This window comes from Pseudomonas sp. 2995-3 (assembly GCF_002742565.1).
In the GTDB taxonomy this organism is placed as follows: domain Bacteria; phylum Pseudomonadota; class Gammaproteobacteria; order Pseudomonadales; family Pseudomonadaceae; genus Aquipseudomonas; species Aquipseudomonas edaphica.
The window spans coordinates 171,791-283,183 of sequence record NZ_LJSB01000054.1; the positions used below are offsets into that span (position 1 = coordinate 171,791).

114 protein-coding genes (2 of these 114 only partly in view) are annotated in these 111,393 nt (G+C 60.6%); 72 read left to right on the plus strand and 42 right to left on the minus strand.

All coding sequences use genetic code 11. The features are described 5' to 3' along the window. The 6 genes in view from AOA62_RS02620 to AOA62_RS02645 are tightly spaced (at most 32 nt apart) and all read left to right on the plus strand, a layout consistent with a single transcriptional unit that may run on beyond the window. Window positions 1–915, plus strand: the 3' portion of a protein-coding gene (locus AOA62_RS02620; RefSeq protein ID WP_017137726.1) for an ABC transporter ATP-binding protein. It extends 180 nt beyond the left edge of the window; 915 of the gene's 1,095 nt are visible here — the last part of the coding sequence; the start codon falls outside the window, past its left edge; it ends in the stop codon at window positions 913–915. Next, window positions 915–2,012 (plus strand): ABC transporter ATP-binding protein, encoded by a 1,098-nt coding sequence (locus AOA62_RS02625; RefSeq protein ID WP_099547748.1) that lies wholly within the window; start codon window positions 915–917, stop codon window positions 2,010–2,012. Before AOA62_RS02620 ends, AOA62_RS02625 begins: the two co-directional genes overlap by 1 nt. Next, the gene (locus AOA62_RS02630) at window positions 2,009–2,875 is read left to right on the plus strand and encodes a carbohydrate ABC transporter permease (RefSeq protein WP_017137728.1); all 867 of its coding nucleotides are present in this window, start codon (window positions 2,009–2,011) and stop codon (window positions 2,873–2,875) included. The genes AOA62_RS02625 and AOA62_RS02630 overlap by 4 nt, the downstream gene beginning before the upstream one ends. 10 nt (window positions 2,876–2,885) lie before the next feature. Further along, a complete protein-coding gene (locus AOA62_RS02635) occupies window positions 2,886–3,686 on the plus strand; it encodes a carbohydrate ABC transporter permease (protein WP_003174634.1) in 801 nt (266 codons plus the stop codon). An 11-nt stretch (window positions 3,687–3,697) separates the two neighbouring features. Beyond that, window positions 3,698–3,970 carry a DUF2160 domain-containing protein gene (locus AOA62_RS02640; RefSeq protein WP_026013758.1) on the plus strand — a complete coding sequence of 91 codons (273 nt, stop codon included), beginning with the start codon at window positions 3,698–3,700 and terminating at the stop codon, window positions 3,968–3,970. Window positions 3,971–4,002: 32 nt separating this feature from the next. Continuing rightward, window positions 4,003–5,745, plus strand: coding sequence for an ABC transporter substrate-binding protein (locus tag AOA62_RS02645; protein WP_017137730.1), 1,743 nt, complete (start codon window positions 4,003–4,005; stop codon window positions 5,743–5,745). Window positions 5,746–5,879: 134 nt separating this feature from the next. Here AOA62_RS02645 and AOA62_RS02650 read toward each other — a convergent pair whose 3' ends face one another. Further along, entirely contained in the window at window positions 5,880–6,308 is a 429-nt protein-coding gene (locus AOA62_RS02650; protein ID WP_099547749.1) for a hypothetical protein, read from the minus strand. A gap of 165 nt (window positions 6,309–6,473) precedes the next feature. Between AOA62_RS02650 and AOA62_RS02655 the strand changes: the two genes are divergently transcribed. Beyond that, complete coding sequence (locus AOA62_RS02655) at window positions 6,474–7,487, plus strand: ABC transporter substrate-binding protein (RefSeq protein ID WP_099547750.1); 1,014 nt, start codon at window positions 6,474–6,476, stop codon at window positions 7,485–7,487. 127 nt (window positions 7,488–7,614) lie between these two features. On the opposite strand, the gene AOA62_RS02660 is transcribed toward AOA62_RS02655, so the two are convergent. Then, a complete protein-coding gene (locus tag AOA62_RS02660) occupies window positions 7,615–8,403 on the minus strand; it encodes a helix-turn-helix domain-containing protein (RefSeq protein ID WP_017137733.1) in 789 nt (262 codons plus the stop codon). Window positions 8,404–8,488: 85 nt separating this feature from the next. Here AOA62_RS02660 and AOA62_RS02665 point away from each other — a divergent pair, with 85 nt between their 5' ends. The 4 genes from AOA62_RS02665 (at window position 8,489) to AOA62_RS02680 (ending at window position 11,602) form a co-directional block, all read left to right on the plus strand. Continuing rightward, complete coding sequence (locus AOA62_RS02665; protein ID WP_099547751.1) at window positions 8,489–9,487, plus strand: bile acid:sodium symporter family protein; 999 nt, start codon at window positions 8,489–8,491, stop codon at window positions 9,485–9,487. A gap of 86 nt (window positions 9,488–9,573) precedes the next feature. Beyond that, window positions 9,574–9,936 carry a hypothetical protein gene (locus AOA62_RS02670; protein ID WP_017137735.1) on the plus strand — a complete coding sequence of 121 codons (363 nt, stop codon included), beginning with the start codon at window positions 9,574–9,576 and terminating at the stop codon, window positions 9,934–9,936. Between the two features lie 111 nt (window positions 9,937–10,047). Beyond that, the gene (locus tag AOA62_RS02675) at window positions 10,048–11,232 is read left to right on the plus strand and encodes a sugar transporter (RefSeq protein WP_099547752.1); all 1,185 of its coding nucleotides are present in this window, start codon (window positions 10,048–10,050) and stop codon (window positions 11,230–11,232) included. 13 nt (window positions 11,233–11,245) lie between these two features. Further along, a complete protein-coding gene (locus AOA62_RS02680; protein ID WP_099547753.1) occupies window positions 11,246–11,602 on the plus strand; it encodes a lysozyme inhibitor LprI family protein in 357 nt (118 codons plus the stop codon). Between the two features lie 161 nt (window positions 11,603–11,763). On the opposite strand, the gene tal is transcribed toward AOA62_RS02680, so the two are convergent. Beyond that, complete coding sequence (gene tal, locus AOA62_RS02685; protein ID WP_099547754.1) at window positions 11,764–12,687, minus strand: transaldolase; 924 nt, start codon at window positions 12,685–12,687, stop codon at window positions 11,764–11,766. A gap of 345 nt (window positions 12,688–13,032) precedes the next feature. Here tal and AOA62_RS02690 point away from each other — a divergent pair, with 345 nt between their 5' ends. From AOA62_RS02690 to AOA62_RS02705, 4 genes are all read left to right on the plus strand, one after another. Further along, a complete protein-coding gene (locus AOA62_RS02690; RefSeq protein WP_099547755.1) occupies window positions 13,033–14,352 on the plus strand; it encodes an LLM class flavin-dependent oxidoreductase in 1,320 nt (439 codons plus the stop codon). 152 nt (window positions 14,353–14,504) lie between these two features. Then, a complete protein-coding gene (locus AOA62_RS02695; protein WP_099547756.1) occupies window positions 14,505–15,563 on the plus strand; it encodes an ABC transporter substrate-binding protein in 1,059 nt (352 codons plus the stop codon). Then, complete coding sequence (locus AOA62_RS02700; RefSeq protein ID WP_099547757.1) at window positions 15,550–16,539, plus strand: ABC transporter permease; 990 nt, start codon at window positions 15,550–15,552, stop codon at window positions 16,537–16,539. The genes AOA62_RS02695 and AOA62_RS02700 overlap by 14 nt, the downstream gene beginning before the upstream one ends. Then, window positions 16,533–17,321 (plus strand): ABC transporter ATP-binding protein, encoded by a 789-nt coding sequence (locus AOA62_RS02705; protein ID WP_099547758.1) that lies wholly within the window; start codon window positions 16,533–16,535, stop codon window positions 17,319–17,321. The genes AOA62_RS02700 and AOA62_RS02705 overlap by 7 nt, the downstream gene beginning before the upstream one ends. Before the next feature lie 352 nt (window positions 17,322–17,673). Here the strand turns inward: AOA62_RS02705 and AOA62_RS02710 are convergent, their stop codons facing one another. Continuing rightward, entirely contained in the window at window positions 17,674–18,216 is a 543-nt protein-coding gene (locus AOA62_RS02710) for an acyl-CoA thioesterase (RefSeq protein WP_099547759.1), read from the minus strand. 106 nt (window positions 18,217–18,322) lie between these two features. On the opposite strand from AOA62_RS02710, the gene AOA62_RS02715 reads away from it, so the two are divergent. Next, window positions 18,323–19,279, plus strand: a complete 957-nt coding sequence (locus AOA62_RS02715; protein WP_099547760.1) for a GlxA family transcriptional regulator — start codon at window positions 18,323–18,325, stop codon at window positions 19,277–19,279. A 1-nt stretch (window position 19,280) separates the two neighbouring features. Here the strand turns inward: AOA62_RS02715 and AOA62_RS02720 are convergent, their stop codons facing one another. After that, window positions 19,281–20,144 carry a LysR family transcriptional regulator gene (locus AOA62_RS02720; RefSeq protein WP_099547761.1) on the minus strand — a complete coding sequence of 288 codons (864 nt, stop codon included), beginning with the start codon at window positions 20,142–20,144 and terminating at the stop codon, window positions 19,281–19,283. 102 nt (window positions 20,145–20,246) lie between these two features. On the opposite strand from AOA62_RS02720, the gene AOA62_RS02725 reads away from it, so the two are divergent. Both AOA62_RS02725 and AOA62_RS31700 read left to right on the plus strand, forming a co-directional pair. Beyond that, entirely contained in the window at window positions 20,247–21,245 is a 999-nt protein-coding gene (locus AOA62_RS02725) for a quinone oxidoreductase (RefSeq protein WP_099547762.1), read from the plus strand. Between the two features lie 152 nt (window positions 21,246–21,397). After that, window positions 21,398–21,763 (plus strand): hypothetical protein, encoded by a 366-nt coding sequence (locus AOA62_RS31700; RefSeq protein WP_158235112.1) that lies wholly within the window; start codon window positions 21,398–21,400, stop codon window positions 21,761–21,763. A 121-nt stretch (window positions 21,764–21,884) separates the two neighbouring features. Here AOA62_RS31700 and AOA62_RS02735 read toward each other — a convergent pair whose 3' ends face one another. Next, on the minus strand, window positions 21,885–22,607 hold the full coding sequence (locus AOA62_RS02735) for a pirin family protein (protein ID WP_099547764.1): 723 nt from the start codon (window positions 22,605–22,607) through the stop codon (window positions 21,885–21,887). A 180-nt stretch (window positions 22,608–22,787) separates the two neighbouring features. Here AOA62_RS02735 and AOA62_RS02740 point away from each other — a divergent pair, with 180 nt between their 5' ends. Together AOA62_RS02740 and AOA62_RS02745 are read left to right on the plus strand one after the other, a co-directional pair. Beyond that, on the plus strand, window positions 22,788–23,738 hold the full coding sequence (locus tag AOA62_RS02740) for a GlxA family transcriptional regulator (RefSeq protein ID WP_017137750.1): 951 nt from the start codon (window positions 22,788–22,790) through the stop codon (window positions 23,736–23,738). A 147-nt stretch (window positions 23,739–23,885) separates the two neighbouring features. Continuing rightward, complete coding sequence (locus AOA62_RS02745; protein ID WP_236461720.1) at window positions 23,886–25,331, plus strand: winged helix-turn-helix domain-containing protein; 1,446 nt, start codon at window positions 23,886–23,888, stop codon at window positions 25,329–25,331. Here AOA62_RS02745 and AOA62_RS02750 read toward each other — a convergent pair. Both AOA62_RS02750 and AOA62_RS02755 read right to left on the minus strand, forming a co-directional pair. Beyond that, the gene (locus AOA62_RS02750; protein WP_099547766.1) at window positions 25,278–28,040 is read right to left on the minus strand and encodes a winged helix-turn-helix domain-containing protein; all 2,763 of its coding nucleotides are present in this window, start codon (window positions 28,038–28,040) and stop codon (window positions 25,278–25,280) included. The genes AOA62_RS02745 and AOA62_RS02750 overlap by 54 nt on opposite strands. 57 nt (window positions 28,041–28,097) lie before the next feature. Beyond that, window positions 28,098–28,496 (minus strand): helix-turn-helix domain-containing protein, encoded by a 399-nt coding sequence (locus AOA62_RS02755; protein ID WP_017137753.1) that lies wholly within the window; start codon window positions 28,494–28,496, stop codon window positions 28,098–28,100. Between the two features lie 204 nt (window positions 28,497–28,700). Here AOA62_RS02755 and AOA62_RS02760 point away from each other — a divergent pair, with 204 nt between their 5' ends. From AOA62_RS02760 to AOA62_RS02780, 5 genes are all read left to right on the plus strand, one after another. Then, window positions 28,701–29,609: a LysR substrate-binding domain-containing protein gene (locus tag AOA62_RS02760; protein WP_017137754.1), complete on the plus strand. Its 909-nt coding sequence runs from the start codon at window positions 28,701–28,703 to the stop codon at window positions 29,607–29,609. Window positions 29,610–29,705: 96 nt separating this feature from the next. Next, a complete protein-coding gene (locus AOA62_RS02765; protein WP_017137755.1) occupies window positions 29,706–30,296 on the plus strand; it encodes an antibiotic biosynthesis monooxygenase in 591 nt (196 codons plus the stop codon). Then, a complete protein-coding gene (locus AOA62_RS02770) occupies window positions 30,293–32,131 on the plus strand; it encodes an amidohydrolase (protein ID WP_099547767.1) in 1,839 nt (612 codons plus the stop codon). Before AOA62_RS02765 ends, AOA62_RS02770 begins: the two co-directional genes overlap by 4 nt. 28 nt (window positions 32,132–32,159) lie before the next feature. Continuing rightward, complete coding sequence (ycaC, locus tag AOA62_RS02775; protein ID WP_017137757.1) at window positions 32,160–32,777, plus strand: isochorismate family cysteine hydrolase YcaC; 618 nt, start codon at window positions 32,160–32,162, stop codon at window positions 32,775–32,777. A gap of 116 nt (window positions 32,778–32,893) precedes the next feature. Continuing rightward, window positions 32,894–33,775: a LysR family transcriptional regulator gene (locus AOA62_RS02780; RefSeq protein WP_099547768.1), complete on the plus strand. Its 882-nt coding sequence runs from the start codon at window positions 32,894–32,896 to the stop codon at window positions 33,773–33,775. A 56-nt stretch (window positions 33,776–33,831) separates the two neighbouring features. Here AOA62_RS02780 and AOA62_RS02785 read toward each other — a convergent pair whose 3' ends face one another. The 6 genes from AOA62_RS02785 to AOA62_RS02810 all read right to left on the minus strand — a co-directional run bounded on the left by AOA62_RS02785 (window position 33,832) and on the right by AOA62_RS02810 (window position 40,666). Beyond that, window positions 33,832–34,779: a D-isomer specific 2-hydroxyacid dehydrogenase family protein gene (locus AOA62_RS02785; protein ID WP_017137759.1), complete on the minus strand. Its 948-nt coding sequence runs from the start codon at window positions 34,777–34,779 to the stop codon at window positions 33,832–33,834. A gap of 13 nt (window positions 34,780–34,792) precedes the next feature. After that, on the minus strand, window positions 34,793–36,049 hold the full coding sequence (locus AOA62_RS02790) for an acyl-CoA dehydrogenase family protein (RefSeq protein WP_236447404.1): 1,257 nt from the start codon (window positions 36,047–36,049) through the stop codon (window positions 34,793–34,795). Continuing rightward, complete coding sequence (locus AOA62_RS02795; RefSeq protein ID WP_099547770.1) at window positions 36,046–37,386, minus strand: LLM class flavin-dependent oxidoreductase; 1,341 nt, start codon at window positions 37,384–37,386, stop codon at window positions 36,046–36,048. The genes AOA62_RS02790 and AOA62_RS02795 overlap by 4 nt, the downstream gene beginning before the upstream one ends. Window positions 37,387–37,400: 14 nt before the next feature. Continuing rightward, on the minus strand, window positions 37,401–38,375 hold the full coding sequence (locus AOA62_RS02800) for an ABC transporter substrate-binding protein (RefSeq protein ID WP_099547771.1): 975 nt from the start codon (window positions 38,373–38,375) through the stop codon (window positions 37,401–37,403). Between the two features lie 99 nt (window positions 38,376–38,474). Further along, entirely contained in the window at window positions 38,475–40,058 is a 1,584-nt protein-coding gene (locus AOA62_RS02805; RefSeq protein ID WP_099547772.1) for a rhodanese-related sulfurtransferase, read from the minus strand. Further along, window positions 40,055–40,666 (minus strand): cysteine dioxygenase, encoded by a 612-nt coding sequence (locus tag AOA62_RS02810; RefSeq protein WP_017137764.1) that lies wholly within the window; start codon window positions 40,664–40,666, stop codon window positions 40,055–40,057. Before AOA62_RS02810 ends, AOA62_RS02805 begins: the two co-directional genes overlap by 4 nt. A gap of 225 nt (window positions 40,667–40,891) precedes the next feature. Here AOA62_RS02810 and AOA62_RS02815 point away from each other — a divergent pair, with 225 nt between their 5' ends. Beyond that, window positions 40,892–41,797 (plus strand): LysR family transcriptional regulator, encoded by a 906-nt coding sequence (locus AOA62_RS02815; protein WP_017137765.1) that lies wholly within the window; start codon window positions 40,892–40,894, stop codon window positions 41,795–41,797. Window positions 41,798–42,039: 242 nt separating this feature from the next. Continuing rightward, entirely contained in the window at window positions 42,040–42,834 is a 795-nt protein-coding gene (locus AOA62_RS02820) for a class II aldolase/adducin family protein (protein WP_099547773.1), read from the plus strand. A 137-nt stretch (window positions 42,835–42,971) separates the two neighbouring features. Here the strand turns inward: AOA62_RS02820 and AOA62_RS02830 are convergent, their stop codons facing one another. The 4 genes from AOA62_RS02830 to AOA62_RS02845 form a co-directional block, all read right to left on the minus strand. Beyond that, window positions 42,972–44,054 carry an LLM class flavin-dependent oxidoreductase gene (locus AOA62_RS02830; RefSeq protein ID WP_017137767.1) on the minus strand — a complete coding sequence of 361 codons (1,083 nt, stop codon included), beginning with the start codon at window positions 44,052–44,054 and terminating at the stop codon, window positions 42,972–42,974. Window positions 44,055–44,253: 199 nt separating this feature from the next. Then, a complete protein-coding gene (locus tag AOA62_RS02835) occupies window positions 44,254–45,561 on the minus strand; it encodes an ATP-binding protein (protein WP_017137768.1) in 1,308 nt (435 codons plus the stop codon). Next, window positions 45,558–46,298 carry a response regulator gene (locus tag AOA62_RS02840; RefSeq protein ID WP_017137769.1) on the minus strand — a complete coding sequence of 247 codons (741 nt, stop codon included), beginning with the start codon at window positions 46,296–46,298 and terminating at the stop codon, window positions 45,558–45,560. The genes AOA62_RS02835 and AOA62_RS02840 overlap by 4 nt, the downstream gene beginning before the upstream one ends. Before the next feature lie 116 nt (window positions 46,299–46,414). Continuing rightward, entirely contained in the window at window positions 46,415–47,824 is a 1,410-nt protein-coding gene (locus tag AOA62_RS02845) for a PLP-dependent aminotransferase family protein (protein WP_099547774.1), read from the minus strand. 158 nt (window positions 47,825–47,982) lie between these two features. On the opposite strand from AOA62_RS02845, the gene AOA62_RS02850 reads away from it, so the two are divergent. The 5 genes from AOA62_RS02850 (at window position 47,983) to AOA62_RS02870 (ending at window position 52,159) form a co-directional block, all read left to right on the plus strand. Continuing rightward, the gene (locus tag AOA62_RS02850) at window positions 47,983–48,147 is read left to right on the plus strand and encodes a rubredoxin (RefSeq protein WP_016968943.1); all 165 of its coding nucleotides are present in this window, start codon (window positions 47,983–47,985) and stop codon (window positions 48,145–48,147) included. A 27-nt stretch (window positions 48,148–48,174) separates the two neighbouring features. Then, complete coding sequence (locus AOA62_RS02855) at window positions 48,175–49,044, plus strand: sugar phosphate isomerase/epimerase (protein WP_099547775.1); 870 nt, start codon at window positions 48,175–48,177, stop codon at window positions 49,042–49,044. A gap of 66 nt (window positions 49,045–49,110) precedes the next feature. Then, window positions 49,111–49,743, plus strand: coding sequence for a LysE family translocator (locus tag AOA62_RS02860; RefSeq protein ID WP_017137772.1), 633 nt, complete (start codon window positions 49,111–49,113; stop codon window positions 49,741–49,743). 80 nt (window positions 49,744–49,823) lie between these two features. Beyond that, window positions 49,824–50,882, plus strand: a complete 1,059-nt coding sequence (locus AOA62_RS02865) for a diguanylate cyclase (RefSeq protein ID WP_099547776.1) — start codon at window positions 49,824–49,826, stop codon at window positions 50,880–50,882. Window positions 50,883–50,929: 47 nt separating this feature from the next. Next, complete coding sequence (locus AOA62_RS02870; protein ID WP_099547777.1) at window positions 50,930–52,159, plus strand: M20/M25/M40 family metallo-hydrolase; 1,230 nt, start codon at window positions 50,930–50,932, stop codon at window positions 52,157–52,159. A 207-nt stretch (window positions 52,160–52,366) separates the two neighbouring features. On the opposite strand, the gene AOA62_RS02875 is transcribed toward AOA62_RS02870, so the two are convergent. The 4 genes from AOA62_RS02875 to AOA62_RS02890 are packed head-to-tail and all read right to left on the minus strand — an operon-like array spanning window position 52,367 to window position 58,216. Beyond that, the gene (locus tag AOA62_RS02875) at window positions 52,367–52,783 is read right to left on the minus strand and encodes a hypothetical protein (RefSeq protein ID WP_099547778.1); all 417 of its coding nucleotides are present in this window, start codon (window positions 52,781–52,783) and stop codon (window positions 52,367–52,369) included. Next, on the minus strand, window positions 52,777–53,061 hold the full coding sequence (locus AOA62_RS02880; protein ID WP_017137775.1) for a hypothetical protein: 285 nt from the start codon (window positions 53,059–53,061) through the stop codon (window positions 52,777–52,779). The genes AOA62_RS02875 and AOA62_RS02880 overlap by 7 nt, the downstream gene beginning before the upstream one ends. A 26-nt stretch (window positions 53,062–53,087) precedes the next feature. After that, window positions 53,088–53,468 carry a hypothetical protein gene (locus tag AOA62_RS02885; RefSeq protein WP_099547779.1) on the minus strand — a complete coding sequence of 127 codons (381 nt, stop codon included), beginning with the start codon at window positions 53,466–53,468 and terminating at the stop codon, window positions 53,088–53,090. Next, window positions 53,465–58,216, minus strand: coding sequence for an RHS repeat-associated core domain-containing protein (locus AOA62_RS02890; protein WP_099547780.1), 4,752 nt, complete (start codon window positions 58,214–58,216; stop codon window positions 53,465–53,467). Before AOA62_RS02890 ends, AOA62_RS02885 begins: the two co-directional genes overlap by 4 nt. A 256-nt stretch (window positions 58,217–58,472) precedes the next feature. On the opposite strand from AOA62_RS02890, the gene AOA62_RS02895 reads away from it, so the two are divergent. The 6 genes from AOA62_RS02895 to AOA62_RS02920 all read left to right on the plus strand — a co-directional run bounded on the left by AOA62_RS02895 (window position 58,473) and on the right by AOA62_RS02920 (window position 64,125). Next, a complete protein-coding gene (locus AOA62_RS02895) occupies window positions 58,473–60,965 on the plus strand; it encodes a TonB-dependent siderophore receptor (protein ID WP_099547781.1) in 2,493 nt (830 codons plus the stop codon). Between the two features lie 291 nt (window positions 60,966–61,256). Next, window positions 61,257–61,586 (plus strand): hypothetical protein, encoded by a 330-nt coding sequence (locus AOA62_RS02900; protein ID WP_138815846.1) that lies wholly within the window; start codon window positions 61,257–61,259, stop codon window positions 61,584–61,586. Window positions 61,587–61,693: 107 nt separating this feature from the next. After that, entirely contained in the window at window positions 61,694–62,389 is a 696-nt protein-coding gene (locus AOA62_RS02905; protein ID WP_099547783.1) for a fumarylacetoacetate hydrolase family protein, read from the plus strand. 36 nt (window positions 62,390–62,425) lie between these two features. After that, window positions 62,426–63,334, plus strand: a complete 909-nt coding sequence (locus AOA62_RS02910; RefSeq protein ID WP_099547784.1) for an AraC family transcriptional regulator — start codon at window positions 62,426–62,428, stop codon at window positions 63,332–63,334. An 83-nt stretch (window positions 63,335–63,417) separates the two neighbouring features. Further along, window positions 63,418–63,864 (plus strand): GNAT family N-acetyltransferase, encoded by a 447-nt coding sequence (locus AOA62_RS02915; protein WP_099547785.1) that lies wholly within the window; start codon window positions 63,418–63,420, stop codon window positions 63,862–63,864. Between the two features lie 3 nt (window positions 63,865–63,867). Next, window positions 63,868–64,125: a hypothetical protein gene (locus tag AOA62_RS02920; RefSeq protein ID WP_017136885.1), complete on the plus strand. Its 258-nt coding sequence runs from the start codon at window positions 63,868–63,870 to the stop codon at window positions 64,123–64,125. Window positions 64,126–64,416: 291 nt separating this feature from the next. Here the strand turns inward: AOA62_RS02920 and AOA62_RS02925 are convergent, their stop codons facing one another. Beyond that, window positions 64,417–65,361: a sensor domain-containing diguanylate cyclase gene (locus AOA62_RS02925; protein WP_017136884.1), complete on the minus strand. Its 945-nt coding sequence runs from the start codon at window positions 65,359–65,361 to the stop codon at window positions 64,417–64,419. 246 nt (window positions 65,362–65,607) lie between these two features. Between AOA62_RS02925 and AOA62_RS02930 the strand changes: the two genes are divergently transcribed. Beyond that, a complete protein-coding gene (locus AOA62_RS02930) occupies window positions 65,608–65,856 on the plus strand; it encodes a DUF1652 domain-containing protein (RefSeq protein WP_017136883.1) in 249 nt (82 codons plus the stop codon). Here the strand turns inward: AOA62_RS02930 and AOA62_RS31995 are convergent. Next, window positions 65,853–65,993, minus strand: coding sequence for a hypothetical protein (locus AOA62_RS31995; protein ID WP_017136882.1), 141 nt, complete (start codon window positions 65,991–65,993; stop codon window positions 65,853–65,855). The genes AOA62_RS02930 and AOA62_RS31995 overlap by 4 nt on opposite strands. A gap of 217 nt (window positions 65,994–66,210) precedes the next feature. On the opposite strand from AOA62_RS31995, the gene AOA62_RS02935 reads away from it, so the two are divergent. The 5 genes from AOA62_RS02935 to AOA62_RS02955 all read left to right on the plus strand — a co-directional run bounded on the left by AOA62_RS02935 (window position 66,211) and on the right by AOA62_RS02955 (window position 68,991). Further along, entirely contained in the window at window positions 66,211–66,522 is a 312-nt protein-coding gene (locus tag AOA62_RS02935; protein WP_099547786.1) for a YXWGXW repeat-containing protein, read from the plus strand. Window positions 66,523–66,555: 33 nt separating this feature from the next. Beyond that, window positions 66,556–67,134, plus strand: coding sequence for an RNA polymerase sigma factor (locus tag AOA62_RS02940; RefSeq protein ID WP_017136880.1), 579 nt, complete (start codon window positions 66,556–66,558; stop codon window positions 67,132–67,134). Then, window positions 67,131–67,562: a hypothetical protein gene (locus tag AOA62_RS02945; protein ID WP_099547787.1), complete on the plus strand. Its 432-nt coding sequence runs from the start codon at window positions 67,131–67,133 to the stop codon at window positions 67,560–67,562. Before AOA62_RS02940 ends, AOA62_RS02945 begins: the two co-directional genes overlap by 4 nt. Continuing rightward, complete coding sequence (locus AOA62_RS02950; RefSeq protein WP_017136878.1) at window positions 67,559–68,053, plus strand: periplasmic heavy metal sensor; 495 nt, start codon at window positions 67,559–67,561, stop codon at window positions 68,051–68,053. The genes AOA62_RS02945 and AOA62_RS02950 overlap by 4 nt, the downstream gene beginning before the upstream one ends. A gap of 224 nt (window positions 68,054–68,277) precedes the next feature. Continuing rightward, window positions 68,278–68,991, plus strand: coding sequence for a transporter substrate-binding domain-containing protein (locus tag AOA62_RS02955; protein WP_099547788.1), 714 nt, complete (start codon window positions 68,278–68,280; stop codon window positions 68,989–68,991). Here the strand turns inward: AOA62_RS02955 and AOA62_RS02960 are convergent. Continuing rightward, entirely contained in the window at window positions 68,977–69,339 is a 363-nt protein-coding gene (locus AOA62_RS02960) for an NUDIX hydrolase (RefSeq protein ID WP_017136876.1), read from the minus strand. The genes AOA62_RS02955 and AOA62_RS02960 overlap by 15 nt on opposite strands. A gap of 127 nt (window positions 69,340–69,466) precedes the next feature. Between AOA62_RS02960 and AOA62_RS02965 the strand changes: the two genes are divergently transcribed. Further along, window positions 69,467–70,447 carry a Gfo/Idh/MocA family protein gene (locus AOA62_RS02965; RefSeq protein ID WP_099547789.1) on the plus strand — a complete coding sequence of 327 codons (981 nt, stop codon included), beginning with the start codon at window positions 69,467–69,469 and terminating at the stop codon, window positions 70,445–70,447. 37 nt (window positions 70,448–70,484) lie between these two features. Then, complete coding sequence (locus AOA62_RS02970; protein ID WP_099547790.1) at window positions 70,485–71,114, plus strand: ribonuclease T2; 630 nt, start codon at window positions 70,485–70,487, stop codon at window positions 71,112–71,114. On the opposite strand, the gene AOA62_RS02975 is transcribed toward AOA62_RS02970, so the two are convergent. Beyond that, on the minus strand, window positions 71,115–71,966 hold the full coding sequence (locus AOA62_RS02975; RefSeq protein WP_017136874.1) for a helix-turn-helix domain-containing protein: 852 nt from the start codon (window positions 71,964–71,966) through the stop codon (window positions 71,115–71,117). It lies immediately after the preceding gene. Between the two features lie 109 nt (window positions 71,967–72,075). Here AOA62_RS02975 and AOA62_RS02980 point away from each other — a divergent pair, with 109 nt between their 5' ends. Together AOA62_RS02980 and glsB are read left to right on the plus strand one after the other, a co-directional pair. Beyond that, window positions 72,076–72,486, plus strand: a complete 411-nt coding sequence (locus tag AOA62_RS02980) for a hypothetical protein (RefSeq protein ID WP_099547791.1) — start codon at window positions 72,076–72,078, stop codon at window positions 72,484–72,486. Between the two features lie 200 nt (window positions 72,487–72,686). Continuing rightward, on the plus strand, window positions 72,687–73,595 hold the full coding sequence (gene glsB, locus AOA62_RS02985) for a glutaminase B (RefSeq protein ID WP_099547792.1): 909 nt from the start codon (window positions 72,687–72,689) through the stop codon (window positions 73,593–73,595). Window positions 73,596–73,636: 41 nt separating this feature from the next. On the opposite strand, the gene AOA62_RS02990 is transcribed toward glsB, so the two are convergent. From AOA62_RS02990 to AOA62_RS03010, 4 genes are all read right to left on the minus strand, one after another. Then, on the minus strand, window positions 73,637–74,140 hold the full coding sequence (locus AOA62_RS02990) for a signal peptidase II (protein ID WP_099547793.1): 504 nt from the start codon (window positions 74,138–74,140) through the stop codon (window positions 73,637–73,639). A 71-nt stretch (window positions 74,141–74,211) separates the two neighbouring features. Continuing rightward, window positions 74,212–74,547: a DUF6124 family protein gene (locus AOA62_RS02995; RefSeq protein ID WP_017136868.1), complete on the minus strand. Its 336-nt coding sequence runs from the start codon at window positions 74,545–74,547 to the stop codon at window positions 74,212–74,214. 1,021 nt (window positions 74,548–75,568) lie between these two features. Further along, window positions 75,569–76,813, minus strand: coding sequence for a saccharopine dehydrogenase family protein (locus AOA62_RS03005; RefSeq protein WP_099547795.1), 1,245 nt, complete (start codon window positions 76,811–76,813; stop codon window positions 75,569–75,571). Between the two features lie 28 nt (window positions 76,814–76,841). Beyond that, window positions 76,842–77,939: a carboxynorspermidine decarboxylase gene (locus AOA62_RS03010; RefSeq protein ID WP_017136865.1), complete on the minus strand. Its 1,098-nt coding sequence runs from the start codon at window positions 77,937–77,939 to the stop codon at window positions 76,842–76,844. Window positions 77,940–78,159: 220 nt separating this feature from the next. Between AOA62_RS03010 and AOA62_RS03015 the strand changes: the two genes are divergently transcribed. The 7 genes from AOA62_RS03015 (at window position 78,160) to AOA62_RS03045 (ending at window position 85,106) form a co-directional block, all read left to right on the plus strand. Then, window positions 78,160–79,179, plus strand: a complete 1,020-nt coding sequence (locus AOA62_RS03015; RefSeq protein ID WP_017136864.1) for a LacI family DNA-binding transcriptional regulator — start codon at window positions 78,160–78,162, stop codon at window positions 79,177–79,179. Next, window positions 79,163–80,167 carry an ABC transporter substrate-binding protein gene (locus AOA62_RS03020; protein ID WP_099547796.1) on the plus strand — a complete coding sequence of 335 codons (1,005 nt, stop codon included), beginning with the start codon at window positions 79,163–79,165 and terminating at the stop codon, window positions 80,165–80,167. The genes AOA62_RS03015 and AOA62_RS03020 overlap by 17 nt, the downstream gene beginning before the upstream one ends. Beyond that, window positions 80,168–80,986 carry an iron ABC transporter permease gene (locus AOA62_RS03025; protein WP_099547797.1) on the plus strand — a complete coding sequence of 273 codons (819 nt, stop codon included), beginning with the start codon at window positions 80,168–80,170 and terminating at the stop codon, window positions 80,984–80,986. It begins immediately after the preceding gene. After that, the gene (locus AOA62_RS03030; RefSeq protein WP_017136861.1) at window positions 80,983–81,777 is read left to right on the plus strand and encodes an ABC transporter permease; all 795 of its coding nucleotides are present in this window, start codon (window positions 80,983–80,985) and stop codon (window positions 81,775–81,777) included. The genes AOA62_RS03025 and AOA62_RS03030 overlap by 4 nt, the downstream gene beginning before the upstream one ends. After that, entirely contained in the window at window positions 81,774–82,805 is a 1,032-nt protein-coding gene (locus tag AOA62_RS03035; RefSeq protein WP_099547798.1) for an ABC transporter ATP-binding protein, read from the plus strand. The genes AOA62_RS03030 and AOA62_RS03035 overlap by 4 nt, the downstream gene beginning before the upstream one ends. Window positions 82,806–82,814: 9 nt before the next feature. Next, window positions 82,815–83,648 carry a phosphodiesterase gene (locus AOA62_RS03040; RefSeq protein ID WP_099547799.1) on the plus strand — a complete coding sequence of 278 codons (834 nt, stop codon included), beginning with the start codon at window positions 82,815–82,817 and terminating at the stop codon, window positions 83,646–83,648. A 138-nt stretch (window positions 83,649–83,786) separates the two neighbouring features. Continuing rightward, window positions 83,787–85,106 (plus strand): OprD family porin, encoded by a 1,320-nt coding sequence (locus AOA62_RS03045; RefSeq protein ID WP_099547800.1) that lies wholly within the window; start codon window positions 83,787–83,789, stop codon window positions 85,104–85,106. Window positions 85,107–85,109: 3 nt separating this feature from the next. On the opposite strand, the gene AOA62_RS03050 is transcribed toward AOA62_RS03045, so the two are convergent. Next, the gene (locus tag AOA62_RS03050; protein ID WP_240792812.1) at window positions 85,110–85,523 is read right to left on the minus strand and encodes a GNAT family N-acetyltransferase; all 414 of its coding nucleotides are present in this window, start codon (window positions 85,521–85,523) and stop codon (window positions 85,110–85,112) included. A gap of 226 nt (window positions 85,524–85,749) precedes the next feature. On the opposite strand from AOA62_RS03050, the gene AOA62_RS03055 reads away from it, so the two are divergent. Then, the gene (locus AOA62_RS03055) at window positions 85,750–86,355 is read left to right on the plus strand and encodes a LysE family translocator (protein WP_099547802.1); all 606 of its coding nucleotides are present in this window, start codon (window positions 85,750–85,752) and stop codon (window positions 86,353–86,355) included. Between the two features lie 326 nt (window positions 86,356–86,681). Further along, window positions 86,682–87,224: a DUF924 family protein gene (locus AOA62_RS03060; protein WP_026013690.1), complete on the plus strand. Its 543-nt coding sequence runs from the start codon at window positions 86,682–86,684 to the stop codon at window positions 87,222–87,224. 41 nt (window positions 87,225–87,265) lie between these two features. On the opposite strand, the gene AOA62_RS03065 is transcribed toward AOA62_RS03060, so the two are convergent. Then, window positions 87,266–88,705: a hypothetical protein gene (locus tag AOA62_RS03065; protein WP_099547803.1), complete on the minus strand. Its 1,440-nt coding sequence runs from the start codon at window positions 88,703–88,705 to the stop codon at window positions 87,266–87,268. Between the two features lie 269 nt (window positions 88,706–88,974). On the opposite strand from AOA62_RS03065, the gene AOA62_RS03070 reads away from it, so the two are divergent. The 3 genes from AOA62_RS03070 (at window position 88,975) to yfcF (ending at window position 91,533) form a co-directional block, all read left to right on the plus strand. Continuing rightward, complete coding sequence (locus tag AOA62_RS03070; protein WP_256592271.1) at window positions 88,975–89,865, plus strand: hypothetical protein; 891 nt, start codon at window positions 88,975–88,977, stop codon at window positions 89,863–89,865. A gap of 61 nt (window positions 89,866–89,926) precedes the next feature. Beyond that, on the plus strand, window positions 89,927–90,802 hold the full coding sequence (locus AOA62_RS03075) for a hypothetical protein (RefSeq protein WP_256592272.1): 876 nt from the start codon (window positions 89,927–89,929) through the stop codon (window positions 90,800–90,802). A 98-nt stretch (window positions 90,803–90,900) separates the two neighbouring features. Continuing rightward, a complete protein-coding gene (gene yfcF / locus AOA62_RS03080) occupies window positions 90,901–91,533 on the plus strand; it encodes a glutathione transferase (protein WP_099547806.1) in 633 nt (210 codons plus the stop codon). A 3-nt stretch (window positions 91,534–91,536) separates the two neighbouring features. Here the strand turns inward: yfcF and AOA62_RS03085 are convergent, their stop codons facing one another. Further along, complete coding sequence (locus AOA62_RS03085; protein ID WP_017136849.1) at window positions 91,537–91,782, minus strand: hypothetical protein; 246 nt, start codon at window positions 91,780–91,782, stop codon at window positions 91,537–91,539. 143 nt (window positions 91,783–91,925) lie between these two features. Here AOA62_RS03085 and AOA62_RS03090 point away from each other — a divergent pair, with 143 nt between their 5' ends. Beyond that, a complete protein-coding gene (locus tag AOA62_RS03090; protein ID WP_099547807.1) occupies window positions 91,926–92,570 on the plus strand; it encodes an ATPase in 645 nt (214 codons plus the stop codon). Window positions 92,571–92,603: 33 nt separating this feature from the next. Beyond that, window positions 92,604–92,945, plus strand: coding sequence for a hypothetical protein (locus AOA62_RS03095; RefSeq protein ID WP_099547808.1), 342 nt, complete (start codon window positions 92,604–92,606; stop codon window positions 92,943–92,945). 53 nt (window positions 92,946–92,998) lie between these two features. On the opposite strand, the gene AOA62_RS03100 is transcribed toward AOA62_RS03095, so the two are convergent. Continuing rightward, window positions 92,999–93,745, minus strand: a complete 747-nt coding sequence (locus AOA62_RS03100; protein ID WP_017136846.1) for a creatininase family protein — start codon at window positions 93,743–93,745, stop codon at window positions 92,999–93,001. Between the two features lie 30 nt (window positions 93,746–93,775). Continuing rightward, the gene (locus AOA62_RS03105; protein WP_017136845.1) at window positions 93,776–94,489 is read right to left on the minus strand and encodes a murein L,D-transpeptidase catalytic domain family protein; all 714 of its coding nucleotides are present in this window, start codon (window positions 94,487–94,489) and stop codon (window positions 93,776–93,778) included. 41 nt (window positions 94,490–94,530) lie between these two features. Between AOA62_RS03105 and AOA62_RS03110 the strand changes: the two genes are divergently transcribed. After that, window positions 94,531–96,114 carry a murein L,D-transpeptidase gene (locus tag AOA62_RS03110; RefSeq protein WP_099547809.1) on the plus strand — a complete coding sequence of 528 codons (1,584 nt, stop codon included), beginning with the start codon at window positions 94,531–94,533 and terminating at the stop codon, window positions 96,112–96,114. 114 nt (window positions 96,115–96,228) lie between these two features. On the opposite strand, the gene AOA62_RS03115 is transcribed toward AOA62_RS03110, so the two are convergent. Both AOA62_RS03115 and AOA62_RS03120 read right to left on the minus strand, forming a co-directional pair. Next, window positions 96,229–96,789: an AAA family ATPase gene (locus tag AOA62_RS03115; protein WP_099547810.1), complete on the minus strand. Its 561-nt coding sequence runs from the start codon at window positions 96,787–96,789 to the stop codon at window positions 96,229–96,231. Window positions 96,790–96,831: 42 nt separating this feature from the next. Continuing rightward, window positions 96,832–97,860 carry an alginate lyase family protein gene (locus AOA62_RS03120; protein WP_099547811.1) on the minus strand — a complete coding sequence of 343 codons (1,029 nt, stop codon included), beginning with the start codon at window positions 97,858–97,860 and terminating at the stop codon, window positions 96,832–96,834. A 104-nt stretch (window positions 97,861–97,964) separates the two neighbouring features. On the opposite strand from AOA62_RS03120, the gene dapF reads away from it, so the two are divergent. Then, window positions 97,965–98,765: a diaminopimelate epimerase gene (dapF, locus tag AOA62_RS03125; protein WP_099547812.1), complete on the plus strand. Its 801-nt coding sequence runs from the start codon at window positions 97,965–97,967 to the stop codon at window positions 98,763–98,765. Here the strand turns inward: dapF and AOA62_RS03130 are convergent. Together AOA62_RS03130 and AOA62_RS03135 are read right to left on the minus strand one after the other, a co-directional pair. Beyond that, window positions 98,762–99,895 (minus strand): PAS domain-containing sensor histidine kinase, encoded by a 1,134-nt coding sequence (locus AOA62_RS03130; protein WP_099547813.1) that lies wholly within the window; start codon window positions 99,893–99,895, stop codon window positions 98,762–98,764. The two genes, dapF and AOA62_RS03130, sit on opposite strands and share 4 nt — an antisense overlap. Continuing rightward, complete coding sequence (locus AOA62_RS03135) at window positions 99,885–100,700, minus strand: alpha/beta fold hydrolase (protein WP_017136839.1); 816 nt, start codon at window positions 100,698–100,700, stop codon at window positions 99,885–99,887. Before AOA62_RS03135 ends, AOA62_RS03130 begins: the two co-directional genes overlap by 11 nt. Window positions 100,701–100,827: 127 nt before the next feature. Here AOA62_RS03135 and AOA62_RS03140 point away from each other — a divergent pair, with 127 nt between their 5' ends. Beyond that, window positions 100,828–102,039 (plus strand): YgcG family protein, encoded by a 1,212-nt coding sequence (locus AOA62_RS03140; RefSeq protein ID WP_099547814.1) that lies wholly within the window; start codon window positions 100,828–100,830, stop codon window positions 102,037–102,039. A gap of 3 nt (window positions 102,040–102,042) precedes the next feature. On the opposite strand, the gene AOA62_RS03145 is transcribed toward AOA62_RS03140, so the two are convergent. Beyond that, window positions 102,043–102,720, minus strand: a complete 678-nt coding sequence (locus AOA62_RS03145) for a bifunctional 2-polyprenyl-6-hydroxyphenol methylase/3-demethylubiquinol 3-O-methyltransferase UbiG (RefSeq protein WP_099547815.1) — start codon at window positions 102,718–102,720, stop codon at window positions 102,043–102,045. A gap of 122 nt (window positions 102,721–102,842) precedes the next feature. On the opposite strand from AOA62_RS03145, the gene AOA62_RS03150 reads away from it, so the two are divergent. Continuing rightward, window positions 102,843–103,388, plus strand: coding sequence for a GNAT family N-acetyltransferase (locus AOA62_RS03150; RefSeq protein ID WP_099547816.1), 546 nt, complete (start codon window positions 102,843–102,845; stop codon window positions 103,386–103,388). 4 nt (window positions 103,389–103,392) lie between these two features. On the opposite strand, the gene AOA62_RS03155 is transcribed toward AOA62_RS03150, so the two are convergent. Further along, window positions 103,393–103,887 carry a DUF1543 domain-containing protein gene (locus AOA62_RS03155; RefSeq protein ID WP_099547817.1) on the minus strand — a complete coding sequence of 165 codons (495 nt, stop codon included), beginning with the start codon at window positions 103,885–103,887 and terminating at the stop codon, window positions 103,393–103,395. A gap of 106 nt (window positions 103,888–103,993) precedes the next feature. Here AOA62_RS03155 and AOA62_RS03160 point away from each other — a divergent pair, with 106 nt between their 5' ends. Further along, window positions 103,994–104,815: an aldo/keto reductase gene (locus AOA62_RS03160; protein ID WP_099547818.1), complete on the plus strand. Its 822-nt coding sequence runs from the start codon at window positions 103,994–103,996 to the stop codon at window positions 104,813–104,815. A 53-nt stretch (window positions 104,816–104,868) separates the two neighbouring features. On the opposite strand, the gene AOA62_RS03165 is transcribed toward AOA62_RS03160, so the two are convergent. Continuing rightward, entirely contained in the window at window positions 104,869–105,384 is a 516-nt protein-coding gene (locus AOA62_RS03165) for an Hcp family type VI secretion system effector (protein ID WP_017136833.1), read from the minus strand. A 479-nt stretch (window positions 105,385–105,863) separates the two neighbouring features. On the opposite strand from AOA62_RS03165, the gene tssA reads away from it, so the two are divergent. The 5 genes in view from tssA to tssF are tightly spaced (at most 34 nt apart) and all read left to right on the plus strand, a layout consistent with a single transcriptional unit that may run on beyond the window. Next, a complete protein-coding gene (gene tssA, locus AOA62_RS03170; protein ID WP_099547819.1) occupies window positions 105,864–107,447 on the plus strand; it encodes a type VI secretion system protein TssA in 1,584 nt (527 codons plus the stop codon). Window positions 107,448–107,481: 34 nt separating this feature from the next. After that, complete coding sequence (gene tssB, locus AOA62_RS03175; RefSeq protein WP_099547820.1) at window positions 107,482–107,979, plus strand: type VI secretion system contractile sheath small subunit; 498 nt, start codon at window positions 107,482–107,484, stop codon at window positions 107,977–107,979. 26 nt (window positions 107,980–108,005) lie between these two features. Continuing rightward, window positions 108,006–109,481, plus strand: a complete 1,476-nt coding sequence (gene tssC / locus AOA62_RS03180; protein ID WP_099547821.1) for a type VI secretion system contractile sheath large subunit — start codon at window positions 108,006–108,008, stop codon at window positions 109,479–109,481. Window positions 109,482–109,495: 14 nt separating this feature from the next. Then, entirely contained in the window at window positions 109,496–109,897 is a 402-nt protein-coding gene (gene tssE, locus AOA62_RS03185) for a type VI secretion system baseplate subunit TssE (protein WP_099547843.1), read from the plus strand. Continuing rightward, on the plus strand, window positions 109,887–111,393 hold the 5' portion of the coding sequence (gene tssF, locus AOA62_RS03190; protein ID WP_099547822.1) for a type VI secretion system baseplate subunit TssF. The gene runs 281 nt beyond the window's last position; the window shows 1,507 of its 1,788 coding nt (coding positions 1–1,507); the start codon lies at window positions 109,887–109,889; its stop codon lies off the right edge, out of view. Before tssE ends, tssF begins: the two co-directional genes overlap by 11 nt.

Genomic DNA, 111,393 nt, shown 5'->3' on the forward strand with positions numbered 1-111,393 from the left:
ATGAACGGCGTAGACGTCACCCACAAGCCGGTGCGCCTGCGCAACGTGTCGATGGTCTACCAGCAGTTCATCAATTACCCGACCATGACCGTGTTCGAAAACATCGCCTCGCCGTTGCGCCAGGCCGGTGTGTCCAACGAACTGATCCACAGCAAAGTGCTGGAAACCGCGCAGATGCTGCGCATCGAGAAGTTCCTGCAGCGCCACCCATTGGAGCTGTCCGGTGGCCAGCAGCAACGCACGGCCATGGCCCGCGCCTTGGTCAAAGACGCTGAGCTGATCCTGTTCGATGAGCCGTTGGTGAACCTGGACTACAAACTGCGCGAAGAGCTGCGTCAGGAAATGCGCGAACTGTTCAAGGCGCGCCACACCATTGCCATCTACGCCACCACCGAACCCAATGAAGCCCTGGCCCTGGGTGGCACCACCACCATCCTGCACGAAGGCCGGGTGATCCAGAGCGGCAGGGCCGCCGAGGTGTATCACCAGCCCCAGACGGTGCTGGCCGCCGAGCTGTTTTCCGAGCCGCCGATCAACCTGATGCCGGGGCGTATCAGCGGCAATGAAGTGAGTTTTGCCAATGTCGTGCACTTCCCGTTGAACGTGGATCTGCGTCCCATCGGCGAAGGCGAGTTCCGGTTTGGCGTGCGCCCCAGCCATATCAGCCTGGTGCCGAGCAACGACGATGACCTGGAACTGGCGGTGACCGTAGAGGTGGCCGAGATCAGCGGTTCGGAAACCTTCCTGCACGTGCGCAGCGAGCATTTCCTGTTGGTGCTGCATTTACCGGGGGTGCATGAGTACGACGTCGACGCGCCGATCCGCGTGTATATCCCCACCCATAAACTCTTTGTGTTCGATGGCCAGGGCCGTTTGGTCCAGGCCCCCGGGCGCCGCGTCGCGAGGGTTGCCTGATGGCCGAGATCCATTTGCAGAACCTCGCGCACAGCTACAGCCCTACACCCAATGGGCCTGAGGACTACGCCATTCGGGCCATGAACCATGTGTGGGAGCAGGGCGGTGCCTACGCCTTGCTCGGGCCATCGGGCTGCGGCAAGTCGACATTGCTCAACATCATCTCCGGCTTGCTCAGCCCGTCCGAAGGCCAGGTGCTGTTTGACGCTAAAGTGGTCAACGAGCTGACCCCGGAGAAACGCAATATTGCCCAGGTGTTCCAGTTCCCGGTGGTGTACGACACCATGACGGTGTTCGACAACCTGGCGTTTCCCCTGCGAAACCAGGGCATGGCTGAGGCGAAAATCCACAGCAAGGTGCAGGAAATTGCCGAAGTCCTCGACCTGCAAGCCCTGCTGAGCAAAAAAGCCCGCAACCTCACCGCCGATGAAAAGCAAAAAGTTTCCATGGGCCGTGGCCTGGTGCGCGATGACGTGTCGGCGATCCTGTTCGACGAACCGCTGACGGTGATCGACCCGCACCTCAAATGGAAACTGCGCCGCAAGCTCAAGCAGATTCATGAGCAATTCAATATCACCATGGTCTACGTCACCCACGACCAGCTTGAGGCGTCGACCTTCGCTGACAAAATCGCGGTGATGTATGGCGGGCAGATCGTGCAGTTCGGCACGCCGCGTGAGTTGTTCGAGCGGCCGAGCCACACCTTTGTCGGCTATTTCATTGGCAGCCCTGGGATGAATCTGATCGAGGTGCAGGCCGAAGCCGGTGGCGTGCGCTTTGCCAGTACGTTGCTGCCGTTATCCGAGGCGTTGCAACAGCGCCTGCGCGAGGCGGACTACAAAAAGCTGCAGGTGGGTATCCGCCCGGAATTTATCCACGTGTGGGACGAGTACAACCCTGACGCGCTGCAGGCCGACGTCGTGCATGTGGAAGACCTTGGCACCTACAAGATCATGACCCTCAACCTCGACGGCGCGCCGTTGAAAGTACGCCTGGCCGAAGACAAACCGGTGCCCGAAGGCAAAGCCTCGATCAGTTTTCCCGCGCAGTGGTTGATGGTGTATGCCGACGATTACCTGCTGGAGGTGCAGCCATGAACAAGGTGCAGAACAACAAGGCCTGGTGGCTGGTGTTGCCGGTGTTCCTGCTGGTTGCGTTCAGCGCGGTGATCCCGATGATGACCGTGGTCAACTATTCGGTGCAGGACATTTTCGACCAGTCCAGCCGCTACTTTGTCGGTGCCGACTGGTACAAACAGGTGCTGCTCGACCCGCGCCTGCATGACTCCTTGCTGCGCCAGTTCATCTACTCGGCCTGCGTGCTGCTGATCGAAATCCCGCTGGGCATCGCCATCGCCCTGACCATGCCGACCAAGGGCCGCTGGTCGTCACTGGTGTTGATCATCCTGGCGATTCCGCTGCTGATCCCGTGGAACGTGGTCGGCACCATCTGGCAGATTTTTGGCCGCGCCGACATTGGCTTGTTGGGTTCGACGCTCAACGCCATGGGCATCAACTACAACTATGCGGCCAACACCATGGACGCCTGGGTGACGGTGCTGGTGATGGATGTGTGGCACTGGACTTCGCTGGTGGCGCTGCTGTGTTACTCGGGGCTGCGTGCGATTCCGGACGTGTACTACCAGGCAGCGCGGATTGATCGCGCATCCGCTTGGGCGGTGTTCCGACATATCCAATTGCCAAAGATGAAAAGCGTGCTGCTGATCGCGGTGATGTTGCGCTTTATGGACAGCTTCATGATTTACACCGAGCCTTTCGTGCTGACGGGCGGCGGGCCGGGTAACGCCACCACGTTCCTCAGTCAGACCTTGACCCAAATGGCCGTAGGCCAATTCGACCTGGGCCCGGCGGCGGCGTTTTCCCTGGTGTATTTCCTGATCATCCTGTTGGTGTCCTGGCTGTTCTACACCGCCATGACCCACTCCGACGCCAACCGCTGAGGCCGCCAACATGAGCAAGCGCAAGGTTATTCCGCTGCTGATCTACATCCTGTTTCTGCTGGTGCCGATCTACTGGCTGCTGAACATGTCATTCAAGAGCAACACCGAAATCCTCGGCGGGCTGACCCTGTTTCCGCAGGACTTTACCCTGGCCAACTACAAGGTGATCTTCACTGACCCGAGCTGGTACACCGGCTACCTCAACTCGCTGTACTACGTGAGCCTGAACACGGTGATCTCCCTGAGCGTGGCGCTGCCGGCGGCCTATGCGTTTTCGCGCTATCGGTTCTTGGGCGACAAGCACCTGTTCTTCTGGCTGCTGACCAACCGTATGGCGCCGCCGGCGGTGTTTTTGCTGCCGTTTTTCCAGCTGTATTCGTCCATCGGGCTGTTCGATACGCACATCGCCGTGGCGCTGGCGCATTGCCTGTTCAACGTGCCGTTGGCGGTGTGGATCCTGGAAGGCTTCATGTCCGGCGTGCCCAAGGAAATCGACGAAACCGCCTACATCGACGGCTACAGTTTTCCCAAGTTTTTCGTGAAGATTTTTATCCCGTTGATTGGCTCCGGTATCGGTGTGACGGCATTTTTCTGCTTCATGTTTTCCTGGGTCGAACTGCTGCTGGCGCGCACCTTGACCTCGGTTAACGCCAAGCCCATCGCGGCGGTGATGACGCGCACGGTCTCGGCTTCCGGCATTGATTGGGGCGTGCTGGCAGCGGCGGGGGTGTTGACCATTCTGCCGGGCATGCTGGTGATCTGGTTTGTTCGCAACCACGTGGCCAAGGGCTTTGCCCTGGGCCGGGTCTAGAGGATTCGATGATGGAATGGATGGCCTGGACCACCCCCACCGCACTGTTCTTTGTGACGATTGGCCTGCTGCTGGCAGGCATGACCACCTGGGAACTGCGTTCGCCGAGTATTCCTCGGCGCGGTTTGTTGCCGATCAGCACCACCCGTGGTGATCGTTTGTTTATCGGTCTTCTCGGCAGCGCCTACCTGCATTTGCTGGTGATCGGCGTTACCGACTGGAGCATCTGGGTGGCGTCTGCGCTATCCCTGGTATGGCTGTTGAGTGTGATGCGTTGGGGCTAGTGCCCTTATGAATAAACCACCAGGAGGTCTCTATGTTGAATAAAAACAATAAGCTGCGACATAGCATTTCATTGGCCGCCGTACTGGCCTTGAGCGGTTTGAGCGCCACGGCCTGGGCCGATGCGTACGAAGATGCCGCGAAAAAATGGATCGGCAGCGAGTTTAAACCGTCCACCCTTACCGAAGCCCAGCAGCTCGAAGAGTTGAAGTGGTTTATCAAGGCGTCGGAACCGTTCCGTGGGATGAAGATCAACGTGGTGTCGGAAACCCTCACCACCCACGAGTACGAATCCAAGGTACTGGCCAAGGCCTTCAGCGAAATCACCGGCATCAAGCTGACCCACGACCTGCTGCAGGAAGGCGACGTGGTGGAGAAGCTGCAAACCCAGATGCAGTCCGACAAGAATATCTATGACGGCTGGGTGAACGATTCCGACTTGATCGGTACGCACTTTCGCTATGGCAAGACCGAATCCATCACCGACCTGATGGCCAACGAAGGCAAGGCCTTCACCTCGCCGACCCTGGATATCAAGGACTTTATCGGCATCTCGTTCACCACCGCGCCAGACGGCAAGATCTACCAGTTGCCCGACCAGCAGTTCGCCAACCTCTACTGGTTCCGCGCCGATTGGTTTGAGCGCGCGGACCTCAAAGCCAAGTTCAAGGAAAAATACGGCTACGAGCTGGGTGTGCCGGTGAACTGGTCGGCCTATGAAGACATCGCCAAGTTCTTCAGCGAAGACGTCAAGGAAATCGACGGCAAACGTATCTATGGGCACATGGACTACGGCAAAAAAGACCCATCGCTGGGCTGGCGCTTCACCGATGCCTGGTTCTCCATGGCCGGCGGCGGCGACAAGGGGCTGCCTAACGGCTTGCCGGTGGACGAGTGGGGCATTCGCGTGGAGGACTGCCACCCGGTAGGCTCCAGCGTGACCCGTGGCGGCGACACCAATGGCCCGGCCGCGGTGTTTGCCACGCAAAAGTACGTGGACTGGATGAAAGCCTACGCGCCTCCGGAAGCGGCGGGCATGACCTTCTCCGAATCCGGGCCGGTGCCGTCCCAGGGCAATATCGCCCAGCAGATCTTCTGGTACACCGCGTTTACGGCCGACATGACCAAGCCGGGCCTGCCGGTGGTGAACGCCGACGGCACGCCGAAATGGCGCATGGCGCCGTCGCCGGTCGGGCCGTATTGGGAAAAGGGCATGAAAAAGGGCTATCAGGACGTGGGTTCCTGGACCTTCCTGAAGTCCACGCCCGAGAAGCAAAAACTCGCGGCGTGGCTTTACGCGCAGTTCGTGACCTCGAAAACCGTGTCACTGAAGAAAACCATCGTTGGCCTGACGCCGATTCGTGAGTCCGACATCAACTCCCAGGCCATGACCGACATGGCGCCGAAACTCGGCGGGCTGGTGGAGTTCTACCGCAGCCCGGCGCGGGTGGAGTGGACGCCGACCGGCACCAACGTGCCCGACTACCCACGCCTGGCGCAGTTGTGGTGGAGCAACATCGCCGCAGCGGCCAGTGGCGAGAAAACCCCGCAACAGGCGCTGGATAACCTGGCCAAGGAACAGGACGCGATCATGACGCGCCTGGAGCGTTCCAAGGTGCAGCCGGTGTGCGGCCCAAAAATGAACCCGGAGCGGGATGCGCAGTACTGGTTTGACCAGCCGGGCGCGCCGAAGCCCAAGCTGGCGAATGAGAAGCCCAAAGGGGAGACCGTGGCTTATGGTGATCTGTTGAAGCAGTGGGAGGCGGCGCGTAAATAACCCATAGGCCGAAACACTGTACCTGTGGCGAGGGAGCTTGCTCCCGCTGGCCTGCGTAGCAGGCCCATTTTTGGGGCCGCTGCGCAGCCCAGCGGGAGCAAGCTCCCTCGCCACAAGGGCAGGTAAACACTAGGTCAGGCGGCCTGCGGCTGAACCTGCAACTGCCCATCCACATCCTTGACCAGCTCACTGGCCAAAAACAGCGGCGCCAAGCGCTTGTGAAGTTGCGGCTCGACAAACTCCTTCACCGTCTCCAGCACCAATACGCCACTGAGCGGCAGCTCGGCCTTGGTGTATGACAGCCACGCCTTCTTCAACACCATCAACACATCGCTGCCCGCCGTGGAGGCAAAGCGGCGGTGCGTGGGTTTGCCGTCGAAGTTGAAGGTGTGTTGGAACGCGTAGCCGGTTTCGTTACCGTTGGCGGCGCTGCAGCGCACGCAGGTGCATGGGCCATCGCCGAATGCGCTGCGCAGGTAAGCGTTGAAGTCCACCACGGGCTTGAGTGACAGGCGCTTATCGACCTCGAACAGATCCCCAGTCATTTTATCGTCAGTGTTCAACGTCCATTTCCTCGCAGGTTGGCAGGTGTATTTCAAAGCGCGGCACAATAACAGCCACACGGCATTTTGGGGATGATTAGCATAACAATAGATCCCGATATTCTTTTCCAGTCTTAAAATTCGTCGCTAGGCTCTATCACCTTCTCGAAAACGCGGCAGATTCCCATGACTTTCAAGCGTTCCTCCCTGACCCTGTTGGCCGCGTCCCTGGCGGCCGCGAGCGCCTTGCTCAGCCCCGGCGCCCAGGCCGAAGGCAAGATCAGCATTGCACAGCAATTCGGTATCGGTTACCTGATCCTCGACGTGGTGCGCGACCAGCACCTGATCGAAAAACATGGCAAGGAGCAGGGCCTGGATATCAAGGTGGAATGGAACAGCATTTCCGGCGCCACCGCCATGAATGAATCGCTGCTGGCCGGCGCCCTGGATGTGGTCTCGGCGGGTGTGCCGCCGATGCTCACCCTGTGGGACCGCACCAAGGGCAAGCAGAACGTCAAGGCCATCGCCTCCCTGGGTTCGATGCCCAATTACCTGCTGACCAATAACCCCAACGTGAAGACCCTGCAGGACTTTACCGAGAAAGACCGCATCGCTGTGCCGGCCGCCGGCGTGGGTTTCCAGTCGCGCACCTTGCAGATCGAGACGGCCAAGCTGTTCGGCGATGCCAATTTCAAGAAGTTCGACGACATCTCCATCAGCCTGGCCCACCCGGATGCCACGGCGGCGTTGATTGCCGGTGGTTCGGAGATCAATTCACACTTCTCCAGCCCGCCGTTTCAGTATCAGGAGTTGTTGAACCCTAACGTGCACAAGGTGCTCAGTTCCTACGACATTCTTGGCGGGCAGGCGTCGTTCAACGTGCTCTACACCACGCAGAAATTTCACCATGACAACCCCAGGACCTACAAGGCGTTTTATGACGCGCTGGCGGAGGCCGAGAAGATCATCAAGGCCGATAAACCTGCGGCCGCCAAGACGTATATTCGCGTAGAGGAATCCAAGCTGCCGCTGGACCTGGTGGAGAAAATCGTCCAGGACCCGGAAATCGACTTCACCATCGTGCCGCAGCGTACGTTTATCTATGCCCAAAAGCTGCAGGAATTGGGCGTGCTGAAGAACAAGGCGGCGAGCTGGAAGGATTACTTCTTTGAAGAAGCCCATGGTGGTGATGGCAGCTGATTTGTAATTGGGAGCCAATGTGGGAGCTGGCTTGCCTGCGATAGCATCAACTCGGTGTACCTGACACACCGAGGTGCCTGCATCGCAGGCAAGCCAGCTCCCACAGTGGATCGTTGTTGTCTATGTGTCAGCGGAAGAATTCGCCCGGCGTAGACTCAAACTGCTGCCGAAACGCATTGATAAACGCCGACGTCGACTCATACCCACACCCCAGCGCCACATCCGTCACCCGCTCGCCTTGCTCCAGCGCGGGCAGGGCGCTGAGCAAGCGCAGGCGCTGACGCCAGGCGCGAAAGGTCAGGCCTGTATCACTCAAAAACAACCGGCTCAGGGTCTTTTCACTGACCCCAAGCTTGTGGCTCCAGTCACCCAGGGTGGTCTGCTGCTCCGGGTGCAGGTTCAGGCTGCGGTAAATCTGCCGCAGCCGTGGGTCATGGGGCAACGGCAGCATCAAATCCACCTGGGGCGCGGCCGCCAGTTGGTCGAGCACCACCTGGGCCAGCCGCCCGTCCGGGCCGTCCTCGGCATACTCCACCGGCAACTCGCTGAAACTGCGGATCAACTCGCGCAACAAACTGCTCACCTCCAGCACCTGGCAACGCTCGGCCGCCCAGGCGGTAACGCTGCAATCGAGGTACAGGCTGCGCATTTCCGTGTGCGGTGAACTGAACACCCTGTGTGGCACGCCCGCCGGAATCCACACGGCGCGCTGGGGCGGGGCGACGAAACGGCCGACACTGGTCTGGATCTCCAGCACCCCCGAAATCGCATACGACAACTGCACCCACGGGTGGCTGTGCCGGCGGGTCAGCGCGCGGTTGGGCAGCGATTCGGTGCGGCCATACACCGGGCGTGGCAGGCTGGAAAGCCCGGGCACACTGCGCCTAACCGTCTTGTCATGTCCTTTAGGCGGCATTTACTGGCTCATTGGCGTTAGTCGGTAACAGGCCGTTAAGTTAGAGTCGCAGCGATGCTCTTGGCAACCCCTGGAAGATTTGCTTATGACCCGCCCGCGTTTTCTACCTGACAACTTCACCCTGACCCTGATCGCCACGGTGATCCTTGCGTCACTGCTGCCGGCCAGCGGCCAGACCGCCGTGGCCTTCGGCTGGGTGACTAACCTGGCCATCGCGCTGCTGTTTTTCCTGCACGGCGCCAAGCTGTCGCGCCAGGCCATCGTTGCCGGTGCCGGGCACTGGCGCCTGCATTTGCTGGTGTTCAGCCTGACCTTTGTGCTGTTCCCGTTGCTGGGCCTGGCGCTCAAGCCGCTGCTGTCGCCGCTGATCGGCAACGACCTGTACATGGGCATGCTGTATCTGTGTGCGCTGCCGGCCACGGTGCAGTCGGCGATTGCCTTCACCTCGCTGGCCCGCGGCAACATCCCGGCAGCCATCTGCAGCGCGGCGGCCTCCAGCCTGTTCGGCATCTTCCTGACGCCGTTGCTGGTGACCTTGCTGCTTAACGTACACGGCGATGGCGGCTCCACGGTCGACGCCATCCTGAAAATCAGCGTGCAGCTGTTGCTGCCTTTTGTGGCCGGGCAGATCGCCCGGCGCTGGATTGGCGAGTGGGTGGGGCGTAACAAGTCCTGGCTGAAGTTCGTCGACCAGGGCTCGATTCTGCTGGTGGTGTATGGCGCCTTCAGCGAAGCGGTCAACGAAGGCATCTGGCACCAGATCCCGTTGTGGGAGCTGGGCGGTCTGGTCGTCGCCTGCTGCGTGTTGCTGGGCTTGGTGCTGGTGGCCTCCGCCGTGCTGGGCAAGGCATTTGGGTTTAACCAGGAAGACCGCATCACCATCTTGTTCTGTGGCTCGAAGAAAAGCCTGGCCACCGGTGTACCGATGGCCCAGGTGCTGTTCGCCGGGGCGACCATGGGCGTGCTGATTTTGCCGTTGATGCTGTTTCACCAGATCCAGTTGATGGTCTGTGCGGCGTTGGCGCAGCGTTATGCCAAGCGCCCGGAAAGCATCCCCGAGATGATGGGCCAGGTCGATCCGTGATCCAGCGCACACCTTGGGAAGATTGACCTCAAGTTAACGCCCGAGCAGACGACTTCCTTATTGAGAGCCCAATAAGGAGTGTCGGCATGAACGTTAAAGGTATTTCGGTATTAACCGGCCTGTTTTGCCTATGGGCGGGAGCCTGTGGTGCCGCGCAGACCATAGGGCAGGGCACCATTCAATTTCGCGGCGCCATCGTCGAACCTGGCTGTGCGACAAATGCGCGCAGTGGCGCGGTGATGGAGTTGACCGGGTGCGCCAGTTCCAATCGCGGCAGTCGCTTCGAGGTGCGCAATATTGCGCCAGTGGCCAGCGTCAACGCCGCCCATGTAAAGCTGGTGGCAGACAGCGGCGATGGGCGTTATTACAACCAGAGTTACTTGCTGGTGGATGCCGCTGGCAAGGCGATCCAGTCGGGCAACTACGTGATTACCATGACCTCGCCCTAAGCCTTCGGGCGACGATCCGCGTCAACAGCGGGCCAAGAAACCTATAGAATGCCCGGCGGCGGCGCTGTTCTGCGCGGCCGTTGGATCATCGCCAGAGTATCTCGCCCGCCAATGAGCATTTCAGCCGCAACGCCCCAAGCCAATTGGCAACCGGTCATCGCCTTGGCGCTGGCCGCCTTTGTGTTCAATACCACCGAATTCGTGCCCGTGGGGCTGCTCAGCGCCATCGGTGCGAGCTTCGACATGCCCATCGCCAGCGTCGGCTTGATGCTCACCATCTATGCCTGGATCGTTTCGCTGACCTCGTTGCCGGTGATGCTGCTGACGCGCAACGTCGAGCGGCGAAAATTGCTGATCGTGCTGTTCGGCCTGTTTATCGCCAGCCATATCCTCTCCAGCGTCGCCAACAGTTTTGGCCTGCTGATGGTCAGTCGCATCGGCATTGCGTTGTCCCACGCGCTGTTCTGGTCAATTACCGCGTCCCTGGCCGTGCGCCTGGCGCCGGAAGGCAAGCAGGTGCAAGCCCTTGGGTTATTGGCCACTGGCACGTCCCTGGCGATGGTGTTGGGTATTCCGCTGGGCCGCCTGCTCGGCGAAGCCATGGGCTGGCGCACCACCTTCCTGGTGATCGCCGCGTTCGCTGGCGCGCTGGTGTTCTGGCTGGCGCGCACCTTGCCGCCGCTGCCGAGCCAGAACTCCGGCTCGCTGCGCAGCCTGCCGTTGCTGTTCAAACGCCCGGCACTGGTGGCACTTTACGTACTCACCGCCATGACCGTTACCGCGCAATTCACCGCCTACAGCTACATCGAACCCTTCGTCGAAGGCGTGGCCGGTTTGGGTGGTGGCGCCGTAACCCTGATTTTGCTGGTGTTCGGCGGCGCGGGCATCATCGGCTCGCTGCTGTTCAGCCTGGTACACCGTTTCAACCCGCATATCTTCGTGGTCAGCGCAGTGTTCCTGCTCGCGGCCTGCTTGACCCTGATGCTGCCCTTGAGCGGCGCCGAGTCGTACCTGGTGATACTGAGCATTTTCTGGGGCATGGCCATCATGGGCTTCGGCCTGGCGATGCAATCGAAGGTGCTGGTGCTGGCACCGGACGCCACCGACGTAGCCATGGCAATGTTCTCCGGCATCTACAACATCGGCATCGGCGGCGGCGCCCTGATGGGCAGCTGGGTCGGCAGCCACTTCGGCTTCGCCTGGATCGGCGTGGCGGGCGGGGCGTTGGCAGCGGTGGCGTTGATCGGGTATTGCCTGGCGATTCGCAAGTTTGGGACGGGTGTGGTGCGTAGCTGAGGAGTAACGATTGATGATCAAACCTGCTGTTTTCGCGATGCTTGCCAGCGTGTCTGCGCTGTTGCTCAGCCCTTCGAGCGTTGCCGCCAGCTTCGACTGTGACAAGGCCAAAGCGCCTGACGAAATTGCGATTTGCAAGAACGTCAGCCTCAACGACCAGGACGTGACCATGGCGTTGCTCTACGACCTGAACAAGCACTTCATGGCCATGGGCGGGCGCGGGTCATTGATGGACGGGCAGGCCGAATGGCTCAAACAGCGGCATGCCTGCGGGGCGAAAGTGAGTTGCCTGAGCACTGCTTATACGCAGCGGATTGGCCTGTTGCGCGGGTTCATTGATGAGTGGGTGATGACGAAAGGGCCGTTTTGAGCCAGCAATCCTAGGCAAAAAAGCAACCTGTGGGAGCTGGCTTGTTGTGGCGAGCAGGCTTTTCTGTGGGAGCTGGCTTGCCTGCGATAGCGATCTGTCAGCCACCACCGCTATCGCAGGCAAGCCAGCTCCCACATTTGACCGCATGCGGTTTTAGTACCTTACAGCGCAGCCAGCACCGCCTCGAGCTTCTCCTGATCCCGCGCAAACTGGCGAATGCCTTCGGCCAGCTTCTCGGTGGCCATCGCATCTTCATTCGACGCCCAACGGAATTGCGCTTCGGTCAATGGCTGACGCGCTTCGCCTTCTACGCCCGGCGCCAATTTGCGTTGCAGCACGCCGTTATCGTCAGCCAGTTTTTGCAGCAGGTCAGGGCTGATGGTCAGGCGGTCGCAACCAGCCAGTTCTTCGATCTGGCTCAAGGTGCGGAAGCTGGCGCCCATCACCACGGTGTCGATTTTATTGGCCTTGTAGTAGTTGTAGATACGCGTCACCGACTGCACGCCCGGGTCTTCGGCACCGGTGTAGTCCAGGCCGGTGTTTTTGCGATACCAGTCGTAGATGCGGCCCACGAACGGCGAGATCAAAAACACCCCGGCATCCGCGCAGGCCTGGGCCTGGGCGAAGGAAAACAGCAGGGTGAGGTTGGTCTGGATACCGGCTTTTTCCAGGCGCTCGGCGGTGCGGATGCCTTCCCAGGTGGAGGCCAGTTTGATCAGCACGTGGTCGCGGCCGACACCGGCCTGGTCATACAGGGCGATCAGCTGGTTGGCCTTGGCCCACAGCGCGTCTTCGTCGAACGACAAACGCGCGTCGACTTCAGTGGAAATACGCCCCGGAATCACCTTGAGAATGCCCGCGCCCACCGACACCGCAAAGTGATCGCAGGCCAGGTCCACATCGCCTTTGGACAGGCTCACGGCATTGCGCAGCAGCTCGGCGTATTCCGGGATGGCGGCGGCCTTGAGCAGCAGCGACGGGTTGGTGGTGGCGTCCACCGGGCGCAGGCGGCTGATGGCTTCCAGGTCGCCGGTGTCGCAGACCACGGTGGTGAATTGCTTGAGTTGTTCGAGCTTGGACGTCATGAGTGGCGGTCCCCAGGAAAAGAGTGAAGGTAGCTGTTGTACCATTTCCGGGGCGCCCTGTTTACCGCGCGTGCAAACCTGTCGCGGCCTTAAGGCTTCCAGGTCTGCACGTCCTGCGCATCCACCGCCTTGGCGTAAGGCGTGCCTGTCATCACCGCGATTTTCTTGCGAAATAGCGCCAAGCTTAAAGTTATGAAAAGCATTCGATAAATACTCTTTCGATCTGAGCTTAGGGCGCTTTTTGCAGCGTCCGACCAATCGGGCATAACCATAGAGTTATATGATTCTTTCATAATTTTGCGTGATTAATATAATAAAAAGCGAACTTTCCCGCGAAGACGCTTTATGACCTCACGCCGCCAGATCCATTTGTCAGCCTTCCTGTTGAGCGGCCCGGTGGTGCACAGCCACGCGGTATGGCGCCACCCCGAAACCGTCGGCAATTACCTCGACCCCGAGTACTACACGCGTATCGCCAAAGTCGTGGAGGAAGGCTTGTTCGACTTCCTGTTTTTCGCCGATCGCCTGGCCGTGGGCGACCAGATGGGCGGCTCCCGTGAGTTTGCCTTGCGCTACGGCGCCCAGGACGCCACGCGCCTCGACCCGCTGCCGATCCTGTCGTACCTGGTGGGCCAGACCACCAAACTCGGCCTGGGCGCGACCCGTTCCACCACCTATTACGAACCGGCGCATATTGCCCGCGAATTCGCCACCTTGGACCACCTGTCCAAGGGCCGCGCGGCGTGGAATATCGTCACCTCGATGAATGACAGCGAAGGGCGCCTGTTCGGCAAGGCCAAGCACCTGGAGCATGACCTGCGCTACGACCGCGCCGATGAGTTTGTCGAGGTCGCGCTGAAACTCTGGAACAGCTGGGGCAAGGACGCGCTCAAGCTCGACCGCGAAAGCGGCGTGCTCGCCGACCCGGCATTGATTACCTCGGTGCAACACCAGGGCGAGTGGTTCCGGGTTGAAGGCCCGCTGAATATCCCGCGTTCGCCCCAGGGCCGGCCGGTGCTGATCCAGGCCGGGTCTTCCGGGCGGGGTCGGCGCTTTGGCGCACGGTGGGCCGAGGCGATTTTTACCATTCACCCGCACCTGGCGGCGATGCAGTCCTTTCGCGATGACGTGCGCGCCCAGGTGGTGCAACAAGGCCGCGCCGCCGACAGCTGCAAAATACTCACCGCGGTGATGCCGTTTATTGGCGGCAGCGAAGCCGAAGCCCGCGCCAAGCGCGACCAGCACAACGCCCTGGCGCGGCCGGAGTTGGGGCTGGTGACACTGGCTTCGCAGCTGAATGTGGACCTGTCGCCGTTCCCGTTGTCGGCCACCCTGGCCGAGGTGGCGCAGTCGCCGCTTATCCACGGTGCAGCGGCGGAAAAGCTGCTGATGCAAGGCCCCGAGCTGACCCTGGAACAACTCGGCCGGATCTTCGCCAGCAGCGTGCGCGTGCCGCAACTGGTGGGCACCGGCGCGCAGATCGCCGACCAATTGGCTGAGTTGTTCGAGCAAGGCGGTTGCGACGGCTTTGTGATTTCGCCGGGGTACTTGCCGGGCTCGTTCACCGAATTTGTCGAAAGCGTGATTCCGCATTTGCAGCGCAAGGGCCTGTTCCGCACGGCGTACGAAGGTTCGACGTTGCGTGAGCACCTCGGTCTGGACTGATGCGCTCTATGTGGGAGCTGGCTTGCCTGCGATAGCGGTGGGGCAGTTTGCACCGTTGTTGACTGACACTGCGCTATCGCAGGCAAGCCAGCTCCCACATTTGGGCGGCGGTGTTTTTTATTGGGTACATCAATTTAAAAAGGGAATTGCGCATGGTTGCTTTCGATCACTTGACCCGTCGCCGTTTGCTCGGCATAGCGGGCATTTCCATGGCCGGCCTGGCGCTGCCCAGCCTGGGCTTTGCGGCCGACGAGCACGCCGGGCACGGCACGCCTGCGGAACCTGCAGGCACCGGCGAGTTCATCCGCCTCGACGCGCCGCGCAAGCTCAAACTGGCGGTCAACCTCAACGCCGTGTGCCTGGCGCCAGTGGTGATCGCCCACGGCCAGGGCTTTTTCACCAAGCACAACCTCGATGTGGAACTGGTCAACTTCGGCAACTCCACCGAAGTGCTGCTCGAAGCCATCGCCACCGGCAAGGCGGATGCCGGCATCGGCATGGCGCTGCGTTGGCTCAAGGCTCTGGAACAAGGCTTTGACGTCAAGCTCACCGCCGGTACCCACGGCGGTTGCCTGCGCTTGCTGAGTGCGGCGAACGGTGGCGTGAACAGGCTGGAGGACCTCAAGGGCAAGGCCATCGGCGTCACCGACATGGCCAGCCCCGACCGCAATTTCTTCTCGATCCTGCTGAAAAAGCACGGCGTCGACCCGGTGCGCGACGTCGAATGGCGCCTGTACCCGGCCGACCTGCTGGGCACCGCGCTGGAACGTGGTGAAGTGCAGGCGGTCAGCGGCAGTGACCCGTTCATGTACCGCCTGATCAAGTCCGGCGTGGCGCGGGAGTTGTCCACCAACCTGGTGGAGGCATACGCCAACCTCAGCTGCTGCGTGGTCGGCGTCACCGGCAAGCTGGTACGTGAAGACAAGCGCGTGGTCGCGGCGCTGACCCAGGCGATTCTGGAGGCCCACGACTATTCCGTGCAGCACCCCGAAGAAGTCGCCAAGGGCTTCCAGGCTTATGCGCTCAATACTACGACAGAAGAAGTGCAGGCGATCCTGCACGATCATACCCACGGCCACCATGCGGTCGGCGCGGCGCTGACGCAGGAAATCACCACTTATGTCACCGACCTGAAAACCGTCGAGGTGATCAGCAAAGGCACCGACCCGGTGGAGTTCGCCAAGGAGATCACCGCTGATGTCTTCAGTTGATGCAACCACCCTGAACCCAAGCCTGACATTCAAGGCCGGCTGGCAGGGCGCCACGGTGGTGGCTGCCTGGGTGGCCGTGGCGCTGTTGATCAGCTATTGGCCCAATGCCGTGCGCAATTGGCCGATGACCCAGGGGCTGGCCAATGTGTGCGTGGCGGTGGCTGCGCTGTTCATTCTGTTGAGCCTGCTGGGCCTGAGTTTTTCGCGGCTCGGCCAGCGCTTGCAAAAGACCGGGCCTTGGTTGATTGCCTTGCCGGTATTACTGGGTGTCTGGGAGCTGCTCACCGCCAAACTGGCGCTGCTGCCGGTGCCGTTTTTCGCGCCGCCCCAGGCCTTGCTTGCGGTGTATGTCGAAGACTATGCGCGCCTGGCCGACAGCCTGCTGCATTCGGCCTTGCTGCTGGGTTCGGGCGTGGCTTTGGGCGCTGCTACCGGGTTTGTCGCGGGCGTCTCCATCGGCTGGTCCACGCGCATCGGTTACTGGTTGCACCCGGTGCTGCGTATCCTCGGGCCGGTGCCGTCGACGGCGTTGCTGCCACTGTGTTTTTTCCTGTTTCCCAGCAGTTGGAGCGCAAGTGTTTTCCTGATCGCCCTGGCCACCTGGTTTCCGGTCACGGTGCTGACCTGGTCCGGCGTGGCGAGTGTCGATAAAGCCTATTACGACGTGGCACGCACCTTGGGTGCCAAGCCGGGCTTCCTGATTTTCAAAGTGGCGATTCCCGCCGCGTTGCCCCACGTGTTTGTCGGCCTGTTCATGGGCCTGGGCGCCTCGTTTTCGACCTTGGTGGTGGCGGAAATGATGGGGGTTAAATCCGGCATCGGCTGGTACTTGCAATGGGCTCAGGGTTGGGCCGCCTACGCGAACATGTACGCGGCATTATTGATCATGGCACTGGCCTGTTCGGGGTTGATCACCGGGTTGTTCCTGGTGCGTGACCGCTTGTTGGCCTGGCAGAAAGGAGCGATGAAATGGTAGCGCTGGCACAGGCAGTTCAACCCGCGCCCGGGCTGGCGCTGCGGATTGAGAACCTCAGCCATGGCTTTGCACTGGACGGGCAGCGTTTGCCGGTATTGGAGCGGGTTTCCCTGGAGGTGGCGCCCGGTGAATTCGTGGCGTTGCTGGGGCCTTCGGGGTGCGGCAAATCCACTTTGCTGCGCCTGGTGGCCGGGTTGGAACCGGCTGACTCCGGGCGTTTGCTGGCCGATGGGCACGCCATCACCGGCCCCGACCCGAGCCGCGTGGTGGTGTTCCAGGACCCGACCCTGTACCCGTGGCGCCGCGTGTGGGACAACGTCGCGCTGGGCCTGGAGGCTCAAGGCTTGCTCAAGACCCATTCGGCCAAGGTCGATCAAACCCTGGAAAAAGTTGGCCTCAGCGCCTTCGCGCACGCCTACCCTCGACAACTTTCCGGCGGCATGGCCCAGCGCGTGGCGTTGGCCCGTGCGCTGGTCAACCAGCCACGGCTGCTGATTCTGGATGAACCCCTGGGCAAGCTGGACTCGCTGACGCGCATCACCCTGCAAAAGGAGCTTATCGACCTGTGGCAGCGCCAGGGCTACACGGCGTTGCTGGTGACCCACGACGTGGAAGAAGCCTTGCTGCTGGCCAACCGCGTGATCGTGTTCAGCGACCGCCCGGCGAAGATCCAGGCGCAGTTGACCATTGACCGGCCCTATCCTCGGCATCGCGATGATGCCTATCTGGTGGGTTTGCGCCGGCAGATTCTGGGGTTGTTGGGGTTGGGGGAGAGCTGGTAGTTGTTGGTCTGATCGTTCCCACGCTCTGCGTGGGAACGCCGCTTGGGACGCTCCGCGTCCCGCAACCCCACAGTCTGACTGCATAGTCCTTGACACCGCCAACCCCATGCGCAAGGAACAACTCAGTTTTCGAAAATTGAGTTTCAGCGATGGCGAGAACCCATAAGCCAACCGATTTCGCAGATTTGCTAAAGCAATACGGCTTGGAAGTTATCGAGCTGGCGGGCCTCTGCAAAGCGGTCGACGGCAAAAGTCGGTACTTGCACTGGGATGAATTTCGTCGATACTCCACCTGGCCAGGGATGACGCCGAAGCCAACCTGAAGAAACTCGTATCCAAGGCCTAGGTGCGCTCAAACCTGCTCCTGCGCCCGCAACTGCACGCTCATCTCATCACAACTGTTTGCCCAGTCACTCAGCCACTGCGGCATGGGCGGTGAAGCTTCGGCCAAGCCGAGTTCGCGCACAAAGTCGGCCGGGGGCAGGGTGCCCTTGGCGGAGCGGAACAGGCCGCGCATCACCACCACGCCCACCACTCGGCCCTTGCTGATAAAACGATGCTCCATCAGGCTCCATTTGTGGTCCCAGCCGAGCATGCGGGTGTGTACCTCGAACACTTCAAAGAGCTTCAGCTCGCGGCGGAACTTGCCCCAGGTGTCGCCCACAATCGGCAACGCCTTGTTGCGCAGGGCCACGCGAAAAGCGCCGGTACGCAGCACAAAATCCATCCGCGCAACGTCTGCCAGGGTGAAGTACCGGCCGTTGGTGACGTGCCGGTTGATATCCAGGTCCAGCGGCCACACCCGCATGCGCACTACAGTGGTGTCCAAACCCTGCACGGGCTTGCGCCAGGGACGACGGAACAACATGAACAGCAATCGAAACCAGAGATTCATAAACGTGCCAGGCAGTTGATCAGAAGCCGCACTGTACGCAGCCGGAATCGGCTAAGGTAGGTGCGCAAATGACTTATTACATGCGAAAAACGCAAACAGGCTTTTTATGCACATTACCTTGCTCCTGGCCGATGATTGTTCTGCCGCCAACGCCACCCTGGTCCTGGAAATGCTCAGCGCCGCCAATCTGTTTGCCGACAGCCCACCCTTTGAGGTCTTGGTGGTCTCCCTGGACGGCCAGCCCGTCACCACGTGGAGCGGGCAGTGCATGCAGGTGGCGTGCGCGGCGGCGCAGGTGCGCCGCACCGACCTGATCCTGATCCCCGGTTTCCTGTTTACCCTCAAGCAGGCCCTGCCCACTTTTCCTGCCTACGGCCCGTGGCTGCGTGAGCAATATGCCCAGGGCGCGGTGCTGGCATCAATGTGCACCGCAGCTTTTTTGCTGGCCGAAAGCGGCCTGTTGCAAGGCTTGCGCGCTACCACCCACTGGGCGTTTGCCGAGCTGTTCCGGCGCCGTTACCCCGACGTGACCCTGGAGGACGCGCAGATCCTGTGTGAAGAAAACCGTGTAATCACCAGCGGTGGCGCCAGCGCGGCGATGGACCTGATGCTGCACCTGATCCGCCGCTTCGGTTCACCAGAGCTTGCGCATACCTGTGGCAAATACCTGTTGATCGACGGCGTGCGTACCGAGCAGTCGGTGTACGCCCTGTGGTCGTTGCCCAAGAACCACGGCGACGGCGAGATCCTGCGGGTGCAGCATTGGCTGGAGCAGCACTTTGCCCAGGCGTTGGTAATTGACGACGTGGCGCGGCGCTTTGGTTTTGGTGTGCGCAATTTCAAGCGGCGTTTCAAGGAGGCGACCGGCTATACGCCCGTGGGTTATGTGCAAACCCTGCGCCTGGAGCGGGCCAAGCAGATGCTGGAGTCCACGCGCATGACCCTCGAAAGCATCACCTACGCGGTGGGGTATGAAGACAGTAATTCGTTTCGCCGCCTGTTCCAGCAGCGCGTGGGGATGCTGCCGGCGGCGTATCGCAAGAAATTCCTCGCCACGGCCTGAATCAGCGACGTAGCTGCGCCTGCGCTTCAATACATTCCACCAGAAACTCCATCACCACTTTCACCGACGGTGAGCGGCGCATATCCGGGTAGACCGTCAGCCAGATATCACGCACCGGGCCGTCGCTGGGCGTAGGTAACCGGGTCAACAGCGGGTCGTGGTCGCCCACCAGGGTCGGCAGCACTACCGCGCCGACCTGCGCGCGAGCGGCCATTTGCTGGGTGATCAACTCGCTGGCGGCAAATACGATAGGGCGAGGGCCGCGCAGTTGGTGCAGCCAGGCTTGCTGGGGCAGGTGGTCGCGGCTGGCGTCGTAGGCGATGAAGGTCCATTGCGCTGCCGGCAAGTGTTCGAGCGCAGGTGCGGCGTACAAGCCGAAGCGCACCACGCCGACTTTGCGCCGCACCAGGGCTGCTTCGTCGGGGCGCACGGTGCGCAAGGCGATGTCGGCTTCGCCCTTGTCCAGCGCGGCCAGTTGAGTGGACGGCATCAGCACCAGATTCAGCTGCGGGTAGTGGGCGCGTAAACGCGCAAGCTGAGGTGCAATGCAGTGGTTGGCGATGGAGGGCGGGCAACTGACGCGCACAGTGCCGGCCAGTTCAATGGAGGCCACACGCGACAAGCGCATCACCTGCGTGGCCATATCGCCCATGCCCGCCGCCACTTGCGCCAAGGCCAGGCCTTGCGCCGTGAGCGGGCGGCTGCGGGGCAGGCGGTCCACCAGCTTTACGCCCAGGGCTTTTTCCAGTGCATCGACCCGGCGCCCGACGGTGGCGTGCTCCACCTGCAGCTCGCGGGCGGCGGCCGACAATGACTGGGTGCGGGCCAGCACGGTGAAGTAGTAGAGGTCCTGCCAATCGAACATCGGGTTATTTCCGCACAGAGGCTGGGAGGGATTGGGGAATATTCCAACCGAATAATCCCTTTTACCATGGCCGCTTCCCAGTGCAAACGGAGTTGTTCCCTGATGAAAGCCATTACCCTGCAAGCCTACGGCGGTCCCGATTTCGCCCAACTGCGCCATGATGTGGCCAAACCCCAGGTCACGGCCGGGCATGTGCTGGTCAAGGTGGCCTGCGCCGGGATTAATTTCATGGATATTCATACCCGCCAGGGCAAATACGCGGCGTCGGTGACTTACCCGGTGCGCTTGCCTTGCACCCTGGGCATGGAGGGCGCCGGCGTGGTGGTTGAGGTTGGCCCGGGCGTGAGCCACCTGGCCGTGGGCGACCGGGTGGCCTGGTGCATTGCCTGGGGCGCCTATGCCGAATACGCCAATGTGCCTGCCGACAAAGTCGCGCAGATTCCGAGCGCCATCCCCTTCGATCAAGCGGCTGCGGCGATGTTTCAGGGCTGCACCGCGCACTACCTGGTTGAGGACGTGGCGCGCTTGCAGGCAGGCAGCAGCTGCCTGATTCACGCGGCGTCCGGCAGCATCGGCCAGTTGTTGGTGCAGATGGCGCGGCGGTTGGGCGCGACCGTGTTGACCACCGGCAGCAGCGCCGAAAAATGCGCGATTGCCCGGCAACGTGGCGCCCACCGGGCCTGGACCTATGACGGCTTTGCCGATCAGGTGCTGCAAGCCACGGATGGGCGCGGAGTGGATGTGGTGTTTGATTCGCTCGGCAAAACCACCTTGCGCGAGAGTTTCCGTGCTTGCCGCACGCGGGGTTTGATCGTCAATTATGGCAACGTGTCGGGCTCACTGAGCGATTTGGACCCGATTGAATTGGGCGAGGCGGGCTCGCTGTTTTTGACCCGACCACGTCTGGCGGACCACATGGCCGACGGGGCGACCGTGCAGCGGCGTGCCAATGCGGTGTTCGCGGCGATGCTGGAAGGGGCGTTGAGCGTGGAGATCGAGGGCCATTACAGCCTGGAGACGGTGCAACAGGTACACGCGCGCATCGAGGCGCGCCAGCAGATCGGCAAGGCGGTGTTGTGGGTGGACCGAGACCTGCGCTGATTGGTGGGGTGAGTAGGCTTGTTGTGGCTAGCAAGCTTGCCACCGGCACTGCGTTAACCAGAAGTTGGGTGGGTACATGGCCAGATCGCAGGCGAAAAAAAACCGGCTGATCAGGCCGGTTTGGGGTGCCTCGCCAACAGCGAGGGTTATACGTGGTTGCTCTGCAGGCGATCCGAACCACCTTCAGCCAGGCCGCGTTCCTGCAGGCGATCAGCACCACCTTCAGCCAGGCCGCGTTCCTGCAGGCGATCAGCACCGCCTTCAGCCAGGCCGCGTTCCTGCAGGCGATCAGCACCGCCTTCAGCCAGGCCACGTTCCTGCAAGCGATCAGCGCCACCTTCGGCTATACGGCGTTCCTGCAGACGGTCAGAACCATTTTCGGCTACGTGGTTGCCTTGCAGGCGATCCGCGCCGCCTTCAGCGACAACCGGGTGGGCAAAAGCGTTGGCAGCCAGTACCGAGAAAGCGAGGCTAAGCAAGAGTTGGCGTTTCATGGTGGTGTGCTCCGAGAGTTGTAGTTGGGTGTTGCCGGGTATGGGTTTGATGGTACGCGTTGGATTTTTTAAGAGAACTTCATTGCGCTGATGGTGACTATCGACGCCAGCGATGGCCCGTTGTGGCGGGCCATCGTGCAGGCGCTCAAGGCATCTGCGGCAGTTCCTGAGGGCGCAGGTCAAACACCAGCACCTCGGCGTCTTCGCCCTGGCTCAGGCGGATCTGCCGCTCATTGCGCAGCCGTGCGCCGTCGCCTTCCTGCAAGCGTTGGCCATTGAGTTCGACGCTGCCGTGGGCCACGTGCACGTACACATGGCGGTCCACTGGCACCTCCAGGGTGGCGGCTTCATCGCCGTTGAACAGCCCGGCATACACCCGTGCATCCTGGCGAACGTTGAGCGAGCCATCCGTGCCTTCCGGCGAGATGATCAACTGCAAGCGCCCACGTTTTTGCGCCGCGCTGAAGTGCTCCTGCTGGTAGCGCGGTTCGGCGCCGACCACATTCGGCACAATCCAGATCTGCAGGAAGTGCACGCCATGGCTCTGGCTGTGGTTGAACTCGCTGTGGGCCACGCCGCTGCCGGCGCTCATCAGTTGCACGTCGCCAGGGCGGATCACCGAACCGGTGCCCAGGGTGTCCTTGTGTTCCAGGGCGCCTTCGAGCACATAGGAGAAAATCTCCATGTCCCGATGCGGGTGCTGGCCGAAGCCTTTGCCGGCGGCGACGCGGTCATCGTTGATCACCAGCAGGTCGGAAAAACCCTGCTCCTTGGGATCCCAGTAGTTGGCAAACGAGAAGGTGTGGAACGACTTCAACCAACCGTGATTGGCGGCGCCGCGTTCCGAGGCTTTGCGAAGGGTCAGCATGGTCTTGTCCTCAAGTGAGCGCTGGCTGCGAAATGCAGGGCGCTTGCGTTGAGAAGAAGGTTAATGGTTTTCCAGTGATTCATTAATAAGCTGAAAATTGAATTAATGTCTCATTTTAGTTGACAGTTTCAAGCGTGCCATAATGCCGTCCCGACTCCCGTTACGATGGACTTGCTCTTGATGAAAACCGTGGCCATGGCGCTGTTTCCAGACTTCCTGCTGCTCGATATGGCCGGGCCGCTGGAGGTGTTTTCCATAGCCAATCGCTACTTGCCGGCGTCGGAGCATTATCGGATCCTGACGATCGGTACCGAGCCCGGTCCGCTGCGCGCCTCCAATGGCGTGCACGTGCATGCCGACCTGCAACTGGCGCATGCCGATGAGGCCTACGACCTTCTGCTGGTGCCCGGCGGGCCTGGCGCTTATAACGAATGCCATCCGGCTCTGCTGCCTTGGCTGCGGGCCGCAGCGCCTCGGGCACGGCGCTTCGGTTCGATCTGCACCGGCGCCTTTGTGCTGGGGCACGCCGGGCTGCTCGACGGCCACCGCGTCACCACGCACTGGCACTACACCGACCGCCTGATCAAAGGCTTTCCCAAGGCCACCGTCGAAACCGATCGCATTTACTTGCAGGATGGCCGCTTGATTACCTCCGGCGGGGTCACTGCCGGCATCGACCTGGCGCTGTCGATCATCGCCCAGGACCATGGCCGGCAGGTGGCGGTCGACGTCGCCAAGGTGCTGCTGGTGGTGATGAAACGCCAGGGCGGGCAGGCTCAGTTCAGCCCGATGACCGCCGCCGTCGCGCCGCTGGAAACCCCGATCACCCGCGTGCAGAACCAGGTGCTGGCGCAGTTGGATCAGCCATTGAGCATCGTGTCCATGGCCGCGCTGGCGGGCATGAGCGCGCGCCATTTTGCGCGGCTGTTCGCCAAAGAGGTGGGCATGACGCCCATGGCCTTTGTGCAAGGCGCGCGTATCGACCGTGCCCGGCACCTGCTGGAAAGCACAGACCTGCCGCTCAAGACCGTGGCTTTCCGCGCAGGCTTCGGCAGCGTGCGGCATATGCGCTTTCTGTTCAGTGAAAAACTCGGCCTTAACCCCACGCAGTACCGCCAACAGTTCAGTTGACGCCGGAATGTCCGTCTGGCTGCCCTGATTGTCCGTGTCGCTCCCTGTGCCAGCATTGTCCTGTCACGCATAGCTGGCAAGATAGCCCCAGGCCCCTTGAAAGGAGGCGCAGGCGCCCAAGGCCGGGTGTTCCAGCGCTGTCAGCAGATGAACAATGCACACTCGGTGAGCTTCGGCCCCTATACCTTTCATCGTGATCAACGTCTGGTCAGCAAGACCGGCCAGCCGGTGCCATTGGGTGGGCGTGCGCTGGATATCCTCGCGATACTGTTGGAGACGCCGGGGCAATTTGTCAGCAAGGACACCTTGATCGGCCGGGTCTGGCCGAACAGCGTGGTGGAAGACAATAATTTGCGCGTGCACATCGCCGCCCTGCGTCGTGCGCTGGACGGACAACGCTATATCCTCAATGAACCGCAACGCGGCTACTGCTTCGTGGCGCCGTCACCGGTGCCGTCACCGCGGCTTCGGCACAATCTGGCCGCACGGCTCAGCCCAGTGATCGGCCGCGACGAACTGCTGGGCAGCCTGGTGAGACGCCTGGGCGGCCAACGGCTGATGATGCTCACCGGCTGCGCCGGCATCGGCAAGAGCACCCTGGCACTGGCGCTGGCCGAACGGGTGTTGCCGCGTTATCGCGATGGCGTGTGGTGGCTGGACCTGGCAACTGTGCAGGCGCCGAACCGGTTGCTGGACTACCTGAGCGAAACCCTGCACCTCCAACCCTGTGTCGGCGCCCATGCACTGTGCGAGCAATTGGCCGCCCGGCAACTGTTGCTGGTGCTCGATAATGCCGATTTGTTGCTGGGCGCCTGCCGTCATCTGGTGCATACACTGCAAGCCAGGGCGCCTCAGGTGAGCGTGCTGCTGACCAGCCGCGAAACCTTGCAGGTGCCCGGCGAATGGGTGCACCACGTGCCACGGCTGGCGCTGCCGACATCGGCTGACCGGGGTGGTGTCGAGCAGGCCATGCTGTATCCGGCCCTGCAATTGTTTGTGGCGCGGGTGCGTGCCGGTCAGCAGGGATTTGTACTGCGGTCTGAGGACCTGGCGCCGTTGTGCGATATCTGCCGGCGTCTGGACGGCATCCCGCTGGCGCTGGAACTGGCGGCGGCCCAGGTTGAAGCCCTGGGAATACGCGGGTTGCAAAAGCAGTTACACAACGGCGTGCAAGTGTTAAGGCGTGGCCGACGCACGGCGGTCGAGCGCCATCAGTCGCTGACGGCGGCGCTGGATTGGACGTATCAACGCCTGAGCCTGCCGCAGCGTTGGCTGTTCCTGCAATTGGCGCTGTTCAAAAGCGCGGTGACGTTGCCGGCCTTGACCGAACTGGTGGCCGGCACTGAACTTGCGCACGCCGACCTGGCTTACCTGCTGGCACGCCTGGTCGCGATGTCTTCCCTGGTGGTCGAGCCCGGCCCCGGCCCGCGGCGCTATCGGCTGCTCAACAGTGTGCGCAGCTACGCCCTGGCGCAGCTGCGTGACCCGTTGCAGGTGGCGCGTTTGCAGCAGGGCTATGGGCATTATCTGGGGCCATTTTCAGGCCGGCCGTTTGTCCTGCAACTGGTCGAGCAGGCTGCGCACGCGGACTAGATCCTGGGTGGCATAGCCTTCGGTAAATTGCCCGTAGACCGAATTCAACAGCTCACGTGCTGCCCGCACACGGCCCTGGCTTTGCCACAGGCAAGCCAGTGAGGTCGCGCAGCGCAACTGCCAGGCCAGTGCGCCTTGCTCGTGCGCCAAGCCCAATGCCTCCAGCAGCAGCGATTCGCGCGCGCGCAGGTCGGGCAGGGCCTCGGCGCGCACCCTGAGAATCTCGGCCGTGCACCAACCGGCCGCGCCGTTTCTGGCGCGCTCAAATACCGTGTCATCTACCTGCGCGGCATTGAAGGTCACCAGTATGTCCTGAACCAGGCCCAGGCCTTGCAATGTCGCATGGGGTGCGGTGCCCTCGTAATGCCGCGCCCAGGTATGAAACAACTGCACCGAATGTTTCTGTGAGTGCTCCAGCAACAGCGCCAGCAGCGCGTGCGCCGCGCCGCTGCCACCGTTGTAGTGGGCAATCGGTACGCTGGCCAGGGCCAGGGTGTAGCAGATAGAGGTGCCGTGGTTGATCTGCAACGCCAGCTCCAGCGCCTGGTTTGCCATTCGTGCGGCCCGCTCTGGAAACCCGCGCAGCCACAGGATGCGCGCCAGCACCGTCAGCGACGCCACACTCTGGTCGTATTGCACGCCAAAGCCATGGGTGAAACGGTTGAGATGGCCACTGTGGGCCATGCGCTGTAGTACTTGTTCGGCATTGTGCAGGGCCAGGACCTGGTTGCCCGCGAAATGCTGGGCCAGTACCCGTAAGCGCTGGGCACTCAAATCCAGCAGCGGATCGGTGCGCGGGTCGAGGCGGTCGAACTGCATGCTCTGCTCCAGCGCCTCACGGTAGCGGCCGGCACACAGGTTGACCGCCATGTGCCCGGAGACGGCTCGCAACTGGCCCCCATTGTCTTGGAGCGCTTGCGCCAGGCGCCGGGCCGCCACAAACGCAGCGATGGTCTGCGGTGCGCCGCCCAAGGCGTGATAGGACAGGCTGCCCAGGGCCAGTTGCAGTTGCATGGTCAACTGCGTGCAGGGCGCGCCCGATTGCGGCATCAGCGCCAGCGCCTGGTCTACGTACAGCCCATGTTCGCGCAGCAGCGACAACTCCTGCCACAAGGGCATGGCGCTGACCGTCAGGCGAATGCCCAGCAGGTGCGCGCCGTGTTCGCCCAAGCCCCAGTCGAGGGCGGCGCGAATGTCCTCGCGCAACGGCGCATAACGGTTGATCCACAGCTCGGTGGCAGTGAATTCCCAGTCTTCCCGCGCCTGATCCATCAGCGCCAGACAGCGCGCCGCATGGCGTTCGCGTGTGCTGTCGAGTTCAGCTGCGTGGTCGAGCTTTTCCAGGGCATAGCTGCGGGTGACATCCAGCAGACGATAGACCATGTCATCATCGCCGGCCTCGACGTTGAGCAGCGACTTGGCCACCAGTTGGGTGATCGAACCCAGCACTTCGGCCGGTGCGATCTGCTCCCCGGCGATCACCGCCGCCGCGCTTGCCAGGCTGAACCCGCCGCGAAACACCGCGAGGCGGCGCAGGCAGATCTGTTCGCACGCGGTGAGCAGGTTAAAACTCCAATCCAGCGTGGCGCGCAAGGTTTGCTGGCGGGGCAGGTCGCTGCGCAGGCCACGGTTGAGCAGGCGCAGATTGTCCTCCATCTGCACCAGCAAACCCGGCAAGCCGAAGCGCTCGATCTGCGTGGCGACCAATTCGATTGCCAGGGGAATGCCGTCCAGGCGCTTGCAGATCTCGATCGCCAGGGGCAGTTGCGCCTCGCTGAGCTCAAAACTGTCCTGGTGCGACATGGCACGCTCGATCAGCAGTTGCAAGGCCGGGTAGCCGAGGGCCTGGGCGCGGTTCCCGGTGGCGGGTGGGCAGGCCAGCGGCTCCAGGCGTTGCACGTACTCGCCCTCGGCGCGCAGGGCTTCGCGGCTGGTGGCCAAAATGTGCAGGTGTGGCAGGTGACGCAGTAAGGTTTCGCTGATCAGCGCGATGTCGTCCAGCAGGTGTTCGCAGTTGTCGATCACCAGCAGCAACTGCCGCGCGTGCAGGCTTCGGGCCAAGGTCAGCAGCGGGTCATGTTCGGTGGGTGCGAGGTGGAGCAGGGCGGCCAGGTTGGGCAGGATCATTGACGGCGCGCTGAGCGGCGCCAGATCCAGCAGGTGAATGCCGTCGCGGTAATGGCCGATCAATAATTCCGCCACACGCAGCGCCACGGTGGTCTTGCCGATACCGCCCGCGCCGGTCAGGGTGATGAAGCGTTGCTGCGGCAGTTGCTGCACCAGTGCGTCGATCAACACCTGGCGGCCAATCATCCGCGTACGGCGCAGCGGCAGGTTATGGCCCTGGTTGTGGGGAATACCGTCGATGGCTGTCGTCATCGGTTCAATGCTCAGGGGGGCGACAAAGCTGTAACCGCGCTGGGCGACGGTGACGATATAGCGCTGCCCGGCCTGGCCATCGCCCAGGGCCTTGCGCAACGCGGCCATATGCACACGCAGGTTGCCGTCTTCGACCACCGTTTTGGGCCATACCCGCGTGATCAGTTCCTGCTTGCTCACCACATTGCCGGCGTGCTCCAGCAAAATCAGCAAGATTTCTAGCGCGCGTCGGCTCAGGCGCAAGGGGCGGCCAGCCTCCAGCACCAGGCGCTGGCGCGGGTGGACACGGTAGGGACCGAAATGCACGGCCTGGTCGTTGAGGTCACGCATAGTGGCCCCTGTTCAGGAAAAGAGTTTGGCCAGCATATTCCAGGCCGGTGCAGACCACTAGGCTGCAATCACCTGTGATTTTTGACGGATGTGGTGACTTCGCCAGGTCATCGGGTTCACGCCCTCGCTGCGCGTGAACATATGGCAGAAGTGCGCCTGGTCGCAGAAGCCGCATTCGACGCTGATCTGGGTCAGGCTCAGGGACGATCCGGTGATCAGTTCCTTGGCCCGCTGAATGCGCTGTTGGCGAATCCACTCCTGGGGCGACAGCCCGGTGGTGCACTTGAACGCACGGGAAAAATGGCTGCGCGACAGCGCACAGGCCTGCGCCAAGTCGGCAATTGCCAGGCTTTCGCCGAGGTTGGCGAGGATCAGTTGCTTGGCAACTCGCTCGCGCCGGGGGCACAAGCCACCGGTGACGCCAAGGCGAGGGGCACAGTCATCAAGTCGGGCCATGACAAATATCCGTAGTCGATGGGAGCGTTCCCGGTGAATGGATGCAGTGTAGACCGCTGTATTTTTGGCGCCGGGCCGTCTGGCTGGCGAGTTAATCGTTGTTAATTTCGCCAGGTGCGCGCCCGGAAAAGACAGCACAGGCATGCAATCGTCGATCCGTGCGACATGCTTACCTGACGGCCTGATAACCGTTTGGATACCGCCATGAACCGCAACGACCTGCGCCGCGTCGACATGAACCTGTTGGTGATTTTCGAGGCGCTGATGTTCGAGAAGAACCTGACCCGGGTCGCCGAAAAACTCTTCATGGGCCAGCCGGCCGTGAGTGCCGCGCTCGGGCGCCTGCGCGACTTGTTCGACGACCCATTGCTGCTGCGCAACGGGCGCGGCATGGAGCCCACGCCACGGGCGGTGGCGATACTCAAGGAGCTGCAACCGGCGATGGACACCATTTCAGGCGCGGTCAGCCGCGCCAAGGATTTCGACCCTTCCACCAGCTGCGCGGTGTTTCGAATCGGCCTGTCCGATGATGCCGAGTTCGGTCTGTTCCCGCCGTTGCTCAGCCAGCTGCGCGAAGAGGCACCGGGGATCATCGTGGTGGTACGCCGCGCCAATTACCTGTTGATGTCTTCGTTGCTGGCCAGTGGCGAGATTTCCGTGGGCGTCAGCTACACCACCGAACTGCCGGCCAATGCCAAGCGCAAGAAGCTGCGGGACATTCCCTGCAAGGTGCTGCGCGGCGACGACGGCGCGGCGCCGTTGACACTGGATGACTACTGCACGCGGCCCCACGCTATGGTGTCGTTCTCGGGGGACTTGAGCGGCAATATCGACCTTGACCTGGCGCGCATCGGCCGGGCGCGCAGGGTGGTGCTGGCGGTACCCCAGTTCAGCGGCTTGCGCGCACTGTTGGCGGGCACGCAAATCATCGCGACAGTGCCCGACTACGCCGCCTGTGCCTTGACCGAAGGCACGGTGCTGCGCGCCGAGGACCCGCCGTTCGCAATTGAAGCCTCGGAATTGTCGATGGTCTGGAGCGGCGTGCATGACAACGACCCGGCGGAGCGCTGGTTGCGCTCGCGCATCAGTGAGCATATGGCGCGTGTGGCGTGAGCGCGCCAGGCGAAACAGCACAAACATCCAATTCCTGCCCCCCGTTCCCCGCCAGACTCCCCCCATCGCTTAGCTTTCCAGGGGGAATCACACCGTATGGACCCGACACCTGAAACCAGCCCCGACGAAGTCGTCACCCTGGTCGTCAAACACCTGATCAAGGCCGGCCGTGAAGCCGATTACGAGGCCTGGCTGCGGCGCATCGTGCGCATCGCCGGCGAGCGGCCCGGCCACCTCGGTGTGGATGTGGTGCGCGGCAAGCAGGGCGGGCAAGCACTGTTTACCTGCGTCTTGCGCTATCGCTCCACCGACGCGCTGCAACGCTGGCTCGACTCCCCCGAACGCCAGGCGCTGATCGCTGAAGCGGCGCCGATGCTGGCCGACGGCGACAAAACCGAAATCGGTGCGGCTAATGAGTTCTGGTTCGCGCCACTGGCCGACAGCGCCGCCAAACCGCCGCGCTGGAAGCAGGCGGTGGTCAGCCTGTGCGTGATTCTGCCGCAAACCCTGCTGCTGCCGTTTATCTGGGGGCCGATCCTGCGTCTGCACCCGTTCCTGTCCAACTATGTGGTTTCCACTTTTTTGGTGACCCTGACCATTGTGTTGCTGGTGGTTTACCTGCTGATGCCGGCCGCCACCCGCCTGTTCGCTCCCTGGCTTGAAGCCTCTGTAAAGGACACCCTATGAACGCCGATCTGATTCTGTTCAATGGCCAGTTCCACACCGTGGACCGCGAAAACCCACGGGCCACTGCGGTCGCAATCCACAAGGGCCGCTTTGTCGCGGTCGGCACCGACGGCGAGGCCATGGCCCTGCGCGGCAGCGGCACCCAGGTCATCGACCTCAAGGGCCGCACCGTGATCCCCGGCCTTAACGACTCGCACTTGCACCTGATCCGTGGCGGGCTGAACTACAACCTTGAACTGCGCTGGGAAGGCGTGCCGTCACTGGCCGATGCGTTGCGCATGCTCAAGGATCAAGCCGATCGCACGCCGACGCCGCAATGGGTGCGTGTGGTGGGGGGCTGGAACGAATTCCAGTTCGCCGAAAAACGCATGCCGACCCTGGAAGAGTTGAATCAGGCCGCGCCAGATACGCCGGTGTTCGTGCTGCACCTGTATGACCGTGCCTTGCTCAACCGCGCCGCCCTGCGCGTGGCCGGTTACACCAAGGACACGCCGAACCCGCCGGGCGGCGAGATTGTGCGCGACAGCAACGGCAACCCCACCGGCATGCTGGTGGCGCGTCCCAACGCGATGATCTTGTATGCAACCCTGGCCAAGGGCCCGAAACTGCCGCTCGAATACCAGGTCAATTCGACCCGCCAGTTCATGCGTGAACTCAATCGCCTGGGCCTCACCAGCGCCATCGACGCCGGCGGTGGTTTCCAGAACTACCCCGATGACTACGCGGTCATTGAACAACTGGCCAAGGACCAACAGCTGACGGTGCGCATCGCCTACAACCTGTTCACGCAAAAGCCCAAGGAAGAACTCAGCGACTTCAAGCACTGGACCGGCAGCGTCACCCTGCACCAGGGCGACGATTACCTGCGCCACAACGGCGCAGGCGAGATGCTGGTGTTTTCGGCGGCGGACTTCGAAGATTTCCTTGAGCCACGCCCCGACCTGCCGTTGACCATGGAGCAGGAACTGGAACCGGTGGTGCGCCATTTGGTTGAGCAGCGCTGGCCGTTCCGGCTGCACGCCACGTACGACGAATCCATCTCGCGCATGCTCGATGTGTTCGAGAAGGTCAACCGCGACATTCCGTTCAATGGTCTGCCGTGGTTCTTCGACCACGCCGAAACCATTACGCCGAAAAACATCGAGCGCGTCCGGGCCTTGGGCGGTGGTATCGCGATCCAGGACCGCATGGCGTTCCAGGGCGAATATTTTGTCGAGCGCTACGGCGCCAAGGCCGCCGAAGCCACGCCACCGATCAAGCGCATGCTGGCCGAAGGCGTGCCGGTAGGGGCGGGCACCGACGCCACGCGGGTCTCGAGCTACAACCCCTGGACTTCGCTGTACTGGATGGTCAGCGGCCGCACCGTCGGCGGCCTGGAGCTGCACGCCGAAGGCCTGCCGCGCCTCACCGCGCTGGAGTTGTTCACCCACGGCAGCGCCTGGTTCTCCTCGGAGCAGGGCAAGAAGGGCCAGATCAAGGTCGGCCAGTTGGCGGATGTGGCGGCACTCTCGGCGGACTTCTTCAGCGTCGATGAAGAAGCCATCAAATGGATCGAGTCGGTACTGACCGTGGTCGGCGGCAAGGTGGTGTACGGCGCCGGCGACTTCGAAGATTTCGCCCCGCCCCAAGTACCGGTGCTGCCGGACTGGTCGCCGGTGGTCAAGGTGCCGGGGCACTGGCGCCCAGGTTCACCGGTGCAAGCGCAAGTACACCACTGCAGCGGACCGTGCGGCGTGCATGCCCACGGCCATGAAAAAGCGCGGCTCTCCAGCGTACCGGTCAGCGATTTCCAGGGTTTCTGGGGCGCGTTTGGTTGCTCGTGCTTTGCCTTCTGATTTTAAAAACACCCAAAGGAGTTCACCCATGACTTACAAGCGCTTGAACAAAGATGACGCCGTTGTATTGCTGGTCGATCACCAGACCGGCCTGATTTCCCTGGTGCAAGACTTCTCTCCGAACGAGTTCAAGAACAACGTGTTGGCCCTGGCCGACGTGGCCAAGTTCTTCAACCTGCCGACCATCCTCACCACCAGTTTTGAAAGTGGCCCTAACGGTCCGTTGGTTCCGGAACTCAAGGCGCTGTTCCCGGACGCGCCTTACATCGCCCGCCCTGGCCAGATCAACGCGTGGGACAACGAAGATTTCGTCAAGGCCGTCAAGGCCACCGGCCGCAAGCAGATCATCATTGCCGGCGTGGTAACGGATGTGTGCGTCGCGTTCCCGACCCTGTGCGCCCTCGCTGAAGGCTTTGAGGTGTTCGTGGTGACCGACGCCTCGGGTACCTTCAACGAAACCGTGCAACAAGCCGCTTGGGCACGCATGACGGCCGCCGGCGCACAATTGGTGAACTGGTTCTCTGTCGCCTGTGAACTGCAAGTTGACTGGCGCAACGACATGGAAGGCCTGGCCAACCTGCTGTCGCCGCGCATTCCGAACTACCGTAACCTGATGAACAGCTACTCGGCGTTTACGGCCAAGTAAGCTGCGTTTGAAGGGGTAGATTAACCCTGTAGGAGGGGGCAAGCCCCTCCTGCATTTGATTGTGTCGTAGCGGCTGACAGGCTATAAACCAGCCAAATGTCCACCGAGAAGCGACAATGAACCCCTTCGAAGACATGCGCCTGTTTTGCCAGGTCATGGAGTCCGGCAGCTTCACCGCCGCCGCCGAGCAACTCGGCCTGTCCAAGCAGTTCGTCAGCCGCCGCCTTATCCAGTTGGAAGACCGCCTCGGCGTGCGCCTGCTCAACCGCTCCACGCGTCGGCTGGACGTCACGCCACTGGGCCAGAGTTATTACGAATCCGCTTTGCGCCTGCTCGGTGAAGTCGAGCAAGTGGAGCAGGGCATCGCCGGCCAGAACAGCGAACCGCGGGGCACGATTCGGCTCAGCGCGCCGTTGTCGTTTGCCATGGCCCATCTGGGCTGCCTGTTGCCGCAGTTCCTGCAACGCCACCCGCAGGTGTCGGTGGAAGTCGACTTGAGTGATCGCCCGGTGGACCTGATCGGCGAGGGCTACGACCTGGTCTTGCGCATCGGCACGCTGGAAGACTCAACCCTGATTGCCCGGCGCATCGCCAGTGTGCAGCGAGTGTATTGCGCCAGCCCTGATTACCTCGCCGCCCGGGGTACGCCGCTCAAGCCCGAAGACCTGGCTGATCATGACTGCCTGCCCTATGGCCATGGCCGCCAAGTGCAATGGCGCTTCAAAGGCAAGTTGCAGGCGCTCAATGTCAGTGGACGCATGCGCGTGAACAATGGCGAATTGCTGCGCGACACCGCAATCGCCGGGTTGGGCGTGACCTACCTGCCGACTTTTATTGTTGCCGAGGCGTTGAAAGACGGGCGCTTGGTAACCCTGCTGGACGACTTCGCCCCCGAAGCCCTGACCTTGTCGGCGGTGTACCCGCAGCACCGGCAAAGTTCGCGGCCAGTGCAGGCGCTGGTGGAGTTTTTGCGCGAACGCCTGGCCAGCGGTTGCTGACCCACACGCATCTATTGTGAAGACTGGCTTATGTGGGAGCTGGCTCCCACACATATTCAAGGGGCGACAAGATTGGCCAACGTTGAACCGTCCACATACCGCTGCAGATTCGCCAGGAACGTATCGGCAATCTCCTGCTGGCTGTTGGTCGAAATCGCCGAGGTATGCGGCGACAACCGCACCCGCGCATGGCTGTACAACGGGTGGCCCTGCGGCAGTGGCTCCGGCTCGGTCACATCCAGCGAGGCAAGGCCGATCTGACCGTTATCCAGGGCTTCCAGCAGGGCCTCCTGATCCAGCAAACCACCGCGCGCAATATTGATCAGGTGCAATCCCGGCTTGGCGCTGCCGAGCACATCGCGGTCGACAATATGCCGCGTGGCCTCGGTGAGCGGCGCCGCCAGCACCAGGTGGTCGGCGCGGGCAAACAGGTCGTGGATGTCCTTGGCGGCCTCAACATGGTCCACCTCAAAGGGTGCCTGGCTCTGGCGCAGCGCAACCACGTTGATCCCCAAGGCCTGGGCTTTTTGCGCCAGGCTCTTGCCGATCGCACCAAAGCCGAGAATGCCCAATGTGCTGCCCTTGAGCGGGCGCAGCGCGGTGAATGTCCACTGGGCATCCTTCACCCAGATAGCCGGCAAATGCTTGGCCGCCGCAAAGATCGCCGCCAGGGCGAACTCGGCAAGGTTATCGGCCGCACTGCCCCGTGAGGTGGTCACCGGCGGGCCGTTGAACAGCCACTGCGGGTAGAAATCGATGCCCGACGACACCAGGTGTACCCACTGCGCGCCATACGGCCAGCCCGGCGGCGGAGTATCGGGCGCGGTGTAGCCGCGCACATTGATAGGGCGCAGCAGCAGGATATTGGCCTGGGGCGGCAGGTCGCTGGGTACACCGGCCGGCACGCCGATCACCTGGGCATGGGGGTGGATCGAGGCAAGGCGTTCGCGCAATACCTGGTTGTAATCTTCGTCCAGCTGGCTGGCGATAATCACCTGACTCATGAGCGTTCCTTATTCATTGTTGCGCACGTTGAGCGAACACCGCTTTACCCACACCTTGCAGCACCGCGTCGTTCTGCGGCGTATGCACGCGGCTGCACAGCACGTCGCGGTAATGCCGTTGCAGCGGGCTATGGCGCGACAGGCCAGGGTTGCCCGAGGCTTCGATGGCCAGCTCCACGGCGCGGATCGCATTGCCGGTCACCAGGTATTTAAGCTGCGCCGCATTGGCGGCTGGCGTGTGGCCCTGGGCGGCGGCCTCGAGCAGGCTGCGGTTGGCAAACAGCAGGGTGTCGATATGGCCGACGGTTTCCTGAAAACGCGGCAAGCTCGACAGCGCGGCGCCGAGGTTGGACGGCTTGCGCTGCTCCAGCCAGTTCACCAGCCAGTCCCGCGCCGCCTGGGCTACGGCGTCGTACACCGACGACAGCAGCACCGACATCCACAGGAACCCCTCGCCATCCAGCTCAGGTTGCGGTGCGCTCCAGGGGCTGACGCTGACGGCATGGTCCAGCGGCACCAGGACATTATCGAGCACCACTTCGTGGCTGCAGGTGGCGCGCATGCCCAGATGGTCCCAGGTGTCGATGATGCTCACGCCGGGGCTGTTTTTCGGCACCAGCCAGGCGCCCACCAGCGGGTCGGCATCATCACTGCGCGCCCACACGCTGAACCAGCTCAGGCCGTGGCTGCCGGTGGAGTAAATCTTGCGGCCGCTGATGCGCCAGCCGTCAGCGGTGCGCACCGCCGTGGTTGCCGGCAGCCCGCCACGGGCCGGGGTGCCCAGGTCAGGTTCGACGCGCAGCGCATTGATCAATGCACCGTTGCGCACGGCGTCTTCGGCGACTTGTACGCGCAGGTGCTGCGGCCAGGTTTTGCTGTCTTGCAGGCGTGTGTGTTGCAGGTACTGCATCACCAGAATCAGCGCGGTAGACGGCTCGCCCCTGGCAATCGCGCTGATGGCCTTGCGCGCCTGCGCCAAGCTGGCGCCACCCCCACCCAGGGCCTTGGGCACGGTGAGGGCGACCAGGCCATGTTCATGCAGCCGCTTGAAGTTGGCGTGGGGGAAGGCGCCGCTTTCGTCATACAGGTGCGCGCTGCTGGCCAGCTCGGCACTGAGGCGTTCGAGCAGGGCGTCGAATTGCGCCGGCCCGTGTGGGAGCTGGCTTGCCTGCGAAGGCGGTGTATCAGCCACCCGCAATGCAGGCCCAGAGACCGCTATCGCAGGCAAGCCAGCTCCCACATTGGCTAATCGGTTGAGAGGCTCACTCATGCCAGCGCTTCCTGTTGCACTTCAACTTCGCTGTACCGATTGGTCGGCACCTCCAGCCCCAGGTTGTCGCGCAAGGTCTGGCCGCTGTATTCGCTGCGAAACAGCCCGCGTTGTTGCAGCACCGGCACCACCAGTTCGGTGAAGTACTGCAAGCCATCGGGCAGTAACGAGTTGATGATGAAGCCGTCGCTGGCGCCGGACTCGAACCAGGTTTGGATGGCATCGGCAACCTGCTCCGGAGTGCCGACAAACTCGCGCTTGGGCCGCGAAAAACGCAAGGCCACTTCGCGCAGGGTCAGGCCTTCGTCCCTGGCCAGTTGCTTGATACGGTCAGAACCGCCTTTCTGGCTGTTGCTGCCCAGGTCGCCAAGCTCCGGGAACGGTGCGTCCAGCGGGTATTGGCTGAAATCGTGGTCGTTGAACGGGCGGCCCAGCGCCACAATCGCATCTTCGACGGTGACCAGGTCCACGGCCTGCTGATAGCGGCTTTCCACCTCGGCAGCATCGCGCCCGACAATCGGACGAATGCCCGGCAAAATCGACAGGCTGCCCGCATCACGGCCAAAACCCTTGGCGCGGCGTTTTAAATCAGCCGAGTACGCCTTGGCTTCTTCGAGTGTCTCCACATGCACAAAAATCGCATCGGAATGCTCGGCGGCAAAGTTGCGCCCATCTTCAGAGGTGCCCGCCTGGAAAATCACCGGCTGGCCCTGACGCGAGCGGGCGATGTTCAGCGGGCCTTTGACCGAGAAAAACTCGCCCTTGTGGTTCAGCGCATGCAGCTTCTCGGGGGTGAAAAACTCGCCGCTCTGCTTGTTGTAGGCAAAGGCGTCGTCTTCCCAGGAATCCCACAGGCCCTTGACCACGTTCAAGTGCTCCTTGGCGATGCGGTAGCGTACGGCGTGGGGCGGGTGCTCGGCTTTGCCGAAGTTGTCGGCGGTGCCGCTCAGCCAGGAGGTGACCACGTTCCAGCCGGCGCGGCCGCCGCTGATATGGTCCAAAGAGGCGAACTGGCGCGCCACCTGGTAGGGCTCGGTGTAGCTGACGGTCACGGTGGCGACCAGGCCGATGTGGGTGGTCAACGCGGCAAGGGCCGAGAGAAGGGTCAGCGGCTCGAAACGGTTGAGGTAGTGCGGGCTGGATTTGGCGTGAATGTGCAGGCTGTCGGCGATAAACACGAAGTCGAACTTGGCCGCTTCGGCCAGCTCGGTTTGTTGTTTATAGAAGCCAAAGTTCGTACTCGCATTCGGTTGCGCCTGCGGATGGCGCCATTCGCCCCAGCCGTGACCGACACCGTGGACCATAGCGCCCAGTTTCAGATGACGTGGCGTGCTCATGTGCGGCTCCTTGCTTAGCGCGATGCTTGGGAAGTGGGAAAACGTTCGGCGTTAAAGCTGGTGTCGAAACCCTGGGACACGTCGATGCGCTTGGGCAACAGGCCTTCTTGTTGATAGGTGTCGGCGGTGGCTTGCAAGCCCTTGATCACGCTGTCGTCAATCACCACGGGGTTCAGTTGCGTGTCTTTGGCCACCTCCAGGTGCACCGCCAATGGCAGGCCGGTAATTTTGGCTTGGGCGGCAGCGTAGGCATCCGGGTGCGTATTGGCCCAGGCGTAGGCACGGTCGACGCGGGCCACGAAGTCATCCAGTTGCGGGCGTTTGTTGGCGATGGCCTGGCTGGTGGCGGCGAAATACAGGTGGTTGCTCAACAACTGTTTGCCGCTGACCAGGACGCGGGCGTGGCTTTGTGAGGTGACCACCGTGGTGTAGGGATCCCAAGTGGCCCAGGCATCAACGGTGCCGTTATCGAGTACCAGCCGGGATTCAGCGGGCAGCAGGAAAATGAATTGCACATCCTTGGTCGTCAGGCCTGCGCTGGCCAAGGCCCGGATCGCCAGGTAGTGCCCGATGGAGCCGCGCCCGGTGACGATTTTCTTGCCCTTGAGGTCGGCGGCCGTCTTGATCGGCGAGTCCTTGGGCACCACCAGGGCGGTGGTGTTGCGCCCTTCGGCGTGGATGATGCTGACCACCTTGAGCGCGGCCCCGGCGCCCAAGGCGAACACATACGGCGCATCGCCGAGGGCGCCAATGTCGACGGCACCTGCGTTCAGGGCTTCGCCCAGCGGCGAGGCGGAAGGGAACTCCGACCACTGGATTTGATAGGGCACGTTGTTGGTTTCGCCAGAGGCTTCCAGCAATGCCTTGATCGTGGATTTCTGGTTGGCCACGCGTAGCGGTTGCAAGTCGGCGGCGTGTGCAGTGCTGATCAGGCCGAGGGCCAGGGCGCTGCTAAGGAGCAGGTGTTTGAAGGGCGTGCTAAAGACCATGATGGATAAATCCCAGGCAAATTGAAAAAGTGTGGGTTACCTCCGCCTGGCAAGGGGTCGGTGCGGCCTGCCCCGGTGTGGGGCAGGCGTGAAGGTGGTTCAGATCACGTAGAAACCGTGGGTACCATCGCGCGCCAGCTGGTCGACCAGGCCGAATTCCCAGTCCAGATACGCCTGCATGGCTTCCTTCGGGCTGTCGGTGCCTTCGTACGGTCGGCGATAGCGGTCGATACGCGGTGACGCGAGATGGGTTTCGCCTTCTTCCAGCGGTAGCTTCTCGGCGATCCAGTTAAGCGTGCCCCCTTGCAGCAGGAACACCGGCTTGCCGGTGATGGCTTCGACTTCGGCGACCGCCAGGCGCGCCAGTTGGCTGGTGCCGCAGGTCAGCACATAACGTTCGGCAGGCGGCACCTTGGCCAGTGCGTTGGCCAATTGCGCACGCAAGACCCAGAAGGCACCGGGGATATGGCGTTTGACGTAGTTGACGCTGGGGGTGAAATCCAGCACCGCCGTGTCGCCATGGGGTAGCCACTCGGCCAGGGTGTGGGGGCTGATCAGTTCGGCCTGCAAGGGCGCCGGCACCGGCGCGACCCACGCACCGTGCTCGCTGAAGTTTGCCACTTGCAGGTCGTCCAGCACGTACACCTCCCAGCCCAATTGCGCGAGCCATGAGGCGGACATGTTCGCCCGCACGCCGTCGTCATCGGCCAGCACCAGGCGCGCTCCGCGCACGCTGGCCACATGGTCGGTTTCCTGCACCAACTGGCCGCCCGGTGTGGAGCGCGCGCCCGGCAGATGGCCGGCTTCGAATTCCTCCGGCGTGCGCACATCGAACAGGTAGGTGGTGCGCTTGGGTTCTTGCTGCCAGCGTTGCAGGTCGGCGAGCGTGGCGCGGCCAACCCGCGCCTTGTCGGCCACGCTGCGCGCATCCCGTGCGGCGATCTGGCGGTGTTCTTCGCGGGTCGGCGCAAAGCGGCGCGCTTGGCCATGGGCGAGTTTCTGCCCGGCCAGGGTCCAGCCGATAGTGCCGTTACGCAGTGCCGACACCGGGTTGGCGATGCCTGAGTTGATCAGCGACTGCGTGCCGATAATGCTGCGGGTGCGCCCGGCGCAGTTGACGATGATACGGGTGGCCGGGTCCGGTGCCAGTTCACGGGCGCGTAGCACCAGTTCGGCACCCGGCACACTGATGCCGGTCGGAATGCTCATGGTCTGGTATTCGTCGAAGCGGCGCGCGTCGAGCACCACCACATCGGCCTGGCTGTCGAGCAGCGCCTGCACTTCTTCGGCGGCCAAAGAGGGCGTGTGGCGCTCGCTCTCAACCAACTCGCCGAAGGCTTTGCTCGGTACGTTGACGTCGATAAACAGCTCGCCACCGGCACGGCGCCAACCGTCCAGGCCACCTTCGAGCAAGCTGACCTGGGTGTAGCCCAACGCAACCAGGCGTGCGGCGGCACGTTCGGCCAACCCTTCGCCATTGTCATAGACCGTCACTTGGGTATCGCGACGGGGAATGCGCGCATACACCTCCAGCTCCAGCTTGGACAGCGGGATATTCGCAGCGAACAGCGGGTGCGACTCGGCAAAGAGCGCTTCTTCGCGCACGTCGACCAAGGCGACTTCTTCACGGTCCAACAGGGCCTGGCGAATCTGGGCGAAGCTGTGGTTCGATACGGTGGTCATAGGGCAGGGCTCTTTTCTTTGGACAAATCCCAGATATTCGGGAGGTAGGCGTTGGAATAACCGGAGATAAACAGTTTCTCGCTGCCGTCGGGCTGATACACCGCACGGCGCACGGCACCAATATTGGCGCCGTACACGTGAATGCTGATCGACACCTGGTCGCTGTGGGCATTGCTGACCTGATGGATATCGCCGATTTTGGGCGACACCGCCTCAACCTGTCCGGGCAGCAGTTGAACCGGTGTGCCTTCGGCCACCAGGCTGCCATCGGGCGCACGCTCAAAACCCTGGGAGAACTCCGCACCACGCAACATGCCGATCAGGCCCCACACCCGATGGTCGTGAATCGGCGTGCGCTGGCCCGGCCCCCAGACAAAGCTGACGATGCTGAAACGCTGGCGCGAATCGGCATGCAGCAAAAATTGCTGGTAGCGCTCGGGATCCGGTTGGGCGTACTCGTCGGGCAGCCAGTCGTCATGGCTGACCAGTTGCGCCAACAGCTTGCCGCCACGGTGCAACAGGTCGCCTTCGCGCGGGTTGCCGTCGATCAGTTCCGCCAGGGCGCCTATAAAGGCTCTGAGTCTTTCGGGGTGTCGGGACTGGGTCATGGCAATTCCATCATGGCGGTTATGGGGATGGCTTGATGGGTTTATATAAGCATAATGTTTATAGTTAATATGCTATTTTTTAATGATTAGCTTATAGCTTTAGGTAATTTAGAACCGGTCTGAATAGCGTTAGACGTTATCGATCACAGCGCAGGCTATCCAGACCGCCGTGTGGCAACTATGCTTGCCACACATCTTAATGACTGTTCTCTATGTGCGGCCCAAATGAAAATTGACGATATCGATGCCTTTGTCGAAGTGATTCGTTGCCAGTCCATCAGCCACGCCGCCGAGTCGTTGCAATTGACTCAACCGGCCATCACCCGCCGCGTGCAGAACTTCGAGCAGGCGCTGGGCGTGGAGCTGTTCGACCGCAACACCAAGCCGCTCAAACCTACGCTGATCGGCACGCGGGTGTATGAACAATGCCGGTTGATCCTGCGCGAGATGGATGCCCTGCGTGAGTTGGTGGCCACCGATGCGCCGCCCACCGGCGTGTTGCGCCTGGGCGTGCCGCAGACCATTGGCGATGTGGTGCTGCTGGATGCGCTCAAGCATTTGCGCAGTGAATACCCCGACTTGCGCGCCCAGGTCGCCACGGGGTGGGGCAGCCAACTGGTCGGCAAGATCGAGCGCGGCGAGCTGGATGCGGCGGTGGCGTTGTTCCCGGCGGGCAAGATCTTCCCGGACAACATTGTCGGCGAGTCCATCGGCAAGATGGAGTTGGTGGTGGTGTGTGCCAAGGCACAGTTGCCGAAAAAGCCCTGCAAGTTGGCTGATGTGTACCAGGGCGGCTGGATTCTCAACCCGGATGGCTGTGGTTTTCGTGCCGGGTTGCAGCGCACCTTGTCCGACCAGGGTTTGGCGCTGCGAGTGAACCTGGAAACCTTTGGCACTGAGTTGCAACTGGGCCTGGTGGCGGACGGCCTGGGCCTGGGGCTGGTGCCGCGGCCGCTGCTGGAGCGCAGTGCGCACCTTGAGCAACTGGCGGTGGTGCCGCTCAAGGACTTCAAACCGGTGATGGATTTGTGGCTGATCTACCCGCACTTCCTGGGCAACCTGCAAGGGCCGGTGGATGCGTTTGGGACGCTGGTGGCGGCCTCGTTACACAAGATTCGCAACGCTGCGTGAGTGCAGACTGATCGTTCCCACGCTCTGCGTGGGAATGCCTCCTGTGACGCTCTGCGTCACGCTTTGGGACGCGGAGCGTCCAGGGCTGAATTCCCACGCGCAGCGTGGGAACGATCTATGTGGTAGCTGGTTTTTTTATAAAAAAAAATAATAATTAGCTTAGATTAAAATGTGATTATTATTATTTTTGGCCATCCCCTAGGCTGACTGGAAGTCCTTAAGGCCATCCAGGAAGTTTTGCCATGAGCAGTGTCACCTCGATTTCCAGCGTTTCCAGCAATGTCCGCCAGCGCGTCACGCCAGAAGAGTGGGAGGTGCGCGTCAAACTGGCGGCGGCCTATCGGCTGGCGGCGCTGTATAAGTGGACCGATCACATCTACACGCACTTCTCCGCCCGTGTGCCGGGGCCGGATGAGCATTTCCTGATCAACGCCTACGGGCTGTTGTTCGATGAAATCAACGCCTCCAACCTGGTCAAGGTCGACCTCGACGGCACGATTGTCGACGACCCGACCGGCCTGGGTATCAACTACGCAGGTTACGTGATCCACAGCGCCATCCACGGCGCGCGTCATGACCTGCAAGCGGTGCTGCACACTCACACCCGCGACGGCATTGCGGTGTCGGCACAGAAGGATGGCCTGCTGCCGATCTCCCAGCACGCCATCGCGTTCTCCGGGCGCGTGGCGTACCACGGTTATGAAGGCGTGGCGTTGGACCTGGATGAGCGCGAGCGCTTGGTGGCTGACCTGGGCGATAAGAGTGTGATGATTTTGCGTAACCATGGGCTGTTGACTGCCGGTATCAGCGTGGAACACGCCTTCCAGCAACTGCAAGGGCTGGAGCGCGCGTGCAATATCCAGATCGCGGCGCAGGCAGGCGGCAATGCCGAGCTTGTCTTCCCGCCGGCAGAGGTGGTGGCCAAGGTGGAGGAGCAGGCCAAGGTGTTCAGCAATGGCGCAGGGCCGGGTGTGGCGCGGCATTGGAATGCGTTGATTCGGCAGTTGGAGCGTACGGATACCGACTACAAAAACTGAACTTGAAACCACTGAAGATCAAAAATGTGGGAGCGGGCTTGCTCGCGAATGCGGTGGATCAGTCAATATTTGCGTTGACTGACCCGCCGCATTCGCGAGCAAGCCCGCTCCCACATGGGTTGTGTGGTGTTCTTTAGTTAGGCGACCTGTTTGGCCTGTTCGCGCTCGGCGACCAGCTGGCGGGTCAGTGGGATCAGCTGCTTGCCGTAGTCGATTGCGTCGTTGAGCGGGTCGAACCCGCGTATCAGGAAGGTGGTGATGCCCAGGTCGTAGTAGTCCAGCAATGCCTGCGCGACTTGTTCGGCGGTGCCGACCAATGAAGTGGAGTTGCCCTGCGCGCCCAGCAACTCGGCGATCCCGGTCCATAGGCGCTTATCCAGGCGCGAACCTTGCGCTGCCGCTGCCAGCAAGCGGCGCGAGCCTTCGTTGGGTGGTTCGCGGCGCACAAAGCCCTGCTTGTCAGCCAGTGCGGTCGCCTGTTGCAGGATTGTCTCGGCACGTGCCCAGGCCAGCTCCTCGGTTTGCGCGAGGATCGGGCGCAACGACAAGCTGAAGCGAATCGTGCGCCCGTGCTTGGCCGCTTCTGCGCGCACCTGGGTCACCACTTCGCGCACCTGCTCGTAGGTTTCGCCCCACAGCGCATACACGTCGGCATGTTTGCCGGCCACCGCAATCGCGGCCGCTGAAGAGCCGCCGAAGTACAGCGGGATATGCGGTTGCTGCGGCGACTTCACCGTCGAGTGCGCGCCTTCGACCTGGTAGTAGGTGCCTTTAAAATCGAAAGGCTGTTCGTGGGTCCATTCCTGGCGTACCACGCTGAGGTATTCGTCGGTGCGTGCGTAACGTTCGTCCTTGCCGATATGGCTGCCATCGGCACGCAGTTCACGGTCATCGCCGCCGGTGATGATATGCACGGCCGTGCGCCCGCCGTTGAACACGTCCAGGGTCGCGAACTGGCGAGCGGCCAGGGTCGGCTGGGCAAAACCTGGGCGATGGGCGATCAGGAACTGCAGCTTTTGGGTCACGCTGGCGGCATGCGCGGCGATCAGCGTGCTGTCCGGGCTGTTGGAATGAAACGCCACCAACGCGCGGTCGAAGCCGGCCGCTTCGTGGGCGCGGGCCACGGTTTCGACGTAGTCCGGCTGCAGGGTAGGGCCGCTGCGCGGGTGAATCTCGGAAGCGTGATGGCCGCCGATATAACCGATAAATTCGATGCTCATGGTCTGTCCTTGTCGATTGCGCGATTAACACCTCCTCCGGGCGTGGGGTCGGTCACTCGGGTCAAAAGTAAGGGCCGTGGCGGGGTCTGTAAAATGCCTGTTGGTTCTAACCTAATTATAAAAAGCAGAATTATCATGCGTAAGTTTTATTAAAGCTGTGCACTCAATGTGGCAAGCCTGCTCGCCACAGAACAGTGCGCTAAAGACTCAAACGAATCTCGGCGCACAAACCGCCTTCAACCCGATTGCTCAAGGTCAGCGTGCCGCCGATCGCCACCGCCAGTTGCTGGGCAATCGCCAACCCCAGCCCGGTGCCGCCGGTGCCGCGATTGCGTGAGCTTTCTACCCGGTAGAACGGCTGCAGCACCTGCGCCAATTCGTCTTCGGCAATTCCGGGGCCTTGGTCCAACACCTTGATCGACAACTGCCCATTGGCTGTCGAGCCGACTTCCAGCTCGGCGTTGCCGGCGAATTTAAGGGCGTTGTCCACCAGGTTCACCAACACGCGGCGCAGCGCGTGGGGGCGGGTGTCGAGGATCAGCGCGCTTTTGCCGCGCAGGCTGACCTGCTTTTGCATGTCCTGATAGTCAAACACCAGGCTGTCGAGAAAGGCGTCCAGGTCAATGCGGTGGCTGGCCTCGGTGGCGCCGTGAACGCTGCGCGCATACGCCACGCCTTCACGTACCAGGTGCTCCATTTCGCTCAGGTCGCTCCACAGTTTTTCGCGGTCGGCGCTGTCGTCCATAAACTCGGCGCGCAGTTTCATGCGGGTGATCGGCGTTTGCAGGTCATGGGAAATCGCCGCGAGGATCTGCATGCGTTCCTTGAGGTATTCGGCAATGCGCTGTTGCATGGCATTGAACGCCGCGGCGGCATGCGCGACTTCACTCGGGCCGGTTTCGTCCAGGGGGGTGGGGTGAGCGTTCGGGTCGAGGGTTTCGACCGCACGGGCCAGGCGTGTCAGCGGGCGCACGGCCAGGCGCACCGCGACCCAGGTGCAGCCGAGCAGCAGCGCCAGTTGCAGCACCAGCACCACCGGCAACCAATAGGCTACGGGCAGGGCGGCGGGGCGTACGTCGAGGGTGATCGGGTTGCCATCGGCCAGGGTCAGGTGCACCTGGAAGTGTTTCTGGATGCCTGGAATATCGCGAAAGGTCAGGGCGTAATGCTCGCCCAGTGCGTCCGCAATCGAGGTGGCGGCCATTGGCACATCGTTGCTAGTCATCGGTTCACCGGCCTCGCCGGCGTTGAGCAAGTACCGGTAATTCTGCCGGTCGAGACGCGCCAGCCAACTGGCGCGTTCGTTGGCGGGCAGGCGGTCGAGGATGGCCACCGAGGTGGACACGTCGTTTTCCAGGTTGCCGAGCATCACCGTGCGCGCACTGATATAGCGCTCGTAGAACTGCGCACTGAATGACAACCCATGGGCACACACCAGGCTGATCAGAAAAATCAGCGACAGTTGGGACGCCAGTGTGCGCGGCCAGCCAAACCGCCATGGCCTCATTGCTCGGCCCCGAGGATTTGCACCGGCAGTGAAAACACATAACCCTCGCTGCGCACGGTCTTGATATAGGCCGGTTCGCGGGCGTCATCCAGCAAGCGTTGGCGCAAGCGGCTCACCAGCAGGTCGATGGAGCGATCGAACAAGTCGGCGTCACGCCCCTGGGTCAGGTTCAGCAATTGGTCGCGGTTGAGTACGCGCTGCGGGTGGTCGAGAAACACCCGCAACAGACGGTATTCGGCGCCGCTGAGTGCCACCAGGGTGTCGTCCTCGTCGAGCAGGTGGCGGGCGGTGGTGTCCAGGCGCCAGCGACCAAAGCGAATCAGCCGCCCGGTTTCACTCACTATCAGGTTCGGTGGCAGCATGCGTGTGCGGCGCAATACCGCATTGATGCGTGCGAGCAATTCACGCGCGGCGAAAGGCTTGACCAGGTAATCATCGGCGCCCATTTCCAGGCCGATGATGCGGTCGGTTTCATCGTTGCGCGCCGTGAGCATCAGCACCGGCGTGGCTTTGTGCTTGCCCACCCGCAGTTCGCGGCACAGCTGCAAGCCGTCGTCGCCGGGCATCATGATATCCAGCACGATCAAGTCCACGGGGGTAGTGTCGAGGAAGCTGCGCATCTGGCGGCCGTCGGCGACTACGGTGGTGCGCATGCCGTTTTTCTTCAGGTAATTGCCCACCAGTTCGCGGATTTCCCGGTCGTCATCGACGATCAGGATGTGATCGACATGATCCATGCTGCCTTCCTCGTTAAATGCTCTTGGCCGCAGTCTAGCCATCGCCGCAGCCTTTGCCTTGTGCGCTTTGTATTGCAGTGTATCTGGCGCTGACCAGATACACGGCGAAGCAAAAATCAGTGGCGCACGGCCTTGAGCAACAGCGCCTCGAACACCCGCTGGGCGCGCGGCTCATCAGTGTGGGCGACATTGAAGCGCATCGAATTGAGGTGCGCCGGGTCGTAGCCGAACAGCGCGCCCGGCGCCAGCACCAGGCTGCGTTTCAACGCCTCCTGGGCCAGCAGTTCTCCGTTTACGCCCTTGGGCAGGCGCGCCCAGATAAACATCCCGCCTTCATACGCCATCGGCAGCTCGCAGCCACAGCGCTTGAGCCATTGTTCGACGCGCCCGCCAGACTCCATCAAACGCTGGACCATACGCTTGCGGTGCTTGGCGTAGCTGCCTTCGCTGAGCATGCGGTAGACGATCTGCTCGAACAGCTCCGAGGTCACGCCGCCGCTCATCAGCTTCATGTTGGTGAGGTTGGCGGCCAATTGCGGCGCGGCCACCACGTAGCTGACGCGGGTGTTGGCGCTGAGGATCTTGGAGAACCCGGACAGGTAGGTGACCTGATCCAGCCCGGCGAGGGCGGCCAGGCGCGGCGGCGGGTTGGGGTGCAGGTCGCCGTAGAGGTCGTCCTCGACGATATGGCAATGGTACTGCTGGGTCAGTTGCAGCAGGCGAAACGCCTGGCCGGGGCTGAAGGAATGGCCGGTGGGGTTATGCAGCACGCTGGTGGTCAGGTACAGGCTGGGGCGATGCTCGGCCAGTAGTTGTTCGAGCGCGGCAAAATCAAAACCGTCGGGGCGCCGCTCGATGGTCACCACTTTGACCCCGTGCAGGGCCAGGTTGGCGTGGAAGTTGAAGTAGCACGGCGCGTCCAGCAGCACCGTGTCGCCGGGGCGTGCGAGCAGGCGCATGAGCATGTCCAGGCCCTGCACGGTGTTGGGCGTGGTGATGATCTGTTCCACCGGTACCGACAAGCCTTCGCCGTGCAGCTTCTGTTGCAGGGCCTGGCGCAAGGGCAGCAACCCGGCCGGCGTGCCCAGGCCGGCGATGCGCAGTGACGGCGCACGCACCACGCTGCGCATCGTTTGGCGGATGGCCTCGCCGTTCAACCAGTCCTCCGGCAAGTGCCCGCCACCGGGGCGCAGCTCGCCGCTGGCGGTGACCAGCGGGCGGCGCAGCACGCTGAGCAGGTCTTGGGGCAGCAGGTCGACCCAGGTCGCCGCGGCCGGGCGTGCGGTTTCCATCGCCACAAAATAGCCGCGGCCCTGGCTTGAGGTCAGCAGGTGGCGCCCGCGCAGGCGGTCCAGTGCTTCGTTGAGGGTGAACTTGCTGACGCCCAGGGTCTGGGTCAGCTCACGCACCGACGGCAACTTGCTGCCGGGTGCCCATTCACCGGCCTCGATGGCCTGGCTGAAGGCGTCGACGATCTGCTGCACCTTGGGCGTGCCTTCCACAAAAGCGATGGCGGATACAAACATAAACCTTCCTTGTCTTTGCCGGTGCTTTTACCGGTGAAGTTAGGCCGGATTAGGCACCACTTTACCTGCCTTGTGCAATGACGCTGCCCTAGACTGCGCGCCATCTCGCCGGAAACTGGCGAAGTTTCTTACACGCGAGCAATGGATTTCGCATTCTCATGAAGACTTATATGTGCGCCCCCTGCGGTTTTATGTACGTAGAAGAATTGGGTATTCCGGAGGACGGAATCCCGGCCGGCACCCCTTGGGAAGAAGTGCCGGAAGACTGGACATGCCCTGACTGCGGCGTGACCAAGGCCGACTTTATGGCCATTGAACTCTAACCCTCCATCAACGAAAGGAATCGCTCCATGGAAAGCAAACTGATCAACCCCACCGTGCCGTTCTGTACCGGCGTGGCGCACCAGAAATACCTCAGCGCCGAAAAAGGCCTGCAAACCGCTATCGAGGGTGATTGCACCCATTGGTACATCGACGGCAGCCTGTTCGGCGAGATGGTCGATGACTGGACCGATGCACGCATTGAGAGCCTGCAGGCGCACATCGCGGCCAGTGGCGTCACGCCGATCTTCCACGGCAACTTCAAGGCGCCGCTGGGCAGTGACGTCGAGGCGTTCCGCGCAGCGGCGGTGGACTACGTGAAAAAAGAGATTGATATCGCCAGCCGCCTCGGCGCGCCGTTGATCATCCACGGCGGCTGCATCGTTGAGCCAAAAATGGTGCTGATGGCCAAGAAAGTTGCGCTGGAACACTACCTCAAGTCGGTACAGGAACTGGCGAGCTACGCCGAGGCCAAGGGCACGGATATCTACCTGGAGAACCTGTCCAACTACGTCAACTACCGGCCGTTCCACTACATCTTTACCCATGAGGCCGAATACGCGTTTGTGTTCGAGCGCTTGAAGGCCCATGGCAACGTATACTTCTTCCTGGATGCGGGCCACGCCAACATCGAGAACGGCCTGCCGGCCGATGTGGTGCGCAAGTATCACCACTTGATCAAGGGTATTTCTTTCAGCAACAACAATGGCGTGCAGGATCAGCACTTCGGCATTCATGACGGCAACTGTGATTACGCCGACGTGGTGCAGGCCATCGTTGAAACCAACTGGAAGGGCCTGGTGGCGTTCGAAACCCGCAACCAGACCGCGAAGGCCGCCCTGGCCGACCTGGCGCTGATGTACCGTGAATCCCTGACCACTGAAATTGCCGTTGCCTGACAGGCGCAGGGGCGTGCGTTTCAAGCGCGCCCCGTTGTTGTTTTTACCATTCCAAGGTTCTGGCCCATGACAAGTGCGTTAACGCTGTCTTCGTTTCTCTACTTCCTGCTGTTTTGCGCCACCATGACCTTCAGTCCCGGCCCCATGACCCTGTTGCTGCTAAGCCTGGGCTTGAAGGACGGCTTGCGCAGTTCGATCCCGGCCCAGATCGGCGCCAGTGTGTCCTACCTGATTTCCATCCTGATCTTTGCCGTGGGCTTTTCGGAACTGATCAAGGGCAACCTCGCCATTACCCAGACCATCCAGTTTGTCGGTGTGGCCTATATTCTGTACCTGGCCTACAAGCAGTGGACCAGCAGCGGCGTGTCGATCAACCAGGGCGGCGCCGTGGAAGGCTCGCGCAGCCTGTTCGGCAAGGGGTTGCTCACCGGGTTTTCCAACCCCAAGACCATCATCATGTTCAGCGCCGTGTTCCCGCAGTTTGCAGGCGCAGGCGAGCATAGCTCGGCGGCGGATATCGCCATCCTCGGGTTGACGTTTCTGACCCTGCAGTTTGCCAGCGGCTGCCTGTACTGCTATTTCGGCCAGCGCATCAAGCACGTGCTGGAAAACCCCAAGCGCCGGGTGCTGTTGCAGCGGATCACGGCGGTGCTGCTATTGGGTGTTGCGTTGATGCTGGCGCGCGGGTTTTCGCACTGAAGTATTAGCAGGTAAGCAGTAGTGGCGCTTTGACGTTGCCCTGTTAGACTCCAGGCACTCATCCAGGATTACACCCCACCATGTCAGCCGCCGGAGGAAATGGACTTCCGCTCGCTTCGCGCCTGTTCAAATCGCGGCTCTTGGGGCTGACGCTCGGTTTTGTCTGCGTGGTATTTGGCATGTACCCCTTGCACCCGTCGCTGTGGGTGTGGGCCTGGATGCTGATTAACGCGTTTGTGTGGCCGCACGTGGCCTACCAGTTGTCGCGCCGGGCGAGCAACTCACTGCGCAGCGAACGGCGTAATTTACTCTTCGATTCGTTTTGCGGCGGCTTCTGGGTCGGTGCCATGCACTTCAACCCGCTGCCCAGCGTGACCACGCTGTCGATGATGACCATGAACAACGTCGCCATCGGCGGGCCGCGCTTTATGCTCGCCGGCTGGGTGGCGCAGGGGCTGGGCATCGGCGCCGCGCTGCTGGTGTTCGCGCCGGCGTTTGTCGCGGTGACCAGCGAGGCGCAGCTGTATGCGTGCCTGCCGATCCTGATGCTGTATCCCCTGGCGCTGGGCTGGATCTGCTACCGCCAGGCCGTGACCCTGGCCCGCCACAAGCGCGAGTTGCTGGCCTTGAGCCGCACCGACAGCCTGTCCGGCCTGCTCAATCACGGCGCCTGGAAGGACCATCTGGAAATCGAGTTTCAACGTTGCCGCCGTGAACAGGTGGGCGCGGCCATTGCGCTGATCGACATCGACCATTTCAAGACCATCAACGACACCTACGGGCATGTCACCGGCGACATCGTGTTGCGCCAACTCAGCAAGGTGTTGCGCCAGAACCTGCGGGCGTCCGACCTGGCCGGGCGCTATGGCGGCGACGAATTCTGTGTGATTTTGCCAGGCATGCCGCTCAATCGCGCCACCGAAGTGATGGACGCTTTGCGTGATCGCTTCAGCGCACTGGCCTATGCGCAAGACCCGACCCTGCGCGCCAGCTTGAGCATTGGCCTGGCGCCGTACCAGCCGGCGCACGCCGACTCCACCAGTTGGCTCAACGACGCCGACCAGGCGCTGTATGAAGCCAAGAGCAGCGGGCGCAACCGCGTCAGTTCCGTGCAAGGCAGTTGGTTACGCTCGGTTTAGTGGGGTAGGGTAGCGCAGCACACCCCCACAACAACAAGGACCGGTCCATGCTCTTCACCTTCTCCCGTACCCTGCTGGCCGCCACCCTGGCCCTGACCTTCACCGTGCCGGCCTACAGCGCCGAACCCCACAAGCAAATCCAGGCGGATGCCGAACAGTACAAGGCCGAGGCCCTGAAACTGCTCGAACGCCTGGTGAACATCGATTCGGGTTCTGGCTACGAGCCGGGCCTGACCCAAGTGCGCGACATTGCCGTGGATGAGCTCAAGCAGCTTGGTTTCAGCATTGAGCTGGTGCCCGACAAAGCGGCTAACAACAGCCATGTGATCGCCACTCTCAAGGGCACCGGTAAAGCCAAGATCTTGCTGATGGCGCACATGGACACCGTGTTCAAGGAAGGCTCGGCCGCCGAGCGACCGTTTCATATCAAGGATGGCCGCGCCTACGGCCCCGGCGTGATGGATGACAAGGGTGGCATCGTCGCCGGCATCTACGCGCTCAAAGTCCTGAAAAACCAGGGCTTCAAGGACTACGCACAAATCACCTTCCTGCTCGATGCCAGCGAAGAAACCGGCTCAGAAGCCGCCTCCGAACTGATCCGCAAAACCGCCAAGGCCCACGACGTAACCTTGAACCTGGAACCCGGCCGCCCAGCCGACGGCCTGGTGGTATGGCGCAAAGGCAGCGCCACCGCCGTGGTCGAAGTCAAAGGCAAAGCCGCCCACGCCGGCGTCGCCCCCGAACTGGGCCGCAACGCCGCCATGGAAGCCGCGCACCAGATTCTGCAACTGGGCAAACTCGGCGATGAAGAGAAGAAAACCACCATCAACTTCACCGTGATCAAGGCCGGCGACCGCACCAACGTCATCCCCGACCAAGCCACCGCCAAAGCCGACGTGCGCGCGGCACTGCCGGAAGAGTTTGATCGGATCGAAAAAGACCTGGCGCGGGTGTCAGCCAATAAGCTGATCCCGGACACTGAAGTGAAAACGAGTTTGTTGCGCGGCCTGCCGCCGATGCCACAGACGCCGGAGTCGGACAAATTGGTCGCGATTGCCCAGGGGATCTACGGCGAATTGGGCCGCAAGCTGACCATTGAAGGCAGCGGCGGGGCGGCGGATGCGAGCTTGTCGGCTGGGGTTGGGACGCCGACGTTGGATGGGTTTGGGATTGTCGGTGGGAATATTCATACGCCGGAGGAATATGCCGAGGTGGAGAGCGTGGCGCCACGGGTTTATTTGTTGAGCCGGATGATTATGGAGCTGTCGAAGCGGTGAGAGGTTCGCAGGGCTCATTGAACGGCTGAGCGTACTCATGTGGCGAGCAGGCTTGCCCTGCGTTGGGCTGCGCAGCAGCCCCAAAACAGACGACACTGGTTAACGCTAGTATCTCGCTTTTTCCCTATTGGGGCTGCTGCGCAGCCCAACGCAGGGCAAGCCTGCTCGCCACAGTGGTGGGGTGTTTCAGTGGTGTAGGTGGTGTTTTTACCATGTTGATGGGTCTTCCAGGCTGGCTTTTTGGAGGTCGTCTTTCCACCACTCATTCGTCATCCTATAGATATCCTCGAAGAAACCTCTTGGATCCTCCATATCGCTCCATCCCCAAGGTAGAGAACAGTAAAAACCAGGAGCCTGGCTCAAAGCTTGCGAAAAATCATAAGTTTCGTCTTCAAGAGCATCGCCTAAAGTGTCGACTAGGAGTTTTCGATGCCGATAATTTAAGCCTGTACTTTTGTCTATAATGTACTTTTTGATTAGTTTTTCTCTGTCGCGTTTATGATTGATGTTGTAGGTTGAAAATATTTCGCCCAGTGTTTCTTCACGATCATAGATGTCGAAGGGGGAAAGGAAGTGTCGATATTTTGGCTGGTAGGGCTTATTTAGAAAAGGGTGTTTTAGCATTGGTCGTCACTCACGGGGAATACGGTGTAGAGTTTTTTGGTTTCACGGTCGAATTTTGCAACGATGGTATTCATGTCATCATCATATACTGGGTTGGTCAGATCCTCTGGGTTAGGAATGTAGCCTTCTCCACAGCCTTGCAGTTCTATGCGGACGATGGGGTTTCCGTAGTAATCCTCTCCAGTGAAAGGCTCCAGTTTGCGGGCTGTTCTTGTGGTGACTTCATTCAGTGCTGCAAGTTGCATTTTGTGGCTTTTGAATTTAGTACTTAGTTGCATAGGTTGGTTTTGCCTTTGGGTTGGGTTTAGTGGGTGCCGTCTTGTATCGGTTTAGCTGAGAGCGCTTCGCTCATGTAGCTTTTGAGGCGTTCGAGCAGCACCATCATGAAGGCTCTTTTGTCAAATATTTCATCTTCGAAGTAGGTATCGAATAAGTAAAAAACAGATTCGAAATTTTCGTCGGTAGAGAGGAAGTGCTCAAGGGTATCGATAAACCATTGTTGCTCGTCTTCTCTGTAGGAGAAAAATTCTGATTTGGTCAATGCATCGAAAAGCTCTGCAAGCTCTTTTGGGTTGTTGACGTTTTTGGAAACTATAATTTCTTCTCTGTCTAGATCTTTAGTGTTTTCTATACAATAAGTGAACAATAGGCCTCGAAGGATTTCCAAGTCTGGTTTTTTGTTCATTTGTCAAACTCCGTATAAGCAGTGATGGGTTTTCCATCTGTGTTTAGATGTACGATTGCTTTGGTTTGTTTTCCATATTCGAGTCCCTCTCTTTTATATCCTTCTCCGATTGTTTTGCCCATGTTCATTGCTTTAGGCGCTCGGGACCGGCCGTTAAGTTTGAAGATTAAAATCGCTCGATCAATAGCGTTCAATTGATCTCTATGGCTCAGGAAGCGTGTGGCGGCGCTTGGAGGCCGAGGTTGTCCTGCGTTCCTCCCTCTATCGAACGTTTCAATTTCCCCAGTGGTAGGGTTTCTAGCTGTAATCACTCGCTCAAGTTGAGATTCGAGTAACGTTTGAGCACCGTGTTTTTCCAAGAAGTGCGCCCCTGGGATTGACCTTTCCAGCTCTGATAAGCGCCGGTGAGCGTTGGCCTCTCCAAGCTCATTAATGCGTGCTTGTCGCTGTGCGCGTGCCAGTTGCGGTAAAGCGGGTTCGCCGTGCTCAACCCCAGCTATCGGATTTTGAGCAGAATTGTTTGGCTTGCATCCATCCGTTCCGGGACAGGTATTCAAGCCTAACGGATCTACCCACCCCGTAGGGTTCGGCACGTACCGGTACGCATTAATCCCACCCGCCAACTTCACCGGGTCCGGCGTCAGGTAGCGACCAATATCTGGATTGTAGTAGCGATGACGGTTGTAGTGCAGCCCGCTTTCGGCATCAAAATATTGGCCCTGGAAGCGCAACGGATTGTCGATTTTTCTGACGTCTAGACGGGCGATTTCACCGTAGGCGCGGTAGTGCGCGGACCAGACGATTTCGCCTTCGGGGTTTGTCAGTTCCTGTGGCGTGCCGAGGTGGTCGAGTTGGTAGTGAAAGGGCTTTGTTTCTTGTGGGCCAAAGCCTTCCAGCAGTACCAACGGGCGAAAACTGTCTGGCTCGTAGAGGTAGCTGCGATGCCGATCCGCGTGGTGTTCTGCCACCAGCTTGTCGCCTTGCCAGAAAAACTCCGTGGTTATGTCGTTAACGGTTTTGCTGATCCGCCGACCAAACGGGTCGTAGCGGTAGTTGGCGGTTTGCCCGTTGGGTTGGGTAATGCCAATCAACCGATGCTGGCAGTCGTAGCGGTACTCGGTGACGAGCTGATGACCCTTGCCACGTCGCTGTCGGATCAAATTACCGAAGGCGTCGTAGTCATAGTGATGATCGCCCTGAATCATCAACCGGTTCCCCGCCACGATGTCCGGGCCTGGGCGGTCTTGCATGAGCAGGTTGCCAGCCGGGTCGTGGCCGAAGCGTTCCTGCACGTCTTGCGAGTGGTCGGCGCGGGTCAGGCGGGCGAGGGGGTCGTAGTGGTAGTGGTGTTCGCCTTTGCGGGTGTCGAGCAGGCGGGTGAGGTTGCCGCTTTTGTCGTAGTCGTATTGGCGTTGGTATAGCGTGTGTTGCTGTTGGCTGACCGCGTGGGCGTGCAGGCGGTTTTGGTCGTCGTAGTGGTAGTGGCTGAGGAGCTGGCCCTGCTGGCGTTGGTGTTCGCGGCCGGTTTTGAACAGGTGGGAGGTGAGGGTTTCGCCGTTCAGCTCGACGGTGGAAAGGTGGCCGCCTTTGTCGTGATTGAACACCAGCCGGTTATTGTCCGGCAGGCGCAGGTTTTTAAGTTGGCCGCAGGCGTCGTAGCCGTAACGCAAGGTGCCCCAGCCTTGGTGTTCGGAGGTGAGGCGGTTTTGTGGATCGTATTCGTAGGCCAGCGACCAGTGGCCGTCGTCGACGCTGAGGAGATTGCCTTGGCGGTCGTAGGCATAGTCGACAACATTGCCGTCCGGCAGGGTTTTTCTTACGAGGCGCCCGGCGTGGTCTCGCTTGTAACGGGTAACGAGCTGACTGCCGTCGTCGCCGTGTTCGGTTTTTTCCGCCAGATTGCCGTTGAGGTCATACACGTAAGCCGTGCGCTGGCCGTCAAAGCCGATTTCCTGCTGGATCAGGCCGTTGGGGTGGTAAGCGAGTCGGTAGGTTTCGCCCACCTCGTTTTCGATCGAGGTCAGCAGCAGGCGCGCATTGTCGTAGCGGTACTTGACGTGGGTGCCATCGGCGTTGATTCGGCGGCTGATCAGGTGCAGGCCGTCGGCGTATTCGTAGCGGGTGACGTGGGTAAGTTCGTCGTGTTCGGCGGTGATTTTTCCGTAGGCGTTGTAGCTGTATTCGCGTGTTGCACCGCCTGGAAGTACGACGCGAATCAACCGACCCACGCTGTCCCACTGAAACTGGGTCAGCGCTCCCTGTTCATCCTCGCGGGCAACCCGCCGACCAAGGTCGTCATAGCGATAACGCTTGCTACCCCCATTGGGCAGCAGCTCCTCAAGCAACTGCCCCCGCTCATTCCAGACCAGCCGATGGCAACTGTTATCGGGAAACCAAACCCCCGTCAGCTGCCCATATTTGTTGTAGCTGTAGTCCGTAATATTGCCGTCAGGATCCGTCTTACGCGTGACGTCGCCCTGATCATTGCGCTCATATTTCCAGACGGCGAGACCACGCCTTACGACCCGTACGAACCCGTTGTCATGCTCGTAGGACGTCGGCTCATCATCCCCCGGAAACAACGCCACCAAGCGTCCGGCTTCGTCGTACTGATACGCCGTCACCGCACCAAGCGAGTCCTGCTCTACGGTCAGCCGGCCTTTGTCGTCATAGGACTTGAAGTGTTCAGCGCCGTCCGGATCAATGCGCTGCACCAGCCGCGCACGGTCATCATGAACATACACTTCCCGGCTGCCATCAGCGTTATGCACCGTGACACGGCCGTCATCGCCCCAGGCATACCGCGTATCCATCTGCGAAAAGCTGGCCCAATGCCGAACACACCGAGCGGCCTTGCCAGCCCGTTCCCACTCCCAAAAGAAGCTCGCCCCACCGGCCAACCCACGTTCAAGAATGACGTGCTGCTCGTCGTAGCGATAAACCTCGCTTTCACCCACAGCATTGGTCGCAGAAACCAGTCGGCCAAGGTCGTCATAGGCGTAGGAAACAACCTTCTGCTCGGTCACCCATTCAAACGGCTCATGCCCTTTGGCCCGATGAACCTGATAGTCCACCGCCACAATGCGGCCCGACTCGTACCGCAGAAACAGCGAGCGACCTACACCATTATCCAGCCGCTCAACCCGCCCCAAACGATCGTGAAAAACCCGCAGTCGGTTGTCATACGCATCGCTGATGGCAACCAGCGCGCCATTGTGGAAGTGATAAAAACGCGACGCCTGAGCCAGCACTAATTCATCGGGCAACTCACCCAAATAAATCGCCGCTTCAGCCAAGCTATTGGTAATCGCCGGTCGAGCAGCGGAGGGCAGCACAAATTCGGTACGGCGATTCTCATGATCCGTCCACACCACCGAATCACCGGAAACAGAAAGCCGCTGCGCCAGCGAATGACTCCAGCCAAACCCCAACCCGCAATCCACTTCCACCGCACTGGTGCGATACAGCCGTGTCCACTCAAACGGCAAGACCCCATCCAACGTGCCATCGGTGAGGGTCAGCAGTTCCTCGCCGGTGACCATCGACACCGGGCAGCCGTTGGTAACGGTTCTGTCGGCCGGAGCCGCCGCATCGCCATTAAGGTTCTTGCCCGAAGCAGGCACGTCATCAACGTGTTCTTTTTGCTTAACCACCGCGTTTTGCCGCGCCCGCCAGCGCATCTGCAGCGTGCCTTGCTTCAACCCGCCAACCACTCCGCGAACCGCCACCGCCTTGTAACGGTCCACCGCCTGCATGAATTTGGTCAGCATCCCGAGCAGGCTCCTGACAAAACCCACAGCGGCATCCAGCACCCGCGCGCCGTACTTGGCCGGCCGCAAGCCGAGATAAGCCACGCCCGCCGCCGGCAACGCGATGGTCAGTACTGCGCCGATCACCAGATCAATCAGCAGCGACACTACAAAGCCCGCCGCCGTCTCGGCTATCTCGCCGGGTGGCAGTGCGTCCAGCCAGAGCATCGCGGTGCGCAGCATCAGGTACAGCGCGGCCTCGTCGCTGGCCAATAACATGGCCTGTTCCAGGACCTTGGGCGCATCGGTGGCCAACTGCGCCAACCTGGCGGCCTCGGCGCCGAGTTGCTCAGTGAATTTCAGCGGGTCTTCAAGAATCGCCTGAACCAGCTTGATGCTGCCCCATACATCGCGGATTGCCGCCCAACTGCCCGCCAGCACGCCGCTGCCAATCGCGCTGGCGGTCGATTGTTGCCAGTACGGTTTGAAATCTTTCCACTGCTCGCGCAGCCAGTGCTCCAGGTCGGCCGTCAGCCCTGCGTAAGAGGCAAACAGCGCGTCCACTTGCTGCGCAGAAACGCCGCCCTGCACCCGCACCTGATAGCGCCCGCCAGCGGCGCAAAAATGCGAACCCTTGCCATGTTCATCGAGCATGACAAGCGTGGAACTGCCGTCATCCAGCCCGACAACCTCCACCGGGATATCGCCGATCGGCACGTCATACACTGATTCGAACAAGCTCTGGATTTTAAGCTCGCCGCCCGCCGGGCACAGGGCCACGGTGGAAAATCCCATGTCAGTAATACTCACGGACTGTTGCGCATCGCCAACCCGCAGCACACGGTCCATCCCCAACAGCGACGGCATGTCGGCAGCATGGCTGAGCGTATCCAACGCCCGCGCATACCAGGCGTCCATCTGCTGGCGATACTCCGCCAGGCTCCGATGAAAGCCGTTGAGCTCATGTTCGATAAAGGCGATGTGGGCGGCGTTGGTCATCCGTGACGTCTCGGCAAAAAATGGCAAGGCGTCGGAGTCTGCTGCAGGAAAAAGCCGCTGGACGAATGGTTGGAAAAATCAGAATGGGATGACGCAGGACGGGTAAAAACCGCGAAAAACTATCCCGAAGGACTACGCAAAAAAGCGACCCGGCTCATTGCAATAAAGTCATGCAAATAAAAATTACTCTCATCCTTGCCCGATTTGGCGACATGGCCGTCATGGTTAATAGAACCTCCATTACGCAGGATTTCCCATGTCGCGCCTTGCTCGTCCCTTGCACCCACTGGCCCTGTCGGTGGCGATGGCTTTTGCCGCTGTGCCGTTGTTCGTCGTCCAGCCATTGTTTGCCGAAGAAACCGGCAGCGCGTTGCGCCGTTTTTCGGTTCCCGCGGGTGATTTGAGCCAATCCCTCAATCGTCTCGCCGAGCAGGCCGGGCTGGTACTGGCGTTTGATGCAGGCTTGACGCGCGGCAAGCACAGCAACGGTGTGAGCGGGCAATACGACACCGACGTGGCATTGGCGCAATTGCTCGCCGGCAGTGGCTTGCAGGCCATCAAGATCTCCGCCGACCGCTATCGCCTCGAAGCGCTCCCGAACGATGGCGGCGCCATGCAGTTGCAGGCCACCACCATCAGCGGCGCCTACCAGAGCGAAAGCCCCACTGGGCCGGTGGCGGGTTATGTCGCCACCCGCAGCCTGTCGGGCACGAAGACCGATACCGCGCTGATCGAGACGCCGCAGTCGATTTCGGTGGTCACCAAGGACCAGATGCGTGCGCAAAACGCTGAGAGTCTCAACCAGATCCTGCGCTACAGCGCCGCCGTGGTGCCGGAGACCCGTGGGGCCACGGCTTCGCGCCTCGACCAACTGACTATCCGTGGCTTCGCCCCGGCAACCTACCTCGACGGCCTGCGTATGCCATCGAGCCGAGATGCCTTGCCGCAAAAAGACGCCTTCGACCTGGAGCGCGTCGAAGTGCTGCGCGGGCCGGCCTCGGTGCTGTACGGGCAGGGCACGCCAAGCGGGGTGATCAACATGGTCACCAAACGCCCGCTGGACACGCCGTTTCATGAAGTCGGCGTGGAATACGGCACCTTCAACAAGAAGCGCACTACCTTTGATTTAAGCGGCCCGATTGATGATCAGGGTGTGTATGCCTATCGCGTGGCGGGGTTGTTCGATGACGCCGATGGCCAGGTCGACCACACCGAAACCCGCCGCCAGTCGCTGTCCAGTGCCTTCACCTGGCGCCCGGACGATGCTACCTCGCTGACCTTGCTTGGGCATTTTCAGAAAGACCCGAAGGGCGCGTCCTACGGCTCGGTGCCGGCCTGGGGCTCGGTGCTGCGCAGCCCTACGGGACGCAAGATCGATGTGGACTTCTATGACGGTGAAAAGAGCTTCGAGAAAAGCGATCGCGAGCATTACTCCATCGGTTACGCCTTCGAACATCACTTCAACGACGTGTGGACGGTGCGCCAGAACGCCCGTTACCTGCGCGCCGAGGGCGTCTATCGCAGCATCTATAACAGCTACCTGATGGGCGACTACCGCACCTCCAAGCGCTCGACCATCGCTGCCGATGTGGACATGGATGCCTACACCCTCGATAACCAGGTGCAGGCCAAATTCGACACTGGTTCGTTGCAGCACACGCTGTTGATGGGGCTCGATTACCAGAACACCCGCACCGACACCAAGACCGGTTATGGCAGTGGCCCGAACCTGGATATCTTCGATCCGGCCTACGGCGCGCCGGTCACCACACCCGCGTTCATCACCGACGCGACCTCGCGCAGCGAGCAGACCGGTGTTTATCTGCAAGAGCAAATGAAGTGGGACCAATGGGTGTTGTTGCTGGGTGGTCGCTATGACTGGGCGAGCACCGACAGCACCACCAAAACCATCAGCTCCGGCACCAAGAGCAAGTCGTCGCTGGACAGCAAGGCGTTTACCGGGCGGGTCGGCCTGGTCTACCTGTTCGATAACGGCCTGGCGCCGTACGCCAGCTACGCGGAGTCGTTCAACCCGCAATCGGGCACGGGTTACGGCGGTTCGGTGTTCAAGCCGACCGAAGGCAAACAGTATGAAATCGGCATCAAGTACCAGCCGCCAGGCAGCAACAGCTTCATTACGGCGGCGATTTTCGATTTGCGCCAATCCAACGTGCCGACCATGGATCCGGACCCGACGCACCTGTGCGGCAGTGGCCGCTGCCAGATCCAGGACGGCGAGCAACAGTCCCGTGGCTTTGAACTGGAAGGCAAGGCCAGCCTCAACGACAACCTGAACATTACCGCGGCTTACGCCTATCTGGACAACCGCGCGAGCAAATCCAACAGTACCGTTCGCTACGCGCCGATCAGCGATGTCGGCACTGGGCCGGCGATTGCCGTTGAGGGCACCACCACCTACGGCGTGCCACGCCATACGGCCTCGGCGTGGGCCGACTACACCTTCCACGACGGCCTGCTCAAGGGCTTCGGCGTGGGGGCCGGCGCGCGGTATGTGGGCTCGTCCTGGGGCGATACCGCCAACACCCTGAAGGTACCGGGCTACACCTTGATGGATGCGGCGCTGCACTACGACATCCCGAATATCGCCAACCCCAAAGACAACCTGCGCCTGGCGCTGAACGCGACCAACCTGGCAAACAAAGAATACGTGGCCTCGTGCTACTCCTATTCGTGGTGCTGGTATGGCTCGCAGCGCACCGTGCAGGCGAGTGCCACTTACCAGTGGTAATGGGCACCCTTTTGGGTGATCCGTTTTTTGTGGCGAGCGAGCTTGCTCGCGCTGGGCTGCGCAGCAGCCCCAAAACCTGACACTTGGGTACACCTGAAGTACACGGTCATCCGGTCAAGGGGCCGCTTCGCGCCCCAGCGCGAGCAAGCTCGCTCGCCACAGTCGCTCGCCACAGGGTTTGCCAACATTTATTAGGTAAATGTTTACCCAGGAAGGCAATTTAATGGCCCCTTTGTAACAAAATCCCCGCCAAAATCACTTTTATTTTCAGTTGGTTAGATGGGGATGCAAATGCGCACTGTTGGAATGATGCTGATCGCCTGTTCCCTGGCTGGCGGCGCGGCGAGCGTGCAGGCCCGAGAGTTGCGCGAGGGTGACAAGTACATGTGCAGTTGGGGCGCAGGCACCGCCGCCAGGGCACAGGAACTCAAGCTGTCGGGTGTGTCGCTGTATGCCGCGCGGCAGAAGATCCAGACCATCAAGTTCAGCAAATCGTGGATGCGCATGATGGCCATGGGCATCACCGAGCAGACCTACGACAGCCGCTCACGGCTCAAGCCCGAAGTCATCCGCCAGAGTTTTTACCAGGACTGCCTGCGCTACAAAGTGGCGCGTAAATGATCCAGGGCTGTTTTGCATCGGTCAGTGCAAAATCTGCGTAAGCCTGTCCAACTTTGCCTTGGCGCTGCTGGCCATACTGGCGCCAGGTAAACCAAGAGGCACAGGCCATGACTGATTACGTATTCCCCCCCGCGCCAACCCCATCCCTGGCCGTACAGGGCAGCGACGCACGTTTCCCGCTGCGCCGCGTGTTCTGCGTGGGCCGCAACTACAGTGAACACGCCCTCGAAATGGGGCATGACCCGGATCGCGAACCGCCATTTTTCTTCATGAAACCGGCGGACGCGGTGGTGCCGGCCGAAGGCGTGATCGCTTATCCGCCACTGACCGCCGACCTGCACCATGAGGTGGAGCTGGTGGTGGCCATCGGCAAGGGTGGGGTGGATATCAGCCCTGAAGCCGCTTTGTCTCACGTATGGGGGTATGGCGTCGGCATCGACTTGACCCGTCGCGACCTGCAGGCCGAGGCGAAAAAGCTCGCGCGTCCGTGGGATTGGGGCAAGTCGTTCGATGAATCGGCGCCCAGCACCGCCTTGCAACCTGCGAGCGTTATCGGGCACCCGGCCAGCGGCAAGATCTGGCTCAAGGTCAATGGTCAGCAGCGTCAGGTCGGCGACTTGGCTGACCTGATCTGGTCGGTGAGTGAAATCATCAGCTACGCCTCAAAATCCGTAGCACTCAAGGCCGGTGACCTGATCTTTACCGGCACCCCGGCAGGCGTCGGCGCGTTGCAGCGTGGGGATGCGGTTACCGCTGGCATCGAGGGCATCGGCGAGTTGAGTTTCACCCTCAGCCAGGGTTGAGGCTAAAGTGGTGCCCAGGCCATTCGAGAGACTGTTATGCCAGGCACCCGCGTCACCACCTATGGCATGGAACAACGCAGCGACCGCCCCGACTTCTATATCCGCGACAAGCGCGGGCGGGCGGCGCTGACCAGCCCACATCGGCATGAATACTTCCAGATCCAGATCAACCTGGGCGGCGACACTGTGCAACATATCGGCGGCGCGGTGCGTCCGTTCCCGCACAAAGCCATGGCGTTTATCCTGCCCCATCGCCTGCATGTGATTCCCCACCCGCAAGACGGCGAGTTCATGCTGATCAACTTCAGCCAGGCGTTCTTCCTGCCGCAGTTGACCTGCGACCCGCTGGACCTGGAAGACATCCCCATCAGCCAGGCGCCGGAGCTGTCACCGTTCCGTTTTCAGGAGCACCTGGACTTCATCCTTGACGACGCCGACTTTGAACAAGTGCACATCTGGCTCGGCCATATGCGCACCCTGGACGCCCAGCGCACTTTCGGCGCGCGTGAGCGCTTGAAAGGCTACTTGTTCCAACTGATCGGCCTGGTTTGCCAGCAGTACGCCGAACCCTTGCAGGCGTTTGCCGCCAATAACACCACCCGACGCGGACGCAAAGACGCCTTGGCACGGGTGCACGGCTATATCCGCGAGCATCTGCACGAGCCGGGCCTCAATCTTACTGACGCTGCGGCCGCTGCGTTCCTGTCACCCAACTACCTCACCCATTTGCTGCGCAAAGAAACCGGCAAACCCTTTTCTCAGTGGGTGCTCGACCGCCGAATGCAATTGGCGCGCACCTTATTGCTCAACACTGCGCAATTGATAGGTACAGTTGCCCTGCGTTGCGGGTTTACCGACGAGGCGTACTTTTCCCGCTGCTTTCGCAAGGCCCATGGCCTGGCGCCAGGGCAGTTTCGGCGTCAACAACAGGCAAAACCCCTGTAGTCGAGCGCCTTCTCTTACAAATCCACGACAATCTGTGTGTTTCTATTTACATACAATTGCGTGCATCCACGGAGGAGGCATCTATGCAAAACCCTATTCGGCTGGCGACGCTGGCGGATATCGACACGTTGTTCGCCATTCGCACGGCCGTGGTGCAGAACCACTTGAGCCGTGAGCAGATGGCGGATCTGGGCATTACGCCACAGGTGCTGGCGGACAGCATCCGTGAAGCGCCGTGCGTGTGGCTGGCAGAAGTGGAGGGCCAGCCGGCGGCTTTTTCGATGGTCAACTTTGACAGCGGCGAGGTATTTGCGATGTTCATATTGCCCGCCTACGAAGGCCGGGGTTTGGGCCGCCAACTGATGGCGGTGGCTGAAGCCGCACTGTTTGAGCACCACCCGACGCTGTACCTGATCACCGACGGGCGCGGTGAAATCCGCGCCAACGGGTTTTACCAACGGCTGGGCTGGACGCAGGTGGGCCGGGTCGAGGGCGATGATGTGCGGTATGAAAAGAGCAGGGCACCTTAAATCATGAACCCGGCAGAACCCCCGTCCACCAACGGCCTTCGCTATGCGACGATCGGGGTTGCGTGCGCCGCGGTGCTGCTCGGCATCTTGTTTATGCGCTTCAATGCTCAGGTTGACCTGGAACGGGAAGAGGCCGCCGAACGCTTGGCGCTGTGCCAACATCTTGAAAGTGTGGCCCGTGCCACTTCGACTACCAGCCTGGAATCGCTTGAGGCCTGTAAGCAACTCAGAAAGCGTTACAGCGAGAGTGCCGCGCCGTGATAAGCAATAACCCTATTTGAACAATGGATATATAGCCACTAAGTGATAAGGGCTATATCGGTTTATTGCACCAAAAAGTGGCACTTGTTGACTTGGCTACCTTAAAAATCATGTGGTTATTGAATGACTTACGCGGCTTTTAATCCGACGAAAGGAATAAAATAATCTTGTTGCAGGTTTTGACAATCGTTACTATAGCCGGGCGTTCACCTCCCACGGTTTATGCATTTTTAAATCCCAAGTTTCCATCAGCTACTTGGGATTTTTTTTGCCTGGAGTTTGACCTCGGCATCACACTTCACTATCAGCGAACTCTGCACGCATGCGTCCATTGCGTTTGGCCTGATACAGCAACTTGTCGACCGACTCGACGAACGCCAGCAGGTCGCTGTTGGGCGTCACGGTATGCGTGCCCACCCCCAGGCTCAGGCTCAGCAACTTGGAAACCGGCGAAACGGCGTGTTCGATCTGCTGCTGGCAAATCAAGTGCAGGCAGCGCTGCGCCACTTGCCTGGCTGAGGCTGCGTCGGTTTCGGGCAGCAACCACACAAATTCCTCGCCGCCGATACGCGCAATAAAATCCCGTGGCCGGTTGGCCGCCTGCGACAAAGTGCGGGCCACCTGGCGCAAGGCTTCATCACCCTTGATATGGCCGTAGTGGTCGTTGTACTGCTTGAAAAAGTCTATATCCAGAATAATCAACGACAGCGGCAATTGGCTGCGCAGGGCACTGGCCCATTCGCGTTCGAGCACGGTGTCGAACATGCGGCGGTTGGCGATGCCGGTGAGGCCGTCCTGGAAGGAGTATTCCTCCAGTTGTTTTTGCAGGCGGATCAAGTGCTCTTCGGTCTTCTTGCGCTCGCTGATATCGAACATAAAGCCGATCAAGGCTTCGACTTCGCCGTCCTTGCGCACCACATGCACCACATCGCGGATCCACACATACTCGCCGTTGGCCGTCAGTGCGCGGTAGTCGGCTTCGTGGTCCACGCCGGCACGCGATTGCGACACGCAAAAGTTCACCACGTATTCACGGTCGTCCGGGTGCATGCGTTCGACCCAATCATCCACGCTCACCCAGCTTTGCGGGCTCCAGCCCAGCAGCGTTTCGATCTGCGGGCCGATGTAGCTGAAGGTCATGCTCTGCCAGTCGATGCGCCAAGGGATGGCCTTGGTCGACTCCAGCAGGGTTTTGTACACGTCGCTGTCGGGCTGGCTCGGGGGAACGATGCTCATGGCGGGCGGCTCAGGGTGATGGCGAAAAGCCAAGAGCGTCTTTTGATACAGGTTGTGAGTCAAGCCCTTGCCAAAGCAGCAGACGAGAGGTCGTGTGTTGGGTTTCTGGCGCCAGTGCACCAGCGTTTACAGGGCGAAATGTGGCACAGCTATCACTTTTGAATTAATTGTTCAGTAGCAGGCAAAACCTTATCTATGCTGGTTGCATCACACCCACAGGGTCGAACCCAGGGATGGGGGCTCAGCATGATTGCGCTCGACGAACTCAATAAGATCATGGCCGCGGGCTTCCTGCCGCTGGCCTGTGATTGCAGCCTCAACAGCGACGGCTCGCTGCGCATCAGGGTGTTCGAGCCAGCGTCGGGTCGCGTCGATCTGCTGTTGACCCGGGTCTCGCCCCAAGGCCTGGACAGCATCCGTTCCATCTCAAACCTTATTGGCGAACTGCGCACCGAGATCAAGGCCGGGCGGCGTGGTTTTGCGGCAGTCGGTTAACTGTTGACGCTGCTGGTGGGGGCGGTGTCAGCGCCATAGTAGCGCCAGCAGCAATGCCGATGTTCCGGCAGGATTACGCAGCCGCTGAGGCTGACGATCAACAGGGCGGCAACCAGCATAGAGAGTCGACGGGGCATGATATTTCCTCATTGTGTGTTTTGCGTTACCTGTTGAACGCCACCACCTGCACAAATCCGTCGCGATGCTTTCAAACATTTCATCCAGCGTTTTCTTCCCTTGAGCAATACTCCCATCGTCGAGAAACAATTCACCGTTCTCGCGACGGATTTCCCCGTGCCCAGCGTTCAACCCATCAGATGCGAACATTTTCGTCCGCCGTATGAAGGAGTTGCCATGAACCCTCTGGCCAAATTGCGCTATGCCTTGCTGGTCCCGCTGGCCTTCGCCGCGCTTGTCAGCACCCCGACCTTTGCCCAGACCGAAGTGATCATTCGCCAGGCCCCACCGGCCGAACGCGTTGAAGTGATCCCGGCTGAACGCCCGGGCTTTGTCTGGGACCGTGGCCACTGGCAATGGGAACGTGGCGCGTATGCCTGGGTGCCGGGCCACTGGCAGGAAGTGGTGCGTAACGCGCGCTGGGAGCCTGGGCACTGGGAATCCCGTGGCCCCAACTGGTACTGGCGCGAAGGGCACTGGATCCGCTGAAACCTCTTAGCCCCCGGACCGAGTATTACCTGATTGAAAGACACTGATCCGGACGTTGAGCTACTGGCACGTATCGGCAACAACGAACCTGCGGCCGTCAACGAAATGGTGACGCGCAAGCTGCCGCGCCTGCTTGCGCTTGCCGGGCGGCTGCTGGGGGATGCCGACGAAGCCAAGGACGTGGCCCAGGAAAGCTTCCTGCGCATCTGGCGCCAGGCGGCCAACTGGCGCCCCGGCGAAGCGCGTTTTGACACCTGGCTGCACCGCGTGGCGCTCAACCTGTGCCATGACCGCTTGCGCCGGCGCAAGGAACGCCCGTTGAACGAGGATGAAGCGCTGGAACTGGCAGACAGCGCACCCTCGCCAGATGAACAGTTGGAAACGGCGGACCGCAGTGCAAGGATGGCCGCCGCCCTGGCGGCCTTGCCCGAGCGCCAGCGTGAAGCCATTGTGCTGCAGTACTACCAGGAGCTGTCGAACATCGACGCCGCGGCCCTGATGAACATCAGCGTCGAGGCACTGGAGAGCCTGCTGTCGCGGGCCCGACGCCAGTTGCGCAGCCAACTTGCCGACACACCCGGGCTCGCCCGCCCAGGAAGGGGAAAACCATGACACCTGAACGCTTTGCGCACTTGGCTGACGCCTACGGCGCCAGCCTGCATCGCTGGCCCAGCGCCGAACAAGCCGCCGCCCAGGCACTGCTCGACAGCGGCAACCCACGCGCGCGCGAGGCGTTGCGCGAGGTCGGTTGGCTCGACGCCCAGTTGGACAGCCATCAGCTGGTGTTCAACGAACCGGCGCTTGCACGACAGATTCGCGAGTCTGCACCGCGACGGCCGTCGTTCTGGGCACGCTATGCCAACTGGCTGTCGCCTGCCGGGTTGGTGGGCGTGGGCATTGCCGGCATCGCCGCCGGGGTACTGGTGGCGTCACTGAGTGTGCCGTTGCCGATGCTGTCATCCGACGTGCTGCCCAGCGTCTTCGATCAGGGCGACGCCGATGTCGTCTTCACCGTCAACGCCGAGGAAACCGAGCAATGACCCCAACATCCCTTAAACCCTGGCTGGTTTTCTCGGTATTACTCAATGTGTTTTTGATCGGTGGCGTGGGCGGCGGCCTCTATCACTGGATGGCTACCGCCAAGCCCGCCGAGGCGGTGGTCAACCAGCACGGTCTGCGCCAGGCGATGATCAAGTTGCCGATGGAGCGGCGCAAGGAATTGCGCCAGTTGTTGCGCCACAACCGCGCCGACAGCCAGCCGCTGATCATGGCCGGTCGCGAAGCACGCCTGGGGGTGATCAAGCAGCTCGAAGCGCCGACGCTGGATCGCGATGCGCTGGTCACTGAACTGGCCAAGGCCCGCGAGGCAGATGCGGCGCTCCGGGCATTGGTGGACGCGACGCTGGCGCAGTTTGCGAGCAATTTGCCCCAGGATGAACGGCAAAAACTGGTCGAGGCGCTGTACCAGCGTGGGCAGGCCAAAAACCGCGAGAAACTGCCGCAGGTGGCGGGGACTAGACCGCGTTCCTGAGCGGTTGCTCACATCCAGCTGATGCAATGCGATCCAAGTGTGGGAGCTGGCTTGTCGGGTCGCCGCATCGCTGCCTGCGTATCGAGCGCGCCGACGGAGTATTGCCACGAGCGTGTTGGGCTTGCGTCTCGACTCGCTGCAATCGCTTGGGTACCTTGAGCACGGCGGCGTGTTGCCGTTTGTGATCCGTTAGACTGTGCAACGGACCCGTCAAGGAGCGCTCGATGATTGACCCGCAAGTACTGCAACAGTTGGCCCCGGATGGCGTACTGCGCGCCGCTATTAACCTTGGTAACCCGGTGCTGGCGCAGCGCGGCGCCGACGGCGAGCCGCAGGGTGTGTCGGTGGCACTCGCACGCGCGCTGGCCGAGGAGCTGGGCGCCAGCCTGGAGCTGATCACCTTTGACGCCGCCGGCAAGGTCTTTGCCGCCTTGGCCGAAGACGCGTGGCGCGTGGCGTTCCTGGCGATCGAGCCGGTGCGTGAGCAGCAAATCGCCTTCAGCGCACCGTATGTGGCGATCAAGGGCACGTACCTGGTGGCGGCTGATTCGGCGCTGACCCAGGTGGCGCAACTGGATGCGCCGGGCAAGCGTATCGCCGTGGGACAGGGCGCGGCCTACGACCTGTACCTGAGCCGAACCGTGCAGCACGCCGAACTGGTGCGTGCGCCCACTTCTGCGGCGGCGGTGGACTGGTTTATCGAGCAAGGCCTGGATGCGGCGGCGGGGGTGCGGGATTTTCTGCAAACCCGTGTGTCTGCGCACTGGCGCCTGCTTGACGATAACTTCATGACCATTCACCAGGCCATGGCCGTTCCAGTGGCGCATGCAGCCGCTGCCGCGTTCGTCAAATCCTTTGTCGAACGGCAGAAAGCCAAGGGTGGAGTCAAGCGCGGTTTGCTGGACAGCGGGCAGAGTGCGGACTTACAGGCGTCGTAGGAACGACTTGACGATGTGGCGGGTGGCGTCGGTGGTGTCCAGTTCGTCCATGGCGCCGTAAGCGTGCCACCGGCAGTCAATGATCTCGTTGCAAGGGCGCGCCTCGCTGATGTTCACCACCGAGGCCTCGAACACGTGGTGCACGGTGTCGCGGGCCTTCAGCTCCTGCAAGTACAACAAACCATCCACATTCAACCCGGTTTCTTCTTCCAGCTCGCGTGCGGCGGCGCCGACCGGGCGCTCGTCACGCTCGACCTTGCCGCCCGGCAAGGCCCATTTCGAGCGGGCCTTGCGCACGAAGAGGATATGCCCCTGGTGTTCACAAATTACGGTTGCACGGATTTTCAATGTCTACACCTGCCTGGCCCAATGACTGTCATGAAAGTGTAATGCAATTGTCATGCTGATTCAGGCTGGCATGCACCAGCGGTGATGTGGATACTGCCCCCTTGATGAAAACGGACGAGGACAACTGATGAATACCGTACGTTGGGGCATGATTGGCTGTGGCAGCGTCACTGAACTCAAGAGTGGACCCGCCTTCTACAAAGCGCCAGGTTCGGCGCTGGTGGCCGTGATGGGGCGCCGTGAAGAAGCTGTGCGTGATTATGCGGCACGCCACGGCATTGCCCGTTTCTATACCGACGCCCAGGCCTTGATCGACGACCCCGAAGTGGACGCGGTGTACATCGCCACACCGCCCGACAGCCACCTCGAATACAGTCTGATGGTGGCGGCAGCCGGCAAGCATTGCTGCGTCGAAAAGCCCATGTCGCTGAATGCCGAGCAGAGCGCCTTGATGCAGCGCACCTTCGAGCGGGCCGGGCTGCACTTATTTGTTTCCTACTACCGCCGTTCGTTGCCGCGCTTCCAGCAAGTACGCGACTGGCTGCAGGCAGGGCGCATTGGCGAGTTGCGCCACGTGACCTGGAGCCTGTGCAAGCCACCGGCGGCCGCCGATGCCAGCGCTGCCAACTGGCGCACCGACCCGACTATTGCCGGCGGCGGCTACTTTGCCGACCTGGCGAGCCATGGGTTTGATTTGTTCCAGTACCTGGCCGGCGATATCGTCGAGGTCACCGGGTTTACCGCGCGCCAGGCCGGCAATTATGTGGCTGAAGATGCGGTAACGGCTTGCTGGACTTTCGCGAATGGCGCGCTGGGCATGGGTTGCTGGAACTTTGTCGCAGACCGGCGCGAAGACCGCGTGGAGCTGATCGGCAGCCGCGGCCGCATCACCTTTGCCGTGTTTGAAGACCAGCCGTTACGCCTGGAAGGTGAGGTGAATGAGGTGCTGGAAATACCCTGCCATGAACATATCCAGTGGCATCACGTACTGGCCATGAATGCGCATATTTGTGGCGAAGCCGAACATCCGTCACTGGCGATCGAGGCGCTGAAGACCGACCGGATCCTCGATAAGGTGTTACTCCGTAACCCTAATTTGCCGGGTTAATGGGGATATACCTGTTTTTTCTCTCAGGAATAGGCAAATGAAATATTGGATGCTGTTGTGGCTGTTACTGGCCACCAATGTGCTGGCGGCCCCACGTAGCCAAGGGACGCCTGGGGAGTTTGATTTTTATGTGTTGTCGCTGTCATGGTCGCCGACGTTCTGCCTGACGCACCCTGGCAACGAGCAATGCACGGGCAAAGGCTACGGGTTTGTGTTGCACGGGCTTTGGCCGCAGTACGCCAAGGGCGGCTGGCCCGCGTCGTGCGATACGCAATCGCGATTGTCGGCGGCGGACCTGGCCAAAGGTGCGCTGATCTTCCCCACGCAGGCGTTGCTCAAGCACGAGTGGGCCAAACACGGCACCTGCAGCGGGCTGGACGCTTCGCGTTACCTGGAGGCCACCGATACGGCCTTGGCCAACGTGCAGATTCCGCAGCAGTTGCAGCCGTTCAATGTGCCCAATTACATGGATGCACAAGCGATCGAGAGCCTGTTCCGCCAGAGCAACCCGGCCATGGGCAACCATGGCATGGCGGTCATTTGCAAAGGCAAGGTGCTGTCTGAAGTACGCGTGTGCCTGAGCAAAGAGCTGCGTTTTGCCGGCTGCCCCCGCAGTGTTAAGAGCCAATGCAGGGGCGGTGATATCCGCATTCCGGTTCAGCGTTGATCAACTGTCGGGGTGCAAGGCGATGGCGCCAACCGCCGTTGCACTCGACGCGCCGGCGCGATCCGCCAGGTAACGCGCCGGCGGCTGGCCCACGGCTTTACGGAACATGGTGATAAAGCCGCTGGCGTTCTCGTAACCCAGGTCCAGCGCTACCCGTTGCACGCTTTCACCCTTGGCCAGGCGTTGCAGTGACAGAATCACATGTAACTGCCGGCGCCAGCGGCCGAAACTCAAACCCAGCTCCTCCAGCAGCAGGCGCGTCATGCTGCGCTCGCTCATGCCGATGCGCTGTGCCCATTGTTCGAGCGTGGACTTGTCGCTGGGGTCTGCCAGCAAACTGTCGGCAAGGCGCCGCAGTCGCAGGTCCTGGGGCATGGGCAGGTGCAAGTCTTCAATGGGGGCTTGGGCCAGTTCGTCCAACAGTGTGTTGATCAAGCGTCCCTGCGCACCGTTTTCCTCGTACAAGTGCGGAAAACTCACCGCCTTGCTGATCAACTCATGCAACAGCCCGGACACGGCTAACGTGCAGCCTTGGGTGGGCAGAGCGCCGGCGGCGTCCGGGTCGATCAGCAGGCAATACACCTCAGCCTCCCCGGCACCCCGCGCGGCATGGGCCAGGCCGCCGGGAATCCAGAGTGCGCACTGGGGCGGCACGATCCAGATGCCGGCCTCGATCTGGCAATGAATCACCCCGCGCAGGGTGTACATCAACTGGCCTTTGCGGTGCGAGTGCGGCGTATGTTCCCAACGCTCGGACGTGCTGGTGGCGCCCACGGCGACCACTGCGCGCGGGATCAGGTCGGCGTCCCTGGACCTGGACAGGTCGCGTTCTTCAAGGCGGTGGCGTTGCATGGCGGATTCGCTATTTGGCCGAACTGCGAAATATTCTGGCTATTCTGTGCAATGCCGTCCAGTCGCAAGATCTCTATAGTGAGAGCCACTCTCATTTAGGAGCTTTGCCATGCGACTCGACAGTTCAACCTTTCCCGTGGTGAAAATCGTGTTTGACGCGCCTAACGAAGGCGGCCCGGAGGATGCTTTTGCGGTGTTCGAAAGCCTGCTGGCTCGCCAGCAAGCGTTTGTGCTGCTGCACGAAAAAGCCGTCGACGAAAACAACCACGAGCACTCTCACGAGGAGCGCAAACACGCCTCGATCTGGATGAAAAAAAACAAACAGGCGCTGCGCACTTACGTCAAAGGCATGATCCAGGTGGAACCCAGCGCCGCGCAACGCCTGGCCCTCAAGCCGTTTGCGCTGATGTTCGGCAAGGCCTGGGGCTACCCGCTGCTGGTGGTGGAATCCAGGGAGCGCGCCTGGGCGCTGGCGCGGGATGTACTCGATGAGCAGGTGTCGGATGTGGCGCATTTTTGAAGTGCCCGATCGTTGCGCTATCGTTCCCATGCTCCGCGTGGGCATGCATCCTGTGACGCTCCGCGTCACGACTTCAGGTGCGGGACGCGGAGCGTCCGAGGCGGCATTCCCACATTGGTTGAATGGTGTGCTTGCGGACGCATTAAAGTATCCTCCGCGCCCCGCTTATCACTGATTCAATAAGAATGACCGGACAAGACATGCAGGCACTGCTGGAATCGATCCTGAGCGAAGTTCGCCCCCTGATCGGCCACGGCAAAGTCGCCGACTACATTCCCGCACTCGCCGATGTACCCGCCAATCAGCTTGGCATCGCCGTGTACGGCAACGACGGCTCGGCCTATTGCGCAGGCGATGCCGACACGCTGTTCTCGGTACAGAGCATCTCCAAGGTGTTCAGCCTGGTGCAGGCCATCGACCATGGCGGCGAAACCATCTGGGAGCGCCTGGGCCACGAGCCTTCGGGGCAACCGTTCAATTCCATGGTGCAGCTGGAGTTCGAACGCGGCCGCCCGCGCAATCCCTTCATCAATGCCGGCGCCCTGGTGATCTGCGACATCAACCAGTCACGCTTCGCCGTGCCGATTTTGTCGATGCGTGACTTTGTGCGGCGCCTGTCGGGTAACCCGCAAATCCTGGTCAACAGCGTCGTCGCCGACTCCGAGGCCCAGCACGGCGCGCGCAACGCGGCCATGGCCTATTTGATGAAGTCCTTCGGCAACTTCCACAACGACGTCGACGCGGTGCTGCACAGTTACTTCAACTACTGCGCGCTGCAAATGAGCTGCCTGGATTTGGCCCGGGCATTCAGCTTCCTGGCCAACGAGGGCGTAAGTGCCCACAGTGGCGAGCAGATTTTGACCGCGCGCCAGACCAAGCAGGTCAACTCGATCATGGCCACCAGCGGGCTGTATGACGAGGCGGGCAACTTTGCCTACCGTGTGGGTTTGCCGGGCAAGAGTGGAGTCGGCGGCGGAATTGTCGCCGTGGTGCCGGGGCAATTTACGGTGTGCGTGTGGTCGCCTGAATTGAATGCGGCGGGGAACTCGCTGGCGGGGATGAAGGCGTTGGAGTTGCTGAGCGAGCGGATTGGGTGGTCGGTGTTTTGAGTGCCTGGGGATTCACGCTGATGCATGAATCCCCTTGCTGATCAGGACCTGTGAGGTTTCACGAATAGATCAAGCATCAAAAACAATGCCCCGGCTGTAATTGCGATATCAGCAATATTGAACACGCCGGTATGTGTTGGCCCCACGTTCAGCACCATGTAATCCACGACATGCCCGTCGCGAAACACACGGTCGATCAAGTTGGCGATACCGCCCAAGGCAATCGCGTAAAGCGGCAAGACTTTACGCAGCGGCTGGCTCCAGTTGGAAAGCGACCACCACATGGCCCACGTCACCACGACGGCTACGCCAACGATAAAGATCAGCTGTTTGACCTGCGGCGGCAATGCGGCGCCCAGGCTGAGGAAGGCGCCTGGGTTGAGGCTCAGTTCCAGCGCAAGGTTGAGAGGGCTGGAGCCAATTTTGAAGCTGCTGGCTTGCAGCGAAACCAGGGCCAGCAGTTTGACCAACTGGTCCACGGCAACAAAAGCAAGGCCGGCGAGGAGGGCGAAGGTGCGGCTTCGTAGAAGGGGCGAGGTACTCAAGCGGTAACTTCCTGTTCCGGTCTGTCGATAGAGCGCCCGAAGATAGCTCAGGCGCTCTATCTCGTCCATCTTCAGGCGGCTGGATGGGCCACGTTCAGGGCTTTGTCCACCAGCAGTTGCACACCTTCGAGCATGCGGCAGATGCCCAGCGCGACATTGCGTTGGGAGCCGTCGATTTCAAACGCCAGGTGGTTGGCGATATCGCTGATGGACGCCAAGTCCTGGGAAGCGTTGACCAGCAGGGTTTCGGTGCCCAGGTCGGCGCGCACGGTGAAGATGCCTTCGCTGGGCTCGGGAATGGGTTTGCCGGGGTTGAGGTAGTGGGCGATCGCACGGTAGGCCACTTCGTGCAGGGTGCTGGTGTCGTAGTCTGGCTGGCCTGGGGGATTTGGGCTGTCTTTGATCATGGTGAAGCTCCTAAGATTAAGTGGAGCTACCAACGTTCGCGGTCAAGCGAAGAGGGTGGCAGCTGTACACGGGTTGACCGACCGGCAATCAAAGGAAATCCGGCATACCCGAAGGTATCCCGCATACAGCCACCGCAACACGATACCTCAGGCGTGAAAAAAACACCTGAAATAGGTTAGAGCCAAGCTGTACTTTAATTAATCGGACGGTCAAATCCGGCCGCTGAATTGGCAGCGACGGCACAGAGATTAGTCAGCCCACTTCCGACCGACAACCTGAAACCACTGTGGGAAATATCTGAACGCACGCGATCTCCTGTGGGAGCTGGCTTGCCTGCGATAGCAGAGTGTCAGTCAACCCATCCGGCACTGAAAGGCCGCTATCGCAGGCAAGCCAGCTCCCACAGGTTGATCTTCATCGCTCGTTGATGGCGAGATTCATACCTGCGAGCTATGAACCAGGCGCAAACCAGCGTATCCAGCCCGCCCATAACAGCATGAGCACGCCGACACACAGCAGTACGGCGTACACCGGCCGTACGCGGCGGACGCGGTCTTGCAGTGCGCCAAGGGTGCAGAGTGCAATGAGCAGCGCGAACACCCAGCGGGGTAGGTGGGCGGTGATGCCTAAACGGTTTCGTGCCCGTGGCTTGATCGGCGAAGTGTTGCGGGTTGCGGGTTTTGGCCGCTTCATGGACGAGTCCTTTCGCTCATGATGAATGGGTGAGCCAATCGATGATTGCGCTCTCGACTGGCTAAGCTAGCGCAATTTTTGCGGGGCGTAACCTGTGAGGATTGACAGGTTTTTGAACTGTTTTGGCATTCACCGGAGATTCAATGTGGGAGCTGGCTTGCCTGCGATAGCAGTGTGTCTGCCAACCCATGCGGTACTGAAAGACCGTTATCGCAGGCAAGCCAGCTCCCACAGGTTGATCTTCATTGGGGTGAAGATTTGTGTTTGTTCCAAACAAAAAATGCGCCCCAGAGGGCGCATTTTTTTGTTCGGTCAGCAATCACCTAATCAAGCAATCGCATCCCAAGCCCGATCACCGTGCTCGTCTTTAATCCGAGTCGGCAAGCCCATCACGTCCAGCGCCTTCAGGAACGGCTCAGCCGGCAGTTCCTCAACGTTGGCCATGTGTTTCACATCCCACTCGCCACGCGCTACCAGCAGCGCAGCGGCTACCGGAGGCACGCCTGCGGTGTAGGAGATGCCTTGGCTGTCGGTCTCGGCAAAGGCTTCTTCATGGCACGCCACGTTGTAGATGAACATCTCACGTGGCTGGCCGCCTTTGGTGCCTTTGACCAGGTCACCGATGCAGGTTTTGCCGGTGTAGCCGGGGGCGAGCGAAGACGGGTCGGGCAGCACGGCCTTGATCAGTTTAAGCGGCACGACTTCCAGGCCTTCGGCGGTGGTGACCGGTTTTTCGGAGAGCAGGCCGAGGTTTTTCAATACGGTGAACACGTTGATGTAGTGTTCGCCGAAGCTCATCCAGAACCGCACGTTGGGCACATCGAGGTTTTTCGACAGCGAGTGCACTTCATCGTGGCCGGTAAGGTAGAGGTTCTGCGAACCGACGACCGGCAGGTCGTCGGTGCGTTTGACTTCGAACATGGTGTTGCTGGTCCACTGGCTGTTCTGCCAGCTCCACACCTGCCCGGTGAACTCGCGGAAGTTGATTTCCGGGTCGAAGTTGGTGGCGAAGTATTTGCCATGGCTGCCGGCATTGACGTCGAGAATATCGATTGAATCAATGCGGTCGAAATGCTGTTGCTGCGCCAGCGCGGCATACGCGTTGACGACACCCGGGTCGAAGCCCACGCCAAGGATGGCGGTGATGTTCTTCTGTTTGCACTCTTCCAGGTGGTTCCATTCATAGTTGCCGTACCACGGCGGGGTCTCGCAGACCTTGCCCGGCTCTTCGTGAATGGCGGTGTCCAGGTACGCAACGCCCGTGTCGATGCAGGCACGCAGTACCGACATGTTGAGGAACGCGGAGCCCACGTTGATAACGATCTGCGACTCGGTCTCGCGGATCAGGGCCTTGGTCGCTTCCACGTCCAAAGCGTTCAGCGCAAAAGCCTGGATGTCGGCGGGCACCTTGAGGCTACCCTTGGCCTTGACGCTGTCGATGATGGCCTGGCATTTGGAGATGTTGCGCGACGCGATAGCAATACGACCGAGTTCGTCGTTGTGCTGCGCGCACTTGTGGGCCACCACCTTGGCGACACCTCCTGCACCAATGATAAGAACGTTCTTTTTCAATTGCTTTATCTCTCCTTTATCCGCCAGCTTACGAAAGGCTGGACAGGTAGTCGTCGTAACCAAATTCACGAACCACCTCGACTGTACCGTCGAGTTGTTTCACTACGATGGACGGCATTTTCAGGCCGTTGAACCAGTTTTTCTTGACCATGGTGTAGCCTGCGGTGTCGATGAACGACAGCCGATCGCCGATGGCCAGCGGACGATCAAATTGATACTCGCCGAAGATGTCCCCGGCCAGGCAGGATTTGCCGCACACCATCACGGTGTGTTCGCCGTCGCTCGGCGCTAATTTGGCGTTGAGGCGGTAGATCAGCAAGTCCAGCAGGTGGGCTTCGATGGAGCTGTCGACCACGGCGAGGTTCTTGCCGTTGTAGAGGGTGTCGAGCACGGTGACTTCCAGCGAGGCGCTGTTGGTGATCGCTGCTTCACCCGGTTCCAGATACACCTGCACGCCGTACTGCTCGGAGAACGCTTTCAAGCGCGCGCAGAACGCGTCCACGGCATAGTCTTCACCGGTGAAGTGGATGCCGCCGCCAAGGCTGACCCACTCGACCTTGTGCAGCAGCGCGCCGAAGCGTTCTTCGATGGTGCCGAGCATTTTGTCGAACAGGCTGAAGTCGCCGTTCTCACAGTTGTTGTGAAACATGAAGCCCGAGATTTGATCAATCACGCCTTCGATCTTCACCGGGTCCCATTCGCCCAGGCGGCTGAACGGGCGCGCCGGGTCGGCGAGCAAATAGTCGGAGCTGCTCACCTGCGGGTTGACGCGCAGGCCGCGGGTCTTGCCTTCGCTGCGTTCGGCAAAACGTTGCAGTTGGCTGATGGAGTTGAAGATGATCTTGTCGCAGTTCTCCAGCATCTCTTCGATTTCGTCATCGGCCCAGGCCACGCTGTAGGCGTGCGCTTCACCTTCGAACTTCTGGCGACCGAGCTTCAATTCATACAGCGACGACGAGGTGGTGCCGTCCATGTATTGCTGCATCAGGTCAAACACCGACCAGGTGGCAAAGCACTTGAGCGCCAGCAGCGCCTTGGCGCCGGACTGCTCGCGCACGTAAGCAATCTTCTGCATGTTGACCAGAAGTTTCTGTTTATCGATGAGGTAGTACGGCGTTTTGATCATTTTTGAGAGCCTGCGGCGGTGCCTGCCAAAAAAGGACACGCATTGTGCCCGCACTTGGATCAGATCGAAAGGTTAGCGGGCGGATTTGCTGAACCCTACGTCGCAATAAAGACATTCTCGTGAACCCTGGCTGCCATTAAACCGTCATCTCCCTGGCACCGTCCTGCCACATTCCCCCGTTACTGTCCTCGCCAATGAGATCGATCTCAAGCGAGTGACAATGACTGATTTGAAAGACGTTGCGCAGTTGGCCGGTGTATCCCGCGCCACTGCCGCCCGCACCTTCGCCTCCCCGGAGCAGGTGCGCGAGGCCACCCGTGAGCAGGTGTTCGCTGCTGCCCGTGAGCTGGGTTTTCGGCCCAACTTGCTCGGCCGCCAGTTGCGCCTGCAAACCACCCATCTGATCGGTGTGGTGGTGCCCAACCTGCTCAACCCGGTGTTTGCCGAACAGTTCCAGGCCATGGAGCGCGCAGCGCGGCTGCGTGGCTACAGCTTGTTGCTGGCGACCACCGATTACAGCTGCGAGCGCGAAAGCGTGGTGGTCGAAGAGCTGCTGCGCCAGCGTGTGGATGGCTTGGTGCTGACCGTCACCGACGCCGAGAGCAGCAGCGTGCTGAACAGCCTGGCTATGGAGCAAACCCCGTTTGTGCTGGCTTACCACCAGCCGAGCAACCCCGGCTACAGCGCGGTGTCGGTTGATAACCGCGCGGGCATGGCGCTGGCCACGCGGTATTTGCTTGAGGCCGGGCACCGACGCATCAGCATGGTCGCCGGGCCTGCCTTGCAATCGGACCGTGCGCGACTGCGCTACGCCGGGTATTGCGATGCGATGAAAGCGTATGGCCTTCAACCGCGCGCCGTGATCGAAATGCCGGCGCACACCCAGGCCGAATTTGCCGCGATCCAGCCGTATCTGCAAGGCCCGGACGCGCCCACGGCGTTGGTGTGCTCTAACGATTTCCTGGCCATCAGCCTGATCGCCGAACTGCGCCGCAATGCCTGGAATGTGCCCGAGCAACTGTCGGTGATGGGCTTTGACGGTATCTCCCTTGGCACCCAGATGCACCCGACCCTGTGCAGCGTGGTGCAGCCCATTGCACTGCTGGCCAGCACGGTGATTGACCAACTGCTGGCGCAAATCGCCGGTAACGCCCCGATTTCCCATTGCTTGCCTTGCCATATCCGGCCGGGCGAAAGCACTCAACCCCATGAGGAGCCCCTCGATGCGCGCATTCAGTAAAACCCTGGCCGCTGTGTTGCTGTGCGGTGTGGCCAGCCTGGCCCAGGCCGCCGAAACCGCGATTTGCTACAACTGCCCGCCGGACTGGGCCGACTGGGGCACGCAGCTCAAGGCCATTGCCGCCAGCACTGGCGTACAGGTGCCGCTGGACAACAAGAACTCCGGCCAGTCGCTGGCGCAACTGGTGGCGGAAAAGGCCGCCCCGGTCGCTGACGTCGTGTACTACGGCGTGACGTTCGGTTTACAAGCGCAAAAAGCCGGGGTGGTGGAGGGTTACAAACCCCAGGGCTGGGAGCAGATTCCCGCAGGCTTGAAAGACCCCGAGGGCCGATGGTTCGCCATCCATTCGGGCACCCTGGGCATCATGGTCAACATCGACGCGCTCGGCGGTTTGCCGGTGCCGCAGAGCTGGGCCGACCTGCTCAAGCCGCAATACAAAGGCATGGTCGGCTACCTCGACCCCTCCAGCGCATTCGTCGGCTACGTGTCTGCCGTGGCCATCAACCGTGCCTTGGGCGGCGACCTGGATAACTTCGCCCCGGCCATCGACTATTTCCAGAAACTGGCGAAAAACGCGCCCATCGTGCCCAAGCAAACTGCCTATGCACGGGTGCTGTCCGGTGAATTGCCGATCCTGGTGGATTACGACTTCAACGCCTACCGTGCCCGCTACAAGGACAACGCCAACGTTGCCTTTGTGATCCCGCAAGAGGGCAGCATCAGCGTGCCGTATGTGATGAGCCAAGTGGCCAATGCGCCGCATCGCGCCAACGCCGAGAAGGTGCTCGACTTCGTGCTCTCGGACCAGGGCCAGGCGCTGTGGGCCAAGGCGTACCTGCGCCCGGTGCGCCCGGTGAAAATGCCGGCCGAGGTCGCCGCACAGTTCTTGCCCGACAGCGATTACGCCCGCGCGGGTGTCGTGGACTACCAGAAAATGGCCGCGGTGCAGGAAGCTTTCGCCGCCCGCTACCTCAACGAGGTCAAGTAAGTGGCAACTTCGACCCGACACGCGGCCTGGGCGCTGGCCCCGGCTTTTGCGGTGCTGCTCGCCTTTTGGCTGTTGCCGTTGGCGCACCTGGTGGTGTTGGGCGCCGACAGCCGTGACAGCAACGGCAGCGGCTATTGGCAGGTGCTGAGCAGCGCGCAATACCTGGGCAGCCTTGGGCAAACCCTGATGCTTGCGATAGTGGTGACGCTGGTCGCGCTGTTGATCGGTGGCATCAGCGGTGTGTTTCTGGCACGCCAGCAGTTTTTAGGGCGTTCGGCGTTGGTGGCGCTGCTCACGTTTCCCTTGGCATTTCCTGGCGTGGTGGTGGGCTTCCTGGTGATTCTGTTGGCGGGGCGTCAAGGCTTGTTTGCGGCGCTGGGGATGCACTTGGCCGGTGAGCGCTGGATCTTTGCCTATTCGTTGGCGGGGTTGTTTGTCGGCTACCTGTACTTTTCGATCCCACGGGTGATTCTCACGGTGATGGCTGCGTGCGAAAGCCTCGATCGCAGCCTCGAGGAGGCCGCGCATTCGTTGGGCGCGGGGCATTGGCGCGTGGTGTGTGACGTGATCGTGCCGGGCTTGGCGCCGGCGCTGGCTTCTTGCGGGGCCATCTGCTTTGCCACCTCCATGGGCGCTTTCGGCACGGCCTTCACCCTGGGTACACGCCTGAATGTCACACCGGTGGCGATCTACAACGTGTTCACCAATTACGCCAACTTTGCCGTGGCAGCCGCGCTGTCGGTGGTGCTCGGCGCGGTAACCTGGGCGGTGCTGTTGCTGACACGACGCCTGGTTAAAAACGCGGGGACTGTCCTGTGAAGCGCTCATCGCTGTTTGTGATTCAACTGCTGTTCACCCTGCTGGTGTGCGCTTTCATGCTGGTGCCGGTGTTGATGTCGTTGTTGGCCGGGTTGACGCGCAATTTCTTTGTCGGCCTGTCCAGCGGCTTGACCTTCGATTGGCTGATCCAGGTGTGGCAGGCCTACTCGCCGACGGTGTGGCTGTCGCTGCAATTGGCGCTGGCCTGCGCAGTGTGCGTCTGTGTGTTGGGTGTGCCCGCAGCGTATGCGTTAGTGCGCATGAACAACCGCTTCAGCCGTGCGTTTGAGGAACTGATGGTTCTGCCGGTAGCGATGCCGGGGCTCGCCAGTGCGTTGGCGTTACTGCTGACCTACGGCCAGTTCGGCACCTTTCGCAGCAGTTGGCTGTTCATTCTTGTCGGTCACGTACTGTTCACGCTGCCGTTTCTGGTACGCCCGGTGATGGCGGTGATGCAACGCCAGCACCTGCCAGTGCTGGAAGAGGCCGCCGCGAGCCTGGGGGCCGGGCCGATCAAGCGTTTTTTCAGTGTGGTGGTACCCAACTGCCGGGCGGGGATTCTGGCGGGCGTACTGATGGTGGTCACCCTGAGCCTGGGTGAGTTCAACCTGACGTGGATGCTTCACACGCCGATGACCAAAACCTTGCCGGTCGGTCTGGCCGACAGCTATGCCTCGGCGCGCCTGGAAATCGCCAGCGCCTACACCCTTATCTTTTTGCTGATGATCGTGCCGCTGCTGATTGCGTTGCAGGCCATCAGTGCTCGTTTGTCCCGTGGAGAGCGTCGATGACTGCTATCACTATCCGCCTGAAGGGCTGTCGCAAGGCGTTCGCCGACGGCACCGTGGCCGTGCATGACTTGAACCTGACCGTCGAAGGCGGTGAAACCCTGGCGATTCTCGGCCCGTCCGGCTGCGGCAAAACTACCACCCTGCGGCTGATCGCCGGGCTGGAACGCCCGGACGTGGGGCAGGTGTTTTTCGGCGGCCAGGACGTCACCCGCCTGCCGATCGAGCGCCGCGATGTGGGCATGGTGTTCCAGAATTACGCGCTGTTTCCCAACCTGGATGTGGCCGGGAACATCGTCTATGGCTTGAAGATTCGCGGCCTGTCGCCCGTTGCGCGCAACAAGCGTTGTGAAGAACTGCTGGAACTGGTGGGTTTGCAGAACCACGGCAAACGCAGCATCCACGAATTGTCCGGGGGCCAGCGCCAACGCGTGGCCCTGGCGCGAGCCTTGGCGCCGCGCCCCAAAGTGCTGTTGCTGGACGAGCCGTTGGCAGCCCTGGATGCGCAATTACGCGAGCGTTTGCGCAGTGAGTTGGATGAGCTGTTGCGTGGGTTGGGCATCACCTCGGTATTTGTCACCCACGACCAAGGCGAAGCCATGGCCCTGGGCGATCGCATCCTGGTCATGGAGCAGGGCCGTGTTGCGCAACTGGCCAGCCCGCGGGAGATCTACCAGCAACCGGCCAATGCGTTCGTCGCAGGCTTTGTCGGCAACCTCAATGCCTTTGTGGTGCTTGATCGCACCGCCCACGGCCTGAAAGTCTGCGGCGGCGAGTTGCCGTGGCACAGGGCTGACTCGCCGAGCACCGTCTATTGCCGGCCCGAACACTTGCGGGTGATGGAAGACGAAGGGCACGTGCACGGCCATCTTGTGGCGCAATTCTTCCAGGGTGCACAAAGCCGTCTGCTGGTGGATGTCGGTGGCGCCCAACCGCTGCTGGTGGACAGCAGCGACAACCTATTGCACAGCGTCGGCGCACCGATTGCCCTGGCGATTGCGCCACACAAGTTATTTACCCTCAATGCTTGAGAATTTACTGTGAACCGTCCGTTTGTTGTTGCCCAGATCAGCGACCTGCACCTGAAAGCCGGTAATCGCCTCACCTATGGCGTGGTCGACACGCTGGGCGCACTGCGCCGTGCCGTCGACCATCTGAATGCCAGTGACCCACGGCCCGACATCGTGGTGGTCAGCGGCGACCTGGTGGATTTTGGTCGCGCCGATGAATACGCCGTGCTGCACCCGGAGCTGTCGCGCCTGCACATGCCTTGCTATGTGGTGCCGGGCAACCATGACACGCGTGGGCCGTTGCTGGATGCATTCGGCGATCACCGCTATTTGCCGACGTCGGCGGATGGCCCGCTGGACTGGGTTGTGGATGAGCACCCGTTGCGCTTGATCGGCCTCGATTCGACCATCCCCGGTGGCCATGGCGGGCAGTTGCTGGAAAGCCAGTTGCAGTGGCTGGACGCGCAATTGGCGTTGCGCCCGCATGTACCGACCCTGCTGATCCTGCATCACCCGCCGTTTATCAGCGGCATCGGTCATATGGACCGTGAACCTTTTATCAACGCGGCTGCGCTGGAAAAGGTCGTCTCCCGCCACCCACAAGTGGAGCGTCTGTTGTGCGGCCATTTGCACCGCCCGATGCAGCGGCGTTTTGGCGGCAGCCTGAGTTGTGTCTGCCCCGGCACCTCCCACCAGATCGTACTCGACCTGCAAGACGCCGCGCCCGCGCATTTCAACCTGGAGCCGGCGGGTTACCTGTTGCATCGCTGGGATGAACAGCACGGGTTGATCAGCCACAACGGTGTGTTCGGGGACTACCCGGGGCCCTATCCGTTTTATGACGCCCATGGATTGATTGACTGAGGTTTCACGGAGGTCCACTTCCTTACAATCAGGTAATTGAACGTTAGTTAACGCAGCGACCCACTCACGTTTGGTCGCGTGCATCCTGCTGCCCTTTTTTGCGCCCGGAACTTGGATTCCGCGCCGGAGTTCGCCTTGATGAAAGCCACTTTGAATGTTTTAAGCGTATTGACCGGCGGCTTGGGCATTGCCCTGAGCCCCTTGGCCTCGGCTGACTTTCTGAACGACAGCAAAGCCAACCTGAACATGCGTAACTTCTATTTCAACAACGATAACCGCGACGGCACCGCCGCGCCGTCGAAGACCGAAGAGTGGGGCCAGGCCTTTATTCTCAACTACCAGTCGGGCTTTACCGACGGCACCGTAGGCTTTGGCCTGGATGCTATCGGCATGCTCGGCCTGACCCTCGACAGTGGTGCCGGCCGCCATGTCGGCAGCTCGATGATCCCCAACGATGACGGCAAAGCCGCCGACAGCTGGGCCCGTGGCGGTGCGACCGCCAAGGCGCGTTTCGCCAAGAGCGAGCTGCGCTACGGCTACCTGCGCCCAAACCTGCCGATTCTGGTGAGCAACGATGGCCGTCTGTTGCCACAGTCTTTCGAAGGTGGGCAGATCACCAGTAAAGACATCGACAACCTGACCTTGATTGGCGGCCAACTGCAACACACCACCGGCCGCGGGTCCAGCGACCGCAGTGGCCTGGCAGCGGCAGGCGGCACCCAGGAAAGCAATAAATTCAACTACGCCGGTGCTGACTATCAAGTAAACAAGGACCTGCTGGTGCAGTACTACTACGCCAACCTTGAAGACTATTACCAACAACACTTTGCCGGGCTGATCCATGTGTTGCCGTTGGGTGACTACGGCTCACTGAAAACCGATCTGCGTTATTTCAAGACCACCTCCGACGGCAAAAACAGTAACGCCGCCGGCCGTGCAGAAGGCTATAAGTTCAGCGGCTATACCAAGAACGGCACGGGGGAGATCGACAACAACACCTGGAGCGCCGCGTTCATCTATTCGCTCGGCCCGCACGCCATTACCGCCGGTTATCAGCAAGTCTCGGACGACAGCAACTTCGCCCAACTCAACCAGGGCGGGCTGGTGAATAAAGGGGAGGGCGGCTCGAGCCTGTACCTCTACACCGATCGTACCGTGCAAACGTTTATCCAGGCTGGTGAACGCACGGCCTTCGCCCAATACGCCTACGACTTCGTCGCGCTCGGCGTGCCCGGCCTGAAAGCGTCGGTGATGTACTTGAAGGGCGACCACATCCTCACCGCCAGCGGCAACAACGCCAGCGAATGGGAACGGGATATCTCCCTGGACTACGTGGTGCAAAGCGGCCCGTTCAAGAACGTCGGGTTCGGCTGGCGCAATGGCGTGTCGCGCAGCGAAGTCGCGCGGGACCAGGACCAGAACCGGGTATTTGTGAATTACTCGATTCCGTTGATGTAAGGCTCAAGGTCCGGTGACGCCCGGCACAAGCGATTTCGCGTGGGTTGCTGTGCCATTGGTTATCTGATGAAAGCCGCAGCGCAGATAAAACGCTGCGGCTTCTGGTGTATCGGTGGTCAGGTGCACCTGTTGAAAATGTGCCGCTGCGTGTTCCAATAACCGTTGCACCAGCGCCTTGCCAACGTTGTGTCTGCGCATTGAGGGGGCAACGTATACGCGGCGTAACCGGCCGGTGTCTGGATTGGAGTACGGATCACGTGAAACACCTCCGATCGCAATCAACAGGTCGTGACGAAACACGCCTAATAGGCACTCACCAGGTTTGTCAAACCGCAGGGTGCCGTTTTCCCATTCGCTGATAAGCCGGGTCAAAAATCTGACCGCATTGGATGATTCTATCGTTTGGCCGGCTGACACTCTACCTGTGGCGAGGGAGCTTGCTCCCGCTGGGGCGCGCAGCGGCCCCGATTTAATGTGTAGCGGGCGCCCAGGGACTCACTACAGAGTGTGGCTTCGGGACTGCTGCGCAGCCCAGCGGGAGCAAGCTCCCTCGCCACGTGTGCGCCAATCAACCACAAACGTTCAAGATTGCGCACCACCCCGCTCAGTAGACTCGCCCGACTTCTTCTACTGCAGGTTCGCCATGGACATTTTCCTTTACGCGTTCAGCGTCATGTACAGCCCCGGTCCGGTCAATTTGATGGGCCTCAATGCCGGGCTTACGGGCAAATTGCGTCGCTCCAGCGGTTTCTACATCGGCGTGGGGTGCGCGATGCTGCTGATGTTCGTGCTGTTTGGCTACACCGGCGAAGCGATCATCTCCCAGGCGGCGCTGCCGTATATTTCTTTGATTGGCGGTGTGTACACGCTGTACCTCGCCTACCAGGTGTTCACCGCACGTACCGAGGTGGATGACGCCCCAAGCACGCCTGCCAAGACCTTGACCTTCTGGAATGGCCTGGTGATCCAGTTGCTCAACCCCAAGGGCATCGTCGCGGTGTTGCCAATCACTAGCGTGATGTTGCCGGCGGCGCATATTACCGGGGCCTCGATCTTTGGCGTATCGGCCTTGCTGGGGCTGGGGGCGGTCGGCGCGCCGTGGGTTTACGCATTGTTGGGCGCACTGTTGGGGCGGCGGATCAACGGGGCGGCGGCGTTTACCTGGTTCAACCGCTGCATGGGGCTGGCGTTGGCCGGGTGTGCGTATTTCATGTTTCACGCGTTCTACCTGCACGTTATTGCGCCTTGAACCCGGTGGCGCGCAGTTTCAGGCCACAGGGCGCTTGAGCTCAATGGCATCAAGACTTTTCCAGCGGTACAGCATCACCGAGATCGCGCAGTTGGCGACAAAGATCCCGTTGATGTTGTACCCGACAGCTTGTTGCGCACTTGGCTATTGGAGTCGCTGAAAACCTGGGCAGGACGGTGGATCATCAGGTAAACCCTATGTGCAATGGTGCGACCGCGCGCAAGCTTGCGCAGCCCATGTGGGACACTTGATGGATATCGCCGACGTCGATGATGAAGTCTGTGCGGCTTTTTTTGTGTTAAGTGTTGGAGAGGACGATGACGAGCATGAACGAACAATCCGCCGAGGCAGTGATCGCGTTCTGGAAGCAGGCAGGGCCAAAACGCTGGTTCGCCAAGGACGACGCGTTTGACGCAGCCTTTCGCGAGACCTTTCACGCCACGCATATGCAAGCCGCCCGGCGTGAGTTGGAAAGCTGGCTGGATTCGGCGCAGGGTGCGCTGGCCTTGCTGATTTTGCTGGATCAATACCCGCGCAATGCGTTTCGCGGCACGGCCCATATGTTTGCCACCGACCCGCTGGCGCGTTTGTATGCGCGGCGGGCGGTGGACGCCGGGTTGGATCAACAGATCGAGCCCGAACTGCGCGCCTTCTGTTATCTGCCGTTTGAACATTCCGAAGACCCGGCGGACCAGCAGCGTTCGTTGGCGCTGAACCAGTATTTGGATGCCAGCACCTACCATTGGGCCAAGGAGCACGCGGATATCATTGAACGGTTTGGGCGGTTTCCCCATCGCAACGCGGTATTGGCCAGGGCAACCACCCAACCCGAGCATGAGTTTCTCAAGGCCGGTGGTTTCGCCGGCTAGGCCGTGATCGTTCCCATTGCGTGGGAGCGATCATGGGCCTCCTAGACCTCGGTGGGTGCCAAGGCTGCCTTGGCGCCCACCGGACGAAAGCGCCGCAACCCCTTGAGGTCGACCGCCCAGCGCAAGGCTTCGGTGGCCGACGGGCGCTGGCCATGGCTGATTGCGCTGTCATCCTGAGTGAGCGTGCCGAGGTAACCCTGGGCACCGCCGCGCTCGCTCCAGTATTGGGTGTGGCTGAGCCAGGAGCGGGCGAGCCAGCCTTTCCAGGTGCCTACGGTGACGGGTAAATCCAGCACGCCTGCACCCATCACCGGCTTGACCGGGCCGCCGACGATATCGCCAAACAAGCCGTAGGGCGCGGGAAAGTAGAGGTTGGTCCAGCGCGTCACGGCAAACGCCGCAGCATGGTGCAGGTACTGCGGGGTAAACGGTTTTTGCCCAAGCATCACTGGCTTGCGTGCGTTATAGCCATAGCCCTTGGTGTCTTCGGTCGGTGGGCAGGCCGGCGCTTCGCGGCGTTCAATGCGTTTTTTGAAGTCACTCACACTGCGGCCCAACAACAGGCTGGCGTGGGCCATCGGGCTGCCGACGGTGACCAGGTCGCTGATGCGCCACGGATTGCCCAGGCCGCGTTGCTCGATAAATGCCTGGGCCTGCTGCTCGCGGAACCTCAAGGTGCTGCCCAGGCTGCCATCGAGGGCGGCGCCGGCGTTGGGCAATGCTTCATTAATCACCGGTTGCAACGTGGCATTGGCGGCATAACGGCTGGCCAGCTCGCGGTTGCTGGGGATCACCTGGGTCAATTGGTCGTGGTGTTCATGCCACAGGTAACCGACGATGTCGTAAGCAATCACGCTGCCCAGGCTGTGGCCGACGACGATGATACGGTCGTAGTCGCCCTGGTTGTGCAGGGCGCGCAGCAACGCCACCCCGTCTGCGCGGATCTGTTCGCGAATCACCACGTTCTGCGGGTTGGGACTCAAGTAGCGCGCCGCATCGCCGAGGTAAGACAGCGCTGAATAGCGCAACCCTAGCCCGATGGCGCCAAGCAGCAGTGGCAACAGTGCGAACGGATTGTCACTGGGCTCGAACCCGCCCCAGGCCGTGGCTAGAGTGCCACTGGCAATCAGCAGCAGGAGCACCATCAGCGTCCAGCGCGTGGTGCGCCAGATCGGCACGATGGCCTCGGGAATGTCACGGCGCGGGCGTTTGAAAATATCCCATAGCCAGCCCAGCAGGTGACCGACCTTGGTGCCCTGCATTTTGTGGGCCCAGTAGTATTCATAGAAGTCCGTGGAGGTGCGACCTGACGACTTCAGTACGCGCAGGTCGAAATTGCGCGAAAGCCGGTCTGGCTTGCTCCAGTAAAACGGTGTGCCATCGGGCGGGGCGGCAGGGATCATCGCTTCGACGAAGCCGCGTAGCGTGTCCATTGGGCGCTGTTCGCCGATGCCGTGGATAACCACAACTGCTTGTTTCATAAGCTTATCTTCCTTGAAAGCTATGGGGGTAATGCGACGAATACCGGGGCGGTTTTGCTTCGTGGCCAAGAGCTATGATATTGCCATCAATGCGACTGATTCCGCCAGGAATGCACTCGGTGCGCCAGACACTTTTTACGCCAGCCCTGTTAATTCTGACAGTAGACGGAGTATTGGATTCGGCGTGTAGTGCTGTGAGTCCGCCCAGGTGAGGGCGGGTACCTACCTGTTACTGAGGTAGGTGCTCTTAGGCCCCAGGAGTGTCGATCATGTCCGATTCAAGCCAAGCCCCGCGTGAAGTCTGCTGCACCGTTGTATCTGAGCAGTGCCATGAAGATCACAAGGCCTGCCTCGATCATGGGGAGGTGGCGCACGTGCATATTCATGTTCATGTACACCATAAATGCTGTTCGACGGGGGCGGTGTCCGTACCCGTACCCGTGCCGGTGGCCGAAAAAAAATTGCCAGTTATCAGGCTTGGTTTTACCAATATTGCAATTGGCAGTCCGAATTATTCTAAAGTGATGCCGCAGGTCAAGTTGCCAGCCAACTATGGTGCAGAGGGCACGTATAATAAAATTCAATCTGTCATTACGTTTGATGCGATGGCCGATATTGTATCGGTCACCGTAACCGCTGCCGAACTCAAGGCTAAATATGACGTGCTGTCGGTAGGGCTGCATGTGAGTACGTTTACCGTGGCACAAGCTGCCAAGTTGAAAGCGTATGCCGATTTGGGCGGTGTCTTGCTGCTGACCTGTGATAATAGTACTGCGGCTGGCATGACAAATGTTCTGCAGGTATTTGGGCATACCGGCTCCTTTGTTAGCAGTGCTATAGGGAGTTACACCGGGGTCTCCTCTGCGTCGGAAAACTTCAGTGACTGTTTTGGTGATTCGTCTGGGCTGCCACTTAAGGGGGGAGGATTACTTGTGATAACCGCCGCACAACTTCCAGCCGGCAGCAGGGTGTTAGCTACCTTTGGTTCTAATGTGCTTTTTTGGGTGGTAGGAGGGACAAAGGGTCGGGTGATCGCCTTTAGTGATATAGACCTGGCGGTGATTGATGTCGATGGCGCTACGATCGATAACGGGCAAGAGAGATTTGTAAATAATATGATGGCTTATGTTTTTGATCAGGTGCTGGTGAGCGCGGAATAAGCGCATATGCGGTCGGCAGTAACGTTCCGGTAAGTTTGCTAAGCTTATAGGAGTTTTGAATATGTCTGATTCAAGCCAGTCCCCGCGTGAAATCAGTGGTGTCGTAGTTTCTGAGACGTGCCGTGAAGATCACAAGAACTGCCTCAGTGGTGAAGAGGTGCATATACACGTGCATGTTCATGTGCACCGTCATTGTTGTTCGGCGGCGACTGCGGCCGTGACCAAGCCAGTAAAGTTGCAGGTTATAAAGTTTGGTTTTACGAGTGTCGCCATTGGTAATTCAAGTTACCCCAATTTGATGGCGCAGGTTAAAGAGCCCGCAAATTACGGACCCAACGGGACTTATAATAAAATCCAGTCTGTAGACGCTATTGATGCCGCGGCAGATATTGTTGCTCCCTCTATAACGGCTGCTGAATTGAAGGCTAAATATGATGTGCTGTCTGTCGGGTTACATAATAGTAGTTTTACCGTGGCACAAGCAGATAGGTTGAAAGAATATGCAGCGCTAGGCGGCGTCTTACTGTTAGCCTGTAATAATGGCGCCGCTGTAGGCATGTTGAATGTTTTACAGCGATTTGGGCATACCGGTACGCTTGCTGGCGTGCCTGTTGTGGGGGTTTACAGTGGCTTGTCTTCCACAACGGAAAACTTGAGCAGCTATTTCGGCAACTCTTCAGGCGTGACAATCAAGGGGTCTGCATCACTTGCAATGACTGCAACACAACTTCCCCCAGGCAGCAAGGTGTTGGCTACTTTTGGTGCTAATGTGCTTTTTTGGTTGGTAGGCGGCACGATGGGCCGAGTGATCGCATTCAGTGATATTGAACTTACCACCACTGAGGTTTCAGGCACCACGGTAGACAATGGGCAAGAGAAGTTCTTGAATAACATGATGGGCTATGTATTTGATCAGGTGTTGGCAAACGCTGGATAAGGGCTCGCATTCCCACTTGGAATGCCCCCATAAAAATCGCGCATTGTCTTTCCAGCTGCCGATCTCGTAGCGTGGGCATTCACCCAAGGAGAGCCTTTATGCCGTCACCGTCTTTGCGCCTTTATGTCGATGCTCAATTCACCAGCCCCTACGCCATGTCGGTATTCGTCACCCTGCTGGAAAAGGGCATGACCTTCGAAACCGTCACCCTTGACCTGGACACGGCGCAAAACCAGGCGGCGGAATTTGTCCAACTGTCCCTGACTCAGCGTGTGCCCACGTTGGTGGAAGGCGACTTCGCCTTGTCGGAGTCCTCTGCAATCAGCGAATACCTGGATGAGGCTTTGCCCCAGACCACGGTATACCCGACGGACTTAAAACAGCGGGCGAGGGCGCGGCAGGTTCAGGCGTGGTTGCGCAGCGACTTGCAGGCTATTCGCCAGGAACGTTCGACGCTGGTGGTGTTCTATGGGCAGAAGATGCCGCCGTTGTCGCCTGCGGGTGAGGCGGCCGCGCACAAGTTGATTCAGGCGGCACAGGCGTTATTGGCAGGCAACCCGCTGTACCTGTTCGGTGCGTGGTCGATAGTCGATGTGGACCTGGCGGTGATGCTCAACCGTTTGATCCTCAACGGTGACAACGTGCCCGCCGAGTTGGTGGCCTATGCACAACACCAATGGCAGCGGCCTTCCGTGCAGGCCTGGGTCAACCTGCACCGCCCGGCGCTCTAGGGGTTACAGCCATTCCTGGGCCACACGCCGGCCCAGGTCTTCCCAATCGGCCATGCCCAACACCCGCGTGGTGTTCAAGCCGCGCAGGTAACCGAGCAGTTGCTGGGCGCTGGCGTAACGCAGGTCGGCGTCTGCGGTGTCGTCCTGCAGCACGTTCTCATATTCAACCAGGTAATCGGCGACCCGCTCGCGAAACTCCGGCAATACGGCTTCGCGGATGCGGTCGAAGGTTTTCTGGTGGGGCTTCATGGCGTGGTCCTTATAGGTTTTATGGAGTTAGGCTGCCTGACACTATCGGTTCAAATGATAGTCACCATCAAGGATCACACGTTCTGTTTTTGCGCCAAAAGCGGACAATCACGCCATCGACACGCTGTTCAAGGAAATGCGCGATGAGGACGATAATCCAGCTGGGCCTGATAATACTGATGCTCGGCACCACGGTGCTGGTCAACCCGGCGATTGCCGATGATCTGCGTACAAGCCATTTGCTGCCTCTCGTCGGTAGCGTAGACTCCCTGCGGCACGCGCAATCGGTGGGGGTGTTGTACAGTGAAAACACCCGCGACAACCTCAGCTACCTTGAACGCTACCACGCCATGGCCATGAACGGCGCCAAGGATGCCCTCGACGGGCGCATCCGTGAAGCGTTCGTCAACAGCTCCGACCCGGAACTGGCCATCGATTGGTTAATGAGTTCGTTGCAGGGCACTTTTCTTACAGTAACGGTCTATAGCAGCCTCGATGAATTGGTGCAGGCGCACCCGGATGTGGTGGTGGTGCTCGATACCCACAACCAGCTGCTGACCCAGCGTAACGATCAGGTTGAGGCGCGCTTTGTTGCACGGTTCTATGACGCGAACCTGCAATACATCGCCAAGGCTGAAGGTTCGGTGCACAAACAGGTGCCGTCTGTGTGGGTGCATGACAAGGCGGTGCCGGAAATTGCCGCACAGATTGAACAGCAGCGTGATGTACAGCTTGATGCGTTGAAGCAGTTCGATGTGTCGCTCAAGGCGTTGGTAAGCGCCAGTTGATGTGAACTTTTCTTTTTATACTCAGGATTTTATATGCGCGCTTTTTTCGTTCCGGCCCTGGCTGCGGCTCCTTTGTTGCTGACCGGTTGTATCACCGCTCCCAACGCTCCGAGCTTGACCCTGCAAACCAGTAAGACCCCTGAAGGCTATGTGCAGTGCGTGTTGCCCAAGCTTGAAAAACACGGCATTACCTCGACGGTGACCCAGAACTCGCGTCATGCCAAAGTGGTGTTGACCAGCAAGATTGCCGCCGATGATGTACTGGAAGCCTACAAGTCCCAGGACGGCACCAAGGTGTTCCTGTATGAGCGCAAGCCACTGGCGTCGGCGATCAAGCCATCGCGGCTTGAGTTGGCGGCGCAGGATTGCAAATAATCCGAGCCTTCACACCGTTCAAGCCAGCTCCCACATTTGGATTTATGGTGGGCCTAGGGTTTGGCTTCGTTGCTGAAGGTGTGCACCGTGTTGACCAACCCCTTGGCTGCCAACGCCACCAACTCACCGCCTTTTTCCACCGTCGCCAGCGCAGGATCAGAGCCCATGCGCCCGTCGGGGAAGCGTGCGCGAAAGTCCAGCGCTTCGCGGATCGGCCCGGTGTTGGCGATTTGTGGCGAATACTCAGCCGACTTGATCGACTCTGGGTACGCCCACTGCGTCACTGCAATTTCCGACGGCGTGGCGTGGCTGCCGTGGCCCACCGGGAATTGGCGGTGAGCCAGTTCGTTGACGCCTTCCAGGTCCCACCAGTTCACCAGCTTGAGTGCAAACCCGGCCGGGCGGCGCGCGTAGCTGGCTTCGGCGTACAGCTCGGAAAAGGCCGCCTCGATGGTGGCGATATTGCCGCCGTGACCATTCAAGAACAGGATTTTCTCGAAACCATGCCCGGCCAATGAACGCACCCAATCGCCAATGGCAGCGATAAAGGTGGAAGGGCGCAGGGAAATGGTCCCGGGAAAACCCAGGTGGTGCTGGGCCATACCGATATTGAAGGTCGGGCCGATCAGGATGTCGGCGTTTTTCTGCGCCTCGTGGGCGATGATTTCCGGGCACATCCAGTCGGTGCCCAATAGGCCGGTGGGGCCATGCTGCTCGTTGGAGCCAATGGGAATAACCACCGTGCGGCTGCGTTCCAGAAACTGCCCGATTTCGATCCAGGTGGAGGTGTGTAGAAGCATGCGACGCTCTCTTTTATCTGTGGGGACAGGCTAACCACCACGGATTGTACGACTACTCGCCACCTGTTGGGGTTTGCAGTTGAGATACGTCGACGACTTCAGCCAGCGCTGGTCCGGGTACCAGGAGAACATGAACTGCCCATCCTTGAGTTTGTCTACCACCTGGCGCGCTACTTGCGGGCGCACGGCCGGGCAACCCTGGCTGCGGCCGATTCGGCCTTCGCGCTTGCTCCACGCCGGGTTGACGTAGTCGGCCGCATGAATCACCAGTGCGCGGTCGCGGGCCTGGTCATTGAAGCCCGGCTCCAGGCCGTCCATGCGCAACGAGTAGCCGTGGGTGCCCAAGTAACTCTCCTGGGTGCGGAACAAACCCAGGCTGGATTGGTGGCTGCCTTCCCGATTGGAGAATTGCGTGGCAAAGTTTTCCCCGGATTTGGCACCATGGGCCACCAGGTCGCGCAGTACCAGGGACCTCTTGCGTAGGTCGAAGATCCACAGCCGACGGGCGGTAGAGGGCTGGGAGTAGTCAATGACGGCCAGGCGATCCGAGCGTTCCTCGCCGTTATTGACCGCGCATTGCACCGCGCTCAGGGCGCTTTTCAGTACAGTGGGATTGAGTTCTGGAGCCGAGCGCGCCAGGCTGCTATACAAAGTAGGAGGGTTGGCAGTGGCGGCGAGCGTAACATTGCTCAGCGTAGCCAGGGTCATGGCGATCAAGCCGGCGCGGCATATTAAAGTCAGCATCTACAGTACATCCCCCCCGCTGTGGATTGGAGTTAAGTCAATTGTTCAAAAAACACGCATGTTACTTGAGCATTTGCCTGCTCGTTGCACCACTGGTCGCGACAGCTGATGAGCTGCCGGTGGACGCTGTGCCGGTGGTTTCGACCAGCCCGGTGCAGTTGGCCCTTTCTGAACTGCCCAGCGTTTGCCCCAACCTTGCCGCGCAGATAGACGCAACGACCCAAGCGCGCTTGCAGGCGTTCTACCAGCAACAGGGCAATGTGACGCTGTGGTCCGATGAGCGCCGCCACACTCTGCAATCTCAGTTGCTGATGCTGGCCGACGATGGCCTGGACCCCACCCACTATAGCCTGCCTACCGTGGATGCCACGGGTAACGTGCTGTGCAGCGATATCGGCAGCAGCCGGCAATACCTGCAAGCCCTGCAGGATTTGCATTACGGGCGCCTGCAACAGTCGCGTTTCGAGCCGCTGTGGCATTCCCAGCCACCCACCCTCGACCCCAATACCCAAGTGCTGGCTTTTGCCACCACCGGCCTGCAAGACATGGCGCAAGCCTTTGATCAGGCGCGCCCCAGTGCCGACCTGTACCGCAGCTTGCGCAATACCTACGCCACTGTGCGCCTGCAGCCGTTGCCCCATTGGGACCCGGTCGCCACCGGGCCGCTGCTCAAGCCAGGCATGGAGGACCCGCGCGTGCCCGATCTGGCGCGGCGCTTATATAGCGGTGGTTATCTCGCCAAGGCGCCGACGGGCAACAGCCGGCAGTACCGTGACGAGTTGGTCAAGGCGGTCAAGGCCTTCCAGCTCAGCCACTCGTTGCAGGCCGACGGTGTGATAGGCACGGGTACTGTGGCCGAACTCAATATCAGCCCGGCGATGCGCCGCGATCAGTTGCGCATCAACCTCGAACGTTTTCGTTGGCTGGCTCAGGACCTGGAACCCGAAGGTGTCGTGGTTAACGTCGCGGCTGCGCAATTGAGTGTTTACCAGAGCGGCATCCCGGTGTGGCAAACCCGCCTGCAAGTGGGGCGTGCCGAACGCCAGACGCCGCTGCTCAAGTCGCGCATTACCCGGCTTACCCTCAACCCCACGTGGACCATCCCGCCGACGATCATGCGTGAGGACAAACTCCCGGCCATCCGCCTCAACCCCGAATACCTGCGCCAGCAAAACCTGCAAGTGCTCGACGCCCAGGGCCGCCCATTGACGGCCGACCAGGTGGATTGGTCGCACCCCGGCAACATTCTGCTGCGCCAGGAGGCCGGCCCGCGCAACCCGCTGGGCCGCATCGTGATGCGCTTTCCCAACCCCTATTCCGTTTACTTGCACGACACGCCGAGCCAGCCGCTGTTTACCAAAGGCCCACGGGCATTCAGTTCGGGCTGCGTGCGGGTTGAGCAGCCGATGATGCTGCGCGACCTGCTGGTAACCCCGGCCGAACGCACGCGCACCGAAGAATTGCTGGCCACCGGCACAACCCATGAATTCAGGCTGGCCACGCCAGTGCCGGTGCTGTTGGGTTACTGGACAGTGGAAGTCGATCGCCAAGGCGGGTTGGTGTACTCGCCGGATATTTATGGGCGTGACCCGGTGTTGGTGAAGGCGATGGGAGCGGTGCTCTAAAAACTCACTGTGGCAGACGGGCTTGTTGTGGCGAGCAGGCTTGCCCTGCGTTGGGCTGCGTAGCAGCCCCAAAACCAGACGCTTATGTGTCTCTGAGAAAACGCGGTGACTGTACTAGGGCCGCTTCGCAGCCCAACGCAGGGCAAGCCTGCTCGCCACGGTAAGCCCGCTCGCCAGAGGGGTGATGTGTGCCAGGATCACTTCGACGGCCTCGGCGGCTGTCACACTTGCAGTGTCGACAGTCAGTGGCGTCTCAGCCCACGCCTCATATTCATGTACTGAAACGGACTGCCAGGAGGGCGGCACCAACCCGGCAATATCGCCCGTGCGGCCCTCCACCCGGCGCTGATGTTCCAGCAGGTCAGAGCAAACCACCTCAATATCAAGCATCTCGACGCCCGCTGTCGCTGCCACGGCCTGCCACGCCTCCCGGCTCTCCTTCAGCGGGTTCACACAGTCGGCAATCACCGTCTGCCCCATTCTCAAATTACTCAATGCCAGCGCATTCGCCACGCCATAACCGCTGGCGCCCACATCACCCGTCAGTACGTTTGCATCCCGAAGCGCCTGCTCAATCACATCAATACGCAGGTAAACCGCGTTTATCCGACGTGCCAGTTCGCTGGCAATCGTGGTCTTGCCGGTGCCGGGCAGGCCGCTGAATACAATAAGCATGGTCAATCCTTTGAATAGGGCGCCCGGCCAGTCTAGCCGCGCTTACTTCAAATAGCAGGCGCTGATCCAATCGGCCGGGTGGGCCGCCAGTTGCGTGGCCACGGGCAGGTAGCGTTTATCCAGTTGCGCCGCCAGCCAGAACAGCGTCGCACTGCTTTTGGCATCCCAGGTGCCGCTGTAACCGGCTTCGCCTACTGTGGCACGGTCTTTGTCGAACTGAACGTGGGTGTGCACGAACTCCTGGTGGCTGCGTTGCCCAGTGGCGTAAGGCACCAGCCAGTCGAGGGCGGCGCCCAGCGACGCACCATTGCTCTTGAGGTTCAGCCAGTCGCCGCCGTAGGCCTTGGCCGCCAGTGCGGCCTGCACCAGCGGTTCAAGGTCGTAGACCACGTAGTGCAGGGCGTCGCGGTCCTGGAAGTCGGTGACCGAACCGTCAGGCAGGATGTTATCGGCCACTTGCTGTTTAAACAGTTGATGAGCGTGCTCAAGCATGGCCTGGTCGTTGAGTGCGGCGGCGGCGAGGGTCACCAACTTGATGCGGTGGCTCTGCCAGTTATTGGTCTGGGTGCCTTTTTTCTGCCCGTGGAATTGTTCGATATGCGCGATGTAGCCATTGCCCAGCTTGCTGATCAAGCGACGGCTGGCGGCGCGGGTTTCCAGGCGCAGGTGGTCGGCGGTAAGCGCATAAGCCGTGATCAGCATATCGAGATTGGTTTCGTCGATGGGGTTGAAATCCGGCTGGTAGACATCGGCCCAGGCGGCGAGGTAGTCGTCGACTTGCCTGAGGTAACGCGGGTCACCGCTGATGCGCCAGGCCAGCGCCGCCTGGCGCATCAGCGGCCAGTCCTTTTCAGCAACCAGGCTTTGCTCGCGAATGCCATGGTTTGGCAGGGTGCCTTCGGTGTGCACCTGCGGCAATGGCGCAGGCTGGTCGGCCAAATGCCGTTGGGCGGCGGCCAGCAGCGCGTGGGCTGCCGGGTTTGCCGACGCAGGTTGGCAAAGGCTTGCAGCCATCGTCACGGCGGGCAACGCGGCCAGCAGCAAGGTAAAGGCAAGGGTGGTTTTGTTCATGGACGGTTCTGTTGGATAAGGATGTGCCAACGCTAGCACGCGGCTGAAACGGCTTGGATGAAACTCCCGTATGCTTGCAGGCTGATCTCGACCGAGGACCGCCCATGACCTTGCCCTTTGTGAAGATGCATGCCCATGGCGACGATTTCATCATCGTCGACCGCCGTGGCCTGGACGACCCGATCACTGCGCAGGTCGCCCGGCGGCTGGGCAACCGCCACACCGGTATCGGCTTCAACCAACTGGCGGTGGTGCTCGACTGCGAAGACGCCCTGGCCCGCATCAAGTTCTGGAACCCCAACGGTACGCCGCTGCAAACCTGCGGCAGCGCCACCCGCGGCGTGGCCGACCGCTTGATGCATGAGACCGGTCGCGACACCATCGTATTGCGCACGGATCGAGGCTTGCTGACGTGCGTGCGGGCCGCCGGCCAGCAAGTGTCGGTGGACATGGGCGCGCCCTTGCTGGACTGGTCTGGCGTACCACTGGCTGACGCGCTGGACACCCGCACCTTGCCCATCGATGGCGCGCCTGCCGCCTGCAGCATGGGTAACCCGCATTGCACGTATTTTATCGACGACATCAGCACCATCGACGTGGCGGCCGTGGGCCCGGCGCTGGAAACCCATCCGCTGTTCCCGGCCAACACCAATGTGCATTTTGTGCAGGTGCTGGACCGCAGCCACATCCGCCTGCGTATCTGGGAGCGCGGCGGGGGTGTGCCGCTGGGTTCCGGCTCCTGCTGCTGTGGCGCGGTGGTCAATGGGATTCGGCGCGGGTTGCTGGACGCCACGGTTCAGGTGCAATGCGACGGTGGCACGGTCACTGTGCAGTGGGACGGGCAGGGCGGTGTGGTGTTGACCGGCCGTGTCGAGCCGGTCATGCAGGGCACGGCGTACCTTTAAAGCGTTACGGTAAAGGTCGTGCCCTCGTTGACGCAGGAACTCACCGCCACGTCTCCACCGTGCGCCCTGGCCAGTTCACGCACGATATACAGGCCCAACCCCACGCTACGCACCTCGCTGCCCTGGTCGGTGCCTCGGGTCATGGGCTCGAACAGCCCGGCCAGCAGCGTTTGCGGGATCGCGGCACCGTGGTTATGCACGGCCACTTGGCAGCCACCTTCGCCCAAGCGTGAGGTGATGGTAATTGGCATCAACAAGTCGCCATAGGCCACGCTGTTGGCCACCAGGTTACCAATAATCTGCTGCACCCGGTCGGCATCCAGGCACGCTTGGCCCATACCTTCGGGCTGGTGCTTTAATGTGGCCTTGGGGAAGGCCACGCGCAGTTCATCCACGGCGTGCTGGATCACGCCGTGCAGGTCCAAGGGTGTGGTCTTGATGCTGATCCCGTGGCCGACCCGGGCCTGGGTGAAATCCAGCAGGTCGGCAATCATTCGCTGGGCGCGCTCGGAGGACTGGCCGATATGGCCCAGCAACTGGTGCTCCCTGGGCGTGCGCTCGCTGCGTGCAAGCATGTCCGAGGCCATGCGGATGGCGGTCAGTGGGTTTTTCAAGTCATGGCTGACGATCGCCACCATCTGCTCGGCAAACAACGCGCGGCGCTGGGCGATGGCATAGGCTTCGCTCAGTTCCGCCTGGGCCTGATGCAGCGCCAATTCGGTGCTGGTGCGTTCCTGCAACAAGGCTTCGGCAAGCTTGCGCGCATTGAGCAGCTCGCGCTCGTACTTGTCGCGGTCGGTGGTGCCGAACAGCGCCAGGTCGTGTACCAATGCGCCAGCCTGTTCGCGGGCGCTGGCGTTGAGCAGTACGGTCACTTTGTGGCCGTCGTGGTGCACCAAGTCGAGTTTGACTTCGCTGACGCTGCCACGCATGCGCAGCATCGGCGTCAGGTGGGTCTGGTGGAATATTCGCCCGCCCATGGTCAGCAAATCCTGAAACCGCCGCCCGCACAGCTCGGCACTGCGCAGCCCCAGCCATTGGCCGAGCAGCGTGTTGGCGCGCAGGATCGTGCCGTCTTCAGCCGTCACCGCCAGGGCACAGGCGGCGCTGTCGAACAGATCAGCCGACATCAGCCATGGCCCATGGCGCCAGGAAGTTGTCCATCGCCCTCGTGCAGGCCTCGGGCGCGCTCATATGCGGGCAATGGCCGACATTATCGACCAGGCAATAGGTGCTGTTGGGCAGCACGCTGTGCAGGTATTCGCCCACCGCCACGGGTGCAATCAGGTCGTCACGTGATTGCAGGATCAGCACGGGCGTGGTCAGGCCGATCACGTCCTTACGGTTGTCCGACATAAAGGTCACCCGCGCAAATTGCTTGGCGATGTCCGGTTCGGTACGGCAGAAACTGTCGCTCAGCTCGGCACTCAACGCCGGTTGCTCGGGGGCGCCCATGATCACGGGGGCCATGGTGCTGGACCAGCCCAGGTAGTTGCTGTCGAGCGTGTCAAGCAGGTCATCGATATCGCTGCGCTTGAAGCCGCCGACGTAGCCCACGTCGTCGATATAGCGTGGCGACGGGCCGATCATCACATGGGCGGCGATACGGCCTGGTGCCAGGCGGTCGGCGAGGGTGGCGATCATCGCGCTGACCGAATGGCTGACCAGGATCACCGGGCCGCTGGCGAAAGCGTCGATAATCTCGTTTAAATCGCGGGCATAACCGCCCAGCGCGGCATATTTGGTCTTGTCGAATGCGCTGAGGTCCGACAGGCCAGCCCCCACCAAGTCATACATCACGACGCGAAAACGCTCGGTAAAGTGCGGCGTCATATAATTCCACATGGCCTGGTTGCAGCCGAAACCGTGGGAGAACACCAAGGTCGCCGTGCCGTTGCCCATCACACTGACGTTGTTGCGGTGCTTTAGGTTCATGGGGTTCTCAGCTATGGCGCATTGCTATATGTGTGGGCAGTTTAGATAGTCGCGGGCGTGGGGTCACGCGTTATACGTCTATAAGGTAAAGTCGACGCCTCCTCGAAGAAACTTCAGGTAACAAAACATGCGGCTGTATTTGCGCCAATCCGTCTTGAGTCTGCTGGCGCTGGTGTTTATCGGCCTGTTGACCAGTGCCCAGGCGGACACTTCGCCGATCAAGGTCGCCCTCGATCAACGGGTGATCGACCTCACCAATACGTTGGATAACGGCACAACCGAGCGCTTGAAGGCTCAACTCGCCGCCCTCGAACAACGCAAGGGCGCCCAGGTTGCCGTGCTGCTGGTGCCCACCACCGGCGGCGCAACCATCGAAGACTTTGCCAACCAACTGTTCCGTGCCTGGAAACTGGGGCGCAAGGACGTCAATGACGGCATCCTGCTGGTAGTGGCTAAAAACGACCACACCGTGCGTATCGAAGTAGGTTACGGCCTGGAAGGCACGGTCACCGACCTGCTGGCCCACCGCATCATCGAAGAGCACATCACCCCGGCGTTTCGCCAGGGTGACTATGCGGGAGGGATTCAACAGGCCGTCGATGACCTGGGCGTGCTGGTAGACGGCGGCGACCTGCCCAAGCCGGTGGGGCCTGAGGTCAACCCGCAGGCCATTGCGGTGCTGTTGGCGTTTATCTTGGGAGGCGTCGGCGGTGTGCTGATCGCCGCCGGCAAGCTGCCGTGGCGCCCGGCGTTAATCGCCACCGTGGCGGTTACGGTACTGTTGACGCTGTATGGGGGCGGTCGCGACTGGCCGATGTACCTGCTGGTGTTGCCGCTGACCCTGCTGATTGGCGGCGCGACTTTCGGCGCCTTATGGCTGGCTCGCACCGTGTTTTATTGCGTGATTGGGGTGCTGGCCTACGTTGCCGGGCTGCTGGTGGTCGACCATTTCGTGGCCGTCAACTTCGTCCATTGGCTGGTGTGGCCGTTTGGCTGCGCGTTGGTGCTGGCGTTGTATATGGGACTGTTTTTCGTTATCCACCAATCCTGGAAGAATAGCCCGCGCTTCTTCTTCGTGCGGGTGGCGGCGGTGGTAGCGGTGTATGTGGCAGTCGGGTTACTGCTGGGGCACGGTTATCAAGGCTGGATCATCGCCATACCCGCCGCTTCGGTGGTGGCGTTTATAGTGTTTTTGCAGAGTATTTCCGATGGCGGCTCGGGTTCGGGCGGCGGGTCTGGCTCAAGCTCAGGCAGCTCGGGTTCAAGCTCCAGTTCAAGCAGCAGTTCGTCCGGAGGCGGTGGTTCCAGTGGTGGCGGTGGGGCATCTGGTAGTTGGTAAGCGCTAGCGCGGTTTATAACCTACCCATCCTTTGAAACTGAAGCCGGCGTAGAACAGCTCCACGCCTTCGAACCCGGCTTCAACCATCAAGGCTGCATCTTGTGCGGGTGACAGTACCGGCAATTTGGCGCTGATCGCGGTAATCGCGCGCTCTGCATCCTCGGCCGGCACGCCCGAGTCCACCGCAAACGCGGCGTAACGCTTCAACCAGCGGCTTTTTTCCTGCGGTGCCTGGGGGAAACTGTGGTGCGCCACGATCAGCGGTGCTCCGGGTAGCAACCGTTGCCACAAGGCCTTGAGGGTTTGCAGGCGTTCCTCTTCTGGAATGAAGTGCAAGGTCAGCAAGCAGGTGGCGCCGTCAAAGGGACCCAATGGGGCGGTATCGATATAACCCTCGTGCAACTGCACGCGCTCATTTAAAGGGCCCAGTATCGCCTGCGCCAACTTCAGCATCTCGGCCGACGGGTCGACGCCTGTAAAGCGCCAGCCTGGCTCGGCGTCGGCAAACCGTTTTAGCTCCAGGCCGCCCCCGGCGCCCAATACCAACACGCTGCCGGTCGCTGGAACAGTTTCACGCAGCAGCAGGATGGTCATCCGTTGCAAGCCATCGAAGCCCGGTACCAGACGCACAGGGCCTTCGGCGTAGCGGGCGACGGCATCAGGGTCGGAAAAAAAGCTCATGGCGGGCTCCTGCAGATTGGGCGAGGCGTAAACCCTACTGCGGCCCATCGGTAGAGGCAATTGCTGTTGGCTGCATTCGTGGTAAAACGTTGATCCCTGCACCCCTTGAGTACGGAGACTCAATGCCTGTTATCAACCCGCCGCCCATTACTGTTCGGGATGCCACTGCCGAGGACGCCTTATGCATCGGCGTGCTCGGTATGCAGGTGTTTCTCGATACTTACGCGACCCAAGGTATCCGCGCCTCGATTGCCAGAGAGGCGCTGCAAGCCTTTGCGCCGCAGACCATCACCCAACTGCTGATACAACCCGGTCTCTCGCTGGTGGTGGCTGAGTCGAATGGCCACCTTGTTGGCTTTGCCCAGATCAAACTCCACGCCACTCATTCGATGATCACAGCATCAGATGCCGCCGAGTTGCAGCGCCTCTACATCCAGGAGCGATTTACCGGCCAGGGAATTGGCTATCGGTTGCTGCAGGCGGCAGAACAGCGCGCGGTGATGGGCGGGGCGTCTTTCGTGTGGGCAACCGTGTGGGTGGGCAATGAACGCGCACTGGGTTTTTACCCCCGACGGGGGTACGCGGTGCTGGGTTCGCCGACCTATACCTTCCAAGGGGAAACCCATGGCAATCGTTTGTTTGGCAAAGCCTTGGCGCCCTGCACGTAAAGGCTCAGGGCAGGGTGATGTAGTCGTTCTGCTGGATGACCGGCTGGTGCGCGCCTGGCGCCAGGTGAACGTAGCGACCGTCCACCAGATCGATAGGCAGGCAGTCGTCAATATCCATCACGCCATCGGTATGGGCCTGCGACCAGTGCTGCAATAGCTGCTGCTGGCCCTTGCGCTTGGCTTCCTGTTTGTCGCGAGCCACCACCAGTAAGTAATGGTGGGCCTCGCCGAACACCTTGGCTTCATAACCACCCAGGTTGATGAAGTACAGGTGATGGGCACCTGCAGGCGGCGCCATTTGGCTGAGTTCGACTTTCCAGCCGTCTACGCCATCGACGGCCATCCAGGCGTCGATATGCATGCCCTTGGGGCTGCCGAACCAGCCGTCGCGCAATTGCGGGTAGGTGGCTTTCAGCGTGTCAGCCACTGCGAACACCACATCGTGAACTTCGATTTTGGCCCTTGGGTGCTTGCCCCCGAGCATGACAACAAACAGCATTACAGGTCCTGCCTGGTGATTGGGTAAAGGCTAACCATACTTCGATTGAACCCTTTTGTCCGGTCAGTGCCACACTGTTAATTCGCCAACTCATCAGGAGGTTGTTATGCGCACCATTGATCTGGCCGGTATTCCCGTGCCTGTCATCGGCCAAGGTACCTGGCGTATGGGTGAAAACCCGGACCTGCGCAAAGCTGAAGTCGCCGCGTTGCAATTGGGTATCGACGAGGGCATGAGCCTGATCGACACCGCTGAAATGTACGGCGAAGGTGGCGCCGAAAAGGTGGTAGGCGAGGCCATTCGTGGCAAGCGCGACCAGGTGTTCCTGGTCAGTAAAATCTACCCTCACAATGCCAGCCACAAGGGCGTGCCGCGTGCCTGTGACGCCAGCCTTCAGCGGCTGGGCACTGATTATATCGACCTGTACCTGTTGCACTGGCGCGGCCAGTACCCGCTCGAAGAATCCGTCGAAGCGTTCGAACGTCTGCGCGAGGCAGGCAAGATCGGTCGTTGGGGTGTTTCCAACTTCGACATCGCCGACCTGCAGGAACTTGCATCCCCCGCGTGTGCCACCAACCAGGTGCTCTACAACATCGAAGAGCGGGGTATCGAGTTCGACCTGTTGCCATGGTGGCAACAGCACCATTTGCCACTGATGGCGTACTGCCCAATCGCCCAGGGCGGCGAACTGCTGTCCAGCCCGACGCTCAAGCAAATTGCCCACCGACATGAGGCCACACCCGCACAGATCGCCCTGGCCTGGGTACTGCGTCAGGAGGGTGTGATTGCCATTCCCAAGGCGGTGAGCCCCGAGCATGTGCGGCTGAACGCAAGTGCCGCGAAACTGGTGCTGGATGAGCACGATCTGGATGCGATCGACCGCGTGTTCGGTGCACCCAAGCGCAAGCATCCACTGTCAATGGTGTAGCAAGCGTGCAGAAACGCTGCCGTCCATGGCCGGCGTTTCTGCGTCACCCAGGGTTAGCCGGCGACCGGGCTACGCCAGTCGTCCGAGCCGGAAGTACCCGCCACTTCGTGCGTCCAGATAATCTTGCGATAGGTGAAATGCACATCTTCCAAATGCGTGAAGTGCGCGTTTTCCGGTGCCTGGCAGTTGGGCATGCGTGACTGGATGTCCACGATGGTCGCACCCTCAAGCTCGATGGTGAAATAGTGCTCCTGGGTGCCGGCCGAGGAGGTGCGGAACCATTGCAGTTGGCATTTGACTTCTTCGCCACTGGTCAGCGCGCTGAACAGCAGGGGCGATGATTTATCGAAGACCTTGCTGATCATCAGCGGTTTGTGAACCCTTTGGCCGGTTGGCTGACCGGATTGCGGGTCACGGGGAATGATCACTTGATGCGAAAAAGCCTGGACCAGGATCTGGTCTTCGTGGCCCTCCTGATAAATGTTGCCTACCGAGTCCTGGGTAAATGTGCCTGCCGTAATCAGTCCTTGTTTGACACCGGTGATCGAAAGGTATGCGGGTGTTGGCATGACGGGTTTCCTTGCCTGATGGTTGAAGTAGTGCCCAGCGGCAGTTGTGCCGGCTGGGCAAGTTCCTATAACAAGAAGCGTGCCTGAAATTAACAAGCCCAGTAAAAGCAGGGGGTTGCTTGTTATTGAGCTTGATTTCATTAAGGAGGTGGATGTTTTAATCCGATTTAAATGAAATTGGTTGCGCAGAAGTGTGCATTAATTTGCTCGTCTAGTTTTTTCGTGTGCTTATTGGAGGAGAGGGTTAATTGAGCATGGCGTGCTGGTTTTGCTGCGCAAAATGGTGCGCACGCCAATGATTTAGGGGTTTGTAGGAAAATCCTTAAGTGCCGATTTGACACTTGCCGGATGTTATTTGTCCAGCTAGTGTTTGCGAACTTCGTGGAGAGAGTGGCGAGGTTTTTATAATCGTGTTTTTTGCGCCTGAGTGTGCTTCAGGTGTGCAGAATTTAATTGTTTTAAATGGTGTGCGGCCCAAAATGGATTATTCAGGCGCTTTGTGTGGCTATTATCTTGAACTTGCCTTAGTGCCCTGTTCGCAGGGTAACTTTGCAGGCAGCGATATGCGCTTTTCAAGTGAATATGAGGCCTTGGAGTCCGAGCTTGGCAAAGTGCAATCGATACATGTCAGCACCCAGCCGGACTGGCAGGAGGTCATGCACATCAGCGAGTGCCTGCTGCGTCAGCACACCAAGGATCTGCGGGTGGCGGCCTGGTTGACTTGGGCGCTGTACCAGCGTGAATCCTTGCCGGGGCTGGTGGCGGGCCTCGGGTTGATACGTCATTTATGCGAGCACCATTGGGCGGTTGTCTATCCGGCAAAATTACGCACCCGTGGCGCAGCACTGGGCTGGTTGGCGCTACGCTTGGAGCAGGTATTTGCACAAAGCTTTTCGCTCAAGGACCAGCAGCCATTGTTTCGCCGCATGCTTGAGCACCTGACGCACCTCGATGAGCTTTGGTCTGCGCATTTGAGTGATGAGGCACCGACGTTATTGCCGCTGCGCAGGCAATTGACGCAGCGCTTGGCGCAGGCCGTAGAAGTGGAGCTGTCAGAAGCCGGTTCGGCGCGTGTGACTGCTCAGGTCAAGCAGGCGACGACGCGGCTGCTGATCCCCGAGTCGGCAACGGGTCACGACAAAACGGGTAACCAGACGATAGCCAGTGAAAAAGAGGCCCACAAGTCACTGCGCGCCTTACAGGAACGTGGCCGGCACTTATGCAACTGGTGGCTGCGCCAGGATGCGACCGACCTGCGCGCCTTGCGGCTTAACCGGACACTGACTTGGCTGGCACTCAACACCTACCCGGACGCTGACAGTGACCGGCTCACGGTGCTTCGTGGCCCGACGCCCGACAAGCTCAAGCGCTACCGGAAGCGTTTTGCCCAAGGGCATTACGGCGACCTGTTGCTTGAACTTGAGGCCAGCCTGGCGGGTGCGTTGTTCTGGTTTGACGGCTTGCACATGGTCTGGGAATGCCTTGACGCCTTGCAGGCCGATCTGGCTAAGACCGAACTGGAAGTCAGCTTCGCGCTGTTATTGAAACGTTTGCCAGACCTGCCCGAATTCAAATTTCACGACGGTGCGCCGTTTGCCGATACCGCCACCCGGGACTGGATCACGCTTCAGGTCGCTCGACACTTGCAGCCGCCTGCGCCGTCCGGCGTGGTTGTGGATGCCAACGCCGAACCCTGGGAAGCGGCCTTGCAAGAGGTCATGCCCAGGTTGCGTAAGGACGGGCTCAAGGAGGCAATACGCGAACTCAAGCAGGGCATGCACACCGCACGCAGCGAGCGCGCGCGTTTTCATTGGCGTCTGGCACTGGCGCGGTTGTGCGTATCGGCAGGCAAGCAAGCGCTGGCGAAGGTGCAGCTGGAAGACTTGGACCACGAGCTTCAGCGCGCCGGTCTGGATCGCTGGGAGCCGGAACTGGCACTGCAGGTTGCGCAGCTTTTGTATCGCTGTTGCGAGCTTTTGCCGCAAAGCCAGGCCATACGCGAGCGTAAGGAAACTACCCACCGAAGGCTCTGCCACTTCGATGTTGAAGCGGTACTTGAATAGGCTTTTGAACCCCCTCGAAAAAAGGAGATTTACCGTGGCCAAAGAAGGTTCGGTAGCACCCAAGGAACGCATCAATATCACCTTCAAGCCCGCCGTCGGGGGCGCCCAGGAAGAGGTTGAGCTACCTCTGAAATTGCTGGTGCTGGGTGACTTCGCCCAGCGCGAAGACCCACGCAAGCTCGAAGACCGCAAGCCTATCGGTATCGACAAGAACACCTTTGATGACGTGCTGGCCAAACAGGCACTGGCGTTGACGCTAAGTGTGCCTAATCGCCTGCAGGAACTGCCCGATATCGAAGCACTGTCGGTCCAGGTGCGGGTCAACTCGATGAAGGATTTTACCCCGGCGAACCTGGTCGAGCAGATCCCGGAGCTGCAAAAACTCATGGCGCTGCGTGAAGCACTGATGGCCCTCAAGGGGCCATTGGGTAACACGCCGAGCTTTCGCAAGGCGATCGAACAGGCGCTGGCGGATGACGACTCCCGCGCACGTGTATTGACCGAATTGGGGTTGAGTGACCCCACCGCCTGACATTTTCAGTAAAGGACACTGACGCCATGACCACCCAACAGCATCCGCTACCCACCCGAGTGGCTGACGAGCACAGCATTCTCGATACCATCATTGCCCAAACACTGCTGAGCGCGGATGACGAGGCCTACAGCATTGCCAAACGCGGTGTCTCGGCGTTTATCGAAGAGCTTGTCAAACCGCACAACAGCGGCGAGCCGGTCAAGAAGCGTCTGGTCGATCGAATGATCGCCGAGATCGACATGAAGCTCAGCGAGCAAATGGATGAAATTCTTCATCACCCGGATTTCCAGGCACTGGAAGCTTCGTGGAGAGGGTTGCAACTGCTCGTCGATCGCACCAATTTTCGCGAGAACATCAAGATCGAACTGCTGAACGTCTCACGACAGGACCTGCTGGACGATTTCGAAGACTCCCCGGAAACCACCCAGTCCGGGCTCTACAAGCATATCTACAGTGCCGAGTATGGTCAGTTCGGCGGCCAGCCCGTGGGCGCCATCATTGCCAACTACTTCCTTGGGCCCAGCGCGCCGGATGTGAAGCTGATGCAATACGTTTCCAGTGTTGCCTGCATGGCCCATGCACCGTTTATTGCCGCCGCAGGGCCGAGCTTTTTCGGTTTGGAAAGCTTTACCGGTCTGCCTGACATGAAGGACCTCAAGGATCATTTCGAGGGGCCGCAATTTGCCAAATGGCAAAGCTTTCGTCAGAGCGAAGACGCTCGTTACATTGGCCTGACCGTGCCGCGGTTCCTGTTGCGTACCCCTTACGATCCCCTTGAGTGCCCGGTCAAGACATTTGCCTACCAGGAAAACGTGGTCAACGGCCACGAACACTATTTGTGGGGCAATACCGCGTTTGCCTTTGCCACCCGGCTGACGGACAGTTTTGCCCGGTTTCGCTGGTGCCCGAACATTATTGGCCCGCAAAGCGGTGGGACAGTGGAAGACCTGCCCCTGCATCATTTCCAGAGCATGGGTGAAATTGAAACCAAGATCCCGACCGAAGTGCTGGTCTCTGACCGTCGCGAGTACGAACTCGCACAGGAAGGCTTTATTGCCCTGACCATGCGCAAAGGCAGTGATAACGCGGCGTTCTTTTCCGCCAGTTCAGTACAAAAACCCAAGTATTTCGGCAGCAGTGCCGAGGGCAAGGAAGCTGAGTTGAATTACCGCCTGGGAACACAACTGCCCTACATGATGGTGGTCAACCGGCTGGCGCATTATCTCAAGGTGTTGCAGCGTGAGCAGTTGGGTTCATGGAAGGAGCGTACCGACCTTGAGCTGGAGCTCAACAAATGGATTCGCCAATACGTTGCCGACCAGGAAAACCCCAGCGCCGAAGTGCGTGGGCGGCGCCCATTGCGGGCTGCCCGCATCGTGGTCAGTGATGTTGAGGGCGAACCTGGCTGGTACCGCGTTAACCTCAGTGTGCGACCGCACTTCAAGTACATGGGCGCGGACTTCACCCTGTCCCTCGTCGGCAAACTCGACAAAGAATGAGAAAGGGGCAGGGGATACCCGACTATCGCAGCCTTTTTGAGCGTCTCGAAGGCCTGGCATCCGCCAGGGCCGGGAGTGTAGCGTCGATTGCCGCGCACTTGGAGAACATGCTCGGCACACGTGCAGGCAGTGTCTTGACGCTGCCTGACTATGGGCTGCCCGACCTCAATGACATGCGCTTGAGCCTGCATGAGTCATTGAGTCAGTCGCGCCTGTCGATTGAGCGTTTCATCCAGGTTTACGAACCACGTCTTTCGAATGTGCGTGTCAGGGGCTTACCCGATACCGGCAACCCCTTGGTCCTGGCGTTTGTGATTGAGGCAACACTGCTCATCGACGGCGTTGTGCAACCAGTGGTTTTTAACGCGCAGTTGGCCGGTGGTGGTCGGGTTGAGGTGCTGCCTGATGTCCTTTAACCACTTTTACCAAAGTGAGCTAAGTGCCTTGCGCCAACTTGGGCGGCGTTTTGCTGAACGCAACCCAGCCTTGGCACCTTTTCTCGCCGACTCAGGCCAAGACCCGGATGTAGAGCGTCTATTGGAAGGCTTCGCCTTTCTGACCGGGCGCTTGCGCCAGAAGCTTGCCGACGAGCTTCCAGAGCTGACTCACTCATTGATGCATCTGCTGTGGCCCAACTATATGCGGCCACTGCCGGCGTTCAGTATCTTGCAATTTGACCCGTTGAAACATGCGTGCACCACGGTGAGCGTAGAACGGGACACGCCGGTTGAAAGCGTGCTGGTCAATGGTGAGCGCTGCCGCTTTCGTACCTGCTACGCCACCCAGGTGCTGGCGTTGCAACTGAGTCGCCTGGAGTACGTGTCCCAGGGAGCACAAACGCTCCTCAACCTGCATATGGAGATGAGCGTCGAGGGCAATTTGAGCCAGTTGGCGTTCGATCAATTGCGTTTGCACCTGGCGGGTGATCGACAGGTGAGCCAAGGCTTGTACCTGAGCTTGTTGCGTCATCTGGAAGGCATCGAATTGCGGCTCTTTGACCACGAAGGGGTTGTGATCAAGGATCGCGATGGCCAGCCGTTGTCGCTGCGGCTTGCTGCAAGCCAGGTAAAACCGGTGGGGTTCGATGAGGAGCATGCACTGATTCCCTATCCCGCCAACACCTTTTGCGGTTATCGCCATCTGCAGGAATATTTTGCGTTTACGGACAAGTATCTGTTTGTCGATGTACTGGGGCTGGATGCGTTAGAGGCGTTGCCAAATGAATTGCGCAAGCAGGCGAGATGTATAGAGCTGCGTTTCAAGTTAAACCACCCCGCGCATGCGGCGCATCGCCCCACTCTGGACAACGTAAAGCTGTATTGCACGCCGATTGCCAACCTGTTCAAGCACGATGCAGTGCCCATTCGCCTCGATGGCAAGCAGGATGAGTACCTGCTGCTGCCGGGTGGCATAGCGCGGGGCAATGCCGCGGTCTTTTCCGTGGACCAGGTGACCGGATGGCGCCCGGGTGGGCTGGGCTACCAGGCGTATGTGCCGTTCGAATCCTTCGAGCATGGCAGTGGCAATGCCACTTCGGCGCGCACGCCCAGCTACAGCATTCGTCAGCGCTCGTCGGTGCAAAGTGCCGAACTGGATACCTGGTTGAGTTTTGGCACTGGCCCAGGCAATGAGCAGGAAACCCTTTCGATTGAATTGACCTGCACCAACCACAACTTGCCACGGCTGCTGCAGGTGGGAGAGATCAATCAGCCCTGTGAACAAACCCCGGAATTCCTGACGTTTCGCAATATCTGTGCGCCGACGGCAAGCTTTGCTCCGCCTTTGGACCAGGACTTCCTCTGGAAACTGATCAGCAACATGTCGCTCAACTACCTCTCGTTGACCGATACCCGTGCCTTGAAAGTCATCCTCCAGACATACGACTTGCCGCGCTATCACGATCGACAGGCTC

Bases quoted from the DNA above. Each gene is read 5' to 3' on its own strand.
- dapF (WP_099547812.1), top strand. From the start codon at position 97,965: ATGACCTTGCCCTTTGTGAAGATGCATGCCCATGGCGACGATTTCATC.
- AOA62_RS03065 (WP_099547803.1), bottom strand. From the start codon at position 88,705: ATGAAACAAGCAGTTGTGGTTATCCACGGCATCGGCGAACAGCGCCCA.
- AOA62_RS02875 (WP_099547778.1), bottom strand. From the start codon at position 52,783: ATGCTAAAACACCCTTTTCTAAATAAGCCCTACCAGCCAAAATATCGA.
- AOA62_RS03015 (WP_017136864.1), top strand. From the start codon at position 78,160: ATGACTGATTTGAAAGACGTTGCGCAGTTGGCCGGTGTATCCCGCGCC.
- AOA62_RS02750 (WP_099547766.1), bottom strand. From the start codon at position 28,040: ATGCGTGACCTCAACGACCAGGCCGTGCATTTCGGTCCCTACCGTGTC.
- AOA62_RS03085 (WP_017136849.1), bottom strand. From the start codon at position 91,782: ATGAAGCCCCACCAGAAAACCTTCGACCGCATCCGCGAAGCCGTATTG.
- AOA62_RS02635 (WP_003174634.1), top strand. From the start codon at position 2,886: ATGAGCAAGCGCAAGGTTATTCCGCTGCTGATCTACATCCTGTTTCTG.
- AOA62_RS03060 (WP_026013690.1), top strand. From the start codon at position 86,682: ATGAACGAACAATCCGCCGAGGCAGTGATCGCGTTCTGGAAGCAGGCA.
- AOA62_RS02890 (WP_099547780.1), bottom strand. From the start codon at position 58,216: ATGACCAACGCCGCCCACATCGCCTTTATCGAACATGAGCTCAACGGC.
- AOA62_RS03140 (WP_099547814.1), top strand. From the start codon at position 100,828: ATGCGGCTGTATTTGCGCCAATCCGTCTTGAGTCTGCTGGCGCTGGTG.
- AOA62_RS02870 (WP_099547777.1), top strand. From the start codon at position 50,930: ATGCTCTTCACCTTCTCCCGTACCCTGCTGGCCGCCACCCTGGCCCTG.
- AOA62_RS02885 (WP_099547779.1), bottom strand. From the start codon at position 53,468: ATGAACAAAAAACCAGACTTGGAAATCCTTCGAGGCCTATTGTTCACT.
- AOA62_RS02910 (WP_099547784.1), top strand. From the start codon at position 62,426: ATGCCAGGCACCCGCGTCACCACCTATGGCATGGAACAACGCAGCGAC.
- AOA62_RS02735 (WP_099547764.1), bottom strand. From the start codon at position 22,607: ATGCTGACCCTTCGCAAAGCCTCGGAACGCGGCGCCGCCAATCACGGT.
- AOA62_RS02930 (WP_017136883.1), top strand. From the start codon at position 65,608: ATGATTGCGCTCGACGAACTCAATAAGATCATGGCCGCGGGCTTCCTG.
- AOA62_RS02820 (WP_099547773.1), top strand. From the start codon at position 42,040: ATGAGCAGTGTCACCTCGATTTCCAGCGTTTCCAGCAATGTCCGCCAG.
- AOA62_RS03045 (WP_099547800.1), top strand. From the start codon at position 83,787: ATGAAAGCCACTTTGAATGTTTTAAGCGTATTGACCGGCGGCTTGGGC.
- AOA62_RS31995 (WP_017136882.1), bottom strand. From the start codon at position 65,993: ATGCCCCGTCGACTCTCTATGCTGGTTGCCGCCCTGTTGATCGTCAGC.
- AOA62_RS02800 (WP_099547771.1), bottom strand. From the start codon at position 38,375: ATGGTCTTTAGCACGCCCTTCAAACACCTGCTCCTTAGCAGCGCCCTG.
- AOA62_RS03105 (WP_017136845.1), bottom strand. From the start codon at position 94,489: ATGCTGACTTTAATATGCCGCGCCGGCTTGATCGCCATGACCCTGGCT.
- AOA62_RS03135 (WP_017136839.1), bottom strand. From the start codon at position 100,700: ATGAACCTAAAGCACCGCAACAACGTCAGTGTGATGGGCAACGGCACG.
- AOA62_RS02815 (WP_017137765.1), top strand. From the start codon at position 40,892: ATGAAAATTGACGATATCGATGCCTTTGTCGAAGTGATTCGTTGCCAG.
- AOA62_RS02855 (WP_099547775.1), top strand. From the start codon at position 48,175: ATGGAAAGCAAACTGATCAACCCCACCGTGCCGTTCTGTACCGGCGTG.
- tssC (WP_099547821.1), top strand. From the start codon at position 108,006: ATGACCACCCAACAGCATCCGCTACCCACCCGAGTGGCTGACGAGCAC.
- AOA62_RS02830 (WP_017137767.1), bottom strand. From the start codon at position 44,054: ATGAGCATCGAATTTATCGGTTATATCGGCGGCCATCACGCTTCCGAG.
- AOA62_RS03130 (WP_099547813.1), bottom strand. From the start codon at position 99,895: ATGTCGGCTGATCTGTTCGACAGCGCCGCCTGTGCCCTGGCGGTGACG.
- AOA62_RS02645 (WP_017137730.1), top strand. From the start codon at position 4,003: ATGTTGAATAAAAACAATAAGCTGCGACATAGCATTTCATTGGCCGCC.
- AOA62_RS02935 (WP_099547786.1), top strand. From the start codon at position 66,211: ATGAACCCTCTGGCCAAATTGCGCTATGCCTTGCTGGTCCCGCTGGCC.
- AOA62_RS03070 (WP_256592271.1), top strand. From the start codon at position 88,975: ATGTCCGATTCAAGCCAAGCCCCGCGTGAAGTCTGCTGCACCGTTGTA.
- AOA62_RS02655 (WP_099547750.1), top strand. From the start codon at position 6,474: ATGACTTTCAAGCGTTCCTCCCTGACCCTGTTGGCCGCGTCCCTGGCG.
- AOA62_RS02945 (WP_099547787.1), top strand. From the start codon at position 67,131: ATGACACCTGAACGCTTTGCGCACTTGGCTGACGCCTACGGCGCCAGC.
- AOA62_RS02980 (WP_099547791.1), top strand. From the start codon at position 72,076: ATGCGACTCGACAGTTCAACCTTTCCCGTGGTGAAAATCGTGTTTGAC.
- AOA62_RS02965 (WP_099547789.1), top strand. From the start codon at position 69,467: ATGAATACCGTACGTTGGGGCATGATTGGCTGTGGCAGCGTCACTGAA.
- AOA62_RS03165 (WP_017136833.1), bottom strand. From the start codon at position 105,384: ATGCCAACACCCGCATACCTTTCGATCACCGGTGTCAAACAAGGACTG.
- AOA62_RS02795 (WP_099547770.1), bottom strand. From the start codon at position 37,386: ATGAGCACGCCACGTCATCTGAAACTGGGCGCTATGGTCCACGGTGTC.
- AOA62_RS02675 (WP_099547752.1), top strand. From the start codon at position 10,048: ATGAGCATTTCAGCCGCAACGCCCCAAGCCAATTGGCAACCGGTCATC.
- AOA62_RS02895 (WP_099547781.1), top strand. From the start codon at position 58,473: ATGTCGCGCCTTGCTCGTCCCTTGCACCCACTGGCCCTGTCGGTGGCG.
- AOA62_RS03010 (WP_017136865.1), bottom strand. From the start codon at position 77,939: ATGATCAAAACGCCGTACTACCTCATCGATAAACAGAAACTTCTGGTC.
- AOA62_RS03115 (WP_099547810.1), bottom strand. From the start codon at position 96,789: ATGCTTATTGTATTCAGCGGCCTGCCCGGCACCGGCAAGACCACGATT.
- tssA (WP_099547819.1), top strand. From the start codon at position 105,864: ATGGATTATTCAGGCGCTTTGTGTGGCTATTATCTTGAACTTGCCTTA.
- AOA62_RS03055 (WP_099547802.1), top strand. From the start codon at position 85,750: ATGGACATTTTCCTTTACGCGTTCAGCGTCATGTACAGCCCCGGTCCG.
- AOA62_RS03090 (WP_099547807.1), top strand. From the start codon at position 91,926: ATGAGGACGATAATCCAGCTGGGCCTGATAATACTGATGCTCGGCACC.
- AOA62_RS02995 (WP_017136868.1), bottom strand. From the start codon at position 74,547: ATGATCAAAGACAGCCCAAATCCCCCAGGCCAGCCAGACTACGACACC.
- AOA62_RS03145 (WP_099547815.1), bottom strand. From the start codon at position 102,720: ATGAGCTTTTTTTCCGACCCTGATGCCGTCGCCCGCTACGCCGAAGGC.
- AOA62_RS02835 (WP_017137768.1), bottom strand. From the start codon at position 45,561: ATGAGGCCATGGCGGTTTGGCTGGCCGCGCACACTGGCGTCCCAACTG.
- AOA62_RS02710 (WP_099547759.1), bottom strand. From the start codon at position 18,216: ATGAATCTCTGGTTTCGATTGCTGTTCATGTTGTTCCGTCGTCCCTGG.
- AOA62_RS02785 (WP_017137759.1), bottom strand. From the start codon at position 34,779: ATGAGTCAGGTGATTATCGCCAGCCAGCTGGACGAAGATTACAACCAG.
- AOA62_RS02850 (WP_016968943.1), top strand. From the start codon at position 47,983: ATGAAGACTTATATGTGCGCCCCCTGCGGTTTTATGTACGTAGAAGAA.
- AOA62_RS02805 (WP_099547772.1), bottom strand. From the start codon at position 40,058: ATGACCACCGTATCGAACCACAGCTTCGCCCAGATTCGCCAGGCCCTG.
- AOA62_RS02770 (WP_099547767.1), top strand. From the start codon at position 30,293: ATGAACGCCGATCTGATTCTGTTCAATGGCCAGTTCCACACCGTGGAC.
- AOA62_RS02975 (WP_017136874.1), bottom strand. From the start codon at position 71,966: ATGCAACGCCACCGCCTTGAAGAACGCGACCTGTCCAGGTCCAGGGAC.
- AOA62_RS02845 (WP_099547774.1), bottom strand. From the start codon at position 47,824: ATGTTTGTATCCGCCATCGCTTTTGTGGAAGGCACGCCCAAGGTGCAG.
- AOA62_RS02955 (WP_099547788.1), top strand. From the start codon at position 68,278: ATGATTGACCCGCAAGTACTGCAACAGTTGGCCCCGGATGGCGTACTG.
- AOA62_RS03150 (WP_099547816.1), top strand. From the start codon at position 102,843: ATGCCTGTTATCAACCCGCCGCCCATTACTGTTCGGGATGCCACTGCC.
- AOA62_RS02915 (WP_099547785.1), top strand. From the start codon at position 63,418: ATGCAAAACCCTATTCGGCTGGCGACGCTGGCGGATATCGACACGTTG.
- AOA62_RS02670 (WP_017137735.1), top strand. From the start codon at position 9,574: ATGAACGTTAAAGGTATTTCGGTATTAACCGGCCTGTTTTGCCTATGG.
- AOA62_RS03095 (WP_099547808.1), top strand. From the start codon at position 92,604: ATGCGCGCTTTTTTCGTTCCGGCCCTGGCTGCGGCTCCTTTGTTGCTG.
- AOA62_RS03160 (WP_099547818.1), top strand. From the start codon at position 103,994: ATGCGCACCATTGATCTGGCCGGTATTCCCGTGCCTGTCATCGGCCAA.
- AOA62_RS02695 (WP_099547756.1), top strand. From the start codon at position 14,505: ATGGTTGCTTTCGATCACTTGACCCGTCGCCGTTTGCTCGGCATAGCG.
- AOA62_RS02755 (WP_017137753.1), bottom strand. From the start codon at position 28,496: ATGGCCCGACTTGATGACTGTGCCCCTCGCCTTGGCGTCACCGGTGGC.
- AOA62_RS02810 (WP_017137764.1), bottom strand. From the start codon at position 40,666: ATGACCCAGTCCCGACACCCCGAAAGACTCAGAGCCTTTATAGGCGCC.
- AOA62_RS02680 (WP_099547753.1), top strand. From the start codon at position 11,246: ATGATCAAACCTGCTGTTTTCGCGATGCTTGCCAGCGTGTCTGCGCTG.
- AOA62_RS03075 (WP_256592272.1), top strand. From the start codon at position 89,927: ATGTCTGATTCAAGCCAGTCCCCGCGTGAAATCAGTGGTGTCGTAGTT.
- AOA62_RS03100 (WP_017136846.1), bottom strand. From the start codon at position 93,745: ATGCTTCTACACACCTCCACCTGGATCGAAATCGGGCAGTTTCTGGAA.
- AOA62_RS02865 (WP_099547776.1), top strand. From the start codon at position 49,824: ATGTCAGCCGCCGGAGGAAATGGACTTCCGCTCGCTTCGCGCCTGTTC.
- AOA62_RS02790 (WP_236447404.1), bottom strand. From the start codon at position 36,049: ATGAGTGAGCCTCTCAACCGATTAGCCAATGTGGGAGCTGGCTTGCCT.
- AOA62_RS02725 (WP_099547762.1), top strand. From the start codon at position 20,247: ATGAAAGCCATTACCCTGCAAGCCTACGGCGGTCCCGATTTCGCCCAA.
- AOA62_RS02715 (WP_099547760.1), top strand. From the start codon at position 18,323: ATGCACATTACCTTGCTCCTGGCCGATGATTGTTCTGCCGCCAACGCC.
- AOA62_RS02740 (WP_017137750.1), top strand. From the start codon at position 22,788: ATGAAAACCGTGGCCATGGCGCTGTTTCCAGACTTCCTGCTGCTCGAT.
- tal (WP_099547754.1), bottom strand. From the start codon at position 12,687: ATGACGTCCAAGCTCGAACAACTCAAGCAATTCACCACCGTGGTCTGC.
- AOA62_RS02970 (WP_099547790.1), top strand. From the start codon at position 70,485: ATGAAATATTGGATGCTGTTGTGGCTGTTACTGGCCACCAATGTGCTG.
- AOA62_RS02745 (WP_236461720.1), top strand. From the start codon at position 23,886: ATGAACAATGCACACTCGGTGAGCTTCGGCCCCTATACCTTTCATCGT.
- AOA62_RS02660 (WP_017137733.1), bottom strand. From the start codon at position 8,403: ATGCCGCCTAAAGGACATGACAAGACGGTTAGGCGCAGTGTGCCCGGG.
- AOA62_RS03120 (WP_099547811.1), bottom strand. From the start codon at position 97,860: ATGAACAAAACCACCCTTGCCTTTACCTTGCTGCTGGCCGCGTTGCCC.
- AOA62_RS03020 (WP_099547796.1), top strand. From the start codon at position 79,163: ATGCGCGCATTCAGTAAAACCCTGGCCGCTGTGTTGCTGTGCGGTGTG.
- AOA62_RS02900 (WP_138815846.1), top strand. From the start codon at position 61,257: ATGCGCACTGTTGGAATGATGCTGATCGCCTGTTCCCTGGCTGGCGGC.
- yfcF (WP_099547806.1), top strand. From the start codon at position 90,901: ATGCCGTCACCGTCTTTGCGCCTTTATGTCGATGCTCAATTCACCAGC.
- AOA62_RS02705 (WP_099547758.1), top strand. From the start codon at position 16,533: ATGGTAGCGCTGGCACAGGCAGTTCAACCCGCGCCCGGGCTGGCGCTG.
- ycaC (WP_017137757.1), top strand. From the start codon at position 32,160: ATGACTTACAAGCGCTTGAACAAAGATGACGCCGTTGTATTGCTGGTC.
- AOA62_RS02630 (WP_017137728.1), top strand. From the start codon at position 2,009: ATGAACAAGGTGCAGAACAACAAGGCCTGGTGGCTGGTGTTGCCGGTG.
- AOA62_RS03035 (WP_099547798.1), top strand. From the start codon at position 81,774: ATGACTGCTATCACTATCCGCCTGAAGGGCTGTCGCAAGGCGTTCGCC.
- AOA62_RS03155 (WP_099547817.1), bottom strand. From the start codon at position 103,887: ATGCTGTTTGTTGTCATGCTCGGGGGCAAGCACCCAAGGGCCAAAATC.
- AOA62_RS02700 (WP_099547757.1), top strand. From the start codon at position 15,550: ATGTCTTCAGTTGATGCAACCACCCTGAACCCAAGCCTGACATTCAAG.
- AOA62_RS02665 (WP_099547751.1), top strand. From the start codon at position 8,489: ATGACCCGCCCGCGTTTTCTACCTGACAACTTCACCCTGACCCTGATC.
- AOA62_RS02950 (WP_017136878.1), top strand. From the start codon at position 67,559: ATGACCCCAACATCCCTTAAACCCTGGCTGGTTTTCTCGGTATTACTC.
- AOA62_RS02925 (WP_017136884.1), bottom strand. From the start codon at position 65,361: ATGAGCATCGTTCCCCCGAGCCAGCCCGACAGCGACGTGTACAAAACC.
- AOA62_RS02860 (WP_017137772.1), top strand. From the start codon at position 49,111: ATGACAAGTGCGTTAACGCTGTCTTCGTTTCTCTACTTCCTGCTGTTT.
- AOA62_RS02625 (WP_099547748.1), top strand. From the start codon at position 915: ATGGCCGAGATCCATTTGCAGAACCTCGCGCACAGCTACAGCCCTACA.
- AOA62_RS02780 (WP_099547768.1), top strand. From the start codon at position 32,894: ATGAACCCCTTCGAAGACATGCGCCTGTTTTGCCAGGTCATGGAGTCC.
- AOA62_RS02760 (WP_017137754.1), top strand. From the start codon at position 28,701: ATGAACCGCAACGACCTGCGCCGCGTCGACATGAACCTGTTGGTGATT.
- AOA62_RS02905 (WP_099547783.1), top strand. From the start codon at position 61,694: ATGACTGATTACGTATTCCCCCCCGCGCCAACCCCATCCCTGGCCGTA.
- AOA62_RS02690 (WP_099547755.1), top strand. From the start codon at position 13,033: ATGACCTCACGCCGCCAGATCCATTTGTCAGCCTTCCTGTTGAGCGGC.
- AOA62_RS02920 (WP_017136885.1), top strand. From the start codon at position 63,868: ATGAACCCGGCAGAACCCCCGTCCACCAACGGCCTTCGCTATGCGACG.
- AOA62_RS02840 (WP_017137769.1), bottom strand. From the start codon at position 46,298: ATGGATCATGTCGATCACATCCTGATCGTCGATGACGACCGGGAAATC.
- AOA62_RS02765 (WP_017137755.1), top strand. From the start codon at position 29,706: ATGGACCCGACACCTGAAACCAGCCCCGACGAAGTCGTCACCCTGGTC.
- glsB (WP_099547792.1), top strand. From the start codon at position 72,687: ATGCAGGCACTGCTGGAATCGATCCTGAGCGAAGTTCGCCCCCTGATC.
- AOA62_RS02640 (WP_026013758.1), top strand. From the start codon at position 3,698: ATGGAATGGATGGCCTGGACCACCCCCACCGCACTGTTCTTTGTGACG.
- AOA62_RS02720 (WP_099547761.1), bottom strand. From the start codon at position 20,144: ATGTTCGATTGGCAGGACCTCTACTACTTCACCGTGCTGGCCCGCACC.
- AOA62_RS02880 (WP_017137775.1), bottom strand. From the start codon at position 53,061: ATGCAACTAAGTACTAAATTCAAAAGCCACAAAATGCAACTTGCAGCA.